Source organism: Sphingomonas sp. Xoc002, assembly GCF_050408055.1.
In the GTDB taxonomy this organism is placed as follows: Bacteria; Pseudomonadota; Alphaproteobacteria; order Sphingomonadales; family Sphingomonadaceae; genus Sphingomonas; species Sphingomonas yabuuchiae.
On sequence record NZ_CP191175.1, the window covers coordinates 265,344 to 375,019 of the forward strand.

Annotated in this window: 113 protein-coding genes and 1 tRNA gene (2 of these 114 cut by a window edge); 49 read left to right on the forward strand and 65 right to left on the reverse strand. The window is 66.7% G+C overall.

Features of this window, described 5'->3' with window-relative positions:
- The 7 genes from flhA to ACQR50_RS01270 all read right to left on the reverse strand — a co-directional run.
- Positions 1-1,327, reverse strand: the 5' portion of a protein-coding gene (gene flhA / locus ACQR50_RS01240) for a flagellar biosynthesis protein FlhA (protein ID WP_056432254.1). It extends 755 nt beyond the left edge of the window; only the first 1,327 of its 2,082 coding nucleotides appear in the window; it begins with the start codon at positions 1,325-1,327; its stop codon lies off the left edge, out of view.
- Positions 1,328-1,330: 3 nt separating this feature from the next.
- Positions 1,331-2,188: a lytic transglycosylase domain-containing protein gene (locus ACQR50_RS01245; protein ID WP_428969500.1), complete on the reverse strand. Its 858-nt coding sequence runs from the start codon at positions 2,186-2,188 to the stop codon at positions 1,331-1,333.
- A 221-nt stretch (positions 2,189-2,409) separates the two neighbouring features.
- Positions 2,410-2,721, reverse strand: a complete 312-nt coding sequence (locus ACQR50_RS01250; protein WP_056432249.1) for a hypothetical protein — start codon at positions 2,719-2,721, stop codon at positions 2,410-2,412.
- On the reverse strand, positions 2,718-3,035 hold the full coding sequence (gene flgM, locus ACQR50_RS01255; RefSeq protein ID WP_428969501.1) for a flagellar biosynthesis anti-sigma factor FlgM: 318 nt from the start codon (positions 3,033-3,035) through the stop codon (positions 2,718-2,720). Before flgM ends, ACQR50_RS01250 begins: the two co-directional genes overlap by 4 nt.
- 78 nt (positions 3,036-3,113) lie before the next feature.
- Complete coding sequence (locus tag ACQR50_RS01260; RefSeq protein ID WP_428969502.1) at positions 3,114-3,611, reverse strand: flagella basal body P-ring formation protein FlgA; 498 nt, start codon at positions 3,609-3,611, stop codon at positions 3,114-3,116.
- Positions 3,608-4,159 (reverse strand): hypothetical protein, encoded by a 552-nt coding sequence (locus ACQR50_RS01265; RefSeq protein ID WP_428969503.1) that lies wholly within the window; start codon positions 4,157-4,159, stop codon positions 3,608-3,610. The genes ACQR50_RS01260 and ACQR50_RS01265 overlap by 4 nt, the downstream gene beginning before the upstream one ends.
- Entirely contained in the window at positions 4,156-4,860 is a 705-nt protein-coding gene (locus ACQR50_RS01270; RefSeq protein WP_428969504.1) for a motility protein A, read from the reverse strand. Before ACQR50_RS01270 ends, ACQR50_RS01265 begins: the two co-directional genes overlap by 4 nt.
- Positions 4,861-5,093: 233 nt before the next feature.
- Here ACQR50_RS01270 and flgB point away from each other — a divergent pair, with 233 nt between their 5' ends.
- The 13 genes from flgB (at position 5,094) to ACQR50_RS01335 (ending at position 15,761) form a co-directional block, all read left to right on the forward strand.
- A complete protein-coding gene (flgB, locus tag ACQR50_RS01275; RefSeq protein ID WP_058743877.1) occupies positions 5,094-5,444 on the forward strand; it encodes a flagellar basal body rod protein FlgB in 351 nt (116 codons plus the stop codon).
- Positions 5,445-5,447: 3 nt separating this feature from the next.
- Positions 5,448-5,858: a flagellar basal body rod protein FlgC gene (gene flgC, locus ACQR50_RS01280; RefSeq protein WP_056432238.1), complete on the forward strand. Its 411-nt coding sequence runs from the start codon at positions 5,448-5,450 to the stop codon at positions 5,856-5,858.
- Positions 5,859-5,860: 2 nt separating this feature from the next.
- Positions 5,861-6,559 carry a flagellar hook assembly protein FlgD gene (locus ACQR50_RS01285; RefSeq protein ID WP_428969505.1) on the forward strand — a complete coding sequence of 233 codons (699 nt, stop codon included), beginning with the start codon at positions 5,861-5,863 and terminating at the stop codon, positions 6,557-6,559.
- 29 nt (positions 6,560-6,588) lie between these two features.
- Positions 6,589-7,878: a flagellar hook protein FlgE gene (locus ACQR50_RS01290; protein ID WP_428969506.1), complete on the forward strand. Its 1,290-nt coding sequence runs from the start codon at positions 6,589-6,591 to the stop codon at positions 7,876-7,878.
- Between the two features lie 30 nt (positions 7,879-7,908).
- Complete coding sequence (locus tag ACQR50_RS01295; protein WP_428969507.1) at positions 7,909-8,664, forward strand: flagellar basal body rod protein FlgF; 756 nt, start codon at positions 7,909-7,911, stop codon at positions 8,662-8,664.
- A 13-nt stretch (positions 8,665-8,677) separates the two neighbouring features.
- A complete protein-coding gene (gene flgG, locus ACQR50_RS01300) occupies positions 8,678-9,466 on the forward strand; it encodes a flagellar basal-body rod protein FlgG (protein ID WP_428969508.1) in 789 nt (262 codons plus the stop codon).
- A gap of 74 nt (positions 9,467-9,540) precedes the next feature.
- Complete coding sequence (locus ACQR50_RS01305) at positions 9,541-10,209, forward strand: flagellar basal body L-ring protein FlgH (RefSeq protein WP_428970614.1); 669 nt, start codon at positions 9,541-9,543, stop codon at positions 10,207-10,209.
- Positions 10,210-10,220: 11 nt separating this feature from the next.
- Complete coding sequence (locus ACQR50_RS01310; protein ID WP_428969509.1) at positions 10,221-11,318, forward strand: flagellar basal body P-ring protein FlgI; 1,098 nt, start codon at positions 10,221-10,223, stop codon at positions 11,316-11,318.
- A gap of 56 nt (positions 11,319-11,374) precedes the next feature.
- Positions 11,375-11,644 carry a rod-binding protein gene (locus ACQR50_RS01315; protein WP_236696924.1) on the forward strand — a complete coding sequence of 90 codons (270 nt, stop codon included), beginning with the start codon at positions 11,375-11,377 and terminating at the stop codon, positions 11,642-11,644.
- 15 nt (positions 11,645-11,659) lie between these two features.
- Complete coding sequence (gene flgK, locus ACQR50_RS01320) at positions 11,660-13,003, forward strand: flagellar hook-associated protein FlgK (protein WP_428969510.1); 1,344 nt, start codon at positions 11,660-11,662, stop codon at positions 13,001-13,003.
- 5 nt (positions 13,004-13,008) lie between these two features.
- The gene (locus tag ACQR50_RS01325) at positions 13,009-13,902 is read left to right on the forward strand and encodes a flagellar hook-associated protein 3 (RefSeq protein ID WP_428969511.1); all 894 of its coding nucleotides are present in this window, start codon (positions 13,009-13,011) and stop codon (positions 13,900-13,902) included.
- A 101-nt stretch (positions 13,903-14,003) separates the two neighbouring features.
- Positions 14,004-14,867 carry a flagellar motor stator protein MotA gene (gene motA / locus ACQR50_RS01330; protein ID WP_042487297.1) on the forward strand — a complete coding sequence of 288 codons (864 nt, stop codon included), beginning with the start codon at positions 14,004-14,006 and terminating at the stop codon, positions 14,865-14,867.
- 3 nt (positions 14,868-14,870) lie between these two features.
- Positions 14,871-15,761: a flagellar motor protein MotB gene (locus ACQR50_RS01335; RefSeq protein ID WP_056432215.1), complete on the forward strand. Its 891-nt coding sequence runs from the start codon at positions 14,871-14,873 to the stop codon at positions 15,759-15,761.
- A gap of 24 nt (positions 15,762-15,785) precedes the next feature.
- Here the strand turns inward: ACQR50_RS01335 and ACQR50_RS01340 are convergent, their stop codons facing one another.
- The 8 genes from ACQR50_RS01340 to ACQR50_RS01375 form a co-directional block, all read right to left on the reverse strand.
- Positions 15,786-16,457: a GNAT family N-acetyltransferase gene (locus tag ACQR50_RS01340; RefSeq protein WP_428969512.1), complete on the reverse strand. Its 672-nt coding sequence runs from the start codon at positions 16,455-16,457 to the stop codon at positions 15,786-15,788.
- 155 nt (positions 16,458-16,612) lie between these two features.
- The gene (locus tag ACQR50_RS01345) at positions 16,613-17,104 is read right to left on the reverse strand and encodes a MucR family transcriptional regulator (protein WP_428969513.1); all 492 of its coding nucleotides are present in this window, start codon (positions 17,102-17,104) and stop codon (positions 16,613-16,615) included.
- A 728-nt stretch (positions 17,105-17,832) separates the two neighbouring features.
- Positions 17,833-18,201 (reverse strand): hypothetical protein, encoded by a 369-nt coding sequence (locus tag ACQR50_RS01350; RefSeq protein WP_428969514.1) that lies wholly within the window; start codon positions 18,199-18,201, stop codon positions 17,833-17,835.
- 71 nt (positions 18,202-18,272) lie between these two features.
- A complete protein-coding gene (rpoN, locus tag ACQR50_RS01355; protein ID WP_428969515.1) occupies positions 18,273-19,757 on the reverse strand; it encodes an RNA polymerase factor sigma-54 in 1,485 nt (494 codons plus the stop codon).
- A gap of 135 nt (positions 19,758-19,892) precedes the next feature.
- Positions 19,893-20,675 carry an LPS export ABC transporter ATP-binding protein gene (lptB, locus tag ACQR50_RS01360; protein ID WP_428970615.1) on the reverse strand — a complete coding sequence of 261 codons (783 nt, stop codon included), beginning with the start codon at positions 20,673-20,675 and terminating at the stop codon, positions 19,893-19,895.
- Between the two features lie 67 nt (positions 20,676-20,742).
- On the reverse strand, positions 20,743-21,285 hold the full coding sequence (locus tag ACQR50_RS01365) for an LptA/OstA family protein (protein WP_184103240.1): 543 nt from the start codon (positions 21,283-21,285) through the stop codon (positions 20,743-20,745).
- Between the two features lie 18 nt (positions 21,286-21,303).
- Positions 21,304-21,930: an LPS export ABC transporter periplasmic protein LptC gene (gene lptC / locus ACQR50_RS01370; protein WP_056432199.1), complete on the reverse strand. Its 627-nt coding sequence runs from the start codon at positions 21,928-21,930 to the stop codon at positions 21,304-21,306.
- Between the two features lie 38 nt (positions 21,931-21,968).
- Positions 21,969-22,589 carry a ribonuclease D gene (locus ACQR50_RS01375; protein ID WP_042487278.1) on the reverse strand — a complete coding sequence of 207 codons (621 nt, stop codon included), beginning with the start codon at positions 22,587-22,589 and terminating at the stop codon, positions 21,969-21,971.
- A gap of 327 nt (positions 22,590-22,916) precedes the next feature.
- Here ACQR50_RS01375 and ACQR50_RS01380 point away from each other — a divergent pair, with 327 nt between their 5' ends.
- The gene (locus ACQR50_RS01380) at positions 22,917-23,774 is read left to right on the forward strand and encodes a cold-shock protein (RefSeq protein WP_428969516.1); all 858 of its coding nucleotides are present in this window, start codon (positions 22,917-22,919) and stop codon (positions 23,772-23,774) included.
- 145 nt (positions 23,775-23,919) lie between these two features.
- On the opposite strand, the gene ACQR50_RS01385 is transcribed toward ACQR50_RS01380, so the two are convergent.
- A complete protein-coding gene (locus tag ACQR50_RS01385; protein ID WP_428969517.1) occupies positions 23,920-24,681 on the reverse strand; it encodes a methyl-accepting chemotaxis protein in 762 nt (253 codons plus the stop codon).
- The gene (locus ACQR50_RS01390) at positions 24,681-25,103 is read right to left on the reverse strand and encodes a globin family protein (protein WP_428969518.1); all 423 of its coding nucleotides are present in this window, start codon (positions 25,101-25,103) and stop codon (positions 24,681-24,683) included. The genes ACQR50_RS01385 and ACQR50_RS01390 overlap by 1 nt, the downstream gene beginning before the upstream one ends.
- 247 nt (positions 25,104-25,350) lie before the next feature.
- Here ACQR50_RS01390 and ACQR50_RS01395 point away from each other — a divergent pair, with 247 nt between their 5' ends.
- Both ACQR50_RS01395 and ACQR50_RS01400 read left to right on the forward strand, forming a co-directional pair.
- The gene (locus ACQR50_RS01395; protein WP_428969519.1) at positions 25,351-25,812 is read left to right on the forward strand and encodes a DUF1348 family protein; all 462 of its coding nucleotides are present in this window, start codon (positions 25,351-25,353) and stop codon (positions 25,810-25,812) included.
- Between the two features lie 2 nt (positions 25,813-25,814).
- Positions 25,815-26,387, forward strand: a complete 573-nt coding sequence (locus ACQR50_RS01400; protein WP_428969520.1) for a TetR/AcrR family transcriptional regulator — start codon at positions 25,815-25,817, stop codon at positions 26,385-26,387.
- A gap of 4 nt (positions 26,388-26,391) precedes the next feature.
- Here ACQR50_RS01400 and ACQR50_RS01405 read toward each other — a convergent pair whose 3' ends face one another.
- The 5 genes from ACQR50_RS01405 to lgt all read right to left on the reverse strand — a co-directional run bounded on the left by ACQR50_RS01405 (position 26,392) and on the right by lgt (position 31,074).
- Positions 26,392-27,720, reverse strand: a complete 1,329-nt coding sequence (locus ACQR50_RS01405; RefSeq protein WP_428969521.1) for a cystathionine gamma-synthase family protein — start codon at positions 27,718-27,720, stop codon at positions 26,392-26,394.
- 79 nt (positions 27,721-27,799) lie between these two features.
- Positions 27,800-28,564 carry a peptidoglycan editing factor PgeF gene (gene pgeF, locus ACQR50_RS01410; protein WP_428969522.1) on the reverse strand — a complete coding sequence of 255 codons (765 nt, stop codon included), beginning with the start codon at positions 28,562-28,564 and terminating at the stop codon, positions 27,800-27,802.
- Positions 28,561-29,070 carry an N-acetyltransferase family protein gene (locus ACQR50_RS01415; protein ID WP_428969523.1) on the reverse strand — a complete coding sequence of 170 codons (510 nt, stop codon included), beginning with the start codon at positions 29,068-29,070 and terminating at the stop codon, positions 28,561-28,563. Before ACQR50_RS01415 ends, pgeF begins: the two co-directional genes overlap by 4 nt.
- Positions 29,067-30,149, reverse strand: a complete 1,083-nt coding sequence (locus ACQR50_RS01420; protein ID WP_428969524.1) for a class I SAM-dependent methyltransferase — start codon at positions 30,147-30,149, stop codon at positions 29,067-29,069. Before ACQR50_RS01420 ends, ACQR50_RS01415 begins: the two co-directional genes overlap by 4 nt.
- Positions 30,150-30,189: 40 nt before the next feature.
- Positions 30,190-31,074 (reverse strand): prolipoprotein diacylglyceryl transferase, encoded by an 885-nt coding sequence (gene lgt, locus ACQR50_RS01425; RefSeq protein WP_428970616.1) that lies wholly within the window; start codon positions 31,072-31,074, stop codon positions 30,190-30,192.
- A 411-nt stretch (positions 31,075-31,485) separates the two neighbouring features.
- On the opposite strand from lgt, the gene ACQR50_RS01430 reads away from it, so the two are divergent.
- The 3 genes from ACQR50_RS01430 (at position 31,486) to phbB (ending at position 35,520) form a co-directional block, all read left to right on the forward strand.
- Complete coding sequence (locus ACQR50_RS01430; protein WP_428969525.1) at positions 31,486-33,699, forward strand: molybdopterin cofactor-binding domain-containing protein; 2,214 nt, start codon at positions 31,486-31,488, stop codon at positions 33,697-33,699.
- A complete protein-coding gene (hemH, locus tag ACQR50_RS01435) occupies positions 33,699-34,712 on the forward strand; it encodes a ferrochelatase (RefSeq protein WP_428969526.1) in 1,014 nt (337 codons plus the stop codon). The genes ACQR50_RS01430 and hemH overlap by 1 nt, the downstream gene beginning before the upstream one ends.
- An 85-nt stretch (positions 34,713-34,797) precedes the next feature.
- Positions 34,798-35,520 carry an acetoacetyl-CoA reductase gene (gene phbB, locus ACQR50_RS01440; protein WP_056432167.1) on the forward strand — a complete coding sequence of 241 codons (723 nt, stop codon included), beginning with the start codon at positions 34,798-34,800 and terminating at the stop codon, positions 35,518-35,520.
- Positions 35,521-35,676: 156 nt separating this feature from the next.
- On the opposite strand, the gene ACQR50_RS01445 is transcribed toward phbB, so the two are convergent.
- Positions 35,677-36,015 carry a glycine zipper 2TM domain-containing protein gene (locus tag ACQR50_RS01445; RefSeq protein ID WP_056432164.1) on the reverse strand — a complete coding sequence of 113 codons (339 nt, stop codon included), beginning with the start codon at positions 36,013-36,015 and terminating at the stop codon, positions 35,677-35,679.
- Positions 36,016-36,205: 190 nt separating this feature from the next.
- Here ACQR50_RS01445 and ACQR50_RS01450 point away from each other — a divergent pair, with 190 nt between their 5' ends.
- Positions 36,206-37,216, forward strand: a complete 1,011-nt coding sequence (locus ACQR50_RS01450) for an esterase-like activity of phytase family protein (protein WP_428969527.1) — start codon at positions 36,206-36,208, stop codon at positions 37,214-37,216.
- A 421-nt stretch (positions 37,217-37,637) separates the two neighbouring features.
- Here the strand turns inward: ACQR50_RS01450 and rpmB are convergent, their stop codons facing one another.
- Complete coding sequence (gene rpmB, locus ACQR50_RS01455; RefSeq protein ID WP_056432158.1) at positions 37,638-37,946, reverse strand: 50S ribosomal protein L28; 309 nt, start codon at positions 37,944-37,946, stop codon at positions 37,638-37,640.
- A 184-nt stretch (positions 37,947-38,130) separates the two neighbouring features.
- On the opposite strand from rpmB, the gene ACQR50_RS01460 reads away from it, so the two are divergent.
- Both ACQR50_RS01460 and ACQR50_RS01465 read left to right on the forward strand, forming a co-directional pair.
- Positions 38,131-38,355 carry a hypothetical protein gene (locus ACQR50_RS01460; RefSeq protein WP_428969528.1) on the forward strand — a complete coding sequence of 75 codons (225 nt, stop codon included), beginning with the start codon at positions 38,131-38,133 and terminating at the stop codon, positions 38,353-38,355.
- Positions 38,356-38,427: 72 nt separating this feature from the next.
- On the forward strand, positions 38,428-38,856 hold the full coding sequence (locus ACQR50_RS01465) for a nucleoside deaminase (RefSeq protein WP_428970617.1): 429 nt from the start codon (positions 38,428-38,430) through the stop codon (positions 38,854-38,856).
- A gap of 7 nt (positions 38,857-38,863) precedes the next feature.
- Here ACQR50_RS01465 and ACQR50_RS01470 read toward each other — a convergent pair whose 3' ends face one another.
- Both ACQR50_RS01470 and ACQR50_RS01475 read right to left on the reverse strand, forming a co-directional pair.
- A complete protein-coding gene (locus ACQR50_RS01470; RefSeq protein ID WP_428969529.1) occupies positions 38,864-39,070 on the reverse strand; it encodes a hypothetical protein in 207 nt (68 codons plus the stop codon).
- Positions 39,071-39,222: 152 nt separating this feature from the next.
- Positions 39,223-39,900 carry an OmpA family protein gene (locus tag ACQR50_RS01475; RefSeq protein WP_428969530.1) on the reverse strand — a complete coding sequence of 226 codons (678 nt, stop codon included), beginning with the start codon at positions 39,898-39,900 and terminating at the stop codon, positions 39,223-39,225.
- A gap of 144 nt (positions 39,901-40,044) precedes the next feature.
- Here ACQR50_RS01475 and ACQR50_RS01480 point away from each other — a divergent pair, with 144 nt between their 5' ends.
- Positions 40,045-41,346, forward strand: coding sequence for a hemolysin family protein (locus tag ACQR50_RS01480; protein ID WP_076714661.1), 1,302 nt, complete (start codon positions 40,045-40,047; stop codon positions 41,344-41,346).
- A 16-nt stretch (positions 41,347-41,362) separates the two neighbouring features.
- Here ACQR50_RS01480 and ACQR50_RS01485 read toward each other — a convergent pair whose 3' ends face one another.
- The 4 genes from ACQR50_RS01485 to purD form a co-directional block, all read right to left on the reverse strand.
- Positions 41,363-41,752 carry a hypothetical protein gene (locus tag ACQR50_RS01485; RefSeq protein ID WP_428969531.1) on the reverse strand — a complete coding sequence of 130 codons (390 nt, stop codon included), beginning with the start codon at positions 41,750-41,752 and terminating at the stop codon, positions 41,363-41,365.
- A 55-nt stretch (positions 41,753-41,807) separates the two neighbouring features.
- The gene (locus ACQR50_RS01490) at positions 41,808-42,368 is read right to left on the reverse strand and encodes a hydrolase (protein ID WP_428969532.1); all 561 of its coding nucleotides are present in this window, start codon (positions 42,366-42,368) and stop codon (positions 41,808-41,810) included.
- 34 nt (positions 42,369-42,402) lie between these two features.
- Entirely contained in the window at positions 42,403-43,167 is a 765-nt protein-coding gene (locus ACQR50_RS01495; RefSeq protein WP_428969533.1) for a hypothetical protein, read from the reverse strand.
- Between the two features lie 63 nt (positions 43,168-43,230).
- Complete coding sequence (gene purD, locus ACQR50_RS01500; RefSeq protein WP_428969534.1) at positions 43,231-44,508, reverse strand: phosphoribosylamine--glycine ligase; 1,278 nt, start codon at positions 44,506-44,508, stop codon at positions 43,231-43,233.
- Here purD and xseA point away from each other — a divergent pair.
- The 3 genes from xseA to ACQR50_RS01515 are packed head-to-tail and all read left to right on the forward strand — an operon-like array spanning position 44,507 to position 47,027.
- A complete protein-coding gene (gene xseA / locus ACQR50_RS01505) occupies positions 44,507-45,928 on the forward strand; it encodes an exodeoxyribonuclease VII large subunit (RefSeq protein WP_428969535.1) in 1,422 nt (473 codons plus the stop codon). The genes purD and xseA overlap by 2 nt on opposite strands.
- A gap of 17 nt (positions 45,929-45,945) precedes the next feature.
- The gene (locus ACQR50_RS01510) at positions 45,946-46,146 is read left to right on the forward strand and encodes a DUF2093 domain-containing protein (RefSeq protein WP_056432488.1); all 201 of its coding nucleotides are present in this window, start codon (positions 45,946-45,948) and stop codon (positions 46,144-46,146) included.
- Complete coding sequence (locus ACQR50_RS01515; RefSeq protein WP_428969536.1) at positions 46,143-47,027, forward strand: M23 family metallopeptidase; 885 nt, start codon at positions 46,143-46,145, stop codon at positions 47,025-47,027. The genes ACQR50_RS01510 and ACQR50_RS01515 overlap by 4 nt, the downstream gene beginning before the upstream one ends.
- A gap of 10 nt (positions 47,028-47,037) precedes the next feature.
- Here ACQR50_RS01515 and ACQR50_RS01520 read toward each other — a convergent pair whose 3' ends face one another.
- Positions 47,038-47,547 carry a hypothetical protein gene (locus ACQR50_RS01520; RefSeq protein WP_428969537.1) on the reverse strand — a complete coding sequence of 170 codons (510 nt, stop codon included), beginning with the start codon at positions 47,545-47,547 and terminating at the stop codon, positions 47,038-47,040.
- 20 nt (positions 47,548-47,567) lie between these two features.
- On the reverse strand, positions 47,568-47,813 hold the full coding sequence (locus ACQR50_RS01525) for a hypothetical protein (protein ID WP_428969538.1): 246 nt from the start codon (positions 47,811-47,813) through the stop codon (positions 47,568-47,570).
- A 288-nt stretch (positions 47,814-48,101) separates the two neighbouring features.
- On the opposite strand from ACQR50_RS01525, the gene ACQR50_RS01530 reads away from it, so the two are divergent.
- The 3 genes from ACQR50_RS01530 to ACQR50_RS01540 all read left to right on the forward strand — a co-directional run bounded on the left by ACQR50_RS01530 (position 48,102) and on the right by ACQR50_RS01540 (position 58,249).
- The gene (locus tag ACQR50_RS01530; RefSeq protein WP_428969539.1) at positions 48,102-51,095 is read left to right on the forward strand and encodes a TonB-dependent receptor plug domain-containing protein; all 2,994 of its coding nucleotides are present in this window, start codon (positions 48,102-48,104) and stop codon (positions 51,093-51,095) included.
- A 434-nt stretch (positions 51,096-51,529) separates the two neighbouring features.
- Positions 51,530-54,601 carry a TonB-dependent receptor domain-containing protein gene (locus ACQR50_RS01535; protein ID WP_428969540.1) on the forward strand — a complete coding sequence of 1,024 codons (3,072 nt, stop codon included), beginning with the start codon at positions 51,530-51,532 and terminating at the stop codon, positions 54,599-54,601.
- Positions 54,602-55,012: 411 nt separating this feature from the next.
- On the forward strand, positions 55,013-58,249 hold the full coding sequence (locus ACQR50_RS01540; RefSeq protein ID WP_428969541.1) for a carboxypeptidase regulatory-like domain-containing protein: 3,237 nt from the start codon (positions 55,013-55,015) through the stop codon (positions 58,247-58,249).
- Between the two features lie 70 nt (positions 58,250-58,319).
- On the opposite strand, the gene clpB is transcribed toward ACQR50_RS01540, so the two are convergent.
- Positions 58,320-60,899, reverse strand: a complete 2,580-nt coding sequence (gene clpB, locus ACQR50_RS01545; RefSeq protein WP_428969542.1) for an ATP-dependent chaperone ClpB — start codon at positions 60,897-60,899, stop codon at positions 58,320-58,322.
- A gap of 212 nt (positions 60,900-61,111) precedes the next feature.
- Here clpB and ACQR50_RS01550 point away from each other — a divergent pair, with 212 nt between their 5' ends.
- The 4 genes from ACQR50_RS01550 to ACQR50_RS01565 all read left to right on the forward strand — a co-directional run bounded on the left by ACQR50_RS01550 (position 61,112) and on the right by ACQR50_RS01565 (position 67,101).
- Complete coding sequence (locus ACQR50_RS01550) at positions 61,112-63,964, forward strand: M16 family metallopeptidase (RefSeq protein ID WP_428969543.1); 2,853 nt, start codon at positions 61,112-61,114, stop codon at positions 63,962-63,964.
- A gap of 12 nt (positions 63,965-63,976) precedes the next feature.
- Positions 63,977-64,276: a hypothetical protein gene (locus ACQR50_RS01555; RefSeq protein ID WP_076714681.1), complete on the forward strand. Its 300-nt coding sequence runs from the start codon at positions 63,977-63,979 to the stop codon at positions 64,274-64,276.
- Positions 64,277-64,442: 166 nt separating this feature from the next.
- Positions 64,443-66,248 (forward strand): DUF885 domain-containing protein, encoded by a 1,806-nt coding sequence (locus ACQR50_RS01560; protein WP_428969544.1) that lies wholly within the window; start codon positions 64,443-64,445, stop codon positions 66,246-66,248.
- A 46-nt stretch (positions 66,249-66,294) separates the two neighbouring features.
- Positions 66,295-67,101 (forward strand): energy transducer TonB, encoded by an 807-nt coding sequence (locus tag ACQR50_RS01565; protein ID WP_428969545.1) that lies wholly within the window; start codon positions 66,295-66,297, stop codon positions 67,099-67,101.
- Between the two features lie 92 nt (positions 67,102-67,193).
- Here ACQR50_RS01565 and ACQR50_RS01570 read toward each other — a convergent pair whose 3' ends face one another.
- The 5 genes from ACQR50_RS01570 to glmM all read right to left on the reverse strand — a co-directional run bounded on the left by ACQR50_RS01570 (position 67,194) and on the right by glmM (position 71,348).
- Positions 67,194-68,249, reverse strand: coding sequence for a 5-(carboxyamino)imidazole ribonucleotide synthase (locus tag ACQR50_RS01570; protein ID WP_428969546.1), 1,056 nt, complete (start codon positions 68,247-68,249; stop codon positions 67,194-67,196).
- Between the two features lie 4 nt (positions 68,250-68,253).
- Positions 68,254-68,712, reverse strand: coding sequence for a 5-(carboxyamino)imidazole ribonucleotide mutase (purE, locus tag ACQR50_RS01575; protein ID WP_236696923.1), 459 nt, complete (start codon positions 68,710-68,712; stop codon positions 68,254-68,256).
- 308 nt (positions 68,713-69,020) lie between these two features.
- Positions 69,021-69,707: a 2,3-diphosphoglycerate-dependent phosphoglycerate mutase gene (gpmA, locus tag ACQR50_RS01580; protein ID WP_428969547.1), complete on the reverse strand. Its 687-nt coding sequence runs from the start codon at positions 69,705-69,707 to the stop codon at positions 69,021-69,023.
- Between the two features lie 76 nt (positions 69,708-69,783).
- The gene (locus tag ACQR50_RS01585; protein WP_428969548.1) at positions 69,784-70,008 is read right to left on the reverse strand and encodes a DUF1272 domain-containing protein; all 225 of its coding nucleotides are present in this window, start codon (positions 70,006-70,008) and stop codon (positions 69,784-69,786) included.
- Complete coding sequence (gene glmM / locus ACQR50_RS01590) at positions 70,008-71,348, reverse strand: phosphoglucosamine mutase (RefSeq protein WP_309691666.1); 1,341 nt, start codon at positions 71,346-71,348, stop codon at positions 70,008-70,010. Before glmM ends, ACQR50_RS01585 begins: the two co-directional genes overlap by 1 nt.
- Before the next feature lie 101 nt (positions 71,349-71,449).
- Between glmM and ACQR50_RS01595 the strand changes: the two genes are divergently transcribed.
- Together ACQR50_RS01595 and ACQR50_RS01600 are read left to right on the forward strand one after the other, a co-directional pair.
- Positions 71,450-72,694, forward strand: a complete 1,245-nt coding sequence (locus tag ACQR50_RS01595; RefSeq protein ID WP_428969549.1) for a dicarboxylate/amino acid:cation symporter — start codon at positions 71,450-71,452, stop codon at positions 72,692-72,694.
- Positions 72,691-73,683, forward strand: a complete 993-nt coding sequence (locus ACQR50_RS01600; protein ID WP_428969550.1) for an aldo/keto reductase — start codon at positions 72,691-72,693, stop codon at positions 73,681-73,683. Before ACQR50_RS01595 ends, ACQR50_RS01600 begins: the two co-directional genes overlap by 4 nt.
- A 199-nt stretch (positions 73,684-73,882) precedes the next feature.
- Here the strand turns inward: ACQR50_RS01600 and ACQR50_RS01605 are convergent, their stop codons facing one another.
- The gene (locus ACQR50_RS01605) at positions 73,883-75,469 is read right to left on the reverse strand and encodes a peptide MFS transporter (RefSeq protein ID WP_428969551.1); all 1,587 of its coding nucleotides are present in this window, start codon (positions 75,467-75,469) and stop codon (positions 73,883-73,885) included.
- A gap of 129 nt (positions 75,470-75,598) precedes the next feature.
- On the opposite strand from ACQR50_RS01605, the gene ACQR50_RS01610 reads away from it, so the two are divergent.
- Complete coding sequence (locus ACQR50_RS01610) at positions 75,599-76,189, forward strand: nitroreductase family protein (RefSeq protein ID WP_184103305.1); 591 nt, start codon at positions 75,599-75,601, stop codon at positions 76,187-76,189.
- Between the two features lie 83 nt (positions 76,190-76,272).
- Positions 76,273-76,629, forward strand: coding sequence for a GntR family transcriptional regulator (locus ACQR50_RS01615; protein ID WP_042487130.1), 357 nt, complete (start codon positions 76,273-76,275; stop codon positions 76,627-76,629).
- On the opposite strand, the gene ACQR50_RS01620 is transcribed toward ACQR50_RS01615, so the two are convergent.
- From ACQR50_RS01620 to cobS, 4 genes are all read right to left on the reverse strand, one after another.
- Entirely contained in the window at positions 76,610-77,626 is a 1,017-nt protein-coding gene (locus ACQR50_RS01620) for a PepSY-associated TM helix domain-containing protein (RefSeq protein ID WP_428969552.1), read from the reverse strand. The two genes, ACQR50_RS01615 and ACQR50_RS01620, sit on opposite strands and share 20 nt — an antisense overlap.
- Positions 77,627-77,837: 211 nt before the next feature.
- A complete protein-coding gene (locus ACQR50_RS01625; RefSeq protein ID WP_428969553.1) occupies positions 77,838-78,083 on the reverse strand; it encodes a ribbon-helix-helix domain-containing protein in 246 nt (81 codons plus the stop codon).
- Positions 78,080-79,903: a cobaltochelatase subunit CobT gene (gene cobT / locus ACQR50_RS01630; RefSeq protein ID WP_428969554.1), complete on the reverse strand. Its 1,824-nt coding sequence runs from the start codon at positions 79,901-79,903 to the stop codon at positions 78,080-78,082. The genes ACQR50_RS01625 and cobT overlap by 4 nt, the downstream gene beginning before the upstream one ends.
- A gap of 5 nt (positions 79,904-79,908) precedes the next feature.
- A complete protein-coding gene (gene cobS / locus ACQR50_RS01635; RefSeq protein WP_056432053.1) occupies positions 79,909-80,913 on the reverse strand; it encodes a cobaltochelatase subunit CobS in 1,005 nt (334 codons plus the stop codon).
- A gap of 188 nt (positions 80,914-81,101) precedes the next feature.
- Between cobS and ACQR50_RS01640 the strand changes: the two genes are divergently transcribed.
- The gene (locus tag ACQR50_RS01640; RefSeq protein ID WP_428969555.1) at positions 81,102-81,866 is read left to right on the forward strand and encodes a VOC family protein; all 765 of its coding nucleotides are present in this window, start codon (positions 81,102-81,104) and stop codon (positions 81,864-81,866) included.
- A gap of 137 nt (positions 81,867-82,003) precedes the next feature.
- Here the strand turns inward: ACQR50_RS01640 and ACQR50_RS01645 are convergent, their stop codons facing one another.
- Complete coding sequence (locus ACQR50_RS01645) at positions 82,004-82,618, reverse strand: J domain-containing protein (protein WP_428969556.1); 615 nt, start codon at positions 82,616-82,618, stop codon at positions 82,004-82,006.
- A 40-nt stretch (positions 82,619-82,658) separates the two neighbouring features.
- On the opposite strand from ACQR50_RS01645, the gene ACQR50_RS01650 reads away from it, so the two are divergent.
- The 4 genes from ACQR50_RS01650 to ACQR50_RS01665 are packed head-to-tail and all read left to right on the forward strand — an operon-like array spanning position 82,659 to position 84,990.
- The gene (locus ACQR50_RS01650; RefSeq protein ID WP_428969557.1) at positions 82,659-82,943 is read left to right on the forward strand and encodes a BolA family protein; all 285 of its coding nucleotides are present in this window, start codon (positions 82,659-82,661) and stop codon (positions 82,941-82,943) included.
- A gap of 4 nt (positions 82,944-82,947) precedes the next feature.
- Positions 82,948-83,640 carry a glutathione S-transferase gene (locus ACQR50_RS01655; RefSeq protein WP_428969558.1) on the forward strand — a complete coding sequence of 231 codons (693 nt, stop codon included), beginning with the start codon at positions 82,948-82,950 and terminating at the stop codon, positions 83,638-83,640.
- Positions 83,637-84,098, forward strand: a complete 462-nt coding sequence (locus ACQR50_RS01660) for an NUDIX hydrolase (protein ID WP_428969559.1) — start codon at positions 83,637-83,639, stop codon at positions 84,096-84,098. The genes ACQR50_RS01655 and ACQR50_RS01660 overlap by 4 nt, the downstream gene beginning before the upstream one ends.
- Positions 84,091-84,990 (forward strand): pirin family protein, encoded by a 900-nt coding sequence (locus ACQR50_RS01665; protein WP_056432034.1) that lies wholly within the window; start codon positions 84,091-84,093, stop codon positions 84,988-84,990. Before ACQR50_RS01660 ends, ACQR50_RS01665 begins: the two co-directional genes overlap by 8 nt.
- A 400-nt stretch (positions 84,991-85,390) precedes the next feature.
- Here the strand turns inward: ACQR50_RS01665 and ACQR50_RS01670 are convergent.
- From ACQR50_RS01670 to ACQR50_RS01725, 12 genes are all read right to left on the reverse strand, one after another.
- A tRNA-Phe gene (locus tag ACQR50_RS01670) sits at positions 85,391-85,466 on the reverse strand.
- A 31-nt stretch (positions 85,467-85,497) separates the two neighbouring features.
- Positions 85,498-85,665 (reverse strand): DNA gyrase inhibitor YacG, encoded by a 168-nt coding sequence (locus tag ACQR50_RS01675; protein WP_428969560.1) that lies wholly within the window; start codon positions 85,663-85,665, stop codon positions 85,498-85,500.
- Positions 85,662-86,612, reverse strand: a complete 951-nt coding sequence (locus ACQR50_RS01680) for a ribonuclease (protein WP_428969561.1) — start codon at positions 86,610-86,612, stop codon at positions 85,662-85,664. Before ACQR50_RS01680 ends, ACQR50_RS01675 begins: the two co-directional genes overlap by 4 nt.
- Positions 86,605-87,174 carry a Maf family protein gene (locus ACQR50_RS01685; RefSeq protein WP_428969562.1) on the reverse strand — a complete coding sequence of 190 codons (570 nt, stop codon included), beginning with the start codon at positions 87,172-87,174 and terminating at the stop codon, positions 86,605-86,607. Before ACQR50_RS01685 ends, ACQR50_RS01680 begins: the two co-directional genes overlap by 8 nt.
- Positions 87,175-87,188: 14 nt before the next feature.
- Positions 87,189-87,407: a translation initiation factor IF-1 gene (gene infA / locus ACQR50_RS01690; protein ID WP_007403889.1), complete on the reverse strand. Its 219-nt coding sequence runs from the start codon at positions 87,405-87,407 to the stop codon at positions 87,189-87,191.
- Positions 87,408-87,755: 348 nt separating this feature from the next.
- Complete coding sequence (locus ACQR50_RS01695) at positions 87,756-89,735, reverse strand: alpha/beta hydrolase family protein (protein WP_428969563.1); 1,980 nt, start codon at positions 89,733-89,735, stop codon at positions 87,756-87,758.
- Positions 89,736-89,817: 82 nt separating this feature from the next.
- Entirely contained in the window at positions 89,818-90,723 is a 906-nt protein-coding gene (thiL, locus tag ACQR50_RS01700; RefSeq protein WP_428969564.1) for a thiamine-phosphate kinase, read from the reverse strand.
- Positions 90,724-90,738: 15 nt separating this feature from the next.
- Positions 90,739-91,194: a transcription antitermination factor NusB gene (gene nusB / locus ACQR50_RS01705; protein ID WP_042490521.1), complete on the reverse strand. Its 456-nt coding sequence runs from the start codon at positions 91,192-91,194 to the stop codon at positions 90,739-90,741.
- A gap of 118 nt (positions 91,195-91,312) precedes the next feature.
- Positions 91,313-91,729 carry an aminoglycoside 6'-N-acetyltransferase gene (aac(6'), locus tag ACQR50_RS01710; RefSeq protein ID WP_428969565.1) on the reverse strand — a complete coding sequence of 139 codons (417 nt, stop codon included), beginning with the start codon at positions 91,727-91,729 and terminating at the stop codon, positions 91,313-91,315.
- Positions 91,726-93,021: a histidinol dehydrogenase gene (gene hisD / locus ACQR50_RS01715; RefSeq protein WP_428969566.1), complete on the reverse strand. Its 1,296-nt coding sequence runs from the start codon at positions 93,019-93,021 to the stop codon at positions 91,726-91,728. Before hisD ends, aac(6') begins: the two co-directional genes overlap by 4 nt.
- Positions 93,018-93,680: an ATP phosphoribosyltransferase gene (hisG, locus tag ACQR50_RS01720; RefSeq protein WP_428969567.1), complete on the reverse strand. Its 663-nt coding sequence runs from the start codon at positions 93,678-93,680 to the stop codon at positions 93,018-93,020. Before hisG ends, hisD begins: the two co-directional genes overlap by 4 nt.
- Positions 93,681-93,862: 182 nt before the next feature.
- Positions 93,863-94,576 (reverse strand): murein L,D-transpeptidase catalytic domain family protein, encoded by a 714-nt coding sequence (locus tag ACQR50_RS01725; RefSeq protein ID WP_076714979.1) that lies wholly within the window; start codon positions 94,574-94,576, stop codon positions 93,863-93,865.
- A 197-nt stretch (positions 94,577-94,773) separates the two neighbouring features.
- Between ACQR50_RS01725 and ACQR50_RS01730 the strand changes: the two genes are divergently transcribed.
- On the forward strand, positions 94,774-95,376 hold the full coding sequence (locus ACQR50_RS01730) for a L,D-transpeptidase family protein (protein ID WP_428969568.1): 603 nt from the start codon (positions 94,774-94,776) through the stop codon (positions 95,374-95,376).
- Positions 95,377-95,476: 100 nt separating this feature from the next.
- On the opposite strand, the gene ACQR50_RS01735 is transcribed toward ACQR50_RS01730, so the two are convergent.
- A complete protein-coding gene (locus tag ACQR50_RS01735) occupies positions 95,477-96,136 on the reverse strand; it encodes an HAD family hydrolase (RefSeq protein ID WP_428969569.1) in 660 nt (219 codons plus the stop codon).
- Positions 96,137-96,145: 9 nt separating this feature from the next.
- Positions 96,146-96,271, reverse strand: a complete 126-nt coding sequence (ykgO, locus tag ACQR50_RS01740; protein ID WP_003046794.1) for a type B 50S ribosomal protein L36 — start codon at positions 96,269-96,271, stop codon at positions 96,146-96,148.
- A 184-nt stretch (positions 96,272-96,455) separates the two neighbouring features.
- On the opposite strand from ykgO, the gene ACQR50_RS01745 reads away from it, so the two are divergent.
- Positions 96,456-97,073: a DUF4136 domain-containing protein gene (locus ACQR50_RS01745; RefSeq protein ID WP_428969570.1), complete on the forward strand. Its 618-nt coding sequence runs from the start codon at positions 96,456-96,458 to the stop codon at positions 97,071-97,073.
- Between the two features lie 4 nt (positions 97,074-97,077).
- Positions 97,078-98,184, forward strand: coding sequence for a M14 family metallopeptidase (locus ACQR50_RS01750; RefSeq protein WP_428969571.1), 1,107 nt, complete (start codon positions 97,078-97,080; stop codon positions 98,182-98,184).
- Between the two features lie 264 nt (positions 98,185-98,448).
- On the opposite strand, the gene pgmG is transcribed toward ACQR50_RS01750, so the two are convergent.
- The 3 genes from pgmG to ACQR50_RS01765 are packed head-to-tail and all read right to left on the reverse strand — an operon-like array spanning position 98,449 to position 100,922.
- The gene (gene pgmG / locus ACQR50_RS01755) at positions 98,449-99,834 is read right to left on the reverse strand and encodes a phosphoglucomutase/phosphomannomutase PgmG (RefSeq protein WP_428969572.1); all 1,386 of its coding nucleotides are present in this window, start codon (positions 99,832-99,834) and stop codon (positions 98,449-98,451) included.
- Entirely contained in the window at positions 99,827-100,096 is a 270-nt protein-coding gene (locus ACQR50_RS01760) for a J domain-containing protein (protein ID WP_428969573.1), read from the reverse strand. The genes pgmG and ACQR50_RS01760 overlap by 8 nt, the downstream gene beginning before the upstream one ends.
- 10 nt (positions 100,097-100,106) lie before the next feature.
- Positions 100,107-100,922, reverse strand: a complete 816-nt coding sequence (locus ACQR50_RS01765) for a division plane positioning ATPase MipZ (protein ID WP_428969574.1) — start codon at positions 100,920-100,922, stop codon at positions 100,107-100,109.
- 75 nt (positions 100,923-100,997) lie between these two features.
- Between ACQR50_RS01765 and panC the strand changes: the two genes are divergently transcribed.
- Entirely contained in the window at positions 100,998-101,843 is an 846-nt protein-coding gene (panC, locus tag ACQR50_RS01770; RefSeq protein WP_428969575.1) for a pantoate--beta-alanine ligase, read from the forward strand.
- A 74-nt stretch (positions 101,844-101,917) separates the two neighbouring features.
- Positions 101,918-102,223: a hypothetical protein gene (locus ACQR50_RS01775; protein ID WP_056430602.1), complete on the forward strand. Its 306-nt coding sequence runs from the start codon at positions 101,918-101,920 to the stop codon at positions 102,221-102,223.
- Positions 102,224-102,295: 72 nt separating this feature from the next.
- Here ACQR50_RS01775 and topA read toward each other — a convergent pair whose 3' ends face one another.
- From topA to plsY, 4 genes are all read right to left on the reverse strand, one after another.
- Positions 102,296-104,899: a type I DNA topoisomerase gene (gene topA, locus ACQR50_RS01780; protein ID WP_428969576.1), complete on the reverse strand. Its 2,604-nt coding sequence runs from the start codon at positions 104,897-104,899 to the stop codon at positions 102,296-102,298.
- A 517-nt stretch (positions 104,900-105,416) separates the two neighbouring features.
- Positions 105,417-106,082: a GNAT family N-acetyltransferase gene (locus tag ACQR50_RS01785; protein WP_428969577.1), complete on the reverse strand. Its 666-nt coding sequence runs from the start codon at positions 106,080-106,082 to the stop codon at positions 105,417-105,419.
- Positions 106,079-107,158, reverse strand: coding sequence for a DNA-processing protein DprA (dprA, locus tag ACQR50_RS01790; RefSeq protein WP_428969578.1), 1,080 nt, complete (start codon positions 107,156-107,158; stop codon positions 106,079-106,081). Before dprA ends, ACQR50_RS01785 begins: the two co-directional genes overlap by 4 nt.
- On the reverse strand, positions 107,151-107,756 hold the full coding sequence (plsY, locus tag ACQR50_RS01795) for a glycerol-3-phosphate 1-O-acyltransferase PlsY (protein ID WP_428969579.1): 606 nt from the start codon (positions 107,754-107,756) through the stop codon (positions 107,151-107,153). The genes dprA and plsY overlap by 8 nt, the downstream gene beginning before the upstream one ends.
- A 103-nt stretch (positions 107,757-107,859) precedes the next feature.
- Here plsY and murI point away from each other — a divergent pair, with 103 nt between their 5' ends.
- Positions 107,860-108,657, forward strand: coding sequence for a glutamate racemase (gene murI, locus ACQR50_RS01800; RefSeq protein ID WP_428969580.1), 798 nt, complete (start codon positions 107,860-107,862; stop codon positions 108,655-108,657).
- Between the two features lie 180 nt (positions 108,658-108,837).
- On the forward strand, positions 108,838-109,676 hold the 5' portion of the coding sequence (hemA, locus tag ACQR50_RS01805) for a 5-aminolevulinate synthase (RefSeq protein ID WP_056432029.1). Its footprint extends 403 nt past the window's final position; the window shows 839 of its 1,242 coding nt (coding positions 1-839); the start codon lies at positions 108,838-108,840; the stop codon falls past the right edge of the window.

The window sequence follows — 109,676 nt, forward strand, 5'->3', positions numbered from 1 at the left end:
CCTTGACCGGCTTGCCGCTGAGTTCGCCGAAGGCCTGGCCGGTGTCGAGCGCCAGCATCTCGTCGGGCGAGACCTGGTCCTCGGCGGCGACGACGCCGTTGATGATGATGCGATAGCTATAGGGCGCCAGGTTGATGTCGTCGCGGACGCGCGCCTGCGGCACGACGAAGCCCAGGTCCTTGGACAGCTGGCGACGGACGCCGGTGATGCGGGCCATCAGCGGCGCACCACGACGCTCGTCGACCAGCGGCACCAGGCCGTAACCGATGTCGATATGCACCTGCATGCCGTCGATCACTTCGTCCCAGCCGATGCGCGAGGGGTCGACCGGCTCGGGCGCGGGGGCGGCGGGGGCGATGACCGGGCGCTTCTCGATCTGGCGCAGCTTCCAGGCGGTGAACCCGGCGATCCCGGCGGCGGGCAGCAGCACCAGATGCGGCATGCCCGGCAGGACGCCCAGCAGACCCAGGATCGCGGCGACCGGGATCCACGTCTTGGACGCGCCGAACTGCGATCCGATCTGGCCCGCCAGATCCCTGTCCGACGACACGCGCGTCACGATGGCGGCGGCGGCGATCGACAGCATCAGCGAGGGGAGCTGCGCGACCAGCGCGTCGCCGATGGCGAGCAGGATATAGGTCTTGGCGGCGTCGGCGATGCCCATGCCATGGCTGACCGGACCCAGGATCAGGCCGCCGATGACGTTGGCCGCCAGGATCAGCATGGCGGCGACCGCGTCGCCCTTCACGAACTTGGACGAACCGTCCATCGAGCCGTAGAAATCGGCCTCGGTCGACACCTCGACGCGGCGCGCCTTGGCCTGGTCCGGCGTGATGAGACCGGCGTTCAGGTCGGCGTCGATCGCCATCTGCTTGCCGGGCAGGGCGTCCAGGGTGAAGCGCGCGGACACTTCCGACACGCGGCCCGCGCCCTTGGTCACGACGATCAGGTTGATGATCATCAGGATCGCGAAGACGAAAAGACCCACGACATAGTCGCCGCCGATCAGGAAGGTGCCGAACGCCTCGATGACGTGACCCGCCGCGCTCTCGCCCTCATGGCCATGGACCAGCACGATGCGGGTCGAGGCGACGTTGAGGCCCAGGCGGAACAGGGTCGCGAACAGGAGGACGGTCGGGAAGGCCGAGAAGTCGAGCGGCTTTTCGGCGTTCAGCGCCACCATCAGCACGGCCAGGCTGATCGCGATGTTGGCGACGAAGAAGATGTCGAGCAGCGCCGGCGGGATCGGCACGACCATGACCAGCACCAGCAGCAGGATCGCGGCGGGCAGGGCCATGGTACGGCCGCTGGAGAAGAGCTTGCCCATCGCTTAGCCACCCATCCGTGCGAGCATCATGTAGGCGAGGCGCGCATGATCGGGCTTGGGCCGCAGCACGCTGTCGCCGGTCGCGGTCGCGCCGCGCATCCCCAGCTGGTTCATGGTGCTGTTGGCCCAGGCGATCGCATCGGCGGCGCTTTCGTTGTTGCCGGTGACGACGGTCGCGTCGCCGTTCATGCCCTGGAGCGCGAGCGCCTGGGCCGCGAATTGCAGATTGGCGGCGCGCGTCTCGTCGCTGTCAGCCTTGGTGCCGGCCAGTTTGGCGGAGAAGCGGTCGTAAATGTCCGAGAGCGAGCGCGGCTGGCCGTTCGAGGCGTAGAAGACCGAACGGTTGGCGCGCGCGGCGGCGGGGAACAGCGACGCGCCGCTGGCCTGCGGGTTGCTGGCCATGGTGCCCAGGAACTTGGTCGCGCCGCCCAGCCCCAGGAAATGGGCCATGTACAGGTCGGTGCCGTTGGCATCGCGGCCCAGCGTCGATTCCAGCGCGGACTTGTTGTCCGAGGCATGTTCGGCGGCCATCAGCGAGGCGGCGGTCGGATCGTTGCGCAGCCCCATCACCGCCGAGCGCGCGCCGCCGGAGACATAATAGCGTCCGCCCGACTGGCCGATCGCATCGGCGGCCCAGCCCAGGCCATGCTCAGCGCCGTGCTTTTTCACGACCGCCAGCCAGCTCTGCTCGACGAACTGATAGAGCCCCGAGGCGGAGGAGGTGCCCGCGCGGGCATTGGCGTTCAGGCCGGACTCCAGCTTCGCCTGGCCGAGCAGATAGCCGAAATCGACGCCCGTGCGGCTGGATGCCAGCGCGATGGCCGATTGGATTCTGGCGTGGGAGACGGGTTGGACGGTCATGCTGCGGTAAAAAGCCCTTGTTCGGGCCATACACAGCAAGGGGCGTGCCAATTCCTGACGGTGCCGTCAGGGTCGCGACAGGAATCGGCCGAGGGCAATAAAAAAGCCCGGAAAACCGGGCTCTTGTTCGCTCAGGCTAGTTCGGGCTGCCGATTGTCCTGCCGGGGATGCCGCCGCCGATCCGGCAAAGCGGCAACCCGTTGCCGCCCGGCAAGCGGCAATCAGGCATAGGCGCGCATGGCGGGGCGATAGCCCATGCCCGCATCGCCGGTCAGCGTCTGCAGGCGGCGGCGCACATTGGCCGCCATCAGGTTCACATAGATGCGGCAGGTCTCGTTCAGGCGGTTGGCCTCGTCGGCCAGCTCGCGCAGCTCGGGGCCTGCGGGACCGGTGCCGAGCGCGGCGACCTCTTCGATCGCGGCCAGCTTCTCGGTCGTCGCGCGTTCCAGCGCGGCCACGTCGTTGACCTTCAGCGCCGCGATTTCGCGGTGGAGGGCCTCGATGACCCGGATCAGGGCGTCACGGCGTGTCATTTACCATTCCAGTCCAGCTTCAGCGCAATCATCTGGTCGGCGATGGTCGCCGGCAGGATCGGAAAATCGCCATTGGCGATGGCCTTCTTGATCTGGGCGACCCGGTCCATGTCGACCGGCGGCTGCGCGGCCAGGGTGCGGGCCATGTTGCTGACGCCGCTCATGTCGTTCGCCTTGACCGGGGGCTGGGCGGGGCTGGCGGCTTTAGCGAGCGCGTTGGGACGCGTCACGGCGGCGACCCGCCCGACCCTCGCTTCCCCGGCACTCAGCCTTGTTACTTCCACCATGCCCGCACCCTCTGGTTCCGCTGACATGGGGTATAACGGCCGGGGCCGGGGATTCTTTAGCGCGAATTTACGCTTTTTCCCCGTTTTCCGCCGCGCCCGCGCCCCTCATTCGGACCAGCCGGGCAGGGTGGCACGACCGCTGGCCAGCGCCACCGCCTGGATCGGCTGGCGAGCGGATTCGATGCGGACCGGGAAATGCCCGCCGGGCGCCGCGTCGGCCATGGCAACCCCTTCCCGCGTAATGGAAAAGCCGTCCGATCCCGCTTCGATCACGACCGGGTCGCCGCGCTTGATGACGGGTTCGGCCTTCACCGCCACCGCCGGGATCACACGCGGCTCGGGCGCGGGCCTGGGGGCGGAGAGCACCGGTACAAAGATGCGCCATTGCGGGCTGGAGCAGGTGACGACCACCGCGTCATGCGCCTCCGTGCGCCAGGACAGCGCGACCGTCGGGCACTGGGCCAGCTTCAGCCGGTTGTCGATCGTCGAGCGGGGGCCGCCCTCCACCCCGACCGGTCGGCCGGTAAAGGCGGTGACGGCGGCGTCGAGTGCGGTGATATCCTGGAAACCGGCGGCACCGGCCAGAAGCAGGGACAGGATCATCGTGAGGGTCTCCGTGAAGGTTCGCCGGCAAAGACCAGGGTGACCATCGCGACGCGAGGGCCCGGCTTTCCGGCGGTGGACAGGATCAGGCGGTCGGCGGCGGCGGGCCCGATCAGCGCGGCCGCGGTGCGGGCGCGATCGGCGGCCAGCACGACCGCGCTATGGGTGACGGGATCGACATCGGCGGCGCTGCCGTCGGTCGAACCGACGATGGACAGGCGGACGCGCGGATCGGCCAGCGCCTCGCGCGCCCAGGGGACGAACAGCGCGTCGGGCTCGACCGGCACGGCGGACCCGGCGGCGAAGTTCAGCGCGGCGGTGGCGACCGGCATGGCGGGCGGCAGGGCAGGGGGTGCCCGCAGCGCCTGATCGACGGGGTCGCTGCTGCCGAAATGCGCGCGCAGGCCGTTGAGCAGGGCAGGGCGCCGCTCCGCCCCCGTAGCCTGGACCAGAACGAGGAAGCCGACCAGCAACAGCGCAAGGTCGGCCAGCGTGATCAGCCAGATCGGCCGCGCGGGCGGCGTTTCGGGAAAGAACGGCTCGGTCATGCGACACTGACCAGATTGGGGCCGGACTTCGGACCCGACTTGGAGTCCGTGCCCCCGCGTGACGGGCGCGGGGCCTCGCGCGCGGCCAGGGCGGCCAGCGGCGTGACGATCCGGGTCCGCTCGAACGCCTCGATCCGCGCCGCGCGACGCAGGCGCATCGCGATCGGCTGCGCGACCAGATTGGCGAACAGCGCGCCATAGAGCGTGGCGAGCAGCGCGATCGCCATGGCGCCGCCGATCCGCTGCGGATCGTTCATCGTCGCGAACATGGCCGCCAGGCCGATCAGCGTGCCGACCATGCCCATGGCGGGCGCGGTCTCGGCGGCGCCGGTCCAGACATCGGCGGTCGCCACATGCCGCTCGACCCGCGCGGCGCGCGCGAGGTTCAGCCGAGCGGCCACGGCCTCGGCCCCTTCGCCATCGACGATCGCGGCGACCGCCTCGGCCATGTCGGGATCGGTGATGACCGAGCGGTCGAGCGCCAGGACACCCTGGCGCTTCGCCATGCGCGACAGGTGCGCGATCTGCTCGACCAGCGGATCGGCGGAAAAGGGGCGTCTCGGCAGCACCGCGAGTGCGCGCATCGCCCGCCCGGCATCGCGCCAGGGCGTGCGCAACAGCGTCGCGATCAGCGTTCCGCCCAGCACGATGGCCAGCGCCGCGGCGTCGAAGAACTGATGAAGCGGAGGAAATGCAGTCATGCGCGCACCCACGCAAAGACCGGGCCAATTCGTGCACGGGAAGGGCGCGCAAGGCCGCTGCCGGGAGCGCTGCCGCCCGGTTGCCGCCGACCGGCAAAAACCGGCAACCGCTTGCCGGGCCGGGCCTGCCGCCGCCCTGCCGCCTGCCCCAATCCCTTCTGGCCAAGCAGTTGGCACGGTCATTGCGAGGGCTTGGCCATCGCGAAGTCCCGCGTGGGAAAGGAGGTTGAACGATGGCCGCAGAAACGCTTTTCGGAGTGCACGGTGCCGCACTGGAGGTGCGGGCGCAGCGCATGGGTGTGCTGGCGTCGAACATCGCCAACGCCTCGACCCCGGGCTTCAAGGCACGCGACATCGATTTCAAGGCGGCGCTCGCCTCGGTCGAGGGCGGTCAGGATCAGGGCCGGGGCATTGCGGACGCGATGAAGTACCGCGTGCCGATCCAGACCTCGCTCGACGGCAACACCGTCGAACTCAACCAGGAACAGACCGCCTTCGCCGAGAATGCGGTCCAGTATCAGACGACGCTGTCGTTCCTGAACGGTCGCATTTCCACCATCACCCGCGCGCTGAAGGGCGAATAAGCGATGCCGAACGGACCGCTTTCCATCTTCCAGGTCGCCGGTCGCGCCATGTCGGCGCAGCTGGTGCGGATGAACACCACCGCGTCGAACCTGGCCAATGCCGGTGGCATCGCCGGGTCGGTCGACACCGCGTACAAGACGATGAAGCCGGTGTTCCGCACCAGCTTCGACGCCGCGACCGGCCTGTCCACCGTCGATGTCGAGAAGATCGTGACGGCGGGCGAAGACCCCACCAAGCGCCACGACCCCAACAACCCGCTGGCCGACAAGGACGGCAACGTCTTCGAGGCGGCGGTCGACGAAACCCGCGAGCTGGTCGACATGATGGAGACCTCGCGCACCTATCAGAACAATGTCGAAGTGATGCAGACGGCCAAGTCGCTGATCCTCGACACCCTCAAGCTGGGCCGCTGATCATGACCTCCACCGCGATGACGTCGACGCTGGACAGCCTGGGCATCAAGCGTGCCGGGGCAACCACCGCCGCGACGACCACGACCACGGCCAAGAAGTCGGCCACGACGCTGGACCAGGGCGATTTCCTGCAGCTGCTGACCGCGCAGCTGAAGAACCAGGATCCGTTCGCGCCGATGGACAACACCCAGATGGTCGCCCAGATGGCGCAGTTCTCGAGCGTGGCGGGCATCTCCGAGATGAACACCACGCTCGGCGCGATCGCGACCAAGCTGAACGCGACGACCCCGTCGGACGCGATGAACTATGTCGGCAAGACCGTGCTGACCCAGGGCACGACCGCCTATGGCCGCAGCAGCGGCGGGCTGGCGGGCCAGGTCGAACTGGACGGCGCCGCGACGGACGTGTCGGTCACGATCTCCGACGCGCAGGGTGCGGTCCTCAAGTCGCTGTCGCTCGGCACCCAGCAGGGCGGCACCGTCGGCTATGACTGGGACGGCAAGACCGAGGACGGCAAGGAAGCCGGTTCGGGGCCCTTCACCCTCTCGGTCTCGGCATCGAACGGCAACACCGCCGTCGGCAGCCGCTCGCTCGTCTGGGCACCGGTCCAGTCGGTGTCGATGCCCAGCACCGGTTCCCCCGTCCTGACCGTCGCCGGTCTCGGCCAGGTCCAGCTTTCCGCCGTCCGCTCGGTCGGCTGATCCCCCTTTACGCACCAGGAAGATAGCCCATGTCCTTCTACACCTCGCTCAGCGGCCTTCAGGCTTCGCAGACCGACATGTCGGTCATCTCGCACAACCTCGCGAACGTCGGCACCAACGGCTTCAAGAAGAGCCGCGCCGAATTCGCCGACGTGATGGCGGCCAATTTCTCGACCGACCCGTTCAAGCAGGTCGGCTCGGGCACGGTGGTCAAGGCCAACCGCCAGGAGTTCAAGGAAGGCAACTACACCAGCACGTCGAACGCGCTGGACCTTGCCATCTCGGGCGACGGCTTCTTCACGGTGCAGTCGGGCGGCACGACCGGCACGCTGCAATATACCCGCAACGGCTCGTTCCAGGTCGACACCAACAACTATGTCACCGACACGCAGGGGAACCGGATGCAGGTGTTCCCGGTCGACAAGGACGGCAACGTCACCTCGTTCGGCAATGACGGCCTGACCAGCCTGCAGCTGCCGCCGACCAGCGGCACGCCGGTGTCGACCAAGAACGTCACGCTGGACATCAACCTGTCGAGCACGGCGGTCGCGCCGACGGCGGCGTTCGACCGGACCAACATGGGCACGTACAACAACACCACCCAGACCAAGATCTACGACACGTCGGGCAACGCCATGACGCTGACCAATTATTATGTCCGCAAGCCGCTGCCGCTGGATGCCAACAACAAGCCGATCCAGCCCGCCGACGGCAGCAGCACCTGGCTGGTCTACAGCTATGTCAACGATCAGGAGATGACGCGGAACGGCTCGGCCGCGCCGGTCGAGATGACCTTCGACGCGGGCGGCAACCTGAAGACGCCGGTCGGCCCGACCAAGTTCGACAACTACACCCCGCGCACCTCGATCACCGCGCAGCCGCTGACGATTGACTATACCGGCTCGTCGCAGTCGGGTTCGATCTTCTCGGTCGCCTCGCGTACCCAGGACGGCAAGGCGGTCGGCCTGTTGTCGGGTGTGTCGGTCGGCGAGAACGGCCTGGTCACGGCGTCCTTCACCAATGGCGAGACCGCCAATCTGGGCAAGGTGGCGGTGGCGACCTTCGTCAACATGCCGGGCCTTCGCCAGGAAGGAAACAGCTATTGGGAAGCCACCGGCAAGTCGGGCGAGGCCAAGTTCGGCACCGCCAATGAAGGGGCCTACGGCGCGATCCGGTCGAGCACCATCGAGGGCTCGAACGTCGACATCACCGAGGAGCTGGTCAACCTGATCGCCGCGCAGCGCGATTTCCAGGCGAATGCGAAGGCGCTCGATACGTCGAGCCAGATCTCGCAGACCATCTTCAACATCCGCAGCTAAGCGAACGCCGGGGGCTAACGGGGAACCGCGATGGACAAGCTGGTCTATACGGCATCGACGGGCATGCGGGCGCATATGGCGGCGCAGACCGCGATCGCCAACAACATGGCCAATGCCTCGACGATCGGGTTCCGCGCCGACCGCGTCGTGTTCGACCGCATCGACCTGAAGGGCGGCGGTGCGGCGTTCGAGGCGCGGATGCCCACCGCCGAGGAAGTGACCGACGCCGACCGTCAGCCGGGCACGATCCAGCATACCGGCAACGCGCTGGACGTGGCGATCGCGACGTCCAGCGCGTGGCTGGCGGTGCAGGCCCCGGACGGGACCGAAGCCTATACCCGTCGCGGCGACCTGGAGGTCACGGCCTCCGGCGTGCTGCAGACCGGCGACGGTTATCCGGTGATCGGCCAGAACGGCCCGATCACGGTGCCGCCGTACAATTCGATGACCGTCGCCCCCGACGGTACGCTGTCGATCGTGCCGCTGGGCGCCGGGCCGGATACCCAGCCCCAGGTGATCGACCGCATCAAGCTGGCCGATACGCGCGGCACGCAGACGGTGAAGGGGCTCGACAATCTGCTGCGCGTCAAGGGCGGCGGGGCGATGCCGCAGGACATGGACGCCACCGTCCAGTCGGGCGCGCTGGAAGGGTCGAACGTCAACATGACCCAGACGCTGGTCGACATGATCGAGAACCAGCGCAGCTACGAGGTGCAGGCCAACCTCATGAAAGAGGCCAAGTCGTTGGATGAGAACAGCGCATCGCTGATGCGTCTGCCGAGCTGAGGATTAAAGGGACATGTCTTCCGCCGCTTTGCACGTCGCGCGCACCGGGCTCGATGCCCAGGATATGCGTATGCGGGTCATCTCGAACAACCTGGCCAACGTCAACACGACCGGGTTCAAGCGCGATCGCGCCGCGTTCGAGACGCTGGCCTATCAGACGATCACCGCGCCGGGCGCGGCCAGCTCGACCGAGAGCAAATATGCGACCGGCCTGAACCTGGGCACCGGCGTGCGGATCCAGGGGACCGCGCGCATCAACACGCAAGGGTCGATGCAGACCACCAACAACAGCCTCGACCTGGCGCTGGACGGTGACGGCTTCTTCCAGGTGCAGATGCCGGGCGGCACGCTCGGCTATACCCGGGCGGGCAATTTCTCGCGCTCGGCCGAAGGGCAGCTGGTGACGGCCGAGGGCTATCAGGTGATGCCGGGCATCACCGTCCCCGAGGGCACGACCCAGATCACGATCGGCACCGACGGCACCGTCTCGGCGACCCTGCCGGGCCAGGCCGCGGCGGCCGAGATCGGCCAGATCCAGATCGCCAGCTTCCCCAACTCGGCCGGGCTTCAGTCCAAGGGCGACAACTACCTGACCGAGACCGCCGCCTCGGGCGCGGCGAACATGGGTGTCGCCGGGCTCGAAGGGCGCGGCCAGATCCGTCAGGGCATGCTCGAAGGTTCGAACGTCAACGTCGTCGAGGAGCTGGTCGACATGATCGAGACCCAGCGCGCCTATGAGGTCAACTCGAAGATGATCAAGTCGACCGACGAGATGCTTCAGTACGCGAACCAGAATCTGTGACCATGACCCTGCGCTTTCCCACCCTGCGTTTCGACTATTGGACCGAGCTGGCGCTGTCGGCGGCGGCGGGCACCATGGTCGCCGTCGCGCTGATCCCTGCGCCCGCCCATGCCAGCCTGTTCGGCCGCAAGAAGCCGGCCGAGGATTTCTCGACGGTGCGCCCGGCCCCGATGCCGATGCAGCCGGTCGCGCAGCCCGTCCAGCCCAATGGCGGCATCTTCCAGGTGTCGGACGGCTATGCCGCGCTGTACGAAGGGTGGCGCGCGCGCAAGGTCGGCGATCCGCTGACCATCGTACTGGTCGAGCGGACGGCGGCGACCAAGTCGGCCAACTCCAAGCTCGGCTCCAAGGGCGATCTGGGTCTGGCCCCGCCGACCACCGGCCCGCTGGGCAAGCTGCTCAAGTCGACCGATATCGGCATGAGCGGCAGCCGCAATTTCAACGGATCGGGCGCGGCCGACCAGTCCAACTCGCTGTCGGGCGAGATCACCGTCACCGTGGCGCAGGTGTTCCCCAACGGCACGATGCTGGTCCAGGGGCAGAAGCGCGTGACGCTGAACCGCGGGGACGAGTTCATCCAGATCAAGGGGCTGGTCCGCATGGCCGATGTCGGCATCGACAACCGCGTCGAGTCGACCCGCGTCGCCGATGCGCAGATCGCCTATACCGGCAAGGGCGACGTCGCCCGCGCCAGCCGCCAAGGCTGGCTGAGCCGCTTCTTCCAAGCCGTCAGCCCGTTCTGAGGCCATAGCACATGATCCTCCGCTTCTTTCTCGCGCTCTTCGCCACCTTCGCGATCGCAGGCTCGGCCTCGGCCGACCGGATCAAGGACCTGGGCGGGTTCCAGGGCATCCGCACCAACCAGCTGACCGGATACGGCATCGTCGTCGGTCTGCCGGGTACGGGCGACGACAATCTGGAATATACCGTCCAGTCGCTGAAGGCGGTGGTCTCGCGCTTCGGGCTGCAACTGCCGCCGACCGCCAATCCGGGCATGAAGAATGCCGCGGTGGTGATGGTCACGGCCGAACTGCCGCCCTTCGCCAAGCCGGGCCAGAAGCTGGACATCACCGTCGCCTCGATGGGCAAGGCCAAGTCGTTGCGCGGCGGCAGCCTGATCCTCACCCCGCTTCAGGGTGCGGACGGCCAGATCTATGCGATGGCGCAGGGGAACCTTGCGGTCGGCGGTCTGGGCGCGGAAGGCGCGGACGGGTCGAAGATCGTCGTCAACATCCCCTCGGTCGGCCGTATCCCCGAAGGAGCGACGGTCGAGCGTGCGGTCGCCACCGGCTTCGACACTGCGCCCAGCCTGACCTTCAACCTGGCGCGTGCCGACTTCACCACCGCGCAGAATGTCGCGCAGGCGATCAATGCGCGTCTGGGCATGGGCACCGCGCAGGCGATGGACGCCGTGTCGGTCGCGGTCCGCGCGCCGATGGGCGCTGATGTCCGCGCCACGCTGATGTCCGAGATCGAGAATCTGAACGTCACCTCGGCCGAGCCGCCCGCCAAGGTCATCGTCAACGCCCGCACCGGCACCGTCGTCATCAACTCGGCGGTCCGTGTCGGCCCGGCGGCGGTCACGCACGGCAAGCTGACCGTAAAGATCGACGAGAATCAGCGCGTCAGCCAGCCCGGCCCGCTCAGCGGGGGTCAGACGGCGGTGACGCAGAAGTCGGGCGTCTCGGTCGAGGAAGAGCGTCGCCCTATGTTCGTCCTGGCGCCCGGTCCCAAGCTGGCCGATGTCGTCAAGGCGGTGAACGCGATCGGCGCGGCCCCGTCCGACCTGGTCGCCATTCTCGAAGCGCTGAAGGAAGCCGGCGCGCTCAAGGCGGAGTTGATCGTCCTGTGACCCAGAGCATTTCACCCACTTCGCCAGCGACGGCGGCCTCCGCGATCGCGGGCACGGTGTCCACCGACACCCGCCGCCTGTCTAACGGCGCCAATCTGGACAAGGCGGGCACCCAGTTCGAGGCGATCTTCACCGGCATGATGCTGAAGGCGATGCGCCAGACCAAGCTGAGCGAAACCATGTTCGACTCCAAGGCGCTGGACACGTTCCGGGACATGCAGGATCAACAGGTTGCCCAGACGATGGCCACCCAGGCCCCGCTGGGGATCGGCAAGGCCGTCACCGCCTTTCTGGCGAAATCTCAACCTGTCGTTAACCAGACATAACGTACCGCAGTAACCATGAGCGACCTGCTCTCTATCGGCGCTTCGGGCGTCCGCGCATATCAGACCGCGCTGACCGCCGTTGGTGAGAATATCGCCAATGTCGGAACGGACGGCTATTCGCGTCGGTCGGTCACGATGCAGGAGATCTCGCCCGCCGCTGGCCTGGCGGCGAATAAGATTTCCGCGGGCTCGGGCGTCATGGTGCTGGGCATTGCGCGCGCCACCGACGTCTATGCCAGCGCCGCGGTTCGTTCGGCCACCGCCGACCTGTCGCGCACCACGACGGGCGTGACCTGGCTGAACCGGATCGAAGGCGCGATGACCGGCGACCAGGTCCAGACGCGCCTGACCGCCTTCTTCACCGCCGCGCGCACGCTGGCGGCCGAGCCGACCTCGACCGCGCTGCGCGCCACCATGCTGGAGACCGCGCGTTCGACCGCGACGGCGTTCACCGCGACCGACTCGGCCTTCGATCAGATCAATGCGGATTTCGACGGTCAGGCGCGGCAGGCCGCGCACGACCTGTCCTCGCTCGCCACCTCGCTGGTCCGCGTCAACGAAGGTCTGGGCCGGACCCAGCCCGGCACCGCGGCCGCGGCGCAGCTGACCGACCAGCGCGACCAGATCCTGACCCAGATGAGCGCGCTGTCCGACATCACCAGCACGACCGACGAGCTCGGCCGTGCGACGGTGCGACTCGGCGACCGGGCCGGGCCGATCCTGGCGGCGACCGACTCCACCGGGTCCGTCACCTATCAGCGCGGCGCCGATGGCGGCGTGTCCTTCCACGTCGCCCTACAGGGCCAGATCAGCGACTTCGTACCCGGCGGCGGCGCGATGGCGGGGATGCTGGACGGGGCCGAGCGGATCAACGCGACGCGCGGCGCCTTCAATCAGGTCGCCAAGAGCTTCGTCGAGACGGTCAACAATCTCCAGGCCGGTGGCCAGGACCTGAACGGCAATACCGGCACGGCCATGTTCGGCCTGAAGGCGGGCACTGCGGAAATGACCCTGTTGTTCACCGACGGGTCGCAGATCGCGGCGGCCAAGGGCAATCAGGGTTCGCGCAACGCCGACAATCTGGCCGCGCTGGAAACCGCGCGCGGCTCGGTCGGGTTCGAAGGCAAGCTGACCCAGATCATCACCGACAACGCGACCACGCTGAAGCAGCGCCAGACCGTCGCCGATGCGCAGTCCGCGATCAGCGACGGGGCCAAGGCCACGCTGTCGGCCGCCTCGGGCGTCACGCTCGATGCGGAAGCCGTGACGCTGATGCGCTTTCAACAGGCCTATTCCGCGACCAGCCGGGTGATCCAGGCGGCGCGCGAAACCTTCCAATCCATTCTCGAGCTGCGGTAACGGTCATGCAGATTTCCACCAGCGTCTTCTACGACACCGCCTCGCGGCGGATGACCGAGCTGACCGGCAAGGCGAATGCGTTGCAGGTCCAGGTTTCGACCGGCAAGAAGCTGACCAACCCGTCGGACGACGCCGCCGCCGCCGCCCAGGTCGCCGAGTTCAACCGCCGCGACGCCGACGATGCGGTGTACAAGACCAATCTGACGCTGGCGGGCTCGTTGCTGCAACAGGCCGACACGACGCTGGGCCAGATCGGCAACCAGGTGCAGAAGGCGCTGGAGCTGACCACCCAGGCGGCGAACGGCACCCTGACCGCCGCCAACCGTTCGAGCGTGGGCGACCAGATCGCCTCGATCCGCGACGCGCTGCTGGGTCTCGCCAATGCCAAGGACTCGCGCGGCCTGCCGCTGTTCGGCGCGGCGGCGGGCACCGATGCGGTGACGATGGTCAATGGTCGCTATGCCTATTCGCAGGCCAATGTGTCCGACATCCCGATCGCCGACGGCCAGAGCGTCGACGTCTCGGTCGGCGCCGACCGCGTGTTCAAGGCGGGCACGACCGACGATACGCTGAACGTCCTCAATACGCTCGTCACCGCGCTGAAGTCGGGCGGCGATGCCACCGCGACGATCAAGGACGCGATGGACAAGCTGAAGGCGGCCAACGACAATGTCGCGACCGTCCAGGCCTCGGTCGGCGCGCGCGAGGCGCGGGTCGAGCTGCAGCAGGGGCTGCAACAGGCCGCCAGCACCGACCGGGCGCAGCTGCGCTCCAGCATCGAAGACGCCGATCCGGTTTCGACCATTACGCAGTTGCAACAGACGATGACCGTGCTTCAGGCGACTCAGGCCAGCTTCACCAAGCTGACCAGCCTGTCGCTGTTCGATTATCTGAAATGATCGCGGCCGGGCATCGGCCCGGTAACTGTATTTTGACCTTACCAGGCTAGGCCGGTGATCTGACGGGCACTGCGGCCGGTCTTCGGGAGAATCGGTTCACCATGTTTCCTGCCATCGGCCTGGTCATCCTGCTCGGCATGGTGTTCGGCGGCTTCGCCATCACCGGCGGCAAGCTCGGCCCCGTTTTCGAGGCGATCCCGCACGAAATGCTCATCATCGGCGGCGCGGCCGTCGGTGCGCTCGTCATCGGCAACAGCGGTGCCGAGCTGAAGGCGCTGGGCGGCGCGATGGGCAAGATCTTCAAGGGCCCGAAATACAAGAAGCAGGACTATCTCGACGTCATCTTCCTCGTCTCGAAGCTGATGAAGATGCTCCGCACCGAGGGCCCGATCGCGCTGGAGCCGCATGTCGAGGACCCCAAGTCCTCCTCGGTCTTCGCCGAATATCCCCGGCTGGTCGCCGACCATACTTTGGTGAACCTGATCGCCGACACGCTGCGCCTGGTCGTGGTGTCGTCGGGCACGCTCGACGTGCATGCGGTCGAAGAGGTCATGGACAACGCGATCAAGACCCATCACCACGAGGTCGAGGGACCGCAGGGCACGCTTCAGAGCCTGGCCGACTCGCTGCCCGCGCTGGGCATCGTCGCGGCCGTGCTCGGCATCGTGAAGACCATGGGCTCGATCGACAAGCCGCCGAGCGTGCTGGGCGGGATGATCGGCTCGGCGCTGGTCGGCACCTTCATGGGCGTGTTGCTGGCCTATGGCATCGTCAACCCGTTCGCGGGACGCCTGAAGCAGGTGATCGACGCCGACGCCGCCATCTATCACGTGGTCAAGCAGATCATCATTGCCTCGCTCCACGGCCATCCCCAGCCGCTGGTCATCGAGGCGGCACGCTCGGGCATCAAGCACAAGGACCAGCCCGGCTTCGCCGAGGTCTTCGACGGCCTGCGGGGCAAGTAAGCCATGGCCCGCGCACCGCATGGCAAGAACGAGCCGCCCAAGATCGTCATCGTCAAGAAGATCATCGCCGATGGTCATGGCGGGCATCATGGCGGCGCGTGGAAGGTGGCCTATGCCGACTTCGTGACGGCGATGATGGCGTTCTTCCTGCTGCTCTGGCTGCTGGGCGCGACCACCGAGAAGCAGCGCAAGGGCATCGCCGACTATTTCGCGCCGACGCTGATCGACACCAAGTCGACGGGCATCGGCGGCGGGGTGCTGAACGGTGGGCCGGGCGCGGGACGCCAGCAGAGCGGGATCACCGGGCGTATCCAGCTGATCGTGCCCAAGGCGTCGGAGGGCGGCGGCGACAAGGCCGGGACCGGCGACAAGGGTTCGCTGCGCAATCCCAACGCCAAGGCGCAGGACCAGAAGACCTTCGACGCGATCAAGCGTGAGCTCCTGAAGAAGATGGAGGTCACGCCCCAGCTCAAGAAGCTGGCGCAGCAGGTGCGCTTCATCCCGACCGACGACGGCCTGCGCATCGATCTGGTCGACAATGCCGATTATTCGATGTTCGCGACCGGCACGACGAACCTGACCCCGGCGGCGTCCGACCTGATCGGCACCATCGCCAAGACGGTCGCCGACGTGCCCAACACGATCATGATCCGCGGCCACACCGACAGCGTGCCTTATGGCGATCCGCGCGCGATGAACAACTGGCTGCTCTCGTCCAGCCGCGCCGAGTCGACCCGCCGTCGCCTGGCCGCCGGGGGCCTGCCCGAATCGCGGTTCGAGCGGATCGAGGGCGTGGCCGACCGCGAACCGATGATCGCGGGCAATCCATCCGACCCGCGCAACCGCCGCGTGGCGATCACGCTGCTCTATCGCAAGGGTGTGTTCGGGCAATAGGGGGCGGGGGCGGAACTCCCGCGCTCAATCACGCGGCCATAAGGGTCTGATGGCCCGGCCATCGGCGTCGAAATTGCGGTCGTCGAGCCACGCTTCGAACCGGGCCTGTTGGGTTGGCCACTCATGGTCCAGGATCGAGAACCAGGCGGTGTCACGGCGGCGTCCCTTGACGATGCCGTCACCCCGCCACATCCCCTCATAGGTGAACCCGAACCGGCTGGCGGCGCGCCGGGATGCGTCGTTCAGCGCATTGCAACGCCAGACGACCCGGTGATAGCCGATCGCAAAGACATGTCGCATCATCAGGAAGATCGCCTCGGTCGCGGCGCGGGTGCGTTGCAGACGGGGCGAAAACCAGATGCTTCCGATCTCCAGCGCGGCATCGCTCGGAGCGATATCGCAAAACGAGGTCCAGCCTTCGGCCCTGCCGCTGGCGGTGGGGATGACGGCGAAGAAGGGTTGCTGTTCCAGGCCGCTGATGCGCGCGACATGCGCCGCCAGGTCATGCTCGGTCGGGAATGGCCCGTATTTCAGATAGGCCCATGACCGGTCCGCGCCCAGCGCCGCGTCCCACAGATCGGCGACATGTCGGGTGGACAGCGGTTCGAGCGTGACGGCCGCGCCGACATGACGGTCGGCCCCGGGCGGTGGGCAGGCTCCCCCAGTAACGACAGGGCCAAGCGGAAGATCGGTCATGTCCCGTCATCGCGGATGGGCGGTGCCGCATCAACTGCAATGCCTGCACGCAAGGACGAGGGCCGTGCCCCAAAGGAAAACCCGCCCGGCCATCCATGCTTCGGGAGAAAAGCATGGCGGCCGGGCGGGCCAATGATCCGTCGATCGCGACGCGATTACTCGGCGTCGGCGGCCTCGCTCTTGCGCGACTTGCGCGGGGCGGGGGTGGCCGCCGCGTTGCGCGGACCGGGCTTGCGGCCCAGGCCGATCTTCTTGGCCATCGCGCGACGGCTTTCCGAATAGCTCTCGGCGACCATCGGATAATCCAGCTTCAGGCCGTAACGCTCACGATATTCTTCCGGCGTCAGGCCATGGGTGGCCAGATGACGGCGCAGCGTCTTGTAGGGCTTGCCGTCGATCATCGAGACGATGTGATCCTTCGACGCCAGCGACTTGCGAACCGACACGGCCGGAACATATTCGGTCGGCGCTTCGACATCGGTTGCCTGCGGAGCGCTGCCCAGGAGCGAAGACACGGTCTCGTGCATCTTGTGCAGGAACGCCGGAACCTCTTCCGAGGAGGTGCGGGTATTGGGATTGCCCAACCATGCAATGGTCAGCTCAGTTGCCAGTTCTACGGCATTCACATCGATAGGGTCGTCGGCCATGATACGCTCCTGTTGTTTTCATGTGACCTAACCGTCAATCGCGGAAGGTCAACCGTTCTGTGCAGCATCGGACCGAATTTAGATGGTTTATGACCGATTTTATATTTGAGCGGTGTTCACGAATGACGGCTATCAGTGGCCGAGATCGTCCGAAGATCGAGCGAAAGAAGCCCTGAGATCAGGATATAAAGAGCGGGATTATGTTGATTTCGATCAAAGCGTATTGCGCATTGGGCGCCTGCAAATCGCCATATCGAACATCTCGACTGATGGATGCAAAATCTGCAACCAAAATTGATGAGGTTGCATTTGTGTAAATCGTCCGGCCTCGGCATAGAGAGCGGGCCTTTCAGGCATCCTCTCCTAAAAAACTTTCACGGGCTGGTCTCACGACCGGCCCTTTTTTTGTCTTGCTTCCGCCGTACATCGGCCTAGGCTGTCCCATCGCCGCGCTTCAACGATAGTTATAAGCAGGAGTGGAAGCCGCCGGGAAAACCGGCATCGCGCGTCGGTGCCGGGGGTTGAGCGACTGGGTCGCTCCCCCCGATTTACCTTCCCTATCGGGTGGCATTTTCGATCTGCATCCGGGGATGGGCGTGGCCTTCGACCTCGCTCCGGCCGAACGGAGCGAAGAATGGTTCTGGATACACGACCCCGTTCCGCCTGAACAAAGTCGAAGGCCAGGGAGACGGGAGAGTCCCGGAACTCATCCCGCCTGCGGAGCCGGTTCAGCCTTTGTCGTGGGGCGGTGGGCGGTGGATGAACTGGTCCAGCGCCGACAGCGCCATGCCGGCAAAGGCGACGACCTCGGATAGGCCCGACTTCGTGGTTCCGCCTTCCTGCGGCGGCTCGGGTGCTTCGGGCTGGGTCGGCTCGGGCGAGGATGTCGCGCCGTCGCTCGGCCGCTTCGTCGTCTCGCGCGCAAGTGCCGAGGCCGCGACGATCAGCCCGGTGGCGAGCAATTGCCGCCCGGCCGGGCTCCGCGCCTGATCGAGCAGCGCCTGACCGATCCGGTGCAGGGGCGAGGGGCCGGACGTGCCCGGCTGTTCGTCCAGCTTGGCCTTTTTCTGCTTCTTCTTGTGCTTCTTCTTGCCCATCGGCCTGGCCTCGCAATCTTGTGTATGTTCGATGTAATACACTTGGCGCGGTGTTCAAGCGGCGGGCGATGTCACCCCGCCAAAGCACGGGCGCGGCGACGCTGGACCGAACTGCCGATGCCCAGCGACTCGCGATATTTGGCAACCGTGCGCCGGGCGATGTCGAAACCCTTGGCCTGGAGCAGCTCGACCAGCGTGTCGTCCGACAGGATCTTAGCACCCTCGTTCGCGATCAGCGTCTTGATCGCGCTCTTCACCGCCTCCGCCGATACGGCGTCGCCGCCATCCGCCGCCGCGATACCGCTGGTGAAGAAGAATTTCAGCTCGAACAACCCGCGCGCGCAGCTGAGATACTTGTTGCTGGTCACGCGGCTGACGGTCGATTCATGCATCCCGATCGCCTCGGCGACGCGGGCGAGCGTCAGCGGCTTCAGATGGGCGACGCCGTGGAGGAAGAAGGCTTCCTGCTGCTTCACGATCTCGGTCGCGACGCGGATGATCGTCCGCTGCCGCTGGTCGAGTGCCTTCATCAGCCAGTTGGCGCTGGCCAGGCAATCGGCGAGCCACGCCTTGGACCCCTTGTCCTGCGGGCCGTGGCGCAGTTCCTGATAATAGCGCCGGTTGACCAGCACGCGGGGCAGGGTGGCGGTGTTCAGCTCGATGCCCCAGCCATTCTTGGTCCGGGTGACGAACAGGTCGGGCACCACCGCCTGACACGGCTCGCCGCCGTAACGGCAGCCCGGCTTCGGATCATAGCCGCGCAGCTCGCGGATCATGTCCGCCATGTCCTCGTCATCGACGCCGCAGATCCGCTTCAGCCGAACCAGTTCACCGCGCGCCAGCAGGTCGAGATTGGCGATCAGCTTGGCCATGCACGGGTCGTAGCGGTCAACCTCGCGCGCCTGGAGCGCCAGGCATTCGGCCAGATCGCGCGCCCCGACGCCGGTCGGGTCCAGCCCCTGAACCACCTTCAATACCGATTCGACGCGGGGGAGGGGGATGCCCAGCCGCCCGGCGATCTCGTCCAGCGGCACGGTCAGATAACCTGCCTCGTCCAGCTGGTCGATGATATGCGCAGCGATGGTCAGGTCGGCGCCGGACAGGATCAGCGCAATCTGCGCCTCCAGATGCTCGGCCAGATTGGGCGCATCGTCGGGCAGCGAGTCCCAGTCCGGCCCGTCCTCGCCGCCCGGGCCGCCGCTGCCGCTCGTGCCGTTGAGCGACAGGCCGCCGTCCGGCCCGGTGCCGCCATCGGCGACGCTGTCCTGCTGATGGCTCTCGGTCGCGTAATCCAGGTCGAGGCCCCGGTCTTCTGAGGGCGCCGTCCCCGCGACCAGTTCGTCGGCCCCGGCGGGCGCCTCGCGCTCGGGGCGTTCGGGTGTCGCCACTTCGCGCACCGCGCCGGCGTCGAGCAGGGGGTTTTTCTCCACCTCCTCGGCGATGAACGCCTCGACCTCCAGATTCGACAGCGTCAGCAGCTTGATCGCCTGCTGAAGCTGCGGCGTCATCACCAGCGATTGCGACTGGCGGATGTCGAGACGCGGGGCGAGGCTCATATGGCCATTCCTGCCGCCGGGGACCATCCGGAGGATGTGTCGCCCTCTCGATGGCGGGACACCCCTCCGTCAGGGCTTCGCCCTGCCACCTCCCCTGCAAGGGGAGGAATAGAGGGAATGCCGGTCCTCATGCGATCAGAGCGAAAAGCCCTCGCCCAGATACAGGCGGCGGACATTGGCGTCGGCGACCAGTTCCTCCGGCGAACCGCTGAACAGCACGCGCCCGTCATAGATGATGTAGGCGCGGTCGACGATGTCCAGCGTCTCGCGGACATTATGGTCGGTGATCAGCACCCCGATGTCGCGCCGTTTCAGGTCCTTCACCAGATCGCGGATGTCGGCGATCGAGATGGGGTCGATCCCTGCGAACGGTTCGTCGAGCAGCATGATCGACGGATCGGCGGCCAGCGCGCGGGCGATCTCGGCACGGCGGCGCTCGCCACCCGACAGCGCCATGGCGGGCGCGGCGCGCAGGCGGGTGAGGCCGAATTCCTCGAGCAGCTTGTCCAGCTTGCGCGCGCGCTCGGCCGGGTCGGGCTCGGCCAGTTCGAGCACGGTCAGGATATTCTTCTCGATCGACAGCCCGCGAAAGATCGAGGTTTCCTGCGGCAGATAGCCCAAGCCCAAGATGGCGCGGCGATACATGGGCAGGCCGGTGATATCCTCGCCGTCCAGCATGATGCGGCCCGAATCGGGCTTCACCAGGCCCATCACCGAATAGAAGCAGGTCGTCTTGCCCGCGCCGTTGGGGCCGAGCAGGCCGATCACCTCGCCACGCCCGACCGACACCGACACGTCGGTCAGGACGACGCGCTTGTCATAACTCTTGGCGATCGACACGACCTGCAGGCCGTTGGCGACCGGTGGCTCCGACACGGGGGCGTTGCGATGACTTGCCTCGCGAGTCGGGGTTTCCATGTCCATCGGCCCGTTTCTTTCCTTAGCTGATCGAACGTTAGCGCGGGCATGGCACCCGCGTCACGCCTCAGTTGCGATCGGGGACCGAGAAGGTGCCCGTGACCCGGCCCGACGGCGCGCGGCTGACGGTGCCGCCATTGCCCGACGACGCGCCGCCCGATACCGACGACCCGTCGATCACCGCGCGGCCGGTGTCGAGGTTCAGCGTCAGCCGCCCGCCATTCACCGTATTGCCGCCCTGGGTCAGGGTGACATTGCCCAGCATGGTAATGACCCGGCGGTTGAGGTCATAGATCGCATAGTTGCTGCGCGCCGTCTGGTCGGGCCGTTTGACGACCACCCCGCCCGAAGCGTCGAAGCGCGACACCTGCGGCTTTCCGCCCAGCACCTGGCCGGTGTAGAACACCGTCATCCGCGCCGCCGTCAGCGTCATCTCGGCCTGGCGCAGCGAGACGTTGCCCGACAGGACGGCGCGGTTCTGCTTGTCCTGCAACTCGATGACGTCGGCACCGAAATCGACGGGCGCGCGGCTGTTGTGCTTGACCTGCGCGGCCGCGGACACTGCCAGGACGAGAAGGGCCGGAGCCGCAGCGGCGAAGAGCTTGTACATGAGCGGCTATTTCGGGCTTTACGGGACGATGCGCAAGCGGGCGTTGCCTTCCAGCCGGACGGAACGATTTTCCAGGTCCGCCCGCATCTTGTTCGCGCTGAAATTGCCCTGTGGGACCTGTCCGGTCACGGCACCGCCCGACACCAGGGTCCGTTGTTGCAGGTCGATGGTCGCGTCATGCGTGCGCAGATCATATCCGCCCGCCGATTTGAAATCGAGCGGCCCGTCCAGCTGCACCTGCTCGGTGCGCATGTCATAGCGGCCCGAATTGGCGCTGACCGTGGCGGGCCCGTCCGACAGGCGGATGGCGGCGGACAGCTTGTTGAGCTGCACCACCGGCTCGGCCGAGCTGCGCTGGATCGCGGAGCCCGCATCGAGCGAGAAGGGCTGCCCCTTGTCGTCGACGCCGCGATACTCCGCCGCCTGGATCTTCATCCGCTCGCGCGCGACCTCGACCTTCTTCTTGTCGAGGACGAAGGACACTTCGCTGGACGAATAGATCGGCGCCATCACCAGGAACGCCGTCAGCACGCCGATCGCGCTGGGCAGCATCCAGCGCGCCAGCGTCACGAAACGGTCGTGACGGCTGCCCGGTGCGGCCCAATGCTGGCGCTGGGTACGGACGCGGTCGGCGATCTCGGACATGACGGCTCCCTATCGTGCCCGGATCAGGCGTCAATGGTTCAGGCGTGGGCGAAGATATCGACCTCGGGCCAGCCCGCCAGATCCAGTTCGGCGCGGGCGGGAAGGAAATCGAAACAGGCCTGGGCCAGTTCCATCCGGCCTTCGCGCTCCAGCCTTTTGTCGAGCTCGACCTTCATGCGGTGCAGGTACCGCACGTCCGACGCGGCATATTCGCGCTGGGCGTCGGACAGCTCGGGTGCGCCCCAGTCCGACGATTGCTGCGCCTTGGACAGCTCGACCCCGAGCAGTTCGCGGACCAGCTCCTTCAGGCCGTGGCGGTCGGTATAGGTGCGGATCAGCCGCGAGGCGATCTTGGTGCAATAGACGGGCGCGGCGACGACGCCCAGATAATGGCGGATCGCGGCGATATCGAACCGCCCGAAATGATAGAGCTTCAGCCGCGCCGGATCGGCGAGCAGCGCGCGGAGGTTCGGCGCGGCATAGTCGCTGTCGGGCGCGAAGCGGACGAGATGCTCGTCGGGGCCGCCGTCCGACAGCTGGACGACGCACAGCCGGTCGCGCGGCGTGATGAGGCCCATCGTCTCGGTATCGACGGCGATCGACGCGCCGGGGGCGAACAGATCGGCGGGAATGTCTTCTTCGTGCAGATGAACGGTCATGCTGCCTGCCCTAGCGGCGGCGGGGCCAAGCCTCAACCGCGATCGGACAGAAAAGGCGGCCGCGATAAAGAGTCGCGGAGCCCGGCGGACGATTCGCCGATTCGCAAGAAGATGTTGTGGAGTTTCGGCCACAATTCCGACGTAATCTGCCTCGTTCGCGCCAAAGCGAGACCGGTTCGCACGATTTCGTTCGCGATGGCTGTCCTTCTGCGTTATGCATCCCCACTAGGCGCAAAAGGTTTGGCGCCAAAAGATCCGCGCTCTTCGTCCGGCGCACGGTTCTTGAGGACAGGATTTGCGGGCGAACCGGGAAGACGAACAGGGCTTATGAGTTTCGATAGAGGTAGCCGGGGCAATCGCGGCTCGCGTGGCCGCGACAAGCGGGACAATTTCGGCGGCGGCGATGAAGGCGGCTTTGGCGGCGGCGGCTTCGGTGGCGGTGATCGCTTCGGTGGCGGCGGCTTCGGCGGCGGTTTCGGTGGCGGCGACCGCTTCGGCGGCGGTGGCGACCGTGGCGGCTTCGGCGGCGGTGATCGCGGCGGCTTCGGCGGCGGCGGCGGCGGTTTCCGTGGCGGCGGCGGTGGCGGCTTCGGCGGCGGTCGTGGCGGCGGCGGTATGCCCCCCCAGGTCGTTGGCGAAGGCACCGGCGTAGTCAAGTTCTTCAACGCGCAGAAGGGCTTCGGCTTCGTCGTGCGCGACGACGGCGGCGAAGACGTGTTCGTTCACATCTCGGCCGTCGAGCAGGCGGGCCTGACCGGCCTGGCCGAAGGCCAGCCGCTCGGCTTCACCCTCGTCGATCGCGGCGGCCGCATCTCGGCCACCGAACTGAAGATCGAAGGCGAGCCGATGCCGGTCCAGGATCGTGCCCCCCGCGAGCCGCGCGAAGGCGGTTTCGGCGGCGACCGTGATCGCGGTCCCCGCGGTGGTGCGGCCGGTGGTTTCGGCGGCGCTCCGCAGCGTCAGCTGACCGGTGAGAAGGCGACCGGTACGGTCAAGTTCTTCAACGCGATGAAGGGCTTCGGCTTCATTCAGCGCGACGACGGACAGCCCGACGCGTTCGTGCACATCTCGGCCGTCGAGCGCGCCGGCATGGGCTCGCTGAACGAAGGCGATCGCCTGCAGTTCGAGATCGAGGTCGATCGTCGCGGCAAGTACGCAGCGGTCAACCTGCAGAACGAGGGCTGATCCCCCTCGGCTGAATAAGCCTCCCTTTTCGGGCGTTGAGGCCCGGCGTTGCAGCGATGCGACGCCGGGCCTTTTCGTTATCTGGAGGCAAGGAAGAACCGCGCTGTAACGGGGGCGGCTGCTCGTCGTTCAAATGGATGAGGGGTTATCCATCGGTCTTGTGATCGTCGCGACGGCTCAGGCGAGAAAGCTGACGGGCCAGGACCTTGACGGCCACGGCATGGGCACCGACCCGTCCGATCGCAGAGGCCGCCTGATCGATGGTCCCGACCGCCTCGGCGGTGATGGTCGCCAATTCCTGTGCCGCATCGCTTTGACTGGCGGCGTGATCGAGCGAACGGGTCAGCAGTTCGTCCTGCTCGCTGACGAGCATTTCATAGGCCGCCACCATGTCTCCGGCCGCGCCGATATCATGCGCGATGGCCAGCGCGCTGGCCCCGATATCGTCGGTCGCCGTCTTGGTCCGGGTCGCAAGTACCGACATTTCCGTCGCGACGACGGTAAAGGCGCTTCCTCCCGAATCGGCCCGAGCGGCTTCGATCCGGGCATTCAGGCTCAAGATTCGGCTTTCCTGCGCGATGGTGGCGATGGCGGCACTGATCGAGGCGACACGGCCGATCGACTGATCCAGCGTATCCACGATCGGCTTGTTGGCGGTGAGCGACTCGCGCGCCAATGCCAGGGCTTCGGCTTGTTGCTTGACGGCTCCGGCCATGACACCCGCCGCGGCCTCCAGACTTGCGGCGAGTGACGCCACGCGTTCGGCCTGATCGCCCATGCCACGGACGCTGGCGGTCGCAGCTTCCGCTTCCGACGCGACGCAGCCCGCAATATCGATCAGGCGGCCGGCGATATCACTCAGGTGCGCATCCAGGCTCGGCGCGACGGGCGACGCCTGTTGCGTCATCAGTGCGGTGTCTGGCGCGCAGCCGCCAACATGGTCTCGGACAGAATGGCATAGGCCGCGCCCCACGCAGCCTCGGTATCGCGGTCGAAACCGCTGCCCAGCCCGACACGCAGCGTTTCGATCAGCGCCGATCCGACCGCCTCATAATGATGGGGCTTGGCCCCATAGCCGACATGCCGAATCGCCAATTCGCGGGCTACCGGAACGACCGTATCGAGCCGGTCGAGCGCATCCACCACCGTCGCCAATGTCAGGAACAGCTTGCGTCCCTGCGCTTCCATGTCGTTCCCGAAGAGGGGGCGGGTGTCGGGCGCCAGCACGAAAAGTCGGCGATAGAATTCGGCAGCCGCCTGGTCCGTAAGGGGAAGGACCGCAGCGAAGCTGTCCTGAACAAGGTCGATCTGACGGGCCGTGAGCATCATTTGGCGCTATGCGCCGGAGTGACAACGAACCCTTAAGATCCATGTGTAACAACCACGGTGTCAGACTTGGGCGATGATGGCTTTTCCATCGCGATATCAGGGTGATGATACGCCGATCGCCGATGAAAACCTGCCACTTGCCGGTTATTATTTGTCTGCGGTCCCATGGCATGTCGCTTGCGTCGGCTGTTTTCGACTTGTACCATTCGGTAAAGAATCGTCCTTTCGGTCGAAAAGGGAAGTGAATATGCGCCCGCCCCTGCCACCGTTCACCACCGAAACCGCCGCGCAGAAGGTCCGCGCGGCCGAGGATACGTGGAACAGCCGCGATCCCGAGCGCGTCGCGCTGGCCTATACGCCCGACTGCCCCTGGCGGAACCGCGACCGGTTCCTGGCGGGGCACGACGCGATCGTGGCCTTCCTCCGGGACAAATGGGAGCGCGAACAGGATTATCGGCTCATCAAGGAACTCTGGGCGCATCAGGACAGCCGGATCGCGGTGCGCTTCGCCTATGAATGGCATGACGCGGATGGTCAGTGGTTCCGCTCCTATGGCAATGAGAATTGGGACTTTGCCGAGGATGGCCGGATGCGGCGGCGGATCGCGTCGATCAACGATCTGGCGATCGGCGAGGAGGCACGGTTGTTCCGCTGGCCGCTCGGCACCCGCCCGGCGGATCATCCCGGCTTGAGCGAATTGGGCCTCTAACCATGGCGCGGATGATCGCCGAGCGCGGCGACGCATTGCCGGGGCTGGCCGAGGTGTTTCGCGAATATGGCTATGCGGGCGCCAGCCTGTCGCTGATCGGCACCGCGACCGGGCTGGGGCGGGGGAGCCTCTACCACTTCTTTCCCGGCGGAAAGCAGGAGATGGCCGCCGCCGTGCTCGCCGATGTCGCTGGCTGGTTCGATGCCGCGATCTTCACACCACTGGAGCAGGCCGACGATCCGCGCGCCGGGATCGATGCGATGATGGTCGAGGTCGACCGTTATTTCCGCTCGGGGCAGCGGGCCTGCCTGATCGGGGCCTGGGGACTGGGCGCGACGCGTGATCCCTTTGCCGAGTCGATCGCGGGTTATTTCCGGCGCTGGATCGCCGCGCTCCAGACGCTCTTGGTGCGCGGCGGCGTGGCGGAGGATCATGCCGCCACGCTGGCGCAGGATGTGGTCAGCGGTATTCAGGGCGCGGTCGTGCTGGCCCGCGCGCTGAACGATACTTCGCTGTTCCGCGCGACGCTGGGGCGGCTGACGGCGCGGCTCTACACCGCGCTCGCCGCCGCCTGAACGATCAGATCGCCGCGAGCGCCTGTTCGCAATCGGCAATCAGGTCATCGGCATCCTCGACCCCGATCGAGATGCGCACCAGATTGTCGGTGATACCCAGCGCCACCTTGCGTTCATCGGGCACCGAGAGGTGCGTCATGGCGGCGGGGTGGCTGGCCAGCGTCTCGGTGCCGCCCAGGCTGACCGCCAGCTTGGCGATGCGAAGCGCGTCGAGGAAGCGGAAGGATTCCGCCTCGCCGCCCTTCAGGTACAGCGAGAAGGTCGATCCGCCGCCGGTGCAGTGGCGGCGGTAAATGTCCGCCTGCCGCTCCATCCCCGGCGTGCTTTCCAGAAAGCCGAGATAGCCGACCCGCTCCACCTTGGGATGATCGCGTAGATAGGCGCAGACCTTGGCCGCATTCTCGCCCGCGCGACTCATGCGCAATTCCAGCGTCTCCAGCGAACGCAGCAGCATCCAGGCGGTATTGGGGTCGCAGATGGTGCCGATGGTGTTGCGCATCGAGCGGATGGTCGCGATGTGCGCCTTCGACCCCAGCACGCCGCCTGCGACCAGATCCGAATGGCCGCCCGCATATTTGGTGAGCGAATAGACGAGCAGATCGGCGCCGTGCTTGAGCGGACGCTGCCAGAGCGGACCGAGAAAGGTGTTGTCGATCGCGATCGGCGGCTTTTCGGCCGCGTCGGCAAAGACCGCATCGCGTGCGGCCGCTACCGCCTCGATATCGACCAGCGCGTTGGTCGGGTTGGCGGGGCTTTCGAGATAGATCATCGGCACGCGGCCCATGCCCGCCGCCTTAGTCAGCACCGCGTCGATCTCCTCGCGCGTCGCCCCTGCGGGGAAGTCGAGCCACTGGACGCCGAACCGGCCCAGGATGCGCCCGATCAGCGTCTCGGTCGCGGCATAGAGGGGGCCGGAATGGACGATCACGTCGCCCGGCTGGACCATCGACAGGAACAGGGTGGCGATCGCCGCCATGCCGCTGGAGAAGGTCAGCGCATCCTCGGCCTCGTCCCAGATGGCCAGGCGGTCCTCCAGGATTTCCTGGTTCGGCCCGTTGAAGCGCGAATAGACCAGGCCGTCCGCACCGCCGGGACGCTTGCCGGTGACGCCCTCGAAATGTCGCTTGCCCGCCGCCGCATTGGGGAAGACGAAGGTCGAGGTCAGGAAGATCGGCGGCTTCAGCGAGCCTTCGGACAGCACCGGGTCGAAGCCATGACCCATCATCAGCGTGGAGGGCTTCAGCTTGCGGTCGCCGATGCTGGTCACATCGCTCTTGGCGGCCGTGTTCGGGTCTTGCGGCGGGACGCCGGTCAGATCGGATTCGGTCGGCATGTCGGTCTCCTCGGGAACGGATGCCGCTCTGTCGGCGGCCATGTCCCCAGGATAACGCGGCGAATGGCTTTGGCGAGGCTCAGGCGAGGCCGATCAGCGAAATCTGGCGGCCGTAAGAGGGTTCGTTGCGGTGCGTCGCGCGGCGGAAGCTGAAGAAGCGGTCCTCCTGCGCATAGGTGTCCTCGCCCAGCGCCGCGACGCGTGCGACACCTGCGGCGGCCAGGCGGTGGGCGACATAGGCTTCCAGGTCGAACTGGTAATGATCCGCGCGGGTGCCATCGGCGAAGAAGCGTTCGTTCTCGGGTTCGGCCTCGGCGAAGCGGCGCAGAAAGGCGGCGTCGACCTCATAGCTGGCGCGGGCGATGCACGGGCCGATGGCGGCGGCGATCTGCTCACGCCGGGCGCCCAGCGCCTCCATGGCGAGCAAGGTCGCGTCGGTGATCCCGCCCAGCGCGCCCTTCCACCCGGCATGGGCCGCGCCGACGACGCCCGCTTGCGGATCGGCGAACAGCACCGGCGCGCAATCGGCGGTCAGGATGCCGAGCAGCAGGCCCGGCCGGTCCGTCACCAGCGCATCGCCATGCGGGCGGACATCGTCCTCGGGCGGAGACAGCACCGTCACCGCCTCGGCCGAGTGAATCTGGTAGCAGGTGATGAGGCGCGAACCGGGCAGCACCGCGTCGCGCGCGCGGCGGCGATTTTCGGCGACCGAATCGGCATCGTCCTCCGAACCCAGCCCGACATTCAGGCCGCCATGGATGCCTGCCGACACGCCGCCGCGCCGCCCGAGAAAGCCGTGCGCGATAGGCTCCAACAGGGGTGTGCGAAGGGTTTCGATGGTCATAGCGACAGCCTCATGATCCGGTCCTCGTCGATCGTCCCGCCGACGGGGAAGTCGTAGCGCCCGATATCGACAAAGCCGTAGCGGGCGTAAAAGGCCTTGGCCCGGTGATTGTCGACATAGACCGACAGGATCAACTCGCGCGCGCGGCGATCGCGTGCGGTGGTGATGGCCCAGTCCATCAGCGTAGGCCCGACACCCGCGCCCAGATGGCTGGAGGCGACATAGAGCTGATAGAGTTCGACCGCATCGTCTGGCCAGTCGCCGGGAAAACCCACGGGTCCGATCTTGGCGAAACCGATGATCGCATCATCCTCAATGGCCAGCCGGATGGTGAAGTCGGCATGGCCGATTTGGGCAGGCAGGCCTTCGGGGCCGAAGGCTTCGTCCAGAAAGGCGTTCAGGTCGGCGGGCGGATAGAGATGGCCGAAGGTGTCGGTGAAGGCGGCGCACGCCATCGCGGCGAGCGCCTCGCCGTCGCCGGGCACGGCGTCCCGATAGGCGATCATTCGCCATAACCCGCAGGCACCGGCCAGTCGGGCCGGGTGACCGCCAGTGCGCGGAACAGCGTGCCCATGTCCTGCATCAACCGGTTGCGATCGGCGAGCAGCGCCTCGGCGCGGTCGGGATGCACGCGGGCGAGGCTGGCGGTCCGCTGGTCGATGCCGAGCGCGCCCAGCAGGTCGCGCTGCGTCACCGGGCCGAAGGCGGCCAAACCGTTCCCTTGTGCCGCGGCGGCGAGTGTCGTGAAGTCGACATGCGCGCTCAGATCCTGCTCGCCCGGCCGGTCGAAGGGGTTGGCATAGGCATGGCCGCGCACCGCCTGCAGCGTGTCGGCGATGGCGGGGCCTTCATAACCATAGTCGACGATCAGGGCGGCGCCGCCCTGCGCGGCGATCCGCGCCGATAGCGCGCGCATTATCGCGACGCTGGCGGGGGAAACCTCGATCACCGATCCGGCCTCGGCCTTGCGCAGCGGCTCGGGGATGATCTCGCCCGGCACCGGGGGACCCGCGATCGGCAGGAAGAGCAGGTCCTGCGCCGCGACCAGCCGTTCGTGCCAGCCCTCGCCGCGACGGACGAGCTGGCGGATGGGGAGGGCGTCGAAGAACTCGTTGGCGACGACGATCAGCGGTCGGTCGGTCGGCAGCGTCTCGACCGAGTCGTGCCACTGCGCATCGGCCACGCGCTCACCCTGCGCGGTGCGCAGCGTGGCGCTGGTCTCGACGAAATGGATGCTGGGGTGGAAGCCCGCCTTGGCCATGGCGCGCCGGGCGTCCGCCGCGAGGGTTCCGCGCCCCGGCCCCAGCTCGACCCAATACGCCTCCGGCCGCCCCGACCGGTCCCACAGGTCGGCGCACCACAGGCCGACCAGTTCGCCGAACATCTGGCTGATCTCGGGGCTGGTGGTGAAGTCGCCGCCCGCGCCCAGCGGATCGCGCGTGCCGTAATAATGCGCATTGGCGGCGGCCATGAACTGCGCCACCGGGATCGGCCCGGCCAGCGCGATGGCGCGCGCCAGCCGTTCTGGCAGCGCGTCCTCGGGCTCCGGCTTGTGATCGGCGGGGGGGATCAGCGGGTTCGTCATGAACCCGCTCTGCCGATCCCATCCCTTCGCCGCAAGGGAATCAGGAAACGCTGTCGGGTCCCGCGATCGGCTCGACCCGGACGCGGCGCGCCTTGGCGGTGTTCATCAGGTACAGGCCGCCCAGGATCATCGGTACGCACAGCCACTGGCCCATGTGCAGCCCGGTCATTTCTGCAAAGGCGCGAAGCTGCTGGTCGGGTTCGCGGAAGAATTCGACGATGAAGCGCGCAATGCCATAGCCGAGCAGGAACAGGCCCGACAGCTTGCCCGGATCGTAACGTGCCTTGGTGCGCCAGAAGGCAAAGCTCATCACGGCGAACAGGACCAGGCCCTCCAGCCCGGCCTCGTACAGCTGGCTGGGATGGCGGGCAGGGTCTGGCAGGCCGAAGGGCACGGTGCGCGGAAAGATGATCGCCCAGGGCGCATCCGACGGCTTGCCCCACAATTCGCCGTTCACGAAATTGGCGAGGCGGCCCAGGAACAGTCCGACCGGTGCGGTGCAGACCAGATAGTCCAGGATGCGCAGCCAGCTGAGCTTGTGCTTGCGCGCGAACAGGATGACGCCGATCCCGGTGCCCGCCGCGCCGCCATGGAAGCTCATGCCGCCGTCCCACAGCCGCACGATATGCAGCGGGTGGAGGAACATCTCGGGCGCGTAGAAGATCACATAACCGATCCGCCCGCCCAGGATGATGCCCAGCGTCGCGTAGAAGACCAGATCATCGGCATGCGCCCGCGACATCGGCGCGCCGGGCCGGTCGAGCATCTTGCCCAGATACCACCAGCCGAACAGGATGCCGGTGATATAGGCCAGGCTGTACCAGCGCAGCGTGAAGAAGCCGATCGAGAACACATCCGGGTGCAACCCCAGATCCTCGAACCGGATATGGCCGCTGGCGGCCGCGAGCCCAGTGGCGGCAAGCATGGAGAGGATCAAATGCGTTTCCCTTTCTGGTCCGCTTCATAGAGCGGTCATGGGACAACACCAAGACATGGGTTCGGTGCCGTCCTGTATGGGGGCGGGGTGGGGCGTGGCCTGACTTCGAATCACGCGAAGCCGCGAAGACGCGAAAAAGAACGGTTCGCGCTGAGGCGCAGAGGACGCAGAGGTGTCTGGTCCGGCCGCAAGGCCAGTCCATCCTCCATGAGCGACACGGTCTGCCGATCGAGACGGCGGGGTACCGGTTGCGCCGTTTCCCCCTCTGCGTCCTCTGCGCCTCTGCGCGCAAAAAACTTCGCGTCATCGCGGCTTCGCGCGAACAATCGATCCCCTCGTTTTGAGACAGTCAAACCCCCTGCTTGCCTGGCCGCCCTTGTCCGCTAAGGCTCCGCCGGGATGGAGTACAACAGGCGCAACATCTTGATCGGCGGGGGGCTTGGCGCCGGTTTGGTCGTCGCCTGGGGCTTGTGGCCGCGCGCCTATCCGCCGAGCCTGACGACCGAACCGGGCGAGCAGGCGTTCGGGGCGTGGTTGAAGATCGGACGCGACGGGATCGTCACGGTTGCGGTGTCGCAGGCCGAGCATGGCCAGGGGATCGCGACCACGCTGGCGCAGGTGGTCGCCGACGAGCTGGGCGCGGACTGGCGTACCGTCGCGGTCGAGCCGGCGCCGCCCGGCCCGCTCTACGCCAATCCGGTCGGCGTCGATTCGCTGTTCGAGGGTGCGCTCGGCCGCCTGCCGGAGGGGATGCGCGACGAGTGGTTGCGGCGCGACCGGGTGATGCTGACCGCCGGGTCCAGCTCGCTGCGCATGTTCGAGGGGCCCGCGCGCGCCGCCGCCGCGACCGCGCGTGCGCTGATGGCGCAGGCCGCCGCCCGCCGCTGGGGCATCGACTGGAGTGAGTGCGAGGCCAGGGACGGTTTCATCCTCCATGGCGACCAACGGTTGCGCTTCGCCGAACTGGCCGAGGCGGCGGCGGGCGAGACGGTGCCGCATCCCCTGCCGCTGGGCAGCGGCGGGGCGGGCAGGCTGGCGGGCAAGGACGTGCCCCGGCTCGATTCGCCCGCCAAACTCGATGGCTCGGCCAATTTTATCGCCGACATCCGCCTGCCCGACATGGTCCATGTCGCGCTTCGCCATGCGCCGCTGGGCCGGACGCGTGCGATCCGTATCGACCGCACGGCGGCGATGAAGTTGCCCGGCGTCGTCGAGGTGATCGAGGGTGAGGATTGGGTCGCGGTCGCCGCCAGCAGCTGGTGGATCGCGCAAAAGGGCCTCGATGCGGCGGCGCCGCGCGCGGTCAGCGACGGGGCGGGGCCGACGTCGCAGGCCATCGCGGAAAAATTGGAGGCCGCGCTCAAGGAAGAAGGCCATAGCGTCCTGGCGCGCGGCGATGTCGCGGCGGCGCTGGAGGGGCCGGGGCTGATCGAGGCGCGCTATCGCATCGGCACCGGTGTCCATGCCGCGATCGAGCCGCGCGCGGCAGTGGCGGCGTGGCAGGATGGCGGGCTGGAACTATGGGTGCCGACCCAGGCCCCCGAGGCTGCACGCAAGGTCGCGGCGCGGGCGGCGGCCATTCCCGAGGATCGGGTGGTCGTCCATGCCATGCCGATCGGCGGCGGCTTCGGCCAGGGGCTGGAGCAGGATGCGGTGGCGCAGGCGGCGAGGATCGCGGCCAGGCTGAAGCGGCCGGTTAACGTCCAATGGTCGCGCACCGAGGATCTGCGCCGCGACGCCTGGCGCGCACCCGCCATCGCCCGGATGACCGCGCGGCTGGAGCGGGGCAGGCTGGTCGGCTGGCGCGGCCGGATCGCGACGCCCTCGACCGGGCGGGGGCTGGCGGAGCGGGTGATGCCCGCCGGGCTGGTCCGCTGGGGGATGCGCGGGCCGGGGCGGGGCGATGCCTATGCGATGGGTGGTGCAGTGCCGCCCTATGCGATCCCGGCGCTGGCGGTGCATCATCACGACGCATCGCTGCCCATCCCCACCGGTCATGTGCGCGGCGGCGCGCATGTCGCCAACTGCTTCATCACCGAGTCCTTCATCGACGAATGCGCGCGAGCGGCGGGGGCCGATCCACTGGCCTGGCGTATCGCGATGCTGGGGGAGGCCCCTCGGCTGGCGCGCTGTCTGTCGACCGCCGCCTCGCTCGGCGGCTGGGAGGGTGGCGGGCCGGGCAGCGGGCAGGGCGTCGCCGCGCACGGCTTTCGTGGCAGCTATGTCGCGGTGATGGCCGAGACGCACCGGGACGGGAATGGCCGCCCGGTGGTCGACCGGCTGGTCGCCGCCATCGACTGCGGCCGGGTGGTGAACCCCGATATCGTACGCCAGCAGGTCGAGGGCGGGCTGATCTTCGGTCTGGCTGCCTTGCGCGGCGGCGCGGTCGGGTTCGAGCGGGGATGGGCCATGCCGTCGCGGCTGGGCGCGCTGAAGCTGCCGCGCCTCGCCGACACGCCCGACATCACGGTCGAACTGCTTTCCTCCGACGAAGCGCCCGGCGGGGTGGGTGAGCTGGCCGTGCCGCCGGTCGCGCCCGCCATCGTCAATGCGCTCGCCACCCTGCCCGGCTTCCCACGGATACGAAGCCTGCCGATGGAGTTGTCCGCCTGATGCTGCCGCCCGACCATCCCCCCGTGCCGCGCCCGAAGATCGGCGTGCTGTTGATGAATCTGGGGACCCCCGATGCGCCCGATCCGAAATCGGTGAAGCGCTATCTGCGCGAGTTCCTGTCGGATCGCCGGGTCATCGAGATTCCGGCGTTGCTGTGGCAGCCGATCCTGCGCGGCATCATCCTGAATACCCGGCCGAAAAAGTCCGCCCATGCCTATTCGCTGGTGTGGCGGGACGACGGCTCGCCGCTGGCCGCGATCACGCGCGCGCAGGCGGTGGCGCTGAAGGACGCGTTCGGGCCGGGCGTCATGGTCGACTGGGCGATGCGCTATGGCCGTCCCGCCATCGCCGACCAGGTGAAGGCGATGAAGGCGGCGGGGTGCGAACGCATCCTGCTCGCGCCGCTCTATCCGCAATATTGCGCGGCGACGACCGCCACCGCCAATGACCGCGCCTTCGCGCATCTGGCGACGCTGCGCTGGCAGCCCGCGATCCGCACCCTGCCGCCCTATTATGACGACGCGCTCTATATCGATGCGCTGAAGACCCGATTGGAGGCGCAGCTTGCGTCGCTGGATTTCGAGCCGGAGGCGGTGGTCGCCAGCTTCCACGGAATGCCGCAACGGACGCTGGAGCTGGGCGATCCCTATCACTGCCATTGCCGCAAGACCGCGCGGCTGCTGGCCGAGGCGATGAAGGACACGCTGAACGGCCGCGAATTGCTGGTCGCGTTCCAGTCGCGATTCGGCCGCGCCAAATGGCTGGAGCCCGCGACCGATACGGTGCTTGAAGCGCTGCCGGGGCGCGGCATCCGCAAGGTCGCGATCCTGGCGCCGGGCTTTTCGGCCGACTGTATCGAGACGCTGGAAGAACTGGCGATTCGCGGTCGCGAAAGTTTCGAAGGCGCGGGCGGCACCCATTTTGCCTATCTCCCATGCCTTAACGACAGTGATGTCGGTGTCGCGATGCTGCGCGGATTGATCGAACGCGAGCTTCAGGGCTGGTTGCCGTAGCGTTATATTACGTTTCACCCGGTGTTCGCCATTGCAGAGGGCGCATGCCCCTTTTAAGCCACAATCGAAATTTGGGAGAGGTTGAATGGCACGGGTCGCGATTGTGACGGGTGGTACGCGCGGTATTGGCGAGGCGATCAGCCTAGCCTTGAAGGAGGCGGGCGTGACCGTCGCCGCCAATTATGCGGGCAATGACGAGCGCGCGCGCGAGTTCTCGGAGCGGACCGGGATCAAGGCGTATAAGTGGGACGTCGCCGATTACGACGCCGTGCAGGCGGGCGTCGCCCAGGTCGCCGAGGAACTGGGGCCGGTCGATATCGTCGTCAACAATGCGGGCATCACCCGTGACGGCACGCTGCTGAAGATGACCTACCAGATGTGGAAAGAGGTCATGGACACCAATCTGGGCGGTTGCTTCAACATGGCCAAGGCGGTGTTCCCCGGCATGCGCGAGCGCAAATGGGGCCGGATCGTCAACATCGGCTCGATCAACGGCCAGGCGGGTCAATATGGCCAGGTCAACTATGCCGCCGCCAAGTCGGGCATCCATGGCTTCACCAAGGCGCTGGCGCAGGAAGGTGCACGCGTCGGCGTGACCGTGAACGCGATCGCGCCGGGCTATATCGACACCGACATGGTCGCCGCCGTCCCTGCCGACGTGCTGGAGAAGATCGTCGCCAAGATCCCGGTCGGTCGTCTGGGCCAGGCGCATGAGATTGCGCGCGGCGTCGCCTTCCTCTGCTCGGACGAGGCGGGCTTCGTCACCGGCTCAACCCTGTCGATCAACGGCGGTCAGCATATGTATTGAGGCGGGGCACCTGCATTCCTCCCTTGCAGGGGAGGAGTGCTTCTAAAGGCAGAAACGCCGACCTCCCGCTTTGGGAGATCGGCGTTCCGCCTCGATACGCTACGCGAGAAAACTGGGGCGGGTGGGGCAGATACAGGCTCCGCCCGCCCTAACCGTTTAGCGGCAATAACCCGGACGGCCCGACCGCTCGATCGCGCGGCCCGCCAGCGCACCGGCACCGCCGCCGATCAGCGTGCCCAGCGTGCGGTCGCCATCGGTGTCGATGGTCCGGCCCAGCAGGCCGCCCGCCACCGCGCCGACGATGGTGCCGGTCGTGCCCGAGCGGCGGCACTTGCTCGCCTGATACTCGGCGCGCGCGCCGTCGTTATAGCCGCGATAATAGCGATCCGAATGATGGGCCCGGCGATAGCGGTGCGCATCCGCGGCGGTCGCGGGCAGCACGGCGCCACCGATCATCGCCATTGCGGTCGCCGCCAGGGTCAGGGTCTTCATCATGGTCTCACTCCCGAAACTCGTGTCGATCGACGGTCCCGTCCGTCGTCGTTGCACTGCTTCTGGCCGATTCGCGTTGAGCGCTTCCTGAATGTCCCCGTTATCCGCCGTTCAGGCAGCGGCGCGTCCGGCCAGGGCAGCAGAGGGGAAGCGAAAGGGGTGTCGTGCTGCGCCGCAATGCGTATGAGGCACCATGCGCATTCTGCTCTCCTGCCTGTTGATATTGGCCCTGGTGCCGGGATGGACGGGCGAACAGCGGCTGGCGCTGTTCGCGGGCAAGCCGCAGATGGATGTGCACCGGGTCGACCTGGACCCTCGCGATCCGTCGCGGCGGCGGGTCGGGGCGCTGACCTATCTGGGCGGTATCGCGCTGACGAGCCGCCTGCCTGCTTTCGGCGGTTATTCCTCGCTGACCGTGACGGGGGATCGGTTCCTGCTGCTGAGCGACGGCGGCAACGTCATCCGCTTTCGCATGGGGGCGGACTGGCAGCCGCACGATCTGCGCTTTTCCAACCTGCCCGCCGGGCCCGGCACGGGATGGCAGAAGGAAGATCGCGACAGCGAGTCGCTGGCGGTCGATCCGAAGACGGGCCAATTCTGGGTGGGGTTCGAGGGCTATAACCAGATCTGGCGTTATGCGCCGGATTTCGCCCGCGCGGAGGGCCGTGTCGCGCCACACGACATGAAGGACTGGCCGCCCAATGGCGGTGCCGAATCGCTGGCACGGATGCCCGATGGCCGATTCGTCACTATTTCCGAAGAGGGCCGGGTCCGCCGAAAAGCCTGGCGCGGCAGCAGCGAATCGCGGCGCAACAGCCGTCAGGCGCTGATCTCCCCGGGCGATCCGCTAAAGGGCCATGCCCGGCGCTTCGCCTACCGCGTGTCGCCACACCATGACGTCGCCGATGCGGCCGCGCTGCCCGACGGATCGCTGGTGGTCGTCGAGCGGCGCTTCCGGCTGCCCTTCCGCTTCTCGAATCGCATCATGCTGGTCCCCGCCGCGCAGATCGCGCCGGGGCGGGTGGCGCAGGGTCAACTGCTTGCGGAACTCGATTCGCCGCTGATCCACGACAATTTCGAAGGGGTGGCGGTGACGCAGGAGGCGGGGGCGACGATCCTGTGGCTGGTGTCGGACGACAACCAGCTGTTCCTGCAGCGCAACTATCTGTTGAAGTTCCGACTGGAGCGCGGGGCGATTCGCTAGCGCTTCAGCGTGGCCTTCGACTTCGCTCAGGCTGAACGGATGTTAGAGACGGTCGTCATTCTGCCGAGCCTATCCTTCCCTCGCCCCTCATAGAGGGGAGAGGGTTGCGCAGACTTGGTCTTTGCAAGAGCAAAAGCCTCGTCGGAGCTGGGTGAGGGGTGAAGCGCTCGAAGAGCGCGCGAGCCCTCGGGCTCGCTCAACCCCTCACCCAAGCTTCGCTAGCCAGTAAACTGGCAAGCTCCGCTAACCCTCTCCCCTATCCAGGGGAGAGGGAACAAGGAGTCGCATGATTGCCTATTCCCCTAGCGCCGTTCAGCCTGAACGAAGTCGAAGGCCAAGGGGTAACCTCAAATCCACAACGACGAAAACCCGCCGCTCCGGGGAGCGGCGGGCTTCAACCCGTCAACCGACGCGTCGCTGATTAAGCGGCGGCGGCTTCGGTCTTGGCGGCGGCCAGCTTCTTGACGACGTCGCGCTTCAGGCGACGCACGCGCAGCGAAAGCTGATCGTCCGAGGTCTTGACCAGCCAGTTGTCCAGGCCGCCATTGTGCTCGACCGAGCGCAGGCCGTGGGTCGAAACGCGAAGACGGACGCTCTTCTCGAGCGAGTCCGAAATCAGCGTGACGTTCTGCAGGTTCGGCAGGAACGTACGCTTGGTCTTGTTGTTGGCGTGGGAAACGTTGTTACCCACCTGCCGGCCCTTGCCGGTCAGCTCGCAAATGCGCGACATGATCGTTATCCTGGTTTCAGGCAGTGCCCGGAAAGGCCGCGCCGATACCCCGTCCGGGGGGTGGCGTCAACCGATTCCCCGCAATCGCCCCTGCAATTCGCGACGATCCGCCATGCCGATCACCGGTGCAACTGCGCTTCGTCGGCTGCGTTGTTACGGCAACGAACCTTTGGGAGCCAGGATCATGCGCGCTTTTCTCGTCCTGTTGGGCATCGTCCTCCTGCTGGCCGCCGGTGCCATGGCGATGGGCTGGATCAGCATCGACCAGACCCGCCCGGCCGTCGTCCAGGCGCCGAGCTTCCGTGCCGAAGGGCCCAAGGTTTCGGTCGGTACGACCCAGAGGACGGTCGAGGTGCCGACGGTGAGCGTCGAGAAGCCCGCCGATACGGCTCAGACCAACGCCCAGTAAGCACACCGAAGCGCCCTTGCCCGGATGACGGAGGCGGGGCAGGGAGGGGCGATGTTTCCACTCCCCGCCCCGATGCGCGCCGCGCTCGATGCCGCTATCCAGGCGGGGCTGGCGGGCGAGGTGCCGGTCGGTGCGGTGGTGGTGCGGGGCGGTACGATCATCGCGACCGGCGCCAATGCGCCCCGCCGCCTGCATGATCCCACCGCCCATGCCGAGATCCAGGCGATTCGCGCGGCGGCGCTGGCGCTGGGGCGGGACCGGCTGGAGGATTGCGACCTGTGGGTCACGCTGGAGCCCTGCGCCATGTGTGCGGGCGCAATCGCCCATGCCCGAATCGCCCGGCTCTATTACGCCGCAAGCGACCCCAAGGGCGGCGCGGTGGAACATGGCCCACGCTTCTTCGGCCAACCGACCTGCCACCACCGGCCAGAGGTGTACGCCGGGATCGGTGAGGGGGAGGCCGCTGACCTGCTCCGCAACTTCTTCGCGGTGCGACGATAGGGCAGCCTCAGGGGCGCTTGCGATTATGGAAGAGGCGAATCAGCAGCATCGCAACAATGGCGCTCACTCCGCCGACGATGCCCGCACGGAATGCGGAGTGGGGCGCGATATCCCATGCATCCAAGATCAGGAGCGCGGCAAAGACCAGTATCCCGGTCAGCAGCGCGCCAGTCCGCGTGACGGCAGAAGAATTCTTGTCCGGTCCTTGCGGCATGCGGCTCGTCTGCCCTTTTACGGAAAGAGTGATTCAACACGCGCCAGTAGAGTGTGTCCACCATGACGGAAGCATGACGGCCCGATGAAGTGGAAAGGCCCGGGCGATTTCTCGCCCGGGCCCCTTTCTCATATCCGCGAATTGCGAAACGATCAGCGCAGATCGCCCTCGCGGATCGGCACGATCTTGATCTCGACACGGCGGTTGGCGGCGCGGCCTTCCTCGGTGTCGTTCGACGCGATCGGCTGCGACTTGCCGAAGCCGCGCGTGCCGATGCGGGCGGGCTGGACGCCGCGCGACGCCAGATAGTCGGCGACCGACGTCGCACGCTGCTCCGACAGGCGCTGGTTGTACGCATCGCTGCCGGTCGAATCGGTGTGGCCGTACACGTCGATATAGGTCTGCTTATACTGGGAGAGGATGTCGGCGACCTGGTCCAGCGTCTGGCGGAACTGCGGCTGCACCTGCGCCGAATTATAGGCGAAGGTGATGCCCGATGGCAGGTTCAGCAGCAGATCGTCGCCCTGGCGGACCACCTGCACGTCGGTGCCCGCGGTGCGCGCGCGCAGGTCGCGCTCCTGCTTGTCCATATAGGCGCCGATGCCAGCCCCCGCGAGGCCGCCGATGCCGGCACCCAGGATCTTCTCGGTACGGTCGCGCCGCCCGCCGACCAGATCGCCCAGCAGATAGCCGCCGACCGCGCCGCCGATGCCGCCGATCGCGGCCTTGGACAGGCGCTGCTGCCCGGTTTCCGGGTCGGTGGTGCAGGCCGAGGTGGCGATGAGGGCGGACAGCGCGGCGGCGGTCAGGAATTTGGCGGGCAGTCGCATAAACATGATCCTTGTTAGTTTCGGACGGCGTCTCGACCCCCGGAACGCCGCTTCGGACCGCCTTGTTCCGCAGGTGAACTGAACGGAACATGACGACAGGAGTTGTCGAAGCCCTGTCCGGCCCGCTATGAGCACCCCATAACGATGGCAACGCTGCCCCCCTTTCCGTGGATCGACGTCCTCATCATTCTCGCGCTCGTCGCGTTGAATGGCGCATTCGCGATGAGCGAGCTGGCGATCGTATCGTCTCGCCGTGCCCGTCTGGAGGCGATGGCGCGCAGCGGACGTAAAGGGGCGCAGGCCGCGCTGACGCTCGCCGCCGATCCGGGCAAGTTCCTGTCGACCGTCCAGATCGGCATCACCCTGACCGGCATCATCGCGGGCGCCTATTCGGGCGCCAGCCTGGGCACGCCGACGGCGGCGCGGCTGGAGGCACTCGGCGTGTCGCCTTCGACCGCCGCGACCCTGGGCTTCGCGCTGGTCATCGGCCTGACCACCTATGCCTCGCTGATCCTGGGCGAACTGGTGCCGAAGCAATTCGCCCTGCGCAAGCCCGAGCCGATCGCCGCCTTCGTCGCGGTGCCGATGCGCTGGCTGGCGGTGGGCACCGCGCCGATCGTCTGGGTGCTCGATTCGACCAGCGGGGTGATCTTCAAGCTGCTGGGCCTGAACCGCGACAATGAGGATCAGGTGACGGCCGAGGAGCTTCACCTGATCGTGGCCGAGGCGTCCAAGTCCGGCGTGATCGAGGAGCATGAGCGCTCGATCATCTCGGGCGTGGTGCGGCTCGCGGACCGGCCGGTGCGCGAGGTGATGACGCCGCGCACCGAGATCGACTGGCTGGACTGTACGCTGGACGACGCGGCGATCCGCGCCAAGCTGCTGGAAAGCCCGCGCACCCGCCTGCCGGTGGGGGAGGGCTCGATCGACGCGGTGGTCGGCGTGGTACAGGCGCGCGACATCGCCATGGCGCTGTTCCGGGGTGAGCCGCTCGACCTGAAGCACCTGATGCGCAAGGCGCCCGTCGTGATCGACCGGATCGACGCGATGGACGTGCTGCTGGCGCTGCGCCAGGCCGAAGTGCCGATGGCGCTGATCCATGACGAGTACGGCCATTTCGAGGGGATCGTGACCCCGTCCGACCTGCTGGCCGCGATCGCGGGCGAATTTGCGTCCGACGCGGATCCGGGCGAGGCGCCCTCGGTGGTCGAGCGCGACGACGGTTCGCTGCTGGTCGCGGGCACCATGGCGGCGGACGCGCTGGCCGACCGGCTGGGCATCGATCTGCCCGACGACCGCGATTACGCGACCGTCGCCGGGCTGGCGCTGGCCGTGTTCCGCCACCTGCCGGGCGAGGGCGAGAGCTTCGTCGAACAGGGCTGGCGCTTCGAGGTGGTCGACCTGGACGGGCGGCGGATTGACAAGCTGCTGGTCAGCGAGGCTTGAGGTCTGGGCGAGGACGCTATCCCGCCCAGCGATACCGGACCAGCGCCATGACCAGCGCGAAGAGATAGGCGTAACCGAACCGGTCCAGCCGGACGAGGCGCAGCCCTTTGCGGCGGCGCAGACTGCCGATAACGGCCATGACCCCACCTGCGAGGATCGGCGTGACGATCAGGTTGATCCGACGCCAGTGCGGGTCGGTGATGGGGGAGTGGGGGAATAGCAGTAGGCTGATACCGCCCGTGATCAGACCCCATAGGGCGAAGCCTATCGTCGCGATCAGCGGGTTTCTCGGCTGCCGGAACGTTTCGCCCAAACTGTGCAGGCCTGCTTCGGCCGCCGTCTCAAACAGCAGTTGAAGCAGAAGTTCGCCGCCATATTGAATCAGGACTTCGAATAGAAATTCCATGCCGCCCCAGTCCCCTCGCGATTCAGATGAGGCTAAGGCGTGGCGGCGGCAGGACTCAAGCGGCCAATTCAATATTCCCCGACGCCACGACCCGCGAAAACAGCGGGAAGATGTGCTCGATGGCAAAGGCATGGAGTTCGGCCGAGCGCGAGGCGCAGGCGTCCTCGGCGATGACCACATCATAGGACAGTTCCCAGGCCGAGCGGGCGGTCGATTCGACGCCCATGTTCGTCGAGATGCCCGCGATCACCACCGTCCGTACCCCGCGCCGCCGCAATTGCAGGTCCAGGTCGGTGCCGGTGAAGGCCCCCCAATGATGCTTCAGCACCACGATGTCGCCGGGCTGGCGCAGGTCGGGGACGAGTTCGCTGAAGGCGGGCGGCGTGCCCTCTGGCGGCAGGCTGGGGCGGTCGGCGTTGAGGCTGGGCAGCGTCTCGGGCGTGAAGCCGACATGGACCAGCACGACCGGCGCGCCCGCCTCGCGAAAGCGGGCGGCGAGCGTCTTGGCGGTCGCGACCACCTCGTCGCCGGATCGCGGACCGCCCGCATGCGGTACGATGCCCTGTTGCAGATCGATGAGGATGAGGGCGGTGCTGCCGGGATCGAGCGTGGTCATACCGCCTCAACCGGCCGGGCGGCGGGGCGTTCCGTCAGAGGCGCCCGAACACCGCCTCGAACCCCGCACGGTCGCCCGCCGCCAGCAGTCGCGCCTGTTCCAGCCAGCGGTCGCGCGCCATGCGGCCCGAAAAGGCCCCCAGCTGCGCATCGAGCGCCTGTGCCTGTGCCTCGCTGAGCGCGGCCATGTCGCCGACCGTGGTGATGCCGTGTTCGGCCAGCTTCTGGGTCAGCTTGGGGCCCAGGCCCTTGAGCAGCGTGATCGGCTGATCTTCGGGGCGTGCCGGTTCGGCCGCGGATTCCGCAGGAGCGGGCGCGGCTTCGGCGGCCGGGCTGGCGGTCATCGGCGCAGCGGCGGCGACCGGCTCGTCGTTCAGCGGCTCGTCCGCGATCACCGGCTCTTCGGGCGCGCTGGGCGTCGGCATGACCGGCGTGGGGACGGGCGCTGGCGTCGGGGCCGGGGGCGGCGGCGGTGCGGCCGGAGCAGGAGCGGGCGTCGGCGCCGAAACCGGAGCTGGAGCCGGAGCCGGAGCGGGCGTCGGGCTCGCCTTGGGCTCGGTCAGCGAGGCTTCGCTGATCGGCTTGCGGTCGGGCTGGCGCACCGAGAGCCCGGCTTCCTGCGCATTTTCCTCCACCCGGCGCGCGGCCTGTTTGCGGCGGTGCTTCAGGCGCATCCCGACCACGATCATCGCGATCGCCGCCAGCGCGACGATGGCGAGCAGGACGAAATGGATGGTCGTGATGGCCGCCACGCCATCGGGGATGAGGCTTGTCGCCGGTGCTGCGGTCGTGTCGTTCATGGCGTTACCCTATTGTCCACCCATTGGCCCCGGGGCCCGCGTCGCGAACCCCAATCACTGGGATCAAGCCTCGGTTCCCGCTTCGCGCGCAACCTCGCGCCAGCCGATGTCGCGGCGGCAGAAGCCATCGGGGAAGCGGATCGCATCGACCGCGCGGTATGCGGCGGCCTGCGCCTCGCCCACCGTCGCGGCGCTGGCGGTCACGGCCAGCACGCGGCCACCGCCGGCGACCAGCTGTTCGCCGTCCATCCGGGTGCCCGCCTGGAACACCACCGCGCCGGTCGCCTCGGCGGCGTCGATCGCGTCGATGCTGCCACCCGCCTTGGGCGTGCCGGGATAGCCCGCCGCCGCCATGACGACGGTCAGCGCCGGGTCCTCCGAGAAAGCAGGCGCGGGCAGGTCGGCCAGCCGCCCCTCGGCCACCGCCAGCATCACCGCCAGCAGATCGCCCTGGAAACGCAGCATCAGTACCTGGCATTCGGGATCGCCGAAGCGGGCATTATATTCGATCAGCTTCGGGCCCTGCTCGGTCAGCATCAGCCCGGCATAGAGCACGCCGGAAAACGGCGTCCCCTCGGCGCGAAGCGTGTCGACGGTGGGGCGGACGATCCGGTCGATCGCCTGCCGCTCCAGCTCGGGCGTCAGGACGCGCGCGGGGCTGTAAGCGCCCATGCCGCCGGTATTGGGGCCGGTATCGCCGTCGCCGACGCGCTTGTGATCCTGTGCCGATCCGAAGGGCAGGAGCGCCTCGCCATCGGTCAGGACGAACAGGCTCGCCTCCTCGCCTTCCAGGAATTCCTCGATCACCACCTCGGCGCCGGGGACGGAGAACAGGTCGGTGATCGCGCCCTCGGCCTCGGCCTTGGTGAAGGCGACGGTCACGCCCTTGCCCGCCGCCAGGCCATCGGCCTTAATGACGACCGGCAGGCCGAAGGTGCCGGCAAGCGCGGTTTGCGCCTCCGCCAGCGTGTTCACGCGGACATAACCGGCGGTCGGGATGTCGGCGCGGCGGCACAGGTCCTTGGTGAAGCCCTTGGAGCCCTCCAGCTGCGCGGCGGCCTTGCTCGGCCCGAACACCGGGATACCCTCGGCGCGCAGCGAATCGGCCAGGCCATCGACCAGCGGTGCCTCGGGGCCGACCACGACCAGGCCCACGCCATGCTCCTTGACGAAAGCGACCACGGCGGCGTGATCGGTCGCGTTCAGCGCGACGCAGGTCGCGTGCGCGGCGATACCGGGGTTGCCGGGCGCGGCGTAGAGCGTATCTAACCCGTTCGACTGTGCCAGCTTCCACGCCAGCGCGTGTTCGCGGCCACCCGATCCCAGCAGCAGGACGTTCATGCCCGATCCTTATCCCTATGACGAAAGTTCGAGGCTGGTAGCCGAGGAGATCGCCGGCGACAACGCGCTCGCGCTATCGGTCGGCGAACTCAGCCTGAAGCTGAAGCGGATGGTGGAGGGCGAATTCGGCCATGTCCGCCTGCGCGGCGAGATTTCGGGCTATAAGCGCGCCACCTCGGGCCATGTCTATATGAGCCTGAAGGACGAGAATGCGGTCATCGACGCGGTGATGTGGAAGGGCGCGGCGAACACATTGCCCTTCCAGCCGCAGGACGGGATCGAGGTGATCGCCACCGGCCGCCTGACCACCTTCCCCGGTCGGTCCAAATACCAGATCGTCGTCGAGCGGATGGAGTTGGCCGGTGCGGGCGCGCTGATGGCGTTGTTCGAAAAGCTGAAGGCGAAACTGGCGGGCGAGGGGCTGTTCGCGCGCGAGCGGAAAAGCGCGCTTCCCTTCATGCCGCCGGTGATCGGCGTCGTCACCTCACCGACCGGCGCGGTGATCCGCGACATTCTCCACCGGCTGGAGGATCGCTGTCCGACCCATGTCATCGTCTGGCCGGTCAAGGTGCAGGGCGAAGGCTCGGCCAAGGAGGTCGCCGCCGCCATCCGGGGCTTCGACGCGATCGCGCCCGGCGGTCCGGTGCCGCGCCCCGATCTGGTGATCGTCGCGCGCGGTGGCGGGTCGATCGAGGATCTCTGGTCGTTCAACGAGGAAGTCGTGGTGCGTGCGGTGGCGGAATGCTCGATCCCGATCATCTCGGCGGTGGGGCATGAGACCGACACGACCCTGTGCGACTATGCCGCCGATTTGCGTGCGCCGACCCCGACGGCGGCGGCGGAGATCGCAGTGCCGGTGCTCGCCGACCTGCGCCTGACGGTCGCCAGCCATCGCCAGCGCACCGAGCGCTGCGTGCGCCGCTATGTCGAGCGCGGCCGCGAGCGGCTGGACGCGATGGCACGGCTGCTGCCCAAGCGGGACCAGTTGCTGGGGCCGCAGCGCCAGCGGGCGGACGAGGCGGGGGCGCGGCTGGATCGCGGGCTGGAGCGGCGGGTGACGCTGGCGCGCGGCGGGCTGGACCGGGCGGGCGCGGCGCTGCGCCCGGCGATCCTGGAGCGACAGGTCGAGCGCGGGCGCGACCGGCTGGCCTCGACCTGGCGGCTGGTCCAGTCGCTCAACCCCGACCGTATCTTGGAACGTGGCTATGCCCGCATCACCGCGCGACCGGGCGGCGAGACCCTGTCCTCGGCGGAGGCGGCGCGGGCGGCGGACACGCTGACCCTCCGGTTCCGCGACGGCACGGTGGACGTGGCGGTGGAGGCGGTCGGGCTTGAGCGGCCCGCCGCCAAAACCTATGACAAGCCCAGGCGGGAGCAGCAGCCCAAACAGGACAAGCCGGATCAGCCGACGCTCCTTTGACCGCGAAAGAGACCAACATGCTGATGTCGAACACCGATCGCCCCGCGCGGCTTCACTATATGGCCAATGGCTTTCGTGTCCTGTCGCCGGGCGATCATGTCGTCTGCGCGGTGACGGGGCGGCGCATTCCGCTCGAAGACCTGAAATATTGGAGCGCGGCGCGGCAGGAAGCCTATGCCGATGCGGAAGCGACCGCCAAGGTCCTCGCGCCGCAATGAAGGTGAGGGGCGTCGGGACGCTGGTGTTGGCGCTGACCGGATGCGTCGCGCCGGGTGAGCCGATGATGGCGCCGCCCACCGCATCGACGCCGCGCCCCGCGCCGCCCACCGTTGCCCCGCCCGTGACCCCGTTCCGCTGGACCGGACAGCTGAGCCAGGGCGGCCTGATCCGGGGGCAGGCGCCGACCGGCGCGGTATCGGTGGCGCTGGACGGACAGACCGTGCCGCTGGCCCCGGACGGTGCCTTCCTGGCCGGGTTCGACCGCGACGCCGGGCCGTCTGCCGAGCTGCTCGCGACCCTGGCCGACGGACGACAGGTGCGGCAGCCGCTGACCATCGCACCGCGCAATTGGCGGATCGAGCGGTTGAACACGCTGCCCAAATATCCCGTCCCCGATCCCGAGTTCCAGCGGCTGCGTCCCCCCGAACTTGCCCGGATCCGGGCCGCCCGCGCGCTGGTGACCGATGCGGAGGGCTGGCGCCAGGCGTTGCAATGGCCGGTGACGGGCCGCATCTCGGGCCTGTTCGGGGCGCAGCGCGTCTATCGCGGCGAGCCGGGCAGCTATCACTCCGGCACCGACGTCGCGGTTCCCACCGGCACCATCGTCCGCGCGCCCGCCGACGGCGTCGTGATCCTCGCCGCACAGCAGCCCTTCACGCTGGAGGGGCATCTGCTGATGCTCGACCACGGCCAGGGGCTGAACAGCGCCTTCCTGCACCTGTCGCGGATCGATGTCCGCGTCGGCGATCATGTCCGCCAGGGCCAGCCGATCGGCGCGGGCGGCGCCACGGGCCGCGCGACCGGCCCGCATCTCCACTGGAGCCTGCAATGGCGCGGTCGCAAGCTCGACCCGTTGCTGGTGACGGGGCCGATGCCGTGACCCGACCAGGTCAGCGGATGCGCTTGACCAGCACCGAGCGCCCGCCCGCGATCGATGCGCGATAGCCGCTGAGCGGCGCTTCCTTCAGGACGATCTTGTCGCCGGGGTCGGGGGGAAAGGTCAGGGCATCGATCGTCTGCCAGACGGAGCCATTGGCCAATTCCAGATTCCACCGGCCATAGCTGTTGGCTGCCTTCACCGACGCGATCTTGGTATCGATCTGGCGAACCTCGGTATTGTCGTCGTTCTTTCCGCCGCCGAACATGTCGCTCGTCGGGGTGGCGAGGCCGAACCGGGACTGCTTGCGGGCGATGACGGTCTTGCGGTCCATCACCATCAGCTCGCCGGACGCGCGGGATGCCAGGATGGTGGCAGTGGTGCGGTCATAGCATGCCAGGCGCGCGCTATCCTGGGCGATGGCCTTGCACCGGGACAATTCATCGACCTGGCGTACGGCGGCGCCATCCTGCGCACCGGCGGGAATGGCGGCCAGGATCGACACCGTTCCGACGAGCGCCATCAACCCGTTTCGCATCATGGTCAGTTCCCGCCTGCTCGACCGGAGCCATCCGAGACGGCCCGTTGTGCAAGATCGCGGCTCGCCTCGCGCTGACGCGCCCATTCCTCGCGTGTCATGCACAGCTTCTTGGCTTTCACGAAGGATCCCGTCTCGACGATACGGCGACAGATCGGCTTTTCGGCTGTCACCGGGTCGGCCGGGGGCTTTGCGGGCGTGGCTGCGGTCGAACTTTGCGCTGCCAAGGCCAGAAGCAGACCAAGCGTCATCATGCATCTCCCATTCCGGAGGCCGTTCGTACGCCCCCGGACGACGATATCCGTCCGGAACGCGGCATAGGCAATATGCTTCTTTTATTACCTGACCACGGTCGCGCGTCCCGCCCGCGGCTACGGAATGCGGTCCTGTTGCACTTATGCTACAACGCAGCAAAAAGGTCATAATCTTTCAAATGACGATTGTATAAGGTTTTACCAGCCGTTTAGGCTGCCCCCAGCAGCAGGGTTAACCTGCGCTAATGATCGGCCCGGTCAAACGGGCGACAAAAGGGGTAAGATATGAAGCAGTTCATGCGAGGCCAGTTGCTGGCGTCCAGCTTGCTGGCCGGAAGCGCCATTTTCGGCGCCGTTCCCGCTTTCGCGCAGACGACGGATCAGGCCGGCAATGCGCCGGTCGCCGCGCCGACCGCCGCGCAGGAGCCCGGTGTCCAGACCAACGAGTCCACCAGCTCCACCACGCAGGGCGGCGACGTCGTCGTCACCGGTACGCTGATCCGCAATCCGAACATCATCGCGACCAGCCCGGTGACCGTCGTCAGCCAGGAAGAAATCCGTCTGCGCCAGGTGAACGTGGCCGAACAGATCCTGCGCGAACTGCCCGGTGCGGTTCCCTCGATCGGTTCACAGGTCAATAACGGCAATGGCGGCGCTTCGTTCGTCAATCTGCGCGGCCTGGGCACCAACCGCAACCTCGTCCTGCTCGACGGCGCGCGCATCGCTCCCGCCAATCTGGGCGGCGCGACCGACCTCAACAACATCCCGCTGGCCCTGATCGAGCGCATGGACGTCCTGACCGGCGGTTCGTCGACGACATATGGCGCCGATGCGGTCGCGGGCGTCGTGAACTTCATCACCCGCAGCGATTTCTCGGGCGTCGACGTCGCGGTGACCGATCAGATTACCGGCAAGGGCGACGGCCACAGCTACCGCGCCGAACTGACCGTTGGTGCCAATATGGATGACGGCCGCGGCAACGCGGTGCTGAGCATCGGTTTCCAAGACCAGAGCCCGGTCTATCAGGGCGACCGTGACTATGGCGTCCAGTCGATCGATTCGTACAGCGGTGCGGCCGGCGGTTCGGGTACGACCATTCCCGGTCGCTTCTCGGTCGGAACGACCGGCACGCGCCAGATCAATCAGACCGGCACGGCACTTGTGCCGACCTATTCGCTGTTCAACTTCAACCCGTACAACATCTATCAGACGCCGTTCAAGCGGTTCAACATCTTCGGTTCGACCCGTTACGAGGTTTCGGATCACCTGGAATTCTACAGCCAGGCGATGTTCTCGAAGAACACCGTGTCGACGATCATCGCGCCGTCGGGAACCTTCGGCAATCCGCTGACCGTGCCGATCAGCAACCCGTATCTCGCGGGCGCGGTACGTGACAGCTTCTGCTTGAACGCGGTCGATGCCGATCCAAACACGGCGGGCCGTCAGGCGCCGACCCAGGCGCAGTGTAATGCCTATTATACGGCGACCAACCCGTCCGATGCGAACTACCGTACCTTCACGACGGCCGCATCGCGCCGCTTCGTCGAGGCCGGGCCGCGCATTTCGGAATACACCACGCAGCTGTTCAACATCCGCGCGGGCGTTCGTGGCAAGATCACCGAGAGCTTCAGCTACGACGTGTTCGGCACGTATGGCGAGAGCGAGAACACGCAGCGCCAGTCGGGCAACGGCCTGCTGTCGCGTCTGCAGCAAGCAACGCTGGCGACCAACACCACGACCTGCCTCACTGCGACCAACGGCTGCGTTCCGATCAACCTGTTCGGTCCGGCCGGCAGCATTACCGCAGACCAGCTGGGCTACATCCTCGGTGTGACGACCAGCAGCGGCGTCATGACCTCGCTCGGCACTCTGCGCGGCGTCGTGTCGGGTGACTTCGGCGTGTCGAGCCCGTTTGCAGACACCCCGGTGAGCATCGCGTTCGGTGGTGAGTATCGCAAGTATACCGCCCGTACGACCTCGGACACCGCCACCCAGACCCCGGCCGAAGTGCTGGGCAATGGTGGTGCGACGCCGAATGCCAGCGGTGCCTATGACGTCAAGGAAGGCTTTGCCGAACTGGTCGTGCCTCTCGTCGAGGACAAGCCCTTCTTCCGCAGCCTGACCTTGGAGGCCGGTGCTCGCTATTCGGACTATTCGCGTTCGGGCGGCAACTGGACCTGGAAGGCGGGCGGTAGCTGGGAGCCGGTGGCGGCGTTCAAGCTGCGTGGCCTGTATACCCGTGCGGTGCGCGCGCCCAACATCGGCGAGCTGTTCTCGCCAGCTGTGACTGGCCTCGACAACCTAGCGGTCGATCCTTGCGCGGGCGCGGCGCCGACCGCGAATGCGAACCTTCGTGCTGTTTGCATCGCTCAGGGTGCTCCAGCGGCCACGATCGGCAACATCAACCAGCCTTCGTCGGGTCAGATCAACACGACCGGCGGCGGCAACCCGAATTTGGGCGTCGAAACGGCCTCGACGGTTACGGTGGGTGCGGTGATCCAGCCGACCTTCCTGTCGGGCTTCTCGATGACGGTCGACTATTACAACATTAAGGTGAACAACGCGATCAGTTCGCCGACCGTGGGCGACGTCGTCAACGGTTGCTTCGCCAACCTGACCGCCGCCAGCGCGACCAGCGCGGCTTGCACCGGCATCCGTCGCAACCCGCTGACCGGTGGTCTCGATGGCAGCGCGGCAACTACGCTGGGTCTGCCGGTGCCGCTGGCCAACATCGGCCAGCTGCTGACCGACGGTATCGATCTGTCGGCCAATTACCGTCACAACCTGGGCTTCGGCAAATTGGCCCTAAGCTTTAACGGTAACTGGACCAGCCGTTCGAAGTTCAAGGCAACCCCGACCTCGGTCTATCGTGAGTGCACCGGCTATTATTCGGTGAACTGCGCTTCGATCCAGCCCGAATTCTCGTTCAATCAGCGCACCACGTTGAGCATCGAAAAGGTCGACCTGTCGGTGCTGTGGCGCTTCCTGTCGCCGACCAAGTATGAGCCGTTGGCGCTTGCCGACGACATTGCTTCGGGTGGTGGCCCGGTCGATGCGTATCAGCGGATCAAGGCTTATCACTATTTCGACCTTGCGGCGCAGTTCCAGGCGACCGATCGGTTCTCGCTGCTGTTCGCTATTCGCAACGTGTTCGATCGCAAGCCGCCATTTGTCGGCTCGTCGATCGGTTCGACCTCGTACAACAGCGGCAACACCTACCCGTCGACCTATGACCCGCTGGGTCGTCTGTTCTCGGTCACGGCACGCGTTACGCTCTGATCCGATAACAGGACTGCCTCATCAGGGCGGTGGCTTCGGCCACCGCCCTTTTTTTGTGCGTGTTCGGCAGGCGTGATCCATACGGGTCACCCGAAGCATCCGCGGATCGGGTGTCGCATCACTATTTTGGTCCCGACTTGGATGGGCGGGACACGTTTTGATCCCGCATTACGTCAAAAATATTGTCGCAAAATGTGTCAGGGATACCACGCCAACGACTCCCCACAATCGATATCATGACCTTGCGTAAGAGTGTATGTCCCATCCGTCATAGCGTAACGCCCGGTCGGCCGTTGCATTTTTCCCATCTTTACAATGGCACTGCTCCGTACCAATCAAGCAACATTCGGTTACGGAACGGAAATTCCGTTTCATGAAGTCAGGTAAACCGGCGAGCCGAAATCGGACGTCGGACGGGAAAAGGGGTATAGACCATGACCTATTCGTGGATGGGGCCGCGCAAGCTGGGCCTGTTGGCCACCGTTGCGCCGCTGTCGATGCTGTTGGGCGCGCCCGCGCTGGCGCAGAGCGTGCCGGCCGCCAATCAGAATGCCGAAGCCAATGCCCAGGTGGCGCAGGGCGCCGAACAGGCGGATGCGGGCACCGGCGGCGATATCGTCGTCACCGGCTCGATCATTCGCGGTGCCGATACCGGCGTGTCGCCGGTCTCGACGATCACCGCCGAGAATCTCGACGTGCGCGGCATCAACACGGTGCAGGCGGGCATCCAGGCGCTGGCTTCGAACAACGGCCCGGCGCTGACCAACTCGTTCACCGCCAATGGCGCCTTTGCGAGCGGTGCCTCGTCGGTGTCGCTGCGCGGCCTGTCGACCAACTCGACGCTGGTGCTGTTCGACGGCCTGCGCGCCGCCTATTACCCGCTGTCGGATGACGGCACGCGCAACTTCGTCGATCTGAACACCATACCGGACGACATCGTCGACCGCGTCGAAGTGCTGCGTGACGGCGCCTCGTCGAGCTACGGCGCGGACGCGATCGCGGGTGTGGTCAACATCATCACCAAGCGTTCGGTCAAGGGCGTGATGGGCCGCGCCGAAGCGGGTATCTCGCAGCGCGGCTACAACGCCAACCAGCGCGTCTCGCTGACCGCAGGCACCGGCGACCTGGATGAGCAGGGCTATAACGCCTATGTCAGCGGCTTCTATTATCGTTCGGAAGGCGTCCGCGCGAGCCAGCTGCCCGCTCCCTACAACACCAGCGACGAGCGTGGCATCTGCTCCAACCGCACCGGCTCGCTGGTCTGCGGTCCGAACAACATCGCCAACGGCCTGGACGCGAACAACCAGTTCACCAACGGCTTCGCGATCAACACGCCGAACTTCTATGTCCGCCCGGCGGATGCGACCAACACCACCGCGCTCGGCCGCTATCAGCTGCTGAACCCGTCGGCGGGCTGCCTCACCGGCAATCCGTACAACCCGACCGCGGCCGAACTGGCGCTTCCCGCCAACGCCACCGCACCGGGCACGGTCTGTCAGGTCGACACCCAGCGCCTATACGGCAACATCACCCCGGACATCGAGCGTGTCGGCGGTTCGGCACGCTTCACCGCGAAGATCGGTGATACGTCGGAAGCCTATCTGCAGGTCAATTTCCAGCAGGCGACGACCAGCTATACCGGCACCCCGACGGTGATCCGCGCCAATGCCCCCGCCGGTATCCTCTTCCCGCAATATTCGACGTCGCAGAACCCGACCTCGGCGATCGATCCCAACTCGGCGATCCTGGCGCTGCCGGTCTATGTGTGTCCGCGCACGACGGTCGGCGCGTGCAACGTGACCAACGGGACGCTGAACCCGAACAATCCGTTCGCCGCCGCAGGGCAGGTCGCGCGTCTGGTCGGCCAGCTGCCGAACAGCTTCGAATCGACCAACACCCGCAGCCGCGTCTACCGCGCCGCCTTCGGGATCAACGGCACGATCCTGAACGACGTCGACTATCGCTTCGATGCGACCGCGATGCACACCGATCTGCGCCTCGAGCAGAACGGCTATGTCTACATCCAGCACCTGCTCGATGTGATCAAGGACGGCAGCTACAACTTCATCAACCCGGGCCAGAACAGCCAGGCGACGCTGAACTATCTGACGCCGACCAACATCACCAACGACAGCTCGGACCTGCTCCAGGCGCAGTTCACGCTGGGCAAGGCGATCATGACCCTGCCGGGCGGCGACCTGCGCGTCGCGGTCGGCGGCTCGATCTTCTACGAAGCGATCGACGCACCCAGCGCCAATTCGGACGAAAACGGCCCGACCCAGCGCTATTTCCGCCTGAATGCGTTCGGCACCAAGGGCAACCGTACCGTCTCGTCGGCTTTCTACGAGGTCAACGCGCCGGTCGTCGATCAGCTGACGCTGAACGCCTCGGGTCGCTACGACCATTATTCGAGCGGTCAGAGCGCCTTCTCGCCGAAGTTCGGTGCGATCTTCAAGCCGATCCGCCAGGTGACGCTGCGCGGCACCTATTCGCGCGGCTTCCGCATCCCGTCCTTCGGCGAAGCGAACGCGCTGCCCACCACGGGGTACGTGACCCAGTCGCTGAGCAGCATCCCCGACGCCTTCCTGAGCCAGTACAGCATCAATCCGGGCGCGGGTCAGATCTGTTCGCAGAAGACGCCGACCAACTGCTCGGGCTATATCTCGAACTACTCGATCGGCCAGACGACGCTGGCATCGCAGGATCTGGCGCCCGAAAAGTCGCGCAGCTTTACCGCCGGTATCAAGATCGATCCGGTGCGCGGCCTGTCGCTGACCGTGGATTACTATAACATCCGCAAGACCGGGGCGATCACCACGCCCGACCTGTCGCCTGCGATCGCCGCCTATTATGCGGGCACCGCGATCCCCGGCGGCTTCACGGTCATCCCCGATGCGGTCGACGTGAACAACCCGAACGCCACGCCGAAGATCGCCTTCGTCCGTTCGCAGCTGATCAATGCCCAGACGATCAAGTCCGAAGGCATCGATTTCGGCATGAACGGCTTTTACGACTTCGGCTCGTTCCGCTGGAACACCAATCTGAACGCTAGCCTGATCCTGGAACTGAGCACGACGGTGGACGGCAAGCGCCAGACCTATGTCGACACGCTGGGCAACTTCAACCTGACGGCCGGTTCGGGCACGTTCGAGTGGAAGGGCAATTGGGTCAACACCTTCGACTTCGGCGACTTCGCGCTGACGGGGACGGTCAACTACACCTCGGGCTATGACCTGTCGGCCATGGACCAGGGCGACGCGTACAAGGATTGCGGCCAGGCCCCGGCCTATTTCGGCTGCCGCGTGAAGAGCTACATCACCGCGGACGCGAACGCGTCGTTCAAGGTCAACGACAAGTTCACATTCTATGTGAACGTGCTGAACGTCTTCAACCGCCTGCCCCCGGTCGATCCGGTCACCTACGGCGCGTATCTGTACAACGCGGTGCAGGGCGGCGACGGCATCTTCGGCCGCCAGTTCCGCGCCGGCGCCAAGTTCAACTTCTAACCCCAGGGTTCGCTTCGGCGAGCCTTACTTCGGGGGCGGTTCCTACGGGAGCCGCCCCCTGCTTTTTTGGGGGAAACAGGCTTTCCCAAAGTCAAATGCGCCGCGTCATCGTTATCGCGGCCGCTTGTGATGGCGAGACTCAACATTCCTGCAGCTGGTGATGTGCTGACATAATAAAGTAATACACAACTGTTGAGGATGTAGGCAGTGGTCTATTCTGGATGCTCAAGTTTAAAACAATCAATGCTGCGAGAACGGCGAAGTGTGACTTTAATGCAATCGTTGCTATAAAAATCGGATAATATATCAATTAATCTTTGAACAGTTTGTCACGTCCCTGACATAAGTTAGCACGTGTCCCATCCGAGGAGGGGGCATCGTGGCAGGGCCAAAATGGCCTGCAGAGGGGGAATGACGATGACGGAACAGGGGTTTTTTCCTAAGGCCATGCTGCGCCGCAGTGCCGCATTGCAGGCTTTGGCCATGCTGGGAGCCAGCGCAGGGGCTATCGCGATCTCCGCTCCAGCGGTCGCGCAGGATTTCACGCAGGTCAACGCGACCGGTAAGGTGCAGGGCACGGACGGTAAGGCGATCGCGGGGGCATCGGTTACGGTAACGTCGAACGCGCAAGGCTTCTCGCGCACGGTTCAGACCGATAACGAGGGTAACTACCGCGTCTCGGCACTGCCGATCGGGGTTTATACGTTCACCGTCGCGGCGCCGGGCTATGACAGCTTCACGGACGGTTCGGTCAACTTGAACCAGTCATCGGCGGCGAACCAGTTTACGTTGCTTCCGGTCGGTGCGTCGGCGGGCGGCGACATCGTCGTCACGGCAGGGCGTATTCAGATCGCCGACTTCGACCGCAACACGGTCGGCGCCGTGGTGCAGGTCGCGGATCTGGCGGCGCGCGTTCCCGTCAGCCGCGATCTGACCTCGGTCGTTCTGCTGGCGCCGGGCACGGCCGCCGGTGACTCGGCCTTCGGCAACCTGCCCGCCGTCGCAGGCTCGTCGGTTTCAGAAAATGCATTCTTTATCAATGGCCTGAATATTACGAACCAGCGGACCGGCCTTGGTTCGGCGGGGGTGCCGTTCGAATTCTACAACACCGTTGAAACCAAGATCGGCTCGATCTCGGCGGAATATGGTCGCTTTACGGGTGCGTTTATCAACGCCACCACCAAGTCGGGCGGCAACGAGTTCCACGGCGGCGTGCTGGTCAACATGGAACTCGACGCGCTGCGTGAAAACGCTCCGAACACGCTCTATGCGTGGAACCGGGATGACGTTCGCGAGAACAAGCAGGCGATTTTCAGCCTGTCGGGGCCGATCATCAAGGATCACCTGTTCTTCTACGGATTCTATCAGTCGAACAACTATAAATCTGAGGATACCGGCCTGGCGGCGAACGCCAATTCCTCAATCATCATTCGTAACGACCAAGGCGTGCAGACGGGCCGTCAAGCTATTCCGCCGTTCAGCACCGGTACGTTCCGCGATGTCTATCGCATCAATTCGCCTTCCTTCGGCGGAAAAATCGATGCGGTGATCGTCGATGGTCAGCGGTTGGAATTCACCTACTTCAACACGAAGAACCGGAGCACCACGACTCAGTATAACGTCGTGGACGCGCAAGGCGGTGCCTATGACAGCCGCGTCGATCCTGCCGGGCCACGCACGGGTTCCTTTGCTGGTCAGTCGTCGAACCTCGGCGGCGGTGAAAGCTATGTCGGGCGTTATACCGGTCAGTTCACCAAGTGGCTGACCCTCTCGGGCGCCTATGGCAAGACCAAGAGCCGTGGCATCAGCCTACCTTTCGATACGGTCAATCCTGGTATCAGTGACCAGAGCGGTCAGTTCACGCCTGTCCTGATCGGCAATCCTTCGGTCACCATCGCGACCAACAATGACGAGCGCGAGTTCTATCGCGGGGACGTCGACCTGTATTTCAACTTGGCTGGCGAGCATCACATTCGCGGCGGTTATGACCGCGAAATCCTGACATCGGTGGCGCAGACCAATTACACGGGCAATGTCTTCTGGACCTACTATAATTCCGGTCCGTCCGGGGACGTACGCGTCGCCACTCCGAACGTTCTGTATGTCGGCGGTCGTACGTACGTCACCGGTGGAACGTTCAAGTCGCGCAACGAAGCCTTTTATGTGCAGGATGCCTGGTCGGCTTTCGACAACCGCCTGACGGTCAATGCCGGCGTGCGCAATGATCGCTTCACGAACGACAATGTAGCTGGCGAAACCTACTACAAGTCGGGTGATCAGTGGGCGCCGCGCATCAGCGTCGCGATCGATCCGATCGGCGATCAGCGGACCAAGCTGTACGGCTTCTTCGGCCGCTACTATCTCCCCGTGCCGACCAATACCAATATCCGTCTGGCGGGTGCCGAACTCGACTACACCGCTTATTATCGTGCGACGGGTGTGGGTGCCAACAATGTCCCGATCCTGGGTTCACCCGCGAATTTCAGCGGGGGCGTACCTTGCCCCGGACCGACGCCTGGAGCGACCGGCAGTTCGAATAACTGCGAAGTCAATCAAGATGGCACGCCAGCGTCGACCGAATCCACCGTGGCGCGCAACCTCAAGTCGCAGTCGATGGACGAATACATCGTCGGCTATGAACAGCGTCTGGGGCAGCGTTGGAAGATCGGCGCGTTCGGCACCTATCGTAAGCTCAACGAGTCGCTGGAAGATATCGCCATCGACGCGGCCGTGAACAACTATTGCGCTCGCAATAACCTGGACTGCACACGTCCTGCTCCGACGACCGCCAACCCAAATAACAGGGTGCCGATCTGGGATGCATTCCACCAATATGTTCTTGCCAATCCTGGCTCGGCTTCGACTATCACGCTTGCGGATCCAGTGAACGGCGAAGCGACGGCCCGCACAGTCAATTTTACTGCTGCGGAACTTGGTTACCCGCGGGCACAACGTGTCTACAAGGCGGTAACTTTGCTGGTCGAGCGTGAGTTTGACGGTATCTGGAGCTTCGCTGCTAATTATACCTACGGCAAGAATATCGGTAATATCGAAGGCGGCATTCGTTCGGATAACGGTCAATCGGACTCTGGTCTGACGACCGCATTCGATCAGCCAGGTCTGACCGTGGCATCCTATGGCTATCTGCCCACGGATATTCGTCACAACTTCAAGGCGTATGGATCGTACAAATTCTCCGACTGGTTTACCTTCGGCGCGAATTTCAGTGCGTCGTCGCCGCGTCATTACGCCTGTCTCGGACGTGTGCCGGATCGGGTCGATCAGTATGCAGGCCGCTATGGTGCGGCAGGCTTCTTCTGTAACGTCGTCAACGGCCAAATCGTGACCAACCCGACGGCCGGTACCGGGACGCCTGCGCAAAGCACGTTGCAGCCTGTCCGTCGCGGCACGATGTTTACCTCGGACTGGCTGACCCAGACGAACGTCACCTTCCAGTTCAAGGTGCCGGTAGACACGTATGACGCCTTTTTCCGTTTCGACATTTTCAACTTGTTTGGCGAAAAGGCGCGGGTGGATTTCAACGAGTACGGCACGCAGGGCAACGGTGCGCCGCGTGGCGATTACGGTTATCCCACCCAGTATCAATCGCCGCGTTTCATCCGGCTTCAGTTCGGTGTGAACTTCTGACCCCAAGGTTCGCTTCGGCGAACCCTACTCGGGGCGGTTCCTTCGGGAACCGCCCCCTTTTTCGTGGGGTTCACCCCACCGACAGCGCCAGTTTCCCGTCGCCCTCGTCGACCGTCACGGTCGCGCCGTCCTTGACATGCCCGCGCAGGATTTCCTCGGCCAGCGGGTCCTGGAGGTGGCGTTGGACCGCGCGGCGCAGGGGGCGTGCGCCATAGACGGGGTCGTAACCCACCCGACCCAGCCATTCGCGCGCAGCGTCGGTCAGGTGCAGGCCGATCTTGCGATCCGCCAGCAGCTTGGCGACGCGGCCGACCTGGATGTCGACGATCGGGCCCATATGGCTCTGGCCCAGTCGGTGGAACAGGATGATCTCGTCCAGCCGGTTGAGGAATTCGGGGCGGAAATGGCCGCGCACGATCTCCATCACCTGCGGCTCGACGCTCTCGACGCTTTGTCCGTCCTCAACGCTCGCCAGATACTGGCTGCCCAGGTTCGAGGTCAGGATGATCAGCGTGTTCGAGAAGTCGACCGTCCGCCCCTGGCCATCGGTCAGGCGGCCGTCGTCCAGCACCTGGAGCAGCACGTTGAACACGTCGCCATGCGCCTTCTCCACCTCGTCGAACAGCACGACCTGATAGGGCCTGCGCCGCACCTCCTCGGTCAGGACGCCGCCTTCCTCATAGCCGACATAGCCGGGAGGAGCGCCGATCAGCCGGGCGACGCTGTGCTTTTCCATGAACTCGCTCATGTCGATGCGCACCATGGCCGAGGGATCGTCGAACAGGAATTCGGCGAGCGCCTTGGTCAGCTCGGTCTTGCCGACGCCCGTCGGCCCGAGGAACAGGAACGAGCCCAAAGGCCGGTTCGGATCCTGTAGCCCGGCACGCGCGCGGCGGACGGCGGTGGAGACGGCGCGGACCGCATCCTCCTGTCCGATGACGCGCTTGCCGATCACCTCCTCCATGCGGAGCAGCTTCTCGCGCTCGCCCTGCATCATCCGGTCGACCGGCACCCCGGTCCAGCGGCTGACCACGCCCGCGATATCGTCGGCGGTGACTTCCTCGCGCAGCATGGCGCCCTCGGTCGCGGACTGCGCCTCGGCTAGTTGCTTCTCCAGCTGCGGGATGCGGCCATAGGAGAGCTCGCCCGCTTTCGCGAGGTCACCGTTGCGCTGCGCCTGGTCGAGTTCGATGCGCGCCTGGTCGAGCTGTTCCTTCAGCTTGGCCTCGCCCGCGATCTTGTCCTTCTCGGCCTGCCAGCGCTGGGTCAGTGTGTGCGACTGCTCCTCCAGATTGGCGAGTTCCTCCTCCAGATGACCGAGCCGGTCGATGCTGGCGGCGTCGCTCTCGCGGCGCAGCCCCTCTCGCTCGATCTTCAGGCGCAGGATGCGGCGGTCGAGCGTCTCGATCTCCTCGGGCTTGGACTCCACCTCCATGCGGATGCGGCTGGCGGCCTCGTCCATCAGGTCGATCGCCTTGTCGGGCAGGAAGCGGTCGGTGATGTAGCGGTTGGACAAGGTCGCCGCCGCCACCAGCGCGCCGTCGGTGATGCGCACGCCGTGATGGAGTTCGTATTTTTCCTTCAGCCCGCGCAGGATCGAGATGGTGTCCTCGACCGTGGGTTCGCCGACGAAGACCGGCTGGAACCGCCGTTGGAGCGCGGGGTCTTTCTCGACATATTTGCGATATTCGTCGAGCGTGGTCGCGCCGACGCAGTGAAGCTCACCGCGCGCCAGGGCGGGCTTCAAGAGGTTGGAGGCGTCCATCGCCCCGTCGCCCTTGCCCGCGCCGATCAGCGTGTGCATCTCGTCGATGAACAGGATGATGTCGCCCTCGGCGGCCTTCACCTCGTCGAGCACGCCCTTCAGCCGCTCCTCGAACTCGCCGCGATATTTGGCACCGGCGATGAGGGCACCCATGTCGAGCGCCATCAGCTTGCGGTCCTTCAGCGTGTCGGGCACGTCGCCATTGGCGATACGCAGCGCCAGGCCTTCGGCGATGGCGGTCTTGCCGACGCCGGGTTCGCCGATCAGCGCCGGGTTGTTCTTGGTCCGGCGGGCCAGGATCTGGATGGTGCGGCGGATTTCCTCGTCGCGGCCGATGACGGGATCGAGCTTGCCGTCGCGCGCCACTTGCGTGAGGTCGCGGGCGAACTTCTTGAGCGCATCATAGCGGTCCTCCGCCCCCGCCGTGTCGGCGGTGCGGCCTTGGCGCAGCTGTTCGATCGCGCCGTTCAGGGCTTGCGGGTTCACCCCGCCCGCCGCCAGCGCCTTGCCTGCGGCCGTGGTGGAGGCGAGCGCCAGGGCCAGCAGCAACCGCTCGACGGTGACGAAGCTGTCGCCTGCCTTCTGCGCAACCTGTTCGGCCTGGTCGAGCACGCGGACCAGGTCGTTGTCGAGGCCGGGCGAGCTTTGTGCACCCGAGCCGGAGACGGCCGGAATACGGCTGAGCGCCGCATCGGTCTCGCGCTCGACGCGCTTGGCATCGCCGCCGGCCGCCTGGATCAGGCCGGACGCCATGCCCTGATCGTCCTCGATCAGCGCCTTGAGGAGGTGTTCGGGGGCGATACGCTGATGGCTGTTGCGGATCGCCACGGTCTGCGCGGCTTGCAGAAAGCCTTTTGCGCGGTCGGTAAATTTTTCGAGGTTCATCTGGTCTTCCTGTCGCTTTCCAGATCAGATGGTGTTGCATTTTGGCAACACAAGGGGTGGGCGGAATTTCCTGTCCGCAACATGGGATGGCCGTTTCGATAACGAAAGGGTCGAAAGACTTTCCTGCTGAAATCCATGCGTCACACCGGATTGCGGTCCGCCGCGCGGGCGCTATGCTCGGGCCATACACCTGAGTGGGGAGACTCAAAAAGATGCGTATCAAATCCGTGGCGCTGACCGGCGCCGCCGCCCTTGCGTTCGTCGTTCCGGGGCAGGCCGTTCTGGCCCAGGCCGCACCGAAGGCCGCAGCCGCCGCCAAGCCTGCGCCCGTCTCGGCGCTCGTGAAGGCGGTCGACATCCCCTATCAGACCTTCACGCTGAAGAACGGCCTGCGCGTCGTCGTCCATACCGACCGCAAGGCGCCCGTCGTGGCGGTCAGCGTGTGGTATGACGTCGGGTCGAAGCATGAGCCCAAGGGCAAGACGGGTTTTGCGCATCTGTTCGAGCATCTGATGTTCAACGGCTCGGAAAATGCGCCGGGCGATTTCTTCGCGCCGCTCAAGTCGGTGGGCGCCACCGATTACAACGGCACCACCTATTTCGACCGGACCAATTATTTCGAGACGGTGCCGACCGCCGCGCTCGACCGGGCGCTGTTCCTGGAATCGGACCGCATGGGCTATCTGCTCGGCGCGGTGACGCAAGGCGTGCTCGACGAGCAGCGCGGTGTCGTCCAGAACGAGAAGCGCCAGGGCGACAACCAGCCATATGGCCTGACCCAGTACAAGGTCCTGAGCGGCCTGTTCCCCGAGGGGCATCCCTACGCCCACTCGACCATCGGTTCGATGGCCGATCTCGACCAGGCCTCGCTGGAGACGGTGAAGGACTGGTTCCGCAGCCATTATGGCCCGAACAATGCCGTGCTGGTGCTGGCGGGCGATATCGATGTCGCCACCGCCAAGCCGCTGGTCGAGAAGTATTTCGGCGCGATCCAGCCGGGTCCGAAGAGCGTGTTGCCGACCGTCACCATCCCGACGCTGCCCGCGCACGTCAACGAGGAGATGAAGGACCGCGTCGCCGCCGTCATGATCAGCCGCAACTGGGCGGTGCCGGGGCTGAACGATCCCGAAACCGCCTCGCTGGTCGTGGCCGGTTCGATCCTGGGCGGGCTCGCCTCGTCGCGGCTCGACAATATCCTGGTGAAGCAGGAAAAGCTGGCGGTGCAGGTGTCGGCGGGCGACCGTCCCTTCTCGCAGGTCGGCATGTTCAACATGATGGCGATCGTCCGTCCCGGTGTCGATCCGGCGCTGGTCAACAAGCGGATGGGTGAAATCCTCGCCGACTTCCTGAAGAACGGCCCGACCGCCGATGAGGTGCAGCGCGCCGTGACCCGTTTCGTGTCGGGCCGCGTCCAGGGGCTGGAGTCGGTCGGCGGCTTCGGCGGCAAGGCGGTCGCGCTGGCCGAGGGCACGCTCTACTCGAACGATCCCGGCAAATATAAGAAGCAGCTGGAAGGGATCGCCGCGCAGACCCCCGCGACCGTCAAGGCGGCAGCCGACAAGTGGCTGTCGCGCCCGGCCTATACGCTGACCGTCGTACCGGGCGCGCGGGACGCCTATGAGGAAGCCAAGGTGCCGCCGCGCGCCGATGTGCCCGCCGCCCCGGAACAGGCGCCCAAGGGCACGCGCGGGGCCCTGCCCGATGTCGGACAGGTCAAGCCGCTGAGCTTCCCCGCCGTCCAGCGCAGCCGCCTGGCCAATGGCATCGAGCTGATCTACGCCCAGCGCACCGCCGTGCCGGTCACGCAGATCGCGACCTCGTTCGATGCCGGTATCGCCGCCGACGTGCCCGGCAAGCTGGGCACGCAGCGCATGGTGCAGGCGATGCTCGACGAGGGCACGACCCATCGCAACACCATCGCCATCGCCGAGGAGCAAGAGCGGCTGGGCGCCTCGATCGGGTCGAGTGCGACGAACGACCGCACCGTCGTCGGCCTGGACGTGCCGAGCATCAACCTGGCCCCCGCGCTCGACCTTTATGCCGATATCCTGCGCAACCCGGCCTTCCCCGATCCCGAACTGGCGCGGGTGAAGGCGCAGACGCTGGCGGGCATCAAGCAGGAACTGACCAGCCCGCAGGGGCTGGCGGGCCGCGTCCTGCCGCCGCTCGTCTATGGGCCGACCAGCCCCTATGCCAAGGCGCAAGGGGCGGGCGATCCGGCGGCGGTCGCGGCGATGACCCGCGAGCAGCTGATCGCGTTCCAGCAGGCGTGGCTGCGTCCCGACAAGGCGAAGATCTTCGTCACCTCGGACCGTCCGCTGGCCGAGGTGAAGGCCGCGCTCGACCGGGTGTTCGGCGACTGGAAGGGCACCGGCACGGCGGGCGTGAAGAGCTTCACCGCGGGCCAGCCCTCCGCGCCGAAGATCGTGCTGGTGAACCGGCTCGACAGCCCGCAGTCGATGATCATGGCGGGCGCGCCGACCGCGCTGAAGGGGGTGGACGACCTGCTGCTCCAGAACACGGCGAACGACGCGTTGGGCGGCAGCTTCCTCAGCCGCATCAACACCGATATCCGCGAGACCAAGCACTGGTCCTATGGCGTGCGGGGCGGGTTCCAGACCTCGGAATTCGCGGCGCCCTATATCATGTCGGCGCCGGTTCAGGCGGACAAGACCGGCCCCTCGATCGACGCGCTGCGCACCGATGTCACCGAGTTCCTGACCACCAAGCCGATGGACCAGGTCGAATATGATCGCGCGATCACCGGCGCGATCCGCTCGCTGTCGGGCAATTTCGAAACCTCGGATGCGGTGCTGTCGGCGATGCAGGCCAACGACCTGTATCGTCGCCCGGACAATTACTATGCGACGATCACCCAGCGTTATCAGGCGATGACCCTGCCGGAGCTGAACAAGTCGATCCAGACGGCGTTGAACCCCAAGAGCTTCGTCTGGGTGGTGGTCGGCGATGCCAAGACGGTCAAGCCGCAGCTCGATACGCTCGGCCTGCCCGTCGAGGTGGTCGAACCGTCGGCGATCGTCGCGACCGCCCCGGCGGCACAATAAGGGAGAGTGAGAATGGCGGATATCGACGGAACCTGGGACTGCATCGTCAAGTCGCCGCTGGGCGACCAGGAAATGACGCTGACGGTCACGACCGAGGGCGACCGCTTCACCGGTTCCGGCGGCGGCCAGATGGGCGCGATGGAGATTGAGGGCGACGTGTCGGGCAATACGATCACGTGGAAGATGTCGATCTCCTCGCCGATGCCGATGACGCTGGACTGCGAAGCGACCGCCGATGGCGACACGCTGACCGGCTCGGTCGGTGCGGGCGCGTTCGGCAGCTTCCCGCTGTCCGGCACGCGCGCGGGCTGATCTTCGCGCCTTGAGATGGGGAAGGGCGGTGCGTCGGATGACGGGCCGCCCTTTTTCTTTGGGGCTGAGCCCAGTCGAAGCCCACGCGATGACGCCAACGACATAACCGGTTCATTTCCCGCCAAATCCCGTTACGCTGCCCCCGAAAACCAAAAAGGGGACCAGCATGATAGACCGGCGACATTTCCTGGGCGGATCGGCGGCACTCGCCGTGGCGGCGGGCAGCGAGGGCGTCGTTGCACAGAATACGCCGTCCACCCAGCTGACCGCGCTGTTCGACACGCTGGTCCAGGAACAGCTCCGCCGCAGCCCCGAAGCCGCGACCAATCTCGGTCTCGACACCGGCGCGAATGCCGATCTGCGCAGCCGACTTTCCGATCAGTCGCCCGCCGGAATCGCGGCGGCGAAGGCCGCGACCCAGGCCGATCTGACCCGGTTGCAGGCGATCGATCCCGCCGCCCTGTCGCCCGAGGAGCGGATCGACCTGGAATCGATCCTCTATACCCGCCGTTCGGCCCAGGCCGTGCAGGCGTTCGATTTCGGCGGCAGCTCCTACGGCCCCAGCCCCTATGTCGTGTCGCAGCTGTCGGGCGCATATCAGTCGGTCCCCGATTTCCTCGATACCAAGCACAAGATCGCCAGCGCGGGCGATGCTGACGCCTATCTGATGCGGATGCGCGCCTTTGCCCGGCAGATCGACGCGCAGACCGACCGGATGCGCCATGACGCGGGGCAGGGCGTGGTGCCGCCCGACTTCATCCTGGACCTCGCGCTCGAACAGATGGGCAAGACGCGCCAGCCCGCCGACCAGGCGCTGGTCGTCCAGTCGCTCGCGCGTCGCACGGCCGAAAAGGGCCTGGGCGATCGTTACGCCGCACAGGCCGGGACGATCTACGACGCCGAGGTGCTGCCCGCGCTCGACCGCCAGATCGCCTATGCCAAAGCGCTTCGGGCCAAGGCGACGCATGACGCGGGCGTCTGGAAACTGCGTGACGGCGCGGCCTATTATCCCGTGGCGCTGAAGGCCAATACGACGACCAGCTTCTCGCCCGATGAGGTGCACCGCTTCGGCCGCGAGCAGGCGGCGATGCTGTCGGCGCGGCTCGACGCGCTGCTCCGGAAGCAGGGCTATACCAAGGGCAGTGTGGGGCAGCGCATGGCCGCGCTCTACAAGAATGCCGACCAGCTCTATCCCAATACCGATGAGGGCAAGCGCGCGGCCATCGCCTATTGCAACGCGCGGCTGGACGCGATCCGCACCCGCCTGCCCCAGGTGTTCGAGCGCATCCCGCCCTATGGTTTCGAGGTGCGCCGCGTGCCGCCGCAGACCGAGGCGGGCGCGGCGGCGGCCTTTGCGCAGGCTCCCGCGATCGACGGCTCGCGCCCCGGCCTCGTCTATTTCAACCTGAAGGACAGCGCCGACTGGCCCAAATTCTGCCTGGCGACGACCGTCTATCACGAAGGGCTGCCGGGCCATCAGATGGAGAGCGGCCTTGCGCTGTCGAACACGCGCCTGCCGCTGATCCGCAAGATCAACGGCTTTTCGGGCTATGGCGAGGGCTGGGCCCTCTATGCCGAGCAGCTGGCGGACGAGATCGGTATGTATGACGACGATCCGCTGGGGCAGCTGGGCTATCTGAAGTTCCTGCTGTTCCGCGCCAATCGCTGCGTCGTCGATACCGGCCTGCACCATTTGCGCTGGACCCGCGAACAGGCGATCCGCCATTTCGTCGAGGCGGAAGGCGAAGCGGAGGGCTTCGCCACCCGCGAGGTGGAGCGTTACTGCGTCAATCCGGGCCAGGCGGCGAGCTACAAGCTCGGCCATTCGGTGTTCGTCGACATTCGCGATTCCGCCAAGACGCAAAAGGGCGACCGTTTCGACCTGAAGGCGTTCCACACCGCCGTCCTGCGCCATGGCCGCGTACCGCTCGACGTGTTGCGCCGTGTCGGGGAGGAATGGGCCAAGGCTTGACCGCAATCAGCATCGCGGTGATCTTCCTGAGCGGGAGAATATCGCGATGCAGGTCAGGGCTTCGATCGGGCCGGATGGCGGGCGGCGGCGGACGGCCGTCATCGCCACGGCAATGGTTCATGCCGCGTTCTTGGCGCTGTTGCTCTGGGGGGCGCCACGGCCCTCGACGAGTCCGACCGAACACCCTGCGCTGATCCTGTTCGACCTGCCGGACCCGCCGCCCGTTCCCGTCACGCCGCCGCCGGTCGCCGCCCAGCCGGTCAAGCGGGAGAGCGCGGTCCTTCGCCCCACCGCCGGGGGCGGATCGCCGCGTCCGACAAGGGCACCGATGGCCGAGCAGGCGGCACCGGCCGCTGCCGCGTCGGCGCGGTTCGATCGGGTCGATCGGCCCGCCCCCGCTGCGGAGTTCAGCACCGACCTGCCGCTGCGCGCCGGGACGGCGGCGTCGGATGGCCGGGGCGTCGGTATCGCCAGTGGACGCGGCACCGGCGGCGAGGGGCAGGGGACCGGCAATGGACGCGGTGATGGCGATGGACCGGGCGAGGGGAGGCTTCGCTTCGCGCTGGCCGAGTGGATCGAAAAACCGCCCCAGGACCTGATCGACGAGGCCTTTCCCGAAAGGGCGAGAAACGGCGGGGTCAGCGGCATGGCGGTCCTGCTCTGCTTCGTCCCGACGCCCGGCCAACCCAAAAGCTGTTCGATCGCCGCCGAACGGCCAAGAGGGAGCGGTTTCGGTCCGGCGGCGCTGGGACTTTACCGGAAATTCCGCATCCGCCCGGTGATGAAGGGCGATGAGGTCTATCAGGCCCAGGTGCTGGTGCCCGTGACCTTCGATGTCAAAAAACGACCCTAGCGACCGGGCTCACAGCAAGATGGCAAGCGATGAATTCACCCCTCCGCTGAAGGGGAGGGGCATGTGTCGGTTCAATGCGATGTGATCACAATCTAACGCAGCACCCGCGTGATATGCCCCATCTTGCGACCGGGCCGTGATTCGCCCTTGCCGTAGAGGTGCAGATGCGTGCCCTTTTCGGTCAGCGCGGACTCCCACGCATCGTCGCCGATCAGGTTTTCCATCTGCACCTGCGCGCCGGTCAGCGACGTATCACCCAGTGGCAGGCCGCAGATCGCGCGGATATGATTCTCGAACTGCGAGGTTTCGGCACCCTCGATCGTCCAGTGGCCCGAATTGTGGACGCGCGGGGCCATCTCGTTGAAGACGGGGCCGTTCTCGGTCGCGAAGAACTCGCAGGCCAGCACGCCGACATAGCCCAGTTCCTCGGCGATGCGGATGGCGAGCGCGGTCGCTTCCTCGGCCTGCGCCGCGATCTCGGCCGGGGCGGGCAGAGTGGAGGTGCGCAGGATCGCGTCGCGGTGGACATTGTGCGGCGGGTCGTAGCGGACCGTCCCGCCGTCCGGTCCCCGCGCGATCAGGATCGAGAATTCGTGGCTGAAGTGGATGAACCCCTCCAACACGGCGGGGCCGCCGATCGCCTCGAACGCGGCAGGTGCCTCGGCGATGTCGCGGATCAGCACCTGACCCTTGCCGTCATAGCCGAAGCGCGTGGTCTTCAGGATCGCGGGGCAGCCGATCCGCTCCAGCGCAGCGGTCAGGTCGGCGGCGCAGTTCACCTCGGCCCAGGGGGCGGGGCGCCCGCCGACCTTCTCGACGAAGCTCTTTTCCGCAATCCGGTCCTGCGCGACGCGGAGCGCGGCCGGAGCGGGGTGGACGGGCAGCCGCTCTGCCAGCCATTCGACCGGCGTCACGTCGACATTCTCGAATTCGTAGGTCACGACGTCGCAGGCGGCGACGAAATCGGCCAGCACCACCTTGTTGTGGTAATCGGCGCGGGTCAGCGAGGACGCGGTCTGCGCCGCGACGCTTTCCTCATCGGGGGCCAGCACATGGGTGCGATAGCCGAGCTGTGCCGCGGCCACCGCCAGCATCCGGCCCAGCTGGCCGCCGCCCAGAATCCCGATCGTCGAACCCGGCTTCAACATTGGCTTACCCTTGCGGATCGTTGGCGACGCTGTCGGTCTGGCGCTGGCGCCACGCCTTCAGGCGCTCGGCAAGGCCCTCGTCGGACAGCGACAGGATCGAGGCGGCGAGCAGGCCCGCATTGATCGCGCCCGCCTTGCCGATAGCCAGCGTGCCGACGGGAATGCCGCCGGGCATCTGGACGATCGAGAGCAGGCTATCCATGCCCTTCAGCGCCTTGGACTCGACCGGCACGCCCAGCACCGGCAGATGCGTCATCGACGCGGCCATGCCGGGCAGATGCGCGGCACCGCCCGCGCCCGCGATGATGACCTTGATCCCGCGATCGGCGGCGCCGGTGGCGTAATCGTACAGGCGCTGCGGCGTGCGGTGCGCGGAGACGACGCGCGTCTCATGGTCGACGCCCAGCGCCTCCAGAGTCTCGGCGGCGTGCCGCATGGTTTCCCAGTCCGACGTGGACCCCATGATGATCCCGACCGAAATCATATCCGCTGTTCCGCCCTAGCCCCTTTGGCCCCGTCGCCGGGGAAGCGGGCTGACTAGCGGCACGCGGCGAGGGGGGCAACCGTCCCTATACGTTTCCGTATATTTGCGGGCGTTTTTGGCTGGACTCGGGGCGTGGGCTTCGACTTCGCCATTCCTCCCCTGCAAGGGGAGGGGGACCATGCGAAACATGGTGGAGGGGTGTCGCCCTCTCGATAGCGGGACACCCCTCCGTCAGTCCTTCGGCCTGCCACCTCCCCTTCCAGGGGAGGAATGGAGGCCGAACATTCTCACCGCTCCGACAGATAATAGCGGTCGGTCGGGGACAGGTCGTCGGCCAGTTCATAGACGATCGGCTGGGCGGTCGGGATTTCCAGGCCGGTGATCTCGTCGTCCGGGATGTTCGACAGATGCTTGACCAGTGCGCGCAGCGAGTTGCCGTGCGCCGAGATCAGCACCCGGTTGCCGTCGCGCAGCGCAGGCGCGATACGTTCTTCCCAATAGGGCAGGACGCGGGCGATCGTGTCCTTCAGGCTTTCGGTCTGCGGCACGTCGATGCCCTTGTAGCGGATATCGTTCGACACATCGAACTCGCCGCCCGCCTCGGCCGGGGGCGGGGGCACGTCGAAGCTGCGGCGCCAGATCTTCACCTGCTCGTCGCCATGCTTGGCCGCCGTCTCCGCCTTGTCCAGGCCGGTCAGCCCGCCATAGTGACGCTCGTTCAGCCGCCAATGCTTCTCGGTCGGCAGCCAGAGACGACCCATGGTCTCCAGCGCCAGGTTCAGCGTCTTGATCGCGCGGGTCTGAAGGCTGGTGAAGGTCAGGTCGAAGTCGAGGCCCTTCTCGGCCATCATCGCGCCCGCCGCGCGCGCTTCGGCGGCACCCTGCGCCGTCACGTCGACGTCCCACCATCCGGTGAAGCGGTTCTCCAGGTTCCAGGCGGACTGGCCGTGGCGGATCAGGACGAGCTGGGGCATGGAAACTCCTTATATGTGATGCTGCCCGCATAAAGCGGCGGGCACGCGGGGTCGAGTTTTGCTGTAACGGGCGGGGTCAGCCGCGAAAGCGGGATTGCGTCGAAGCGGGATTGGCCTTCAGCACGCGGCCCATCCGGGTCGGCCGGTCGAGCAGTTCGCCGCCGCAATCGGGGCAGGTCTCGTCCAGCTCGTCGGCGCATTCCGCGCAATAGGTGGATTCGAGCGAGCAGATGAATGCACCGCCCTGCGATGGGGGCAGGTCCGCGCCGCAACGCTCGCAATCGGGACGCATCTCCAGCATCAGGCGGCCACCTCGCGCACCACGTCGCAGATGCGGTCGACAAGGGTTTCGACCTGGCGCTTGTCCTCGCCCTCGGCCATCACGCGGATGACGGGCTCGGTGCCCGACGGGCGGATGACCAGGCGGCCGCGCCCGGCCAGTTCAGCCTCGGCGGCGGCGATGACGCCCTGAACCTTCTCATGCTCCAGCGGCTTGCCGCCCGCGAAACGGACATTCTTGAGCAACTGCGGCAGCGGATCGAAGCGGTGCAGCACCTCGCTGGCGGGCGCGCCCGCGCGCTTCAGTTCGGCCAGCACCTGGAGCGCGGCGACCAGACCGTCGCCGGTGCGGGCATAGTCGGACAGGATGATATGCCCCGACTGCTCGCCGCCGACATTATAGCCGCGCGTGCGCATCGCCTCGAGCACATGGCGGTCGCCGACCTTGGTGCGGATCAGGCCCAGCCCCTGTGCGGCCAGATGCCGCTCCAGACCCAGATTCGACATGACCGTCGCGACCAGGCCGCCGCCCGCCAGGCGTCCTTCGCGCGCATAGCTGGTCGCGATCATCGCCATCAGCTGGTCGCCATCGACCACCGCGCCGGTCTCGTCGACGATGATCAGCCGGTCGGCATCGCCGTCCAGCGCGATGCCGATGTCGGCACCGCTGGCCACCACCGTCTCGGCCAGCGTCTGCGGCGCGGTCGAGCCGACGCCATCATTGATGTTGGTGCCGTTGGGCGTCACGCCGATCGCAACCACGTCCGCGCCCAGTTCCCACAGCGCGGCGGGCGCGACCTTGTAGGCGGCGCCATTGGCGCAGTCGATCACGACACGCAGGCCGTCCAGGCGCAGCGCCTGCGGGAAGGTGGACTTGGCGAAGTGGATATAGCGACCGGCGGCGTCGTCGACCCGGCGCGCACGGCCGATCTTGCCCGAGGGGACCAGCGGCACATTCTGCTCGATCAGGTCCTCGATCGACTCCTCGGCTTCGTCGGACAGCTTGTAGCCGTCCGGGCCGAACAGCTTGATGCCGTTGTCGGCAAAGGGATTATGGCTGGCCGAGATCATCACGCCGATATCGGCGCGCATCGAATGGGTCAGCATCGCGACCGCGGGCGTCGGCAGCGGCCCGAGCATGACGACATCCATGCCGACGCTGGTGAAGCCCGCGACCAGCGCCGATTCGAGCATATAGCCCGACAGGCGGGTGTCCTTGCCGATGACGACGCGGTGGCGGTGGTCGCCGCGCTGGAAATAGGCACCGGCGGCCATGCCGACCTTCATCGCCATCTCGGCCGTCATGACCGCGCCGTTGGTCGCGCCGCGAATGCCATCAGTGCCGAAATATTTTCTTGCCATGCGGCCAAGTCCCTGCCGGATTAAGAGGATGTGGAACAATCAGGTTGCGCGTATCCTTTAGCGCGACCTTGGCCAAAGCTCCAAATAGGCGAGAACCATCCATGTCGCGCGCGACCCTGATCCTTCTTTGCCTTGCCACCGGTCTGCTGATCGGCGTGGGGGCGGCGACGCTCGCCCCCTCGATGGCGGCGGGCGCGGTGTTCGTCGCGCGGCCGGTCGGGACCTTGTGGCTGAACGGGTTGCAGATGACGGTCATCCCGCTGGTCGTCACGCTGTTGATCACCGGCGTCGCCTCGACCGCGCAGGCGGCACAGGCGGGGCGGATTGCGGGGCGGGCGATCATGACCTTTCTGGTGCTGGTCACATTGACCGCGACGATGGCGGCGCTGGTCACGCCCGCCCTGCTGCACCTGTTGCCCATCCCGCGCGAGGCGGCCGCCGCGCTGAAGGCGGCGCTGGGCCATGCCGAGCCGGTCGCGCCGCCGCCGCCGATCGCCGAGTTCGTGACCGGCATCGTGCCGACCAACATCTTCGCCGCTGCCACCAACAATGCGCTGTTGTCGCTGATCCTGTTCACCCTGGCCTTCGCTTTTGCGATCACCCGGATCGAGGGTGAGGGGCGGGCGATGCTGCTGCAATTCTTCACCGCGATCCGCGATGCGATGCTGGTGCTGATCGGATGGGTGTTGTGGCTGGCACCTCTGGGCGTCTTCGCGCTGGCTTTCGTCGTGGGCGCGACGGCGGGGGGCGGGGCGTTCGGGGCGCTGGCGCATTACATCACGATCATCGCCAGTATCGGCGTCATCGTGATGCTGATGGCGTACGGCGTGGCGATGCTGGCGGCGCGGGTGCCGCTGTCGCGATTCGCCCGCGCGCTGGCCCCGGCCCAGGCGGTCGCCATCTCGACCCAGAGCTCGCTCGCCAGCCTGCCCGCGATGATCGAGGGGACGAAGACGCTACGCATCGCACCGGCGACCGCAGGCCTCGTCCTGCCGATGGCGGTGGCGATGTTCCGGGGGACCCAGCCCGCGATGAACGTCGCGGTGGCGCTCTATATCGCCGACTGGTTCGGCATCGTGCCCGGCATGGCCTCGGTCGCCGCCGCCGTGGTGGTCGCGATCCTGTGTTCGCTGGGCTCGGCCAGCCTGCCGTCGCAGATCACCTTCTTCGCCTCGATCGCGCCGGTCTGCGTCGCGCTGGGGGTGCCTGCCGCGCCCTTGGGGCTGTTGATCGCAGTGGAGACGATTCCCGACATCTTCCGGACGCTGGGCAATGTCAGCATGGACCTTGCCGCCACCGCGACCGTTTCCCGGGGCAGCCGCACCATCGACGAGGACGTCTCATGAAGTATCGCACGCTCGGCCCCGATTTCGAGGTTTCCGCGCTCGGCCTCGGCTGCATGCCGATGGCCGGTGTCGGCCGGAACATGTATGGCGAGGCGAACGAGGCGGAGAGCATCGCCACCATCCACCGCGCGATCGAACTGGGCGTGACCCTGTTCGACACCGCCGAAATCTATGGCCCGCTGGTCAATGAGGAACTGGTCGGCCGGGCCATTCGCGGCAAGCGCGATGCGGTGGTGATCGCGACCAAATTCGGCTTTCGCTATGACGAGAACGGCATGACCGGCGTGGACTCGACCCCCGCAAACGTCCAGCGGGCGTGCGAGGGGTCGCTCAAGCGGTTGGGCGTCGAGACGATCGACCTGTTCTACCAGCACCGCGTCGACCCCAATGTCCCGATCGAGGAGACGGTCGGCGCCATGGGCCGCCTGGTCGAGCAGGGCAAGGTGCGGCGCCTGGGCCTGTCGGAGGCGAGCGCCGAGACGATCCGCCGCGCCGCTGCTGTCCACCCGATCGCGGCGGTCCAGTCGGAATATTCGCTGTGGGAGCGCGATGTCGAAGCGGACATCCTGCCCGTGGTACGCGAACTGGGCATCGGCTTCGTGCCGTACAGCCCGCTGGGGCGCGGGTTCCTGACCGGGCAGATCACCCGGCGCGAGGACCTGCCCGAAGGGGATTATCGCCTGGGCGATCCCCGCTATTCGGAAGAGAATTTCGACCGCAATCTTCAGATCGTCGAGGTGGTGAAGGGAATCGCCCCCGCGCATGACGCCAGTGCGGCGCAGGTGGCGCTGGCGTGGCTGCTGGCGCAGGGCGACGATATCGTGCCGATCCCCGGCTCCAAGCGACGCGCAACGCTGGAGGACTCGATGAAGGCGGCGGAATTGACGCTGTCGGCGGAGGACCTGGCGAAGCTGGAAGAAGCCTCGCCGCGCGGTGGAACGGCGGGACCGCGCTACGGCGAGCGGGCGATGGCGATGACGCGGCTCTGATTTTGGTTCGCGCGGAGGCGCGGAGACGCGGAGGGGGCGTATCCGGCCGTTAGGCTGGCCTAACACTATGACGGTGCGGCAAAGCCGAACGCCGAAATGCGCTGAAGCGTTGAAGCGCGCCCGAACCTCTCTGTGTCTCCGCGCCTCCGCGCGAACCAAAAAGCCGGTCTGCCGCTCGAAGCGACGGACCGGCCCTTCGTTAGAGCGGCTTCTGCTCCAGCCGCGTATCGATGCCTGCCGCCGCCGGTTCGGCCAGTTCATTGTCCCCGGCCAGCGCGGCTTCGGCCTTCAGCAGGTCGAGGTGCATCAGCTTGGCGATGAAGGGCGATACGACCAGCACGACCACGCCGATGCCGATCGAGAACCAGCCGATCCGGGTATAGACGTCGAGCACCTTTTCCGGCCCCGCGCCCTCGCCGCCGGTCGCCTGGGCGATGAGCCCTGCGATGAAGTTGCCCGCCGCCGTCGCCAGGAACCAGGTGCCCATCATGAGGCCCGTCATGCTGGGCAGCGACAGCCGCGTCATCGCCGCCAGACCGACGGGCGAGAAGCACAGCTCGGCCATCGTATGGATCAGATAGACCAGGATGACGAAGATCACCGGCGTCGGGGCCCCCGCATAGGCCGCCGCACCCGCCACCAGCACCATGAAGCCTGCGCCCACACCGACCAGACCGATACCGAACTTGAACGGCGCGCTGGGTTCCCACCCGCGCTTGCCCAGGATCGTCCACAGCGCGGCGAACAGGGGGGCCAGCAGGATGATGAAGATCGAGTTGACCGACTGGAAGGCCGAGGCGGGAATGGTCCAGCCCAGCAGCGTCCGGTCGACCGAGCGATCGGTATAGAGGTTCAGCGACGACCCGGCCTGCTCGAACAACGCCCAGAAGAGCGGGCACAGCGCGATCAGGAACAGCGCGGCGAAGATGCGGTCGCGATCGACCTTGGGCAGCTGGAACACCGCGCGCCACAGGATGAAGAGCACCGTGGCGGCCGCGAATACGACCAGCAGCGTGCCAACCGCATCCTGATGCTGGATCAGCTGCCATACCGCCAGCGTGGCGACGATCGAACCCAGATAGATCAGCCATTCGCGCGACAGGCCCGCCACGACGGGCGCCCGCAATACGGGCAGTGAGGGCGCTTCGCCCGCGCCGTGCAGTTCGCGCTTCAGGGTGATGAAGGCGATCAGGCCGAGCAGCATGCCCACGCCCGCCGCGCCGAAGCCATAGGACCAGCCTACCGTCTCGCCCAGCACGCCGCACACGATCGGGCCCAGTGCGCCGCCCGCATTGATGCCCATGTAGAAGATCGAGAAGGCAGGGTCGCGGCGCATGTCGTCGCGCGCATAGAGCTGTCCCACCAGCACCGAGATATTGGCCTTAAGGAAACCGGTACCGATCACGATCGAGGCGAGGGCGAGGTAGAAGCCCTCCAGATAGGCCCCCGTCGCACCTTGCGGCCCCTCCATGACCGCGATCAATATATGGCCAAAGGCGATGAACAGCCCGCCCGCCAGCACCGCGCGTCTGGCCCCCAGATAGCGGTCGGCCAGATAGCCGCCGATCACCGGCGTCACATAGACCAGCGAGGTATAGGCGGCGTAGATGCCGAACGCCGGTTCGTCGGTGAACAGGAAATGCTTGGTCAGGTAGAAGACCAGGATGGCGCGCATTCCGTAATAGGAAAAACGCTCCCACATCTCGGTGAAGAACAACAGGAACAAGCCTCGGGGATGCCCCAGAACCGTCTTGCCGCGCGCGGCGGCTTCATACGCACTCGCCATACTGGCGTTCACTCCATCGGGATCGCCCCCGGTGCGACCAGGGGCGCACGCGGGGGCGTAATGGTTCGGTAACCTAACGCCAAAGCCGCGACTGTAAATATCATGCGCGACGACGTAAGGATCGAAGCCATGACCGACATGGCATTCAACGACCGCTCGACCCCGCTTTTGCTGCTGACGACCCGCCGTTCGGGTAAGCCGCGCGACCTGATCGCCCCCGGCCCCCGTCCGGACGAACTGGCGCAGATCCTGAGCATCGCGGCGCGCACGCCCGATCATGGCAAGCTGGCCCCGTGGCGCTTCGTGATCGTGCCTGGGCAAGCGCGCGCGAGGCTGGCCGAGGTCATCACCACCGCCTATCGCGCCGAACGGCCGCAGGCGGGCGCGACCGAGATCGCCGCACTGGAGCAGTTCGCGCACCAGGCCCCCGATCTGGTCGTCGTCCTGTCGTCGCCCCGCACCGACAGCCATATCCCGCTGTGGGAACAGGAATTGTCGGCGGGCGCGGCGTGCATGAACCTGCTTCATGCCGTCCATGCCATGGGCTATGCCGGGGGCTGGCTGACCGGCTGGCCCGCCTTTTCGGATGCGGTGCGCGATGCGTTCGGCGCCGCGCCCGAGCGGATCGTCGGCTTCGTCTTCATCGGCACGCCCAGCCGTCCGCTCGACGAGCGGCCGCGCCCCGACATGGGCCGGATCGTCTCGACCTGGGCGGGATGAAGCGAGCGTCCCGCACGGCGGTCTTGCAAACGTTATCGCGATAGCGGCTCGACATCGCGTTGCGCATGCTGTATTAACTCGGCATGACAGCTCTTAGCGGTGACGACAGCCCGGTTTACATCCGCCTGCGCGGGACGATCGCGGCGGGCATTCTCAACGGCACCTATCGCACGGGGGACCAGCTTCCCTCGGTGCGGGCACTGGCCGCCGAACAGGGTGCGAACCCGCTGACCGTCGCCAAGGCCTATCAGAGCTTTCAGGACGATGGCTATGTCGAGGTGCGGCGCGGGGTCGGCATGTTCGTGATGCCGGGCGCGGCCGACCGGTTGCGCAGCGCGGAGCGGCAGAGCTTCCTGTCGGTGCAGTGGCCGCGCATCCGCGACCATATCGAACTGCTGGGCCTCGACCCCGCCGATCTGCTCAACGCCGAGCGCGTCTGACCTTCGGGCGGCGACCCCAGGCGATCAGCCCGGTCGCCGCGACCCAGGCCGCGAGCAACCCCGCCAGCGCGGCGAGCGGCCACCAGATCCATGGCATACCCTGTCCGCCATGCCATCGGCGGACCCAGGACAACATGACCGGCCCGGCATAAGCGGGTGCGGCCAGGGCCTTGGCGCTGTCGTCGGCGACCTTGACGACACTCGGTTCGCCACCCTCGAAATGCAGGATCCAGTCGGGCGAACGCTCGGTCGGCCAGTCGATCGTGCGCAGCGTGCCGTGCGTCCATCCGTGCGCGCTGGCGACGACCCGGTCGACGGATAGGGCGGCGCGGGTAACGGGCGGCGCGGCGGGGGTGGTGGTCATGCCCGGTGCCGGGACGACCGCCAGCCCGGTCGCGGTCAGCGCCAATACCGGGATAGCCGACCACAGCCCGACGCGACGGTGCATGATCGCCCACCGCGATTCGTGGTGGGGGCGCTTGGCGGATGCCTTCGGTCGCTCGCGGGTCGCCTGCGTCCACAGCCCGGTCAGGCTGGCGAGCACCAGCCCGATACCGCCCAAGCCGACGATCCATCGGCCCAGGCCCGACAGGAATAGCCCGTCATGCACCCGCCGTGCGGCACCGATGACGCCGCCATCCTTCCAGCCGCTCGCCAGAACCTGCCCGGTCGGCGGATCGAGAAACAGCAGCCGCTGCGCCCGGTCGCTGCTTCGGTCCAAAGTCACGACGACGGGCGACGAACCCTGTTCCAGCGATAGCGCGGCGATGCGCTCGCCGGGGCGCAGGCGGCGATGCGCGGCGTCGCTGTAGAGGGAAGCGGCCTGCCGCTGTTCGCCGCTGATCCGGAAGCGGGCGGGGTTGGCGATCCGCTCCAGCATCGGCGAGGCTGCCACGATCGCGCCGGAGATCGCCAGGACGATCGCGACCAGCCCGATCGCCAGCCCCAGCCAGCGATGGACCCGCAATCCCGTATCGCGAAGGGTAATTCCGGCCACACAAACCCCGAAACAGACGGCGCGCCCTGCCGGAGGCGAAGGGCGGCGTCAATCGGGGGAAACCAATTCGGCTCCCACCCTCCGCTCAGGCTGAACGCAGGTGGGGAAACGGGAAGCGTTTTTGTCTGCGCGGAGGCGCAGAGGAGAAAGGCTCGAGACAAGGAACGCCTCTGTCGCTCGCTTCCACCTCCGCGCTTCCGCACGCACGAAATCACCGTCGCAGGAACAACCACGACCGGATCGCACTCGCCAAATTCGGCGGGTCTTCCACCACGATCCGCAGCGCATCGATCTCCGCGACCAGCGCCGACAGCGGCAGGCCGTGGGCCACCGCCGCCTCTTCCAGCGCGGTCCAGAAGACCGGCTCCAGACTGATCGAGGTCTGGTGCCCGGCGATGGTGATCGAGCGTTTGACCGGACCGACGAATCCTTCCGCCGGGGCCGCGATCCGGCTCATTCGGTATCGAACAGGCTGGCCAGCTGCTCGATGATCGTGCCGCCCAGCTGCTCGGCATCCATGATCGTCACCGCGCGCGCATAATAGCGGGTCACATCATGGCCGATGCCGATCGCGATCAGCTCGACCGGGCTCTTGCTCTCGATCCACCCGATCACCTGGCGCAGATGGCGTTCCAGATAGCTGCCCGAATTGACCGACAGCGTCGAGTCGTCGACCGGCGCGCCGTCGGAGATGACCATCAGGATGCGCCGCTCCTCGGGCCGCGCGATCAAGCGGCTATGCGCCCACATCAGCGCCTCGCCGTCGATATTCTCCTTGAGCAGCCCCTCGCGCATCATCAGGCCGAGATTGTTGCGCGCCCGCCGCCACGGCTCGTCGGCCTGTTTGTAGACGATGTGGCGGATGTCGTTCAGCCGCCCGGGCTGCGGCGGGCGACCGGCCGCCAGCCACGTCTCGCGGCTCTGTCCGCCCTTCCAGGCGCGAGTGGTGAAGCCGAGAATCTCGGTCTTCACCCCGCAGCGCTCCAGCGTGCGTGCGAGGATGTCGGCGGAGATGGCCGCGATGCCGATCGGCCGCCCGCGCATCGACCCCGAATTGTCGATCAGCAGGGTGACGACGGTATCGCGGAAATCGGTGTCGCGCTCGATCTTGTAGGACAGCGACTGGCCAGGATTGACCACGACGCGGGCGAGCCGCGCGGCGTCGAGAATACCCTCTTCCTGGTCGAAGTCCCAGGATCGCGACTGTTGTGCCATCAACCGGCGTTGCAAGCGGTTGGCGAGCTTCGACACGGCCGATTGCAGATGCGCCAGCTGCTGATCGAGATAGCCGCGGAGCCGCGCCAGTTCGTCGGCGTCGCACAGCTCGCCCGCCGCGATCACCTCGTCATATTGGGTGGTCCAGGGCTTGTAGTCGAATTGCGACGCCAGATCGTTGAGCGGGCGGTTGGGGCGGGTCGGCTGGCTGCCTTCGTCGCCATCCTCGCCGGGTTCGCCGTCGAGATCGTCGAGCGAGTCCTGGCTCTGCTCCTGCGATTCGCCGTCCTCGCTGTCCGAGTCGCGCTTCTCGGCGCGCGCCTCGACCTCGCCTTCGCCCTGGCCCTGCTCGTCGTTATCCTCTTCGCTCTCGTCCTGCTGCTGTTCGTCCTCGCCTTCCTGATCGTCGCCGCCTTCATCGGCCTGATCGGGCTCGGCGGGCGGCTCGGCAAGTTCGAGATCGGCGAGCATCTTGGCGGTCAGCGACTGGAACGCCTTCTGGTCGTCCATCGCGCCCGCCAGCGCGTCGAGGTTGGTCGCCCCCTCCAGCCAGTCGCGGACCAGCGCCAAGGCGGGCGCGGTTTCGGCAGGCGAAGGCCGCCCGGTCATCCGTTCCCGCAAGAGGAGCCCCAGCGCGGTCGACAAGGGCACCTCGTCGCGGTTGCGCGCACGGGTCAGCGGGTCGGAGCGCAACCGTACGTCCAGCGCATGGGCGAGATTGTCGCCGATCCCGGCATAACCGCGCGCGCCCAGCGCCTCGATCCGCGCCGTCTCGACCGCGTCATAGACCGCGCGCGCCACCGCCTCGACCGGGGCGGCCTTGGCGTGGAGCGCGGTGTCGTGCAGCTTCAGCCGCAGCGCGAAGGCGTCGGCGAACCCGCGCGCCTCGGCCACCTGTTCGGCGGGCAGCGCGCGGCCGGGCATCGGCACGCGGATATGCTTGCCGGATTGCGCGGGCGCGTCGGCGGTGAAGGCAAGCTCCACTTCCGGCTCCTGCGCGATGGTGCGCGCGGTGCCGCCGAGGACCGCCTTGAACCGGTCGAGAGGGGTTTCGTTGCCCAAGGGGATCAGGCCCGGCCGACGACGCTTTCGGGCAGGTCCTTGCCGAAGACGCGCTGATAATATTCCGCCACCAGCGCGCGCTCATTCTCGTCGCACTTGTTGAGGAAGGACAGGCGGAAGGCAAAGCCCGGATCGCCGAAGATCAGCGTGTTCTGCGCCCAGGTGATGACCGTGCGCGGGCTCATCACGGTCGAGATGTCGCCGTTGACGAAGCCCTTGCGGGTCATGTCGGCGACGCGGACCATGTTCTCGACCAGCTGCTTGCCATCGGGCTTGTCATATTCGCCCGACTTGGCGAGCACGATCTGCGCCTCGGTGACGGCGGGCAGATAGTTGAGCGTGACCACGATGTTCCAGCGGTCCATCTGGCCCTGGTTGATCTGCTGCGTGCCATGATAGAGCCCGCTGGTATCGCCCAGACCCACCGTGTTGGCGGTGGCGAACAGGCGGAACCACTTGTTCGGGCGGATCACGCGGTTCTGGTCGAGCAGGGTCAGCTTGCCTTCCGTCTCCAGCACGCGCTGGATCACGAACATCACGTCGGGGCGGCCCGCATCATATTCGTCGAAGACGAGCGCGGTCGGCGTCTGGAGCGCCCAGGGGAGCAGGCCCTCACGGAACTCGGTCACCTGCTGTCCGTCCTTGAGCACGATGGCGTCGCGGCCGATCAGGTCGATACGGCTGATATGCGCGTCCAGGTTGATGCGGATGCACGGCCAGTTGAGGCGGGCGGCGACCTGTTCGATATGGCTCGACTTGCCGGTGCCGTGATAGCCCTGCACCATCACGCGGCGGTTGTGCGCAAAACCCGCCAGGATCGCCAGCGTGGTGTCGGGATCGAACACATAGGCGGGATCGAGATCGGGGACGCGCTCGTCCGACACCGAAAAGGCCGGAACCTCCATGTCGGTGTCGATGCCGAACAGGTCGCGCACCGACACCATCTTGTCGGGTGCATCGAGAATCGTCGTATCGCGGCTGTCGGGAAGCGTATTCGGGATGTTGGTCATCAGGCCCTCGTCTCGTCGCTCAACGCCTTAAGCCAAGCGCGGCTCCCTACTCAATGGCGGTGATCGCACGAAACGGGTCTTCCGGCGATTGCGGGGCGACGGCTTCGCGGTCATCCTGAGGCCCCCGGCGTACGAGTCGCGGCGCGGGGCAAGCATTTGATCTGTCAGGCAAAAGGGCGGGGGCGATCATGGCGAATTTCATCTGGTACGAATTGCTGGCCGACGACATCGCGGCGGCGCAGGATTTCTATACCCATGTCGTCGGCTGGCAGGTCGGCGACAGCGGCATGGAGGGAATCGACTATCGCATCTTCGCGACGCCCGAGGGCGAGGCGATCGGCGGGTTGATGCAGCGGCCCGAAGGTTCGCCGGGCGGGCCGGTGTGGTTCGGATATCTGCCGGTGGTCGATGTCGACGAATCGCTGCCCGCCATCGTCGAGGATGGCGGGCAGGTGCTGATGCCCGCCTGGACGATGGACGGGGTGGGGCGCATGGCGCTGGTCACCGATCCGCTGGGCGCACCCTTCTACATCATGGCGCCGGAAGCGGCGCAGCCGTCGCGTTCCTTCGTCGAGCATGGCACCGGCCCGGCGACCGGCCATATCGTCTGGAACGAGCGGATCGCGAGCGACCCGGACCGGGCGCTGGCCTTTTTCGGACGGCATTTCGGCTGGCGCCATCAGGGCGGGATGCCGATGGGCGAGCTGGGGGAGTATCGCTTCCTGGCCGATGGGCCTGTCGTGCTGGGCGCGCTGATGGGCTGCCCGCCGGGGGGTGAGCCGGGCTGGCATTTCTATGTCGCGGTGGACGATATCGATGCGGCGGCGGCGCGGGTGGTCGAGCGGGGCGGTACGATCGAATTCGGACCGATGGAGATTCCGGGCGGGGACTATTCGCTGTCCGCCCGCGACCCGCAGGGTGCGCGCTTCGGATTGGTCGGGCCGCGGAAGTAATCCATATTCCTCCCCTGCAAGGGGAGGGGGACCGCCGCGAAGCGGTGGTGGAGGGGGGGGGCACCCTCTCGATAGCGGGACACCCCTCCGTCAGGGCTTCGCCCTGCCACCTCCCCTTGCAGGGGAGGAATTAGGGGTCACGCGAATGCGGGTGCCTGGCGCAGTTGCTGATAGGCCGCGATCACCTTTTGGAGCCGCGCTTCCTGGCTCCGATCGCCACCATTGCGGTCGGGATGATAGCGCCGCACCAGCTCGCTATATCGCCGCCGCAGCGCACCGCGATCGGCATTCGCCTCCAGCCCCAGCACCTTCAGGCTTTCACGATCCTGCCCCGACAGCGGCTTGCCGTCCGAGCGTTCGGGCGCGGTCTCGCGGCGATAGCGCGCGGCGATGGCGTCCAAGGGATCGGAGAAATCGGCCCAGCGCGGACCCGGATCGGTGCCGTTCTGCGCAAAGGCGCGGGTCTCGCGCTCCCAGCCCGCATAGGGGCGCTGGGCGCGGTGGATCTCGTCCGCGCTCATGCCGTCGAAGAAATTGTAGCGGCTGTTGAAGGCGCGGACATGCTCCAGGCAGAACCAGCGGAACTGGCCCGGCCCGTCGCCGCTGCGCGTACCCTCGGCCGGGGGAGCACGGAACTCGCCCGCTTCGGCGCAGCCCGCATGGTCGCACACACGGTCGCTATTCTCGACCCGGCCGTGGAAACGGGGGCTGGGTTTGTCCTTGGGGGTATCGCTGCTCGACCGACGCGCCACGGCTATCCGCTTGTCCTGAAAAACCGTCTATATAGGGGCCATGACCGATATCACCACCGCTCCTATCGCCGATCAGATCACCGCCCGCCTGACCCAGGCGTTGGCTCCTGCCCATCTGGAAGTCATCAACGAAAGCGCGATGCATCGTGGCCATCTGGGCGATGACGGCACCGGCGAGAGCCATTTCCGCGTCATCGTCGTCGCGCCCGCTTTCGCAGGCCAGTCGCGCGTCGCCCGCCAGCGCATGGTGAACCACGCGCTCGCCGATCTGTTGTCGGAGCGTATCCACGCGCTGGCGATCAGCGCGAAGGCGCCCGGAGAATAATCCCATGCCCTATGACCTGTGGTACTGGCCCGGCCTGCCGGGACGCGGCGAGTTCGTCCGGCTGGTGCTGGAGGCCGCGAGGGTGCCCTATCGCGACCGGGGCGTGGAGGAGGGGGCCGAGGCGCTGCTCGCCGATATGCGCAAGGGGAGCCGCTTGCCCTTCGCCCCGCCATATTTGCGCACCGGGGGACAGGCGATCGCGCAGGTCGCCAACATCCTCCACTGGCTGACCGAGCGGCACGATCTGGCGCCCGAGGGCGAGCGGCTGTGGCTGAACCAGCTGCAACTGACGATCAGCGACATGGTGGCCGAGGTGCACAATGTGCATCATCCGGTCGCGACCGGTGCCTATTATCACGAACAGAAGCCCGAAGCCGCCCGCGCCGCCGCGCAGTTCCGCGAGGAACGGCTCCCCAAATTCCTGGGTTATTTCGAGGATGCGTTGGGTGACGGCGAGTGGATGGCGGGCGGGCGCTGGTCGCCGGTCGATACCTCGCTGTTCCAACTGGTCGCAGGGCTACGCTATATGTTCCCCAGGCGCATGGCGGCGGTCGAAGGCGACTATGCCGCGCTCATTGCCCTTTGCGACCGAGTGAAGACCCTGCCCGGCATCGCCGCCTATCTGGACAGCGGCCGGCGACAGGCGTTCAATGAGGATGGAATCTTCCGCCATTATCCGGAGCTTGACGCCGAATGACCCGCATACCCCGTCCCGCCGCGCGCATCCTGTTGGTGGATGGGGCGGGCCGGACGCTGATGTTCCGCTTCACCCCCGATGATCGCCCGCCCTTCTGGTGCACGCCGGGCGGCGCGGTCGATCCGGGGGAAAGTTATGAGGATGCCGCGCGGCGCGAGCTGTGTGAGGAAACCGGGCTCGACCGCGATTGCGGGCCGCAGGTCGCGCGGCGACAGGTCGAATTCCTGACCATCGAGGGTGTCGAGGTCGAGGCCGACGAACGCTATTTCCGCGTCGACATCGACGCGCATGAGGTGACGGGGGCGGGTCACACCGCGCTGGAGCAGCGGGTCATGCAGAGCTGGCGCTGGTTCAGCCGTGAAGAGCTGGCCGCCCATACCGAACCCTATTTCCCGACCGACCTGATCGCGCTGCTCGACGCCACGGAGCCGGCCCCCACGGAGCAAAGCCATGTTTGACGATTTCCTGCTGCGCACGCTGCAACCCTCCAGCCATGATCTGGGCGGGTTCAAGGTCCACCGCACGCTGCCCAACAAGGAGCGGACGATGGTCGGCCCCTTCATTTTCTTCGACCAGATGGGCCCGGCGCAGCTGCAACCCGGCTCCGGTATCGACGTGCGGCCGCATCCGCATATCAACCTGGCGACCGTCACCTATCTGTTCGACGGCGCGATCGGCCACCGGGATTCGCTGGGCAGCGATCTGGTGATCGAGCCGGGTGCGGTGAATCTGATGACCGCGGGCCATGGCATCGTCCATTCCGAACGCTCGCCGGGCGAGATGCGGCCGCAGGGCCCGGTGCTGTCGGGCATCCAGACCTGGCTGGCGCTGCCCGAAGCGCAGGAGGAGATCGATCCCTGTTTCGAGCATGTTCCCGCCGAGGCGCTGCCCGAAATCCAGGGGCAGGGTGCCACCGCGCGGGTCATCATGGGCGAGCTGTGGGGCCAACGGGCACCGACGACGACCTATGCGGGCACCATCTATGCCGACATCGCGCTGGAACCGGGCGGCAGCATTCCGATCGACCCCTCGGCCGAGGAACGCGCCGTCTACTGCGCGCTGGGCGAGGCGAGCCTGGAGGGGATGCCGCTGGAACCGCAGCGTCTATACATCCTGAAGCCGGGGATCGCCGCGACCTTGCGGTCCGAATCGGGCGGCCGGGTGATGCTGTGCGGCGGTGATGCGTTCACGACGCCGCGCCATGTGTGGTGGAATTTCGTGTCTTCGCGCCGCGAGCGGATCGAGGAAGCCAAGCGGGCTTGGCGGGCGCGGGAATTCCCGACGGTGCCGGGGGACGATGCCGAGCGGATCGAGATTCCGGAGATTCCGAAGACCGTCAGCTATCCGTGAGCTTCAAAGCCCCTCTCCCGGCAGGGAGTTTCAGGCCGGCCATGCCCCCAGCATGGCCTAAACGATGCGGGGCATCGTTTACCTGAAACTGGGTTGGGGAGGGGCGATGGCCATAAGCCATTCTCTCTGCGAGGCACCTTGCCCTCCCCCAGCCCCTCCCGCTTGCGGGAGGGGAGTAAGTGGGGCTTTGCCTTCGACTTCGCTCAGGCTGAACGGAGGTTGGTGTGCGGGCCTACTCCCTCGCTCCGTTCAGCTTGAGCCCTTCGGCTTGCTGGCAAGCCAGCCGCTCAGGATAAACTTCGGCGCATAGCGCCGAAGTCGAAGGCCATGGGCGAACGCCAGTCACACGAAAACAGTCCGCCACAAACGAACCGCCAAAACACCATCAATGTAAGAAAAATGGTGCCCAAGGGCGGGATCGAACCACCGACACTGCGATTTTCAGTCGCATGCTCTACCAACTGAGCTACTTGGGCCCACACCGCGATTGCGATTGGAGGCGTGCCTTTACGGGTGGCTTTCGCCGGTGTCCAGCCCCTCTTCGTCATTTTCTTTGACCGGGATGCAATAACCTTCGCCCAGCCATTGCAGAAGGTCGCGATCCTTGCACCCGCGCGAGCAGAAGGGGGCGTGGTCCGGGGCGGTCGGTTTGTCGCAGATCGGGCAGGTGGTCATGAGCGTTCCAGTTGCAGGGGGCGGCCGGTGCGGCGCTCCAGCGCCTCGCGCCAGGCGGGATTGGCCATCAGGCGGTCATGGACGGCGCCGGATACGCGATAGGTCGGCGCGGGGCCGGGCGGCTCGCGCTCCCACTGGCGCAGCAATGCGCGGGCACGGGCGCCGACGGGGTCGATGCCCAGGCGCTCGGGGATCGAGGCGCGAGGGCGCGGGCGCACGATCTGGAGGAAGCCGAAGCCGTTGACCGCCGTCCGCTCGAAGGGGAGGGGGAGGGCGGCGTCCAGCGCCTCGGCCACGGCCTGGCGCGGCCCCTTGCCCTCCAGCGTGGGGAAGTCGATGCCGATCGACCCGCCGATGCCGTGGCGCAGGATGCTTTGCGCTACCGTGCGGGCAGCGGCGATCGACAGCGGTTCGTGCGGCGGCGATCCGTCGACGTCGAACAGCGTCATCGCCGGGGTCGGCGTCATGCGCAGCACGCCCGCACCGAATCCGATCTCGCCGGTCGCCGCCTCGTCGAGCAGTTCGGACCAGCCCGCCGCTTCGAGGTCGTCGGGCTGATGCGGCAGGATGTCACGCACGGGAAAGCCCGTCGCGGCGATCCGCGCGCGCAAATCGGGGCCGGGGGCGGGGCGCGCATCTTCGGGGGCGAGCTGCGCCTTGGGCAGCTTGGCACGGCCGCGCTCGGGAATCGCCTCGCGCGTCACGATGACGGTCAGTGCGGCCCCTTGCGTCATGCCCTTCGGCACCGGGGACAGCAGCACGTCGCCGCCCTGATTGAGCGTCACCCGCCCCTGTCGACCGGGAAGCAACTCGACCAGCCGCCCCTCGGCCACCGTGCCGACGGTCAGCGTGCCGGTCAGCTCGATCGCGGCCTGGACGATCCGGCCATCCTCGACCAGCGCGGCACGGGCCTCGCCGATCCCGGCCTCATAGAGCCATTCAGACAAGCGGCAGCCCGGCGGCTTTCAACAAGGCGCGGGTTTCGAACAGCGGCAGGCCGATGACGCCGGAATGCGACCCTTGCAGGAATCGCACGAACGCCTCGGCGCGGCCCTGGATGGCATAGCCCCCGGCCTTGCCCAGCCCTTCGCCGCACGCAACATAGGCGTCGATCTCGTCGTCGGAGAGCGGCTTGAACGCCACGATGGTGTCGGCCAGCCGGGTGCGCGCCTTGCCGGTGGCGTCGATGACGCACACGGCGGACAGCGCATGGTGTCGCCGTCCGGACATCAGGCGCAGCAGCTTGCGCTGGACGTCCTCGGTCTCGGCGGGGGGCAGGATGCGACGGCCCAGCGCGATGGTGGTATCGCCCGCGACGACGATCTCGCCGTCCGCACGGTCAACCGCATGCGCCTTTTCCACCGCCAGCCGCAGCGCGTAGACGCGGGGCAACTCGGCGGGGCGGGGGGCTTCGTCGATATCGGGCGAGGCGACTCGGTCGGGCACGACTCCCAGCCGCGCCAGCAGATCGCGGCGGCGCGGGGAGGATGATGCAAGGACGAGCGGCATGATTGGCCGGTCGCTCACTTGAAGCGGTAGGTGATCCGGCCCTTGGTCAGGTCGTACGGCGTCAGCTCGACGAGCACTTCGTCGCCGACCAGCACGCGGATGCGGTTCTTGCGCATCTTGCCCGCCGTGTGCCCCAAGATCTCGTGATCATTCTCGAGCTGGACGCGGAACATCGCGTTGGGGAGGAGTTCCACCACGCGGCCGCGCATCTCGAGCAGTTCTTCCTTGGCCAAAAAATACCTCGGTTCGTCGTGTTATAGGGTATGTCGAAGAGGCGCCGCCATAGCCGCAATGGGCCGAAAAGGAAAGGCACGCCGAATCAGCCCCGGATATGGGGTTGGTGAGGGGGCGGGGCAAGGCGTTTGCATCCTTCAATTCCTCCCCTGCAATGGGGAGGGGTGTTCGAGCTTTGGTCTGCTCCCAGCAGAACAAGATCGTGCCGGGGGCACAATCTCGCTCGAACACGAAGCTGGTGGAGGGGTGTCGCCCGCGGTGAGCGAAGTCTTCCCTTGCCGAGCAGGACACCCCTCCGTCAAGCCTTCGGCCTGCCACCTCCCCTTGCAGGGGAGGAATTGGGACCGTCACGCCGGGTTATATTTTTCCAGGAACGCGGCCATCGCCTTCAGGAATTCCAGCCGGTCCTCGGCGCGGGTGAAGTGGTGGTCGGCCAGCGGTTGTTCGATATAGTTCACCGGCTTGCCCGCCGCCTTCAACGCGGACACCATCATGCGCGACTGGTTGACCGGGACTCGCTTGTCCTCCTTGCCGTGGACGATCAGCAGGGGAATCGCCATCTCGGCCGCGCCGAAGCGGGGCGAGACGGCGTGATAGTCGGGCGCCTGTTTCTGCAGCCAGTCGGCGCGCGTCTTGCCGAACAGGAAACGCGAGTCGTACCGCTTCATCGCCTGAAGATCGGACACGCCGGCATAGGACACCGCGCAGCGATAGAGCGCACTGTTGCGCTGGGCCGCACGCATCGCGGCATAGCCGCCATAGGAGGCCCCGACCATGCAGGCGCGCTTGGGGTCGGCGATGCCTTCCTTGGCCAGCCAGGCGACCGCGTCGTCCAGATCGTCCTGCATCTTCAGGCCCCATTCGCCCTGCCCCTTCTTGGCGAAGGCGGTGCCATAGCCCGAGGAACCGCGATAATTGGGCTGGATCACCGCATAGCCCAGTTCGGCCAGATACTGGCTCCACCAGTCCCAGCTTTCGGCGTCGCGGGCAAAGGGGCCGCCATGCGGCATCACGATCAGCGGCAGATTCTTGGTCCCGCGTCCGCGCGGCATGGTCAGGATCGCCTCGATCGAGGTGCCGTCACGCGCCGGATAGCGCAGGGTGCGGACCGGCGACAGCCGCTGGCCCTTCAACTGGGGATTGGCCCAGGACAGGAACTGCATGTTGCCGTAATCGGTATCCCAATAATAGAGCGAGCCCGCCGAGGACGGGCTGCTGACCGTCACCAGGAAGCGGGTGCGCGCGGTGTTCCAGGACACGATCTCGGCCCGGCGCGGCGCCACCGACTTGTCGAGCGCGTCCTGCAATTCCTTGATCCGCGGGTCGGTCCAGGCGTCGTGATAATATTGGTCGGTGTAGCGGATCGCCGAAATATCGTCGCCCGCCGCGGTCTTGATGATGCCGTCGATGTCATAGCCGGTGACGGTGCTGAGCTTGCGACCCAGCTTCAGGTCGGGCAGCGAAACTTCGTACAGCGCGTCATATCCGTCGCTGTCATCGATCGCCAGCGCGGTGCCGTCGGTACGAAAGACGCTGGGCACCAGGACCGATTCGTCCTTGCGGCCATTGGCGCGGGCGATGGTGCGGAAGGGCTCGGCATTGGACTGGCGATAGAGAATGCTCTTCTGACGGGTCTCGTCGCTATAGCGGACGCCCATGCGCAACTGGCCCTGGCCATCGGCATACCAGTCCCACACATCGGTCTGCCCGTTCGCGATCCGCTTGACCCGCCCGGTCGAGACGTCCGCTTCGTAGACGGAAGGATAGACCTCGGACATGGAATAGATGCCGGTCGATTTGGCGAACAGGAGGCGCGGGGTGCCGTCATGCGCGGTCCACAGCACCTCGTCGGCGCGGAACCCCGAATTGTCCCAGTCGATCTTCACCATCTTCGTCATGTCGGCGCGGACGCCGATCAGACGGGTGACATAATATTCCTCGCCCTGGATCGTGTCTTGGCTGCCCAGCCCGACGACCAGCCATTCGTCATTGACCCAGCGCCACCAGTTGACGTCGACCTTGTCGCTGAGCGCGGCCAGCGCGGGTTTGCCCTGACCTTTGATCAGCGGGGCGACCATCAGATATTGCTTGCCGTTCAGCGCCCGCTTGCCCGCGATGCGGGTGCCGTCGGGCGACAGGGCAGGCCCCTCGAACTCGGGCAGCGCGGCAAAGGCCTCGACCGGCAGAGGGCCCGTTGCGGCGGTTGGGCTGGCCGGGGTTGGGGCCGGTGGGGCGGCCGTTGTTTGGGCCGCATTCTGCGTCATGCCCGTCAGCATCATCAATGCGAGCGCCGTCACCGACGCGCCCAGCTTCCTTACCCCACGCATTCCCGATCCCCCCATGTCGGCACCACTCCCCAGGGGCCGAACCAATCCAGATTAACAGCGTAACGAAGGGAGGAAAGGGGATTCAGCGTTCGGCGCGGTGCTCATAGCCCCAGCGGGGCGGCAGCGGGATCGGCTTCCCCGAGTCGGTCAGGGTCAGGCCATGGCCGGGCGCGAAGCTGCCGACGCGCGTGGCGGCGACCGGCGGCGTGATCCCGGTGGGCAGGGCGAAGAGCAGTTCGTAATCGTCCCCGGCCGTCGCGGCGGCCAGTCGTGCCGCCCGGTCCGTGCCGCCGAACGCCCGCGCCTCTTCGGACAGCGGGACCGTATCGAGCGCGACCGTCACCGCCAGGCCGCTGGCCCGCGCCATTCGGCCCGCGTCGATCAGCAGGCCGTCCGACACGTCCATCATGGCATGGACGACGGGGCCGAGCGCACGGCCCTCGGTCAGGCGGGGATAGGGGCGGCGATAGGCGTCGCGCAGCGCGATCGGCCCATGGCCCGCCTGTGCGATCGCCAGGCCGAGACCGGCATCGCCGATCGTGCCCGTGACCCACAGTGCGTCCCCCGCCTTGGCACCATCGCGGGCGGGGGCGGCGGCATCGCGACCGAGGGCGGTGAGCGTCAGGCTGCGCGGTCCCCGCAACGTCACCGTATCGCCGCCGATCAGCCGCGCGTCGAAATGGTTCAGGACCGCCGCCAGACCATCCAGAAAGGCGCGGTCCCAGGCGGAATCACCCAGCGGATAGTTGAGCAACACTCCCTCGACCAACGCCCCCTTGGCGGCCAGGTCGGAAAGGTTGGTGGCGACCAGCTTCCACGCGATATCGGCGGGCGGGTCGTGGGGCAGGAAATGCACGCCTTCGACCAGCGTGTCGGTGGTGACGACCAACGGCGCGGCGGTCAGCACCGCGCTGTCGTCGATCAGTCCGCGCGCACCGGGATGCAGCGGCATCCGGCGCAACGCGGCAAGGAAGTCCGCCTCGTTCATCGGGGCGGTCGGGCGTTACGCCCGCGCGACCTTGGCGATCGCGTCGAGCAGGCCGTTGACGAAGCCCGATTCGCGCTTTTCGTAGAAGGCGTGGGCGACATCGACATATTCGCTGATGACCGCGCCGACCGGCACGTCATGGCGTGCGATCAGTTCATAGGTCCCGGCGCGCAGGATCGCCTTCATCGGCTTGTCGAGACGGTTGAGCGTCCAACCCTTGGCCAGCTTGCCCTCGATCATCACATCGATCTCGCCCAGGCGCGCCTGCACGCCCTTCACGACATCGTCGAAGAAATCGATATCGGCATCGGCATATTCGACATCCTCGATGGTCGCGCCGATGCGGTGATTGTGGAATTCGTGGAGCAAAGCCGCCAGCGGGGTCTGTTCCATGTCATGCTGATAAAGCGCCTGAACGGCGGCAAGGCGCGCGGCGGCACGCGCCTGGGTACGGGCTGGAGGACGAGTCATTGGCGGGCCTTTACCGGGCTGTCGTCAATCCGTCACGTGTTTTGGGTGAGGGGGCGTGGGACGTGGCCTTTGACTTCGACGCTATGTGCCGAAGTCGAAGGCCGCGCGATGACAAAGGTCACAATTCCCGGCGAAAATACACCACCCGCTCGGTCTCCGTGAACCCCAGTGCCCGGTGCATCGCATGGCTGTCGACATTGTCGATCTCGGCATCGGAGGCGAATTCCGTACACCCTCGCGCCCGACCCCATTCCGCCACCGCCGCGACCAGCGCCCCGGCGACGCCCTGTCGGCGATGGTCGGGATCGACGAACAGCCCTTCCAGGAACAGCACCGGCGAGGTGTCGCAGCCATTGACGTAATCATGCCGGACCGCCGCCTCGGCAAAACCGATCACCCGGCCATCCTCCAGCGCGACGAAATTCCCGTCGCCTTCTGGCAGGTCCGCCGGATCACCCGCTTCCTCTCCCCAGAGCGCCGCCCGCAACGCCAGCCATCCTTCCCGATGCTCCGGCGCGGCGGGCGCGACGATCATCGGTTGAGCCGCAGCCGCAGCGCCACCGACTTGGCGTGCGCAGGCAACCCCTCGGCATGGGCCAGCGCCACCGTCGCGGGGCCGAGTTCGTTCAGCGCCGTCTCGGTCAGGCCCAGGAAGCTCGTCCGCTTCATGAAGTCGAGCACCGACAGCCCGCTGGCGAAACGCGCGCGGCGGCCCGTGGGCAGGACGTGATTCGGCCCGGCGACATAATCCCCGATGGCTTCCGGCGTATGGCGGCCCAGAAAGACCGAGCCTGCGTGACGCAGCCGGTCGAACAGCGCTTGCGGATCGTCCACCGCGAGTTCGAGATGCTCGGGCGCGAGCCGGTCGACCAGCGGCATGGCGGCCTCCAGCGAATCGACGACGATGATCGCGCCGTTCGCGTCCCAGGCGGTCCGTGCGACGCTGGCGGTCGCCAGTTCGGGAATCTGCCGGTCGACGGCTTCGGCGACACGGGTCGCGAAGTCGGCATCGTCGGTGAACAGGATCGACTGGGTAACGGTGTCATGCTCGGCCTGGCTCAGCAGGTCGGCGGCGATCCAGTCGGGATCGTTCCGGCCGTCCGCGACGACGACGATCTCGGACGGGCCCGCCACCATGTCGATGCCGACCATGCCATAGACCTGGCGCTTGGCCTCCGCGACCCAGGCATTGCCGGGGCCGGTGACGACATCGACCCGCTGGATGCGCCCGGCGCCATAGGCCAGCGCGCCCACCGCCTGTGCGCCCCCGACCCGCCAGACCTCGTCCACGCCCGCCAGATGCGCGGCGGCGAGGACCAGATGATTGATCTCGCCTTTCGGCGTCGGCGTGACCATCACCAGCCGCTCGACCCCGGCCACCTTGGCGGGGATCGCGTTCATCAGCAGCGAGGAGGGATAGGCCGCACGTCCGCCGGGGACGTAGATCCCGGCCGCATCCACCGCCGTCCAACGCGCGCCCAGCCGCACGCCCTGTGCATCGACATAGTCGGTGTCGGTCGGCTTCTGCTTTTCATGATAGGCGCGGATGCGCGCGGCGGCGAGGTCGAGTGCGGCGCGCAGTTCGGGCTCCAGCGCCTCATAGGCCGCACGGCAATCGGCGGGCTCGATCCGCCATCCGGTCTCGGCCAGGTCATGGCCGTCGAACTGCTTGGTGAAGGCCGCCACCGCCGCCTCGCCATCGTCGCGGACCGCGCGCAGGATCACCTGCACGTCACGCGCGACATCGGCATCGCTTTCGCGCCGGGCATCGACCAGTTCGTCGAACGCGGCGGCGAACCCCGGTTCCTGCGTATCGAGACGGATCATGCGGCGTGCCTTTCGGCCACGGCGCGGCGGAACGCCTCGACCAGCGGCACCACGGCGCTGCGCGTCTTCATCGCGGCGCGGTTGACGACCAGGCGCGAGGTGACTTCCTCGATCACCTCCACCTCGACCAGCCCGTTTTCCTTCAGCGTGCGGCCCGAGGACACCAGGTCGACGATGCGCGGCGCCAGGCCCAGAGTCGGGGCCAGTTCCATCGCGCCGTTCAGCTTGACGCACTCCGCCTGCACCCCGCGCGCGGCGAAGTGGCGGCTGGTGATATGCGGATATTTGGTCGCGACGCGGACATGGCTCCACCCGCGCGGATCGTCGCTCTCCGCCATCGCGGCGGGCTCGGCGACCGAGATGCGGCAATGGCCGATCTTCAGGTCGACCGGCGCGTAAAGCTCGGAATAGCCGAATTCGGACAGCACGTCCGATCCGACGATGCCCAGCTGCGCCGCGCCATGCGCGACGAAGGTGGCGACGTCGAAGGCGCGGACGCGGATCAGCTCGATGCCGGGGACATCGGTGGCGAAGCGCAGCGCGCGGCTGTCCTTGTCGGTGAAGGCCGGTTCGGGCCGGATGCCGGCGGCGGCGAGCAACGGCAGCGCCTCGGCCAGGATGCGTCCCTTGGGGACGGCGATGATCAGCGGTTGGGCCATGAGGATCGGGGGCTTAACCCCCGCCACCGGGGATCGCAATTCTTATCCTCCCCGGTACGGGGAGGGGGACCGTCCGCAGGATGGTGGAGGGGGCGTGCCGCATAGGACGTCCTACGTGGCGATCCCTCCTCCGTCAGGCCTGCGGCCTGCCACCTCCCCGTGCCGGGGAGGATTTGAGATCGTTACACCTTGGCGGCGTAGATCATCCGGCCCGGGCCGAGATTGGCGAACACGCGGTCCAGGTCGTTCTCGCCGACCGCGAAGCAGCCCTGGCTGCGGCCCAGCATCCCGTGGCTGCGGATCATGTCGCGATTGGCGTACCAGGCCGAGTGGATCACGATCGCGCGGCCCAGCGCATTGTCGTTGGTGGGGTCCAGCCCGACCAGACGCTGCGACCGGCCATGCTTGCCGACATAATAATTGTCGGTCAGGAAGGCGCCCTCGCTGCTAGCGTTCGAATTGAACGCGTTGGAGAAGCGCTGGACATAGCCGCTGTGCGACGGATCCGACCCGCTGCCGTGCGAGACGAGCAGCGAGGTGCTCTTGCCGCTGATCAGGTCGACCAGGTGGAGGCGCGGTTCGGACGAGCCGACCGCGAAATCGACGATCGCCATCCGGTCGCGCTGCCGCACCTGCGAACCATGTTTCTGCAGCGAGGCCATCGCCTGACGCAGCAGCGCCGGACGGACGACCCGCGACGAGGCCAGGATCGCCTGCGGCACTGCCGGAACGGTCGGACGGCTCGGGATCGGAGGCTGGCGCACCGGGCGAAGATCGCCCGCCGTCAGCCGTCCCCGGGCACTCACCGCCCCCGGAACCGCCAATGCCCCGGCGAGCACCAGCGCGTTCTTCAACAGCGCGCGCCGACCCGGCGCCGCGTCCAGATTATCGTGCATTTTGGTCCTTCAACCCCAGAATTCCCGCAAGACCTATGTAGCAAAGGTCAGGCCATTTTTCTGCCCATCGGCCCATCGGTTGATCGCTTGGTTCCATCGATTCAGCGAAAGTTCCGTCGCAGCGCAAAAATTTTCGCTTGGCACCAATTGTTGCTTGACGGGTTTAATATTTTGTGAACTCGCCAAGGAAAAGGGATATGAAGGCTCTCGCTTTTGCCGCCCTGCTGGGTGCCACGACGCTGGGTTTTGCCGCACCGGCGCTGGCCGAGGACGGGCCGGGCACCGCCACGGTGGCACAGGCCGCCGCCGCTCTTGCCCCCAACCGATTCGTCTGGGCTGACCCGCAAATGGCGGCGGTTGATCCCATCGCGCAGCCGGTGACGGTGGTGGTCAGCATTCCGATGCAGCGCGCCTATGTCTATCGCGGCGACACGATGGTCGCGGCGGCGGCGGTGTCGACCGGTAAGGACGGCAAGGACACGCCCATCGGCGTCTTCCCTATCCTGCAAAAGCGCGAGATGCACCGCAGCAACCTGTATAATGCGGCGCCCATGCCGTTCATGCAGCGGCTGACCTGGGATGGTGTGGCGCTTCATGCGGGCAACAATCCGGGTTTCCCTGACTCGCATGGCTGCATCCGACTGCCTGCGGCGTTCGCCAAGAAGCTGTTTTCGATCACCTCGGTGGGAACGACCGTGATCGTCACCGATCAGATGGTCGGGGATCATTTCGATCCGGCGCTGTTAGAGACGGAGGCCAGCCAGGCGAACGAGGCGCAACTGGCGTCGCTGTCGCGATGAGGTTTTCCCGTGGCCTTCGACTACGCTCGGCGTGAACGGCTGTCGGTCCTAATCCCCCGACCCCGTTCAGCCTGAGCGAAATCGAAGGCCATGCGAAGGTTTAAGCCACCAATCCCAATGCCCGAAGCTGCGGCCGAAGCGTCGCCTCGTCGGTGAAGTGCAGCGCATGAATGCCCAGTGCCGCCGCCGCATCGATGTTCGCGCGATTGTCGTCGATGAACACCGCCTGCCCCGGCTCCAGCCCGAATCGGGCGAGCGCAAGGCGGTAGATGGCGGGATCGGGCTTCACCAGCTTTTCGGCGCCCGACACCACGATATCGCGGAATCGATCGAACAGCGCCGATTCGCGCGCACGGAAGGGCGGCCAGAATTCGTGGCTGAAGTTCGTGATCGCGAACAGGGGCACGCCCGCCGCATCCAGTTCGGCGACGAGTTCGTGCATCCCGGCGATCGGATCGCCGATGCTGTCGCTGAAGCGGGGGCCCCAGGCGGCGATCAGGTCCCGATGCTGCGGGTACAGCGCGATCAGCTCCGCCGAGGTGTCGGCGAAGTCGCGGCCCGCATCATGCTGGAAATGCCACTCGGTGGTGACCACATCGCGCACAAATGCATCGAGCGCCCGATCGTCTGCGATCAGGCGCCGATACAGGATCCGGGGATCCCAGTCGTAAAGCACACGACCGACGTCGAAGATGACGGCGGTCGGCCGATCGGCGCGCGTCACGGACTGTTCGCCCGTCACGTTCGATTCGATCGGCATCAGGGCTGATTAGCCCTGGCGCGCCTTGAAACGACGGTTGGTCTTGTTGATGACATAGGTGCGGCCGCGACGGCGGATCACGCGGTTGTCCCGGTGACGATCCTTGAGCGACTTCAGGGAATTGCGGATCTTCATGATCGATTCGCTTCTTTTGAACTGGAGGGTGATCTGGAAAGCGTCGCCGCCTAGTGGCAACCGGCGCTTAAGTCAAGGTTCCGGCATGACGGATGGGTCATGATCGCCGCGCCCTCTTCCGCCGCCGGATCATCCCTCATATGTCATGCGTTGCCCATCCGTAACATCTCAAGGTCTTCGACGCATGAAAGCCCGCTCGCTCCTGATCCTCGCGGCCGCCGCCGGAACGCTGGCCGCCTGTTCCACCACGGGCGGGCGCCTGCCGCCGACCGAGGTGATCCGCTATCACCTGGGCGAGCCGATCGCGCGCGGCACCATCCGGGTCGAGCCGCTGTCGGCCACCGGCCCGGCCAGCATCGAGTTCAAGACCTATGCCGCCGCGGTCGAGACCGCGCTGCTGCGCAACGGCTATTCGCTGGCGCAGGGCGATGCGCAGCCCGACTTCATCGCGACGGTGAACTTCACCCGCGCCAACCGGCTGGGCCCGCCGCGTCCCTCGCCCTTCTCGATCGGTCTGGGCGGCGGCAGCTTCTCGGGCGGTCGTGGCGGCGGCGTGGGGCTGGGCGGGGGGCTGAGCTTCCCGATCGGCAAGAGCCAGCCGCAGGAGATCATCGGCACCGAATTGTCGGTCCAGATCAAGCGCCGCATGGACCAGTCGCCCATCTGGGAAGGCAGCGCGCGCAACATCGCGCCGGTTCAGACGCTCGCCAGGCTGGATGCCCAGGCGCAGGCCGCCAAGCTGGCCGATGCGCTGTTCACCAAATTCCCCGGCGAATCGGGCCGCACGGTCGAGGTGAAGTAAGACGATGACGCTGACCATCAATGCGTCCTTCGACGGCGGCAACATCCGCGTGGTGGCGATCGAGGGCGACCGGATCGACTTGGAGATCGTCGAGGACAAGGATTCCGACTTCTACCAGTGGTTCTATTTCCGGGTCGGCGGCGCGAAGGGGCGGACGCTGACCTTCCGTATCCTGAACGGGGCGGACTCGGCCTTTCCCGATGGCTGGCCGAATTATCAGGTCCGGGCCTCGACCGATCGGCAGGAATGGCGGATGACGCCGACCCGCTATGCGGACGGCGTGCTGGAATGGCAGTGGACGGGCGAGTCGGACGTTGCCTGGTTCGCCTATTTCGAGCCCTATACCATGGAACGCCACCACGATCTGGTCGCGCGAATCGCCGCGAAGGGCGTTCATCACGAAGAGATTGGCCAGACGCTGGACGGCCAGCCGATCGATTATTTCCGCTTCGGCTCCGGCCCCAAGCAGGTGTGGCTCTATGCCCGCCAGCATCCGGGCGAATCGATGGCCGAATGGTGGATGGAGGGCGCGCTCGACTGGCTGACCGGCCCGGCGGCCGAGTCGCTGCTGGCGTCGGCGACGGTCCATGTCGTGCCCAATATGAACCCCGACGGCACGCGGCGGGGGCATCTGCGGACCAATGCGGCGGGTGTGAACCTCAACCGCGAATGGCACGACCCGACGCCCGAGCGCAGTCCCGAAGTGCTGTGCGTGCGCAACCGCATGGACCAGACCGGCGTCGATTTCGCGATCGACGCGCATGGCGACGAGGCGATTCCGGCCAACTTCATCGCCGGGTTCGAGGGTATCCCGAGCTGGACCGAGGAACATGGCGCCAAATTCTATGAATTCGGCCGCCGCCTGGCCGCGCATACGCCCGATTTCCAGACCCAGATGGGCTATGAGAAGTCGAGTGCGGGCAATGCCAACCTCGCCATGTCGACCAACCAGCTCGCCGAGCGATTCGGTGCGGTGTCGGTGACGCTGGAAATGCCGTTCAAGGACCATGCCCCGAACCCGGACCGCGTCCATGGCTGGTCCGGAGAGCGTTCGGCCAAGCTGGGCGTATCGTGCCTGGAAGTGCTGTCGGAGATGATCGGGGAGGTTTGATCGGGTTTTGGGGAAGCCCTGGGGAGAGGGTTTCCCTCGGCCTTCGACTTCGGCGCATCGCGCCGAAGCTTATAAAAGGTGATGTTCGCGCAGAGGCGCGGAGGACGCAGAGGTGTTTGGACCTGTCGCAGCGGCGGCACTGCCATCTTGAAAAGGCAGGAAAAGCGCTCCCGCGCGTGGAGCCTCTCTGCGTCCTCGGCGCCTCTGCGCGAAACCCATTCCCCGTCCCCTCAGGCTGAGCGAAGTCGAAGGCCACGCCCGGCGCTATCGCCGCACCCCCTCCGCCGCCAGATAGCGGTCCAGCTCCGCCAAAACCCGCTCCAGTCCGGCGCTATCCCCGGCCTCCGCGCGGACGGTCAGCGCCGCCTGCGTATTGGACGCCCGCAGCAACCACCAACCATCCGCCGTCCGCACCCGGACGCCATCGGTATCGTTGACCTCGGCCCCATCCCGAGCCAGCGCGGCCGCCACCCGGTCCACGATGGCGAACTTGTCCGCCTCGGCCACCGTGATCCGCGTTTCGGGAATGTCGACCATCAGGGGCATCGCGCCGCGCAGTTCGGTCATCGAACGACCCGCCAAATGGACGCTGCGGATCAGGCGGATCGCCGCATAATGGGCATCGTCGAATCCATACCATTCGCCCGCGAAGAACATATGCCCCGACATCTCGCCGCCCAGCGGAGCTGCGGTCTCCAGCATCTTGGTCTTCATCAGGCTGTGGCCGGTCTTCCACATGACCGGCCGTCCGCCCAGGGCCTCGATATGGTCGAACAGCGCCTGGCTGGCCTTCACGTCCGCGACGATCGGGGCGCCCGGATGCTCGGTCAGGGCAGGGCCCGCCAGCAGCATCAAAATCTGGTCGCCCCAGATCACCCGTCCCTGTCCGTCGATCGCACCGATCCGGTCGCCATCGCCGTCGAAAGCGAATCCGAAATCGAGATGTCTGTCCGCCACGGTTCGCTTCAACGCGTCTAGATTGGCCTCGACCGTCGGATCGGGGTGATGATGCGGGAAATGACCATCCACATCGGTGAACAGCGTATGATGCTCACCCGGCAGGCGCTGGACCAGCTTTTCGATGACGGGGCCCGCCGCGCCGCTGCCGCAGTCCCAGCCGATGCGGTATTTGCCGCCCGCATAACCGGCCAGCAGCCGGTCGACATAGGCGTCGAGAATGTCGACCTGCTCGACGCTCCCCGCGCCCTTGGTCCAGTCGCGCACCGCCGCCATGCGCGCCAGATCCTGCACATCCTCGCCGAAAAAGGGGCGATGGCGCAGCACCATCTTGAAGCCGTTGTCGTCACGGGGATTATGGCTGCCCGTTACCTGTACGGCGCCGTCCACCCCTAACGTCGCCTCGGCGAAATAGACCATCGGCGTGGGGCCCAGGCCGATGCGTACGACATCGACGCCGCTGTCGGTCAGCCCGTCGACCAGCGCGGCCTCCAGCACCGGCGAACTCAGCCGCCCGTCGCGCCCGACGACGATGCGGGTACCGCCCGCCCGCCGCACCCGTGTGGCGAAGCCGCGCCCAACCGCATAGGCGGCGCCCTCGTCCAGCGTCTCGGGCACGGTGCCGCGCACGTCATATTCGCGGCAGGCGCTCGGGTGGATCGCCGCGATCCGCTCGGCCCCAGGATCAGGCATCACGGCGCGCCAGCAACAGGTCGCGCGCGGCGTTCACCCGCCGCGTCAGGTCGGCCGAGCCGCCGCGATCGGGATGGACCTGCCCGATCAGGCGACGATGCGCCTGGCGGATCGCCTCAACATCCGCGCCCGGCGGCAGGTCCAGGATCGCCAGCGCGTCCGCCTCGTCACGCGGCAGCCGGGGCGCGAGTTTCGGCTTGGTCGGGCGTGGCATGTAACGCCACACCAGCCAGATGACCGCCAGCGCGATCAGCCATTTCATGCGGCCCCCATCATGCGGCGGCGTCAGCCTCTTTGGCTCCTGCGTCCGCTCCGCCTTCGGGCAGTTGCAGCGCGGCCATCATCTCGCGCAGTTCCTGCCGCGCGGCGACATGGCCCAGCCCCATCGCGCCGAATTCCTTGGCGTCGATCATGGTCAGGCCGTTGGGGAACATCTCACGATAGATGACGCGCTCGCCCAGGCCGGGGATCACGCGAAAGCCGACGCGGCGCGACAGGTCGGTCAGCGCATCCGACACGCGGCGCATGTTGCGCGCCTCGATATGCTGCAATCTGTTGCGCAGCACGACCCAGTCGATGGTGGTGCCGTCGGCGCGCGCCCGCTGCTTGCGCGCGTCCCAGATCAGCTCCGAATAGAAGCTGGGACGCGTCACCTGGAACGTCTCCGGGTCCACCTGGCCGATCAGGTCGAAGTCGACGAAACTGTCGTTCATCGGCGTGACCAGCGTGTTGGACAGGGCCGCCGCCGTCCGCGCGAAATGATCGTCGCGTCCCGGCGTGTCGACGATCAGGAAATCGGCATCCTGCGACAGACCGAACCAGAGTTCCTCGAACCCCTCCTCGGTCTGGCTGGTATGAGTCGCATGGACCGGCATGGGCAGCTTGTGCCCGGTGCGCTTGATCGTCTCGGCCCGGTTGTCGAGATAGCGGCCGACCGTCCGCTGGCGATGATCCAGATCGAGGCACGCCACGCGTGCGCCCTTGGCGGCCAGCGCGATCGCCACATGAACCGCCGTCGTCGATTTGCCGGTGCCACCTTTTTCATTGGCAAAGACAATCACGTGCGTTGAAGATAGCCGTTCCGGCAACTCGTCGCTTCCTTATTGATCCCCGTTGCCACCCTACATAGAAGCCCTCGGCGTGGGGAACGAGGGGTAAAATCAGTGCAAGTCATTCGGGATCGCGAAGCCTTGGTCGAGGCACTCGCCGCGTTGCGTGCCGAGGGCGCGCGCGTGGCGCTGGTGCCGACCATGGGCGCGCTCCATGCCGGGCATATCGCGCTCGTCGAAGCGGCGAAGCGGCCGGGCACCAAGGTCGTGGCGTCGATCTTCGTGAACCCCAAGCAGTTCGGCGCGGGCGAGGATCTGGGCCGCTATCCCCGGCGCGAACAGTCCGACATCCGTATGCTGACCGAGGCGGGCTGCGACCTGTTGTGGATGCCCGGCGTCGAGGTGATGTATCCCGAGGGCCATGCGACCTCGATCCGCGTCGACGGCGTCAGCGAAGGGCTGGAGGGGGCATCGCGTCCCGGCCATTTCGACGGAGTCGCCACCGTCGTCGCCAAGCTGTTCAACCAGGTCGGGCCCGACGCGGCCTATTTCGGCGAGAAGGATTTCCAGCAGCTGGCGGTGATCCGCCGCATGGTCGCCGATCTCGACTTCCCCATCGAGGTGGTCGGCGTGCCGACCCAGCGCGACGATGACGGCCTCGCGCTCTCGTCGCGCAACATCTATCTCGACGAGGAACAACGCGCCAAGGCGGTCGCGCTGCCGCGCGCGCTGGGTGTCGCGGCCCGGGCCATCGGGCGGGGCGAGGAGGCAGCGACCGTTTTGGCCGATGCCCGCGCGACCCTGACCGCCGCCGGGTTCGAGGTCGATTATGTCGAGCTGGTCGACGCGGTAACACTTTCACTCGATTGCACCGAAGAGCGCCCGCGCCGTCTGGTGGCTGCTGCACGTATGGGATCGACCAGACTGATCGATAATATCGCTGTCACCGACCTGTCATGAGTTAACCAATTTGTGACCGTTATGGCCATAGACCTAGTGTCGGACGCAGAGGGGTCCGAACAGAGGGGCAGGATATGGCCAATAGCAGCAAATCCGCACAATTCCTGATGGAAAGCCGGTTCGCCGATCAGGTGGCGACCGACGATGGTGCGACGATGTACGACTTGGGGGTCGCCTATTCGACCGGCTCGGGGGGCAAGCGCCTGGACCTGGTCGAGGCGCACAAATGGTTCAACCTGGCGGCGGTCGCGGGCTTCCTGCCGGCGCAGATCGCCCGCGCCGAAGTGGCGGGCGACATGACCGCGCGCGAGATCGCCGAGGCGCAGCGCCAGGCACGCGCTTTCCTTTACGGCAACATGCCACAGATGCGCGCGGCCTGAACCGGCTGACCACCGCGCGCTGATCCGCCCGAACGGGGCGGGCCGGAATCAGCTCACGGGATCATATTCGACTCAGGCTTCGCTCGTCTTCTTTGCCGCGGCTTTCTTGGCAGGTGCCTTTTTGGCGGGTGCCTTCTTCTCGGCGGTCTTCTTGTCGGCCGTCGCCTTGGCCTTGGCAGGCGCCTTTTTCGCTGCCGCCTTCTTCGCCGGTTTTTTGCGCGCCGGAGCGGCTGCTGCCCGCGCGTCGATCAATTGCGCGGCTTCTTCCAGCGTCAGCTGATCCTTGTCGACCGTCTTGGGGATGGTCGCATTCGTCTCGCCGTCGGTGACGTAAGGGCCGTAGCGCCCCTCCATCAGCTTGATCTCCGCCTCGGTGCGCGGATGCTTGCCGAGCACCTTGAGCGGCTCGCGCGACGCAGTGCCCCGCGCGGCACGTCCGCCGCCCGCCGCTGCTTCGGCCAGCTTGACCACGGCGGCGTTCATGCCCGTCTCGAACACATCGGCGGTCGAGGTAAGGCGCGCATATTTGCCGCTATGCGCCAGATAGGGGCCATAGCGCCCGATCGACGCGGTGATCGGCTCGCCCGTTTCCGGGTGGTTGCCGATGGTGCGCGGCAGGCTGAGCAGCTTGAGCGCCCATTCCAGGTCGAGATCGACATCCTTGGGGATGGAAGCGCGCTTGGCGTCCTTGCCCTCGCCCAGCTGGATATAGGGGCCGAACCGCCCCGACTTGCGCTCGACGGGCAGGCCTGTTTCGGGGTCCTGACCGAGCGTTTCCGGCCCGGTATCCTCGCCAGCCCCTTCGCCGCCCTGGGCGAATCGGCGGGTATATTTGCATTCCGGATAGTTGGAGCAGGCGATGAACGCGCCGAATCGGCCACCACGAAGGGCGAGCTTGCCCTCGCCGCAATTGGGGCAGAGGCGCGGATCCGATCCGTCCGCCTTTTCGGGGAACAGATAGGGTGCCAGGAACTGGTCCAGTTCGGCGGTAATCGCCGAGGGCTGCTGCTCCATCACTTCCGAAGTGCGCGGCTTGAAGTCGCGCCAGAAGGCGTCGAGCACCGCCTGCCACTGGGCACGGCCGCCGGACACGTCGTCCAGCTCCTCCTCCAGCTCGGCGGTATAGTCGTAGCCGACATATTTCTCGAAGAAGCGCTCCAGGAACGCCGTCACCAGCCGCCCGCTCTCCTCGGCGAAGAAGCGGTTCTTCTCGACGCGGACGTAAGAACGGTCCTTCAGCGTCTTGATGATCGAGGCATAGGTGGACGGACGCCCGATGCCCAGTTCCTCCATCCGTTTGACCAGCGACGCCTCGGAGAAGCGCGGCGGCGGCTGAGTGAAGTGCTGTTCGGCCTTCACTTCCTTTTTGGCGGGGGCATCGCCTTCGCGCAGGCGGGGGAGGCGGCGGGCCTCTTCGTCCTGGCTGTCGTCCTGGCCTTCCTCGTACAGCGCCAGATAGCCGGGGAAGAGCACGACCTGGCCGGTCGCGCGCAGGACATGGCGGCCGGTGCCGTCGGCCATGTCGATGGTGGTGCGCTCCATCCGTGCCGAGGCCATCTGGCTCGCCAGCGCGCGCTTCCAGATCAGGTCGTAGAGGCGGCCATGATCGCCCGAACCGGCGCGGTCGCGGCTGAAATCGGTCGGGCGGATCGCCTCATGCGCTTCCTGCGCGTTCTTCGCCTTGGACTGATACATGCGCGGCTTGTCGGGGACGTAAGACCCGTCATAGCGCTCGGCCACCGCCTTGCGCGCCGCTGAAATGGCCGATCCGTCCATCTGGACGCCATCGGTACGCATGTACGTGATCGCGCCGTCCTCATAGAGCTGCTGCGCGATCCGCATCGTGTGATCGGCCGAGAAGCCCAGCTTGCGCGCGGCCTCCTGTTGCAGCGTGGAGGTGGTGAAGGGCGGCGGCGGGTTGCGCGTCGCGGGCTTGGTCTCGACCGACTGGACCTGGAACCGGCCCGACTCGACATCGGCCTTGGCGCGCGTCGCGTCGCCCTCGTTGCCGATCGACAGGCGGTCGAGCTTCTTGCCCTCCCACTGGACGAGGCGCGCGACGAAGGGCGTGCCGTCCTGTTCCATATCCGCCGTCACCGACCAATATTCCTGCGGCCGGAACGCCTCGATCTCGCGCTCGCGCCCGACGATCAGGCGCAGCGCGACCGACTGGACGCGGCCCGCCGACTTCGCGCCGGGAAGCTTGCGCCACAGCACCGGCGACAGGGTGAAGCCGACCAAATAGTCGAGTGCGCGGCGCGCGCGATAGGCGTCGATCAGGTCGGTATCCAGCTCGCGCGGATTCTGCATCGCGTGCAGGATGGCGGGCTTGGTGATCGCGTTGAACGTCACCCGCTCGACCTTGTCGGGCAGCGCCTTGCGGTTCTTCAGAACCTCCTGCACGTGCCACGAAATCGCCTCGCCCTCGCGATCGGGGTCGGTGGCCAGGATCAGGCGGTCGGCCTTCTTGGCCTCGTCGGCAATGGCTTTGAGCTGACGCGCCTTGTCCGCGTAATTCTCCCACTCCATCGAAAAATTCTGGTCGGGGTCGACCGAGCCGTCCTTGGGCGGCAGGTCGCGGACGTGACCATAGCTCGCCAGGACGCGGTAGTCCGAACCCAGATATTTCTCGATGGTCTTCGCCTTGGCAGGCGATTCGACGATGACAAGCTGCATGAGTGGTAAAACTACGTCCCTTACGTGTGTACGCGAGGATGGGGAGGGGGCGGGGGGAGGTCAAGCCGCATAGGCGAGGCCGTCTTGTCGGCGTAAGGATCCATACCTAGCCGTGACCCGGGGATGGAACGAGGAGGGGTGTGATGATGATGCTGGCATTATTGATGGGTGTGGCGGACGCCCAGCCCGTGACCGAACATATCGCGCCGCCAGTCCAATCCGATTTCGTCCTGGGCTTTGTCGGACGAGGCCCGGCGCCGATCCGCGAATATGTGCCACGCGGGCAGACGGTCGAACGCTGGACCCGGATGGTCACGGTCCTGCAACTGGGCTGGAAGCCGGGCATGGGGCCGCGCCGCTATGCCGAGCTCTGGGCTCAGTCGATGCAGCGGGCCTGTCCCGGTACGACGGTGGGCGAGATGCGGGATACGCCGCTGGCCGGGCGTGAATCGGTGACCCTTCGCCTTGACTGTCCGCGCAACCCGCAGACCGGCCAGGCCGAAATGGTGATCGGGCGCTATGTGACCGGCGGCGAACAGCTCCACAATGTCCAGGCTGCCATTCGGGGGCCCGTGACGCCGCAGGCCATGGCCTGGGCCGAAGCGCTGGTGGCCGCAGCGACGCTGTGCGCCACCGGCGATAGCAGGGCGCTTTGCCGTACGGACTGACGGTTCTCAGGGCGGCCGCGGATCAGGCGATGAACCTGATGGTCGCGATATTGGGGTTCGTCGTGCGGGCGATAGCCCAGTTTCTCCGCCAGCCGGATGGATTCGCGATTGGCGGGTGAGATCATGCACTGGGTTGCGGGCGGCGCATGATCCTCGTCCATCCAGCGATGCGCGGCGGCGGCGGCCTCATAGGCATAGCCCTTGCCATGGGCGGCGCTGGTGAAGACCCAGGCGGCCTCCGGCATGGTATCCAGCCTGGGCGCGACCTCTCGCCGGAAATCCATGAATCCGGTCTCGCCGAGATACTGTCCGGTCGTCCGATCCAGTACGGCGAACATCCCGTGGCCGAACACCGACCAATAGCCGATGAAGCGCAGCAATCGCATCCACGCCTCCTCGCCGGTCATCGGCGCCCCGGCATGGCGGACCACCACCGGATCGGCAACCATCGCGGCATAGTCGTCGTAATCCGCAACCTCATAGGGGCGCAGAATCAGGCGTTCGGTCTGAATCACGTCAGTGCCACCCGCCCGCCCGCATGGCGCTCCAGCCGTCCGGCCAGTTCCAGCTCCAGCAGGATCGTCTGGACGATCGCTGGCGGGCGCCCGCTTTGGCGGATGAGTTCGTCGACCGTCACCGCCACCGGGCCGAGCAGATCGGTGATGCGCGCGCGATCGGCATCGCTCGCCTCTTGCGGCGGCGGGGGCGTGTAGGAACTTTCGGGCGCGCGGACCATGCGGGCGTCGATGGGGCGAATCTGTTCCAGGATATCCCCCGCCGACTGGATCAGCGTCGCGCCCTCGCGGATCAGCATGTTGCAGCCTTGCGCGCGCGGATCGGCGGGGTGACCGGGGACCGCCATCACCTCGCGCCCCGCCTCGCCCGCCAGCCGCGCGGTGATCAGCGAGCCGGAGCGCGGCGCGGCCTCGACCACCACCGTGCCTTGCGCCAGCCCTGCGATGATCCGGTTGCGCGAGGGGAAGTGGCGGGCGAGCGGCTGCGTGCCCGGCGGCTGCTCGGCGATCAGCAGGCCGCGCGTGGCGACCTCCTCCTGCAACCGGGCATTTTCGGGCGGGAAGGCGATGTCGATGCCGCTGGCGATGACGCCGATGGTGCCGCCCTCCAGCGCGCCGATATGCGCCGCCGTATCGATCCCGCGCGCCAGCCCGGAGGTGACGGGTACGCGCTGCGCCGCGAGGTCCTGCGCCAGCCCGCGCGCAAAGCGGCACGATGCGGCCGAGGCATTGCGCGCGCCGACCAGCGCCACGCCGCCGCGCTGTGCCAATCCCATGTCGCCGCGTATGATCAGCGCGGGCGGGGCGGTGTCGAGTTCGGCGAGCAATGCGGGGTAATCGGGCTCACCCAGCAGGACATGGCGCGCGCCCAGCCGCGCGACCGTCTCGATCTCACGCGCGATCACCGTCGGGTCGGCGGCCCTGGGGGCTTCGCCGCCGCCGCGCCGGGCAAGATGGGGCAGCGCGTCGAGCGCGGCCTGCGCCTCGCCGAACCGTGCCATCAATTGTCGCCAGGTGACGGGTCCGATGCCATGCGTCCGCAACAGCCGAAGCTGCGCGAACCGGGCGTCAGTCACGCTTCTTGCCGATACGGGGTTCGGTGCCCGCCAGCAGCCGCTCGATATTCGAGCCGTGCTTCCAGACGACGATCAGGGCCAGCGCGATCAGCAGCAGGACCAGATCGAACCGGCCCATCGCCGCCGCCGCCAGCGGTGCGCTGACCGCCGCCGTCATCCCCGCCACGGCCGAGATACGGATGGTGGCGAGCAGGCCCAGCCAGACGATCGCATAGACGACACCCAGCGGCCAGTAGAGCGCGGTGACGACCCCCATCAACGTCGCGACACCCTTGCCCCCGCGAAACTTCAGCCAGATGGGGTAGCAATGCCCGACGAACGCGGCGGCTGCCGCCAGCACTTCCTCACCGGGCAGCCAGTGTCGGACGAGCAATACCGCGGCGACGCCCTTCAGCATGTCGAGGATCAGCGTCGCGGCGGCAAGTCCCTTGCGGCCGGTGCGCAGCACATTGGTCGCGCCGATATTGCCCGACCCGATGCTGCGCAGATCACCTGCCCCAGCGGCGCGGGTCAGGATGATGCCGAAGGGGATCGACCCCAGCAGATAGCCGATCAGCAAGGCCCAGGTCGGCGGCCCCCAGATGATTTCGGTCGGCAATAGTCTTCCCCTGTGCTCCGGGACAGACATAGAACATGCGTGCTGGCCTGTCCAATCCGGCGCGGCTCTGGTTTCGGACGCGCACGGCGCTTATGAGGCCGGGATGAGCGATGCGCGTCCCATCCTGTTCTTCGATTCCGGTGTGGGCGGGCTGTCGATCGCGGGGCCTGCGCGCGCCGCCTTGCCGACCGCGCCCTTCGTCTATGTCGCCGATAGCGCAGGCTTTCCTTATGGCGAGAAGACCGAGGCAGAGATTGCGGGCCGGGTGCCCGCGCTGCTCGGGCGGCTGGCGGAGCGGTATCGGCCGCGCCTGATCGTGATTGCGTGCAACACGGCCTCGACCATCGCACTGCCCGCCGTGCGCGCGGCGCTGGACCTGCCGGTGGTCGGTACGGTGCCCGCGATCAAACCGGCGGCGGCGATGAGCGAGACGCGCACCATCGGCGTGCTGGGCACGCGCGCGACGGTGCGACAGGCCTATGTCGACGATCTGGCGGCGCGCTTTGCCGGCGATTGTCGGGTGATCCGGCATGGCTCGGCCGAACTGGTGGAACTGGCCGAGGCGAAGCTGCGTGGCGAGTCGCTCTCCTCCGCGGCATTTGCGGCCGTGCTCGACGGATTGTTCGGGCAGGAAGGCGGCGAGGCTATCGACGTCATCGTCAATGCCTGCACCCATTTCCCGCTGGTCGAGGCGGAATTGGCGACGGCGGCGGCCCGGCCGGTGCGTTTCGTCGATGGCGGGCCGGGGATCGCACGGCGGATCGCATTCCTGACCGAGGGCCAGGACTGGCCTGCCGACCCGGGCGAGGGGGTGGCGGTGTTCACGCGACTCGGGGAGCGGGAAGCGGCGTTGCGGCCGGGGCTCGCTGCGCGGGGGTTTGCGCGGATCGAGGCGCTGTAGCTCCGACTGCCGTTCGCACTGCACGAAAATGGGGGGCGATCGGGCGGGGTTTTGAAGCCTTGAGAACCGCCCGCCTTGGGAACCGATCCGTCCTTGGGACAATATGTCCACCATGATCGATCACAGTGACCATCGTTATCCACTCGATTCACGGGCAGGTTCGGCCTACATTCCCTTTCCATGAGCATCGAAGGCACGGACGTGCGCGTGGATTATTCCCGCGTCTTCACCCAGGCGATCGACCGCCTGCACGCCGAGGGACGTTACCGCGTCTTCATCGACATCCTGCGCAACAAGGGCATGTTTCCCAATGCGCGGTGCTTTGCAGGGCATAACGGACCCAAGCCGATCACGGTCTGGTGCTCCAACGACTATCTGGCGATGGGGCAGCACCCGAAGGTCATCGCCGCGATGGAGGAAGCGCTCCACGACGTCGGCGCAGGCTCGGGCGGCACGCGCAACATCGGCGGCAACACCCATTATCATGTCGATCTGGAGGGCGAACTCGCCGACCTGCACGGCAAGGAAGCGGCTTTGCTCTTCACCAGCGGATACGTCTCCAACGAGGCGACGCTGGCGACCTTGGCCAAGATCCTGCCGGGCTGCGTGATCTTTTCCGACGAACTGAACCACGCCTCGATGATCGCAGGCATCCGCAATTCGGGTTGCGAAAAGCAGGTCTTCCGCCACAATGATCTGGCGCATCTGGAGGAACTGCTGGCGGCGGCCGATCCGGCGGTGCCCAAGCTGATCGCGTTCGAGAGCGTCTATTCGATGGAGGGCGATGTCGCCCCGATCGCGGCGATCTGCGATCTGGCGGACAAGTATAACGCGCTGACCTATCTCGACGAGGTGCACGCGGTCGGCATGTACGGCGCGCGCGGCGGCGGCATCTCGGAGCGCGACGGCGTCGCCCACCGGCTGACCGTGATCGAGGGGACGTTGGGCAAGGCGTTCGGCGTGATGGGCGGCTATATCGCGGCCGACCGGATGATCGTCGACGTGATCCGCTCCTATGC

What these genes read in the sequence shown, in the direction of transcription:
- purD (WP_428969534.1), bottom strand. Translation starts at nt 44,508, where the DNA reads ATGAACGTCCTGCTGCTGGGATCGGGTGGCCGCGAACACGCGCTGGCG.
- ACQR50_RS01270 (WP_428969504.1), bottom strand. Translation starts at nt 4,860, where the DNA reads ATGACTGCATTTCCTCCGCTTCATCAGTTCTTCGACGCCGCGGCGCTG.
- ACQR50_RS01640 (WP_428969555.1), top strand. Translation starts at nt 81,102, where the DNA reads ATGGCGAATTTCATCTGGTACGAATTGCTGGCCGACGACATCGCGGCG.
- ACQR50_RS01415 (WP_428969523.1), bottom strand. Translation starts at nt 29,070, where the DNA reads ATGATCGCCTATCGGGACGCCGTGCCCGGCGACGGCGAGGCGCTCGCC.
- ACQR50_RS01615 (WP_042487130.1), top strand. Translation starts at nt 76,273, where the DNA reads ATGACAGCTCTTAGCGGTGACGACAGCCCGGTTTACATCCGCCTGCGC.
- ACQR50_RS01380 (WP_428969516.1), top strand. Translation starts at nt 22,917, where the DNA reads ATGAGTTTCGATAGAGGTAGCCGGGGCAATCGCGGCTCGCGTGGCCGC.
- ACQR50_RS01550 (WP_428969543.1), top strand. Translation starts at nt 61,112, where the DNA reads ATGCGTATCAAATCCGTGGCGCTGACCGGCGCCGCCGCCCTTGCGTTC.
- ACQR50_RS01525 (WP_428969538.1), bottom strand. Translation starts at nt 47,813, where the DNA reads ATGACGCTTGGTCTGCTTCTGGCCTTGGCAGCGCAAAGTTCGACCGCA.
- xseA (WP_428969535.1), top strand. Translation starts at nt 44,507, where the DNA reads ATGCCCGATCCTTATCCCTATGACGAAAGTTCGAGGCTGGTAGCCGAG.
- ACQR50_RS01605 (WP_428969551.1), bottom strand. Translation starts at nt 75,469, where the DNA reads ATGGCGAGTGCGTATGAAGCCGCCGCGCGCGGCAAGACGGTTCTGGGG.
- ACQR50_RS01465 (WP_428970617.1), top strand. Translation starts at nt 38,428, where the DNA reads ATGCGCGCCGCGCTCGATGCCGCTATCCAGGCGGGGCTGGCGGGCGAG.
- ACQR50_RS01495 (WP_428969533.1), bottom strand. Translation starts at nt 43,167, where the DNA reads ATGAACGACACGACCGCAGCACCGGCGACAAGCCTCATCCCCGATGGC.
- ACQR50_RS01565 (WP_428969545.1), top strand. Translation starts at nt 66,295, where the DNA reads ATGCAGGTCAGGGCTTCGATCGGGCCGGATGGCGGGCGGCGGCGGACG.
- thiL (WP_428969564.1), bottom strand. Translation starts at nt 90,723, where the DNA reads ATGAACGAGGCGGACTTCCTTGCCGCGTTGCGCCGGATGCCGCTGCAT.
- ACQR50_RS01650 (WP_428969557.1), top strand. Translation starts at nt 82,659, where the DNA reads ATGACCGATATCACCACCGCTCCTATCGCCGATCAGATCACCGCCCGC.
- hisD (WP_428969566.1), bottom strand. Translation starts at nt 93,021, where the DNA reads ATGATCCGTCTCGATACGCAGGAACCGGGGTTCGCCGCCGCGTTCGAC.
- ykgO (WP_003046794.1), bottom strand. Translation starts at nt 96,271, where the DNA reads ATGAAGATCCGCAATTCCCTGAAGTCGCTCAAGGATCGTCACCGGGAC.
- ACQR50_RS01400 (WP_428969520.1), top strand. Translation starts at nt 25,815, where the DNA reads ATGGCGCGGATGATCGCCGAGCGCGGCGACGCATTGCCGGGGCTGGCC.
- ACQR50_RS01290 (WP_428969506.1), top strand. Translation starts at nt 6,589, where the DNA reads ATGTCCTTCTACACCTCGCTCAGCGGCCTTCAGGCTTCGCAGACCGAC.
- ACQR50_RS01485 (WP_428969531.1), bottom strand. Translation starts at nt 41,752, where the DNA reads ATGGAATTTCTATTCGAAGTCCTGATTCAATATGGCGGCGAACTTCTG.
- ACQR50_RS01665 (WP_056432034.1), top strand. Translation starts at nt 84,091, where the DNA reads ATGTTTGACGATTTCCTGCTGCGCACGCTGCAACCCTCCAGCCATGAT.
- ACQR50_RS01460 (WP_428969528.1), top strand. Translation starts at nt 38,131, where the DNA reads ATGCGCGCTTTTCTCGTCCTGTTGGGCATCGTCCTCCTGCTGGCCGCC.
- ACQR50_RS01660 (WP_428969559.1), top strand. Translation starts at nt 83,637, where the DNA reads ATGACCCGCATACCCCGTCCCGCCGCGCGCATCCTGTTGGTGGATGGG.
- cobS (WP_056432053.1), bottom strand. Translation starts at nt 80,913, where the DNA reads ATGACCAACATCCCGAATACGCTTCCCGACAGCCGCGATACGACGATT.
- flgG (WP_428969508.1), top strand. Translation starts at nt 8,678, where the DNA reads ATGTCTTCCGCCGCTTTGCACGTCGCGCGCACCGGGCTCGATGCCCAG.
- ACQR50_RS01375 (WP_042487278.1), bottom strand. Translation starts at nt 22,589, where the DNA reads ATGACCGTTCATCTGCACGAAGAAGACATTCCCGCCGATCTGTTCGCC.
- ACQR50_RS01295 (WP_428969507.1), top strand. Translation starts at nt 7,909, where the DNA reads ATGGACAAGCTGGTCTATACGGCATCGACGGGCATGCGGGCGCATATG.
- ACQR50_RS01760 (WP_428969573.1), bottom strand. Translation starts at nt 100,096, where the DNA reads ATGAAATGGCTGATCGCGCTGGCGGTCATCTGGCTGGTGTGGCGTTAC.
- ACQR50_RS01335 (WP_056432215.1), top strand. Translation starts at nt 14,871, where the DNA reads ATGGCCCGCGCACCGCATGGCAAGAACGAGCCGCCCAAGATCGTCATC.
- ACQR50_RS01420 (WP_428969524.1), bottom strand. Translation starts at nt 30,149, where the DNA reads ATGACGAACCCGCTGATCCCCCCCGCCGATCACAAGCCGGAGCCCGAG.
- phbB (WP_056432167.1), top strand. Translation starts at nt 34,798, where the DNA reads ATGGCACGGGTCGCGATTGTGACGGGTGGTACGCGCGGTATTGGCGAG.
- ACQR50_RS01730 (WP_428969568.1), top strand. Translation starts at nt 94,774, where the DNA reads ATGAAGGCTCTCGCTTTTGCCGCCCTGCTGGGTGCCACGACGCTGGGT.
- ACQR50_RS01585 (WP_428969548.1), bottom strand. Translation starts at nt 70,008, where the DNA reads ATGCTGGAGATGCGTCCCGATTGCGAGCGTTGCGGCGCGGACCTGCCC.
- ACQR50_RS01570 (WP_428969546.1), bottom strand. Translation starts at nt 68,249, where the DNA reads ATGTTGAAGCCGGGTTCGACGATCGGGATTCTGGGCGGCGGCCAGCTG.
- ACQR50_RS01725 (WP_076714979.1), bottom strand. Translation starts at nt 94,576, where the DNA reads ATGCACGATAATCTGGACGCGGCGCCGGGTCGGCGCGCGCTGTTGAAG.
- ACQR50_RS01610 (WP_184103305.1), top strand. Translation starts at nt 75,599, where the DNA reads ATGACCGACATGGCATTCAACGACCGCTCGACCCCGCTTTTGCTGCTG.
- ACQR50_RS01520 (WP_428969537.1), bottom strand. Translation starts at nt 47,547, where the DNA reads ATGGCGCTCGTCGGAACGGTGTCGATCCTGGCCGCCATTCCCGCCGGT.
- ACQR50_RS01305 (WP_428970614.1), top strand. Translation starts at nt 9,541, where the DNA reads ATGGTCGCCGTCGCGCTGATCCCTGCGCCCGCCCATGCCAGCCTGTTC.
- ACQR50_RS01750 (WP_428969571.1), top strand. Translation starts at nt 97,078, where the DNA reads ATGACGCTGACCATCAATGCGTCCTTCGACGGCGGCAACATCCGCGTG.
- flgK (WP_428969510.1), top strand. Translation starts at nt 11,660, where the DNA reads ATGAGCGACCTGCTCTCTATCGGCGCTTCGGGCGTCCGCGCATATCAG.
- gpmA (WP_428969547.1), bottom strand. Translation starts at nt 69,707, where the DNA reads ATGCCCCAGCTCGTCCTGATCCGCCACGGCCAGTCCGCCTGGAACCTG.
- ACQR50_RS01325 (WP_428969511.1), top strand. Translation starts at nt 13,009, where the DNA reads ATGCAGATTTCCACCAGCGTCTTCTACGACACCGCCTCGCGGCGGATG.
- ACQR50_RS01265 (WP_428969503.1), bottom strand. Translation starts at nt 4,159, where the DNA reads ATGACCGAGCCGTTCTTTCCCGAAACGCCGCCCGCGCGGCCGATCTGG.
- ACQR50_RS01675 (WP_428969560.1), bottom strand. Translation starts at nt 85,665, where the DNA reads ATGACCACCTGCCCGATCTGCGACAAACCGACCGCCCCGGACCACGCC.
- ACQR50_RS01530 (WP_428969539.1), top strand. Translation starts at nt 48,102, where the DNA reads ATGAAGCAGTTCATGCGAGGCCAGTTGCTGGCGTCCAGCTTGCTGGCC.
- rpmB (WP_056432158.1), bottom strand. Translation starts at nt 37,946, where the DNA reads ATGTCGCGCATTTGCGAGCTGACCGGCAAGGGCCGGCAGGTGGGTAAC.
- ACQR50_RS01655 (WP_428969558.1), top strand. Translation starts at nt 82,948, where the DNA reads ATGCCCTATGACCTGTGGTACTGGCCCGGCCTGCCGGGACGCGGCGAG.
- ACQR50_RS01405 (WP_428969521.1), bottom strand. Translation starts at nt 27,720, where the DNA reads ATGCCGACCGAATCCGATCTGACCGGCGTCCCGCCGCAAGACCCGAAC.
- ACQR50_RS01535 (WP_428969540.1), top strand. Translation starts at nt 51,530, where the DNA reads ATGACCTATTCGTGGATGGGGCCGCGCAAGCTGGGCCTGTTGGCCACC.
- nusB (WP_042490521.1), bottom strand. Translation starts at nt 91,194, where the DNA reads ATGACTCGTCCTCCAGCCCGTACCCAGGCGCGTGCCGCCGCGCGCCTT.
- ACQR50_RS01555 (WP_076714681.1), top strand. Translation starts at nt 63,977, where the DNA reads ATGGCGGATATCGACGGAACCTGGGACTGCATCGTCAAGTCGCCGCTG.
- ACQR50_RS01350 (WP_428969514.1), bottom strand. Translation starts at nt 18,201, where the DNA reads ATGGGCAAGAAGAAGCACAAGAAGAAGCAGAAAAAGGCCAAGCTGGAC.
- ACQR50_RS01445 (WP_056432164.1), bottom strand. Translation starts at nt 36,015, where the DNA reads ATGATGAAGACCCTGACCCTGGCGGCGACCGCAATGGCGATGATCGGT.
- ACQR50_RS01430 (WP_428969525.1), top strand. Translation starts at nt 31,486, where the DNA reads ATGGAGTACAACAGGCGCAACATCTTGATCGGCGGGGGGCTTGGCGCC.
- ACQR50_RS01385 (WP_428969517.1), bottom strand. Translation starts at nt 24,681, where the DNA reads ATGACGCAACAGGCGTCGCCCGTCGCGCCGAGCCTGGATGCGCACCTG.
- ACQR50_RS01450 (WP_428969527.1), top strand. Translation starts at nt 36,206, where the DNA reads ATGCGCATTCTGCTCTCCTGCCTGTTGATATTGGCCCTGGTGCCGGGA.
- ACQR50_RS01685 (WP_428969562.1), bottom strand. Translation starts at nt 87,174, where the DNA reads ATGCCGCTCGTCCTTGCATCATCCTCCCCGCGCCGCCGCGATCTGCTG.
- ACQR50_RS01285 (WP_428969505.1), top strand. Translation starts at nt 5,861, where the DNA reads ATGACCTCCACCGCGATGACGTCGACGCTGGACAGCCTGGGCATCAAG.
- ACQR50_RS01475 (WP_428969530.1), bottom strand. Translation starts at nt 39,900, where the DNA reads ATGCGACTGCCCGCCAAATTCCTGACCGCCGCCGCGCTGTCCGCCCTC.
- ACQR50_RS01260 (WP_428969502.1), bottom strand. Translation starts at nt 3,611, where the DNA reads ATGATCCTGTCCCTGCTTCTGGCCGGTGCCGCCGGTTTCCAGGATATC.
- ACQR50_RS01345 (WP_428969513.1), bottom strand. Translation starts at nt 17,104, where the DNA reads ATGGCCGACGACCCTATCGATGTGAATGCCGTAGAACTGGCAACTGAG.
- pgeF (WP_428969522.1), bottom strand. Translation starts at nt 28,564, where the DNA reads ATGACCATCGAAACCCTTCGCACACCCCTGTTGGAGCCTATCGCGCAC.
- topA (WP_428969576.1), bottom strand. Translation starts at nt 104,899, where the DNA reads ATGCAGCTTGTCATCGTCGAATCGCCTGCCAAGGCGAAGACCATCGAG.
- ACQR50_RS01395 (WP_428969519.1), top strand. Translation starts at nt 25,351, where the DNA reads ATGCGCCCGCCCCTGCCACCGTTCACCACCGAAACCGCCGCGCAGAAG.
- ACQR50_RS01745 (WP_428969570.1), top strand. Translation starts at nt 96,456, where the DNA reads ATGAAAGCCCGCTCGCTCCTGATCCTCGCGGCCGCCGCCGGAACGCTG.
- ACQR50_RS01470 (WP_428969529.1), bottom strand. Translation starts at nt 39,070, where the DNA reads ATGCCGCAAGGACCGGACAAGAATTCTTCTGCCGTCACGCGGACTGGC.
- flgB (WP_058743877.1), top strand. Translation starts at nt 5,094, where the DNA reads ATGGCCGCAGAAACGCTTTTCGGAGTGCACGGTGCCGCACTGGAGGTG.
- rpoN (WP_428969515.1), bottom strand. Translation starts at nt 19,757, where the DNA reads ATGAGCCTCGCCCCGCGTCTCGACATCCGCCAGTCGCAATCGCTGGTG.
- ACQR50_RS01775 (WP_056430602.1), top strand. Translation starts at nt 101,918, where the DNA reads ATGGCCAATAGCAGCAAATCCGCACAATTCCTGATGGAAAGCCGGTTC.
- ACQR50_RS01510 (WP_056432488.1), top strand. Translation starts at nt 45,946, where the DNA reads ATGCTGATGTCGAACACCGATCGCCCCGCGCGGCTTCACTATATGGCC.
- ACQR50_RS01560 (WP_428969544.1), top strand. Translation starts at nt 64,443, where the DNA reads ATGATAGACCGGCGACATTTCCTGGGCGGATCGGCGGCACTCGCCGTG.
- clpB (WP_428969542.1), bottom strand. Translation starts at nt 60,899, where the DNA reads ATGAACCTCGAAAAATTTACCGACCGCGCAAAAGGCTTTCTGCAAGCC.
- ACQR50_RS01480 (WP_076714661.1), top strand. Translation starts at nt 40,045, where the DNA reads ATGGCAACGCTGCCCCCCTTTCCGTGGATCGACGTCCTCATCATTCTC.
- lptC (WP_056432199.1), bottom strand. Translation starts at nt 21,930, where the DNA reads ATGTCCGAGATCGCCGACCGCGTCCGTACCCAGCGCCAGCATTGGGCC.
- flgM (WP_428969501.1), bottom strand. Translation starts at nt 3,035, where the DNA reads ATGTCAGCGGAACCAGAGGGTGCGGGCATGGTGGAAGTAACAAGGCTG.
- ACQR50_RS01340 (WP_428969512.1), bottom strand. Translation starts at nt 16,457, where the DNA reads ATGACCGATCTTCCGCTTGGCCCTGTCGTTACTGGGGGAGCCTGCCCA.
- flgC (WP_056432238.1), top strand. Translation starts at nt 5,448, where the DNA reads ATGCCGAACGGACCGCTTTCCATCTTCCAGGTCGCCGGTCGCGCCATG.
- ACQR50_RS01245 (WP_428969500.1), bottom strand. Translation starts at nt 2,188, where the DNA reads ATGACCGTCCAACCCGTCTCCCACGCCAGAATCCAATCGGCCATCGCG.
- ACQR50_RS01515 (WP_428969536.1), top strand. Translation starts at nt 46,143, where the DNA reads ATGAAGGTGAGGGGCGTCGGGACGCTGGTGTTGGCGCTGACCGGATGC.
- ACQR50_RS01735 (WP_428969569.1), bottom strand. Translation starts at nt 96,136, where the DNA reads ATGCCGATCGAATCGAACGTGACGGGCGAACAGTCCGTGACGCGCGCC.
- hemH (WP_428969526.1), top strand. Translation starts at nt 33,699, where the DNA reads ATGCTGCCGCCCGACCATCCCCCCGTGCCGCGCCCGAAGATCGGCGTG.
- pgmG (WP_428969572.1), bottom strand. Translation starts at nt 99,834, where the DNA reads ATGCCTGATCCTGGGGCCGAGCGGATCGCGGCGATCCACCCGAGCGCC.
- motA (WP_042487297.1), top strand. Translation starts at nt 14,004, where the DNA reads ATGTTTCCTGCCATCGGCCTGGTCATCCTGCTCGGCATGGTGTTCGGC.
- lptB (WP_428970615.1), bottom strand. Translation starts at nt 20,675, where the DNA reads ATGGAAACCCCGACTCGCGAGGCAAGTCATCGCAACGCCCCCGTGTCG.
- ACQR50_RS01250 (WP_056432249.1), bottom strand. Translation starts at nt 2,721, where the DNA reads ATGACACGCCGTGACGCCCTGATCCGGGTCATCGAGGCCCTCCACCGC.
- ACQR50_RS01625 (WP_428969553.1), bottom strand. Translation starts at nt 78,083, where the DNA reads ATGAGCCGGATCGCGGCCCCGGCGGAAGGATTCGTCGGTCCGGTCAAA.
- lgt (WP_428970616.1), bottom strand. Translation starts at nt 31,074, where the DNA reads ATGCTTGCCGCCACTGGGCTCGCGGCCGCCAGCGGCCATATCCGGTTC.
- glmM (WP_309691666.1), bottom strand. Translation starts at nt 71,348, where the DNA reads ATGGCAAGAAAATATTTCGGCACTGATGGCATTCGCGGCGCGACCAAC.
- ACQR50_RS01490 (WP_428969532.1), bottom strand. Translation starts at nt 42,368, where the DNA reads ATGACCACGCTCGATCCCGGCAGCACCGCCCTCATCCTCATCGATCTG.
- hisG (WP_428969567.1), bottom strand. Translation starts at nt 93,680, where the DNA reads ATGGCCCAACCGCTGATCATCGCCGTCCCCAAGGGACGCATCCTGGCC.
- murI (WP_428969580.1), top strand. Translation starts at nt 107,860, where the DNA reads ATGAGCGATGCGCGTCCCATCCTGTTCTTCGATTCCGGTGTGGGCGGG.
- ACQR50_RS01390 (WP_428969518.1), bottom strand. Translation starts at nt 25,103, where the DNA reads ATGATGCTCACGGCCCGTCAGATCGACCTTGTTCAGGACAGCTTCGCT.
- ACQR50_RS01310 (WP_428969509.1), top strand. Translation starts at nt 10,221, where the DNA reads ATGATCCTCCGCTTCTTTCTCGCGCTCTTCGCCACCTTCGCGATCGCA.
- ACQR50_RS01365 (WP_184103240.1), bottom strand. Translation starts at nt 21,285, where the DNA reads ATGTACAAGCTCTTCGCCGCTGCGGCTCCGGCCCTTCTCGTCCTGGCA.
- ACQR50_RS01600 (WP_428969550.1), top strand. Translation starts at nt 72,691, where the DNA reads ATGAAGTATCGCACGCTCGGCCCCGATTTCGAGGTTTCCGCGCTCGGC.
- ACQR50_RS01540 (WP_428969541.1), top strand. Translation starts at nt 55,013, where the DNA reads ATGACGATGACGGAACAGGGGTTTTTTCCTAAGGCCATGCTGCGCCGC.
- ACQR50_RS01595 (WP_428969549.1), top strand. Translation starts at nt 71,450, where the DNA reads ATGTCGCGCGCGACCCTGATCCTTCTTTGCCTTGCCACCGGTCTGCTG.
- ACQR50_RS01695 (WP_428969563.1), bottom strand. Translation starts at nt 89,735, where the DNA reads ATGCGTGGGGTAAGGAAGCTGGGCGCGTCGGTGACGGCGCTCGCATTG.
- purE (WP_236696923.1), bottom strand. Translation starts at nt 68,712, where the DNA reads ATGGGGTCCACGTCGGACTGGGAAACCATGCGGCACGCCGCCGAGACT.